Source organism: Pseudomonas sp. NY5710 (assembly GCF_013305665.1).
Lineage (GTDB): Bacteria > Pseudomonadota > Gammaproteobacteria > Pseudomonadales > Pseudomonadaceae > Aquipseudomonas > Aquipseudomonas juntendi.
Genome location: NZ_CP045554.1, coordinates 5,290,346 through 5,403,537, shown reverse-complemented (window position 1 = coordinate 5,403,537; position 113,192 = coordinate 5,290,346). Strand labels below are relative to the sequence as shown.

Below are 113,192 nucleotides of genomic sequence, written 5' to 3'. Positions count from 1 at the left end.
GACTGGGAAATGCCCGAGATGTCGGGCCTGGAACTGCTCACCTGGTGCCGCCAGCAGCCTGCGTTGAAGCACCTGCAGTTCATCATGGTGACCAGCCGTGGCGACAAGGAAAACGTCATCCAGGCGATCCAGGCCGGCGTTTCCGATTTTGTCGGCAAGCCATTCACCAATGAGCAGTTGCTGACCAAGGTGAAAAAGGCCCTGACCAGGATCGGCAAGCTCGACAGCCTGATGGCCATCGCCCCGGCGCGCGCCAACCCGGCGTTCGCCAACGATTCGTTGAGTGCGCTGACCGCCGGCAAGCCGGAGGCGGTAAAGGTTGCAGCGCCGGCACTGGCACCGGCTGCTGCCAAGCCAGCGGCCAAGGCGCCCACGCCAGCCGCGGCCACCCCGACCGGTCGGGGGCAAGGGCAACTGCGCCTGGCCGGTGGCATGCAGCCGTGCGTGATCAAGGCGTTAAGCCTGAAAGAGGCTCTGCTGGTGGTACGCCGCGGCGATGTGCTGCCGCAAGTGCTGGAAGGTGCAGTGTTGGACCTGGAGCAAGGCGAAAGCGCCGAAGTCGCCCGGCTGAACGGCTATCTGCACGCCGTAGCGGCGCTGGAGCCCAAGCCGGACAGCGATTGGCTGCAACTGACCTTCAAGTTCGTCGACCAGGATGCGCAGAAGCTCGATTACCTGTCGCGGCTGATTGCCCGTGGCACCGCGCAGAAGCATTTCACCCCAGGGGCCTGAGCCACTGCTACAAACTGCGCTTTGTACAGGGGCACCTTGCGTCGCGATCGGGCTGCGCAAGGCCGCTCCTGCAAAAGCCTGCACAGCCTGAGCCATCCGACCAACTGCAATACCCGCCACTCAACCTGCTGCTAGTCTTCGACAGACCTCAACTGTCAAAAAGCCACTATCATGCCCGCGCGCCTGCTGCTGTTCTGTGCACTGCTCATGGCCTCGGCGTCGAGCCTGGGTGTGACCCTTTACAAGAGCACCGACGAGTCCGGTGTCATTTCCTATTCCGACCGCCCCGGCCCTGGCGCCAGGCCGTTGAATTTGCTTGAGCCCATGGTCGAAACGCTCGAAGGCCAAGTGTTCCTGAACGCGAAAGTGTTCGACGGCGGTGTGAGCTTTTCGGCACGCAACCAACTGCATGTTCCGGTCGAGGTCGAGCTGCGCCTGGACAACCTGGTGAACGCCCAGGGCGGTGACGCCCCGCGTATCGTGCGCCGGCTGCTGCCACCGGGCACCACGCAAATGCTCAGCGTGCTGAGGGGGCGGCCCGGGTTGTTGCTGAATTACCGCTCGACCCTGCTGCAGGCCATGGGTGACCCGGGCAAGCGGCCGCAGGGCTTCCGCTACGGGTTCGCGTGGCTTGGCGGGCCGTTCCGCGTGACCCAGGGCCCCAATGGCCGGATCAGCCATTTTGGGCCAAAGGGGCGCTATGCCATGGATATCGCCATGCCCGAAGGCACCACCATTATCGCGGCGCGCGAAGGGGTGGTGGTGAAAACGCAGAATGGCCAGAGCGGGCGCGAACCCAACCCGTCGGGCAACTTTGTCAGGGTGCTGCACTCGGACGGCACCATGGGCGTGTACCTGCACCTGATGCGCGGCTCGGTGGTGGTGAAGGAGGGGCAGCGGGTGCGCCAGGGGCAGATGCTGGCCAAGTCGGGCAATACCGGCAACAGCACCGGGCCACACCTGCATTTCGTGGTGCAGCGCAACGTAGGCTTGGCGCTGGAGTCGATCCCTTACCGGTTCGACAGGCCGCTCAGCGGCTTGCCGGACTTTACTGCGGGTAACCCTTGAGAGCGTCTGGCCTGCTTTGCAGGCCATCGGGGCACAAGGCCGCGCCTGTAGGCGTGCGCAAATCGAGCGGGGCTGCGCGGCAGCCCCATGGCCGTCAATCCAGCTTGAGCACTTTGGCCAGCACGATCTTCGGCCCTTTCATCTTCTTGATGATGATCCGCAGCCCTTCGACTTCCAGCACCTCTTCTTCTTCAGGCACACGCTTTAGCGTCTCGTAGACCAGGCCAGCCAGGGTCTCCGCCTCGATGTGGTCAAGGTCCACCCCCAGCAGGCGCTCCACCTTGAACAGCGGCGTGTCGCCACGGACCAGCAGCTTGCCCGGCTGGTAGGCGAGGATGCCGCGTTCGGTCTTGCGGTGCTCGTCCTGGATATCGCCGACCAGCACTTCCAGCACGTCTTCCATGGTCAGGTAGCCGATCACCTTGCCATCGGCTTCTTCGACCAGCACAAAGTGCGCACCACCCTTGCGGAACTGCTCCAGCAACTGGGCCAGTGGCATGTGGCGCGATACGCGCTCAAGCGGCCGGGCGAGGTCGTCCAGGTCGATGACTTCGGGCAAGTGTTCCAGCTCCGCCAGCTCCAGCAGCAGGTCCTTGATGTGCAGCAGGCCGGTGAATTCCTCGCGCTCGGCGTCGTACACCGGGTAGCGGCTGAACTTGTGGCGGCGCACCAGGGCCAGGATCTGCTTCAGCGGCGCATGGGCGTCTATGGTGACCATGTCTTCGCGCGAGTTGGCCCAGTCGACCACTTCAAGCTCGCCCATTTCCACGGCCGAAGCCAGCACGCGCATGCCCTGGTCGCTGGGGTCCTGGCCACGGCTGGAGTGCAGGATCAGTTTCAGTTCTTCACGGCTGTAGTGGTGCTCGTGGTGCGGCCCCGGCTCGCCCTGGCCGGCGATGCGCAGGATGGTGTTGGCGCTGGCGTTGAGCAGGTAGATGGCCGGGTACATGGCCCAGTAGAACAGGTACAGGGGTACGGCAGTCCACAGCGACAGCAGCTCCGGTTTGCGGATGGCCCAGGATTTGGGCGCCAGCTCACCGACAACGATGTGCAGGTACGAAATGACGAAGAAGGCGACGAAGAACGACACGCCTTTGATCAGTTCCGGTGAGTCGACGCCGAAATACGCCAGCAGCGGTTCCAGCAGGTGGGCAAACGCCGGTTCCCCGACCCAGCCCAGGCCCAGCGAGGCCAGGGTGATACCCAATTGGCAGGCTGACAGGTAAGCGTCCAGCTGGTTGTGGACTTTACGCAGAATGTTGCCGCGCCAGCCATGCTCTTCGGCAATGGCCTCCACGCGGGTGGCGCGCAGCTTGACCATGGCGAACTCTGCCGCAACGAAGAAGCCGTTGAGCAGCACCAGCAGGAAGGCAAAGATGATCATGCCGAAATCGGCGAATAACGAACTGAGGCTGATACCAGGGGAAGGGTCCATGATGGAGTTTTTACGGGGTCCGTCTTAGAAATGGAGAGAAAAAAAGTGCCAGCTTTTGCTGGCACAGGGGATCCAATGTAGCGGCTGGGGCTGCAAAAGCAAAGGGCCCTGAGTTGCTCAGACCTTGCTGTTGACCAATTGTGCCGGGGCAAAATGACAGGTGAAGGTACTGCCATGCCCCGGGACGCTGCTGATTTCCAGCTTGCCGCGGTGGCGCATAAGCACATGCTTGACGATGGCCAGCCCCAGCCCGGTGCCGCCTGTATTCGAGGCCCGGCTGGAATCCACCCGGTAGAAGCGCTCGGTGAGGCGTGGCAGGTGTTTGGCATCGATGCCCACGCCAGAGTCCTGCACCGACAAATGCGCGCCCTGGGCATCAGCCCACCAGCGGATGCGGATATCGCCTTCATCCTGGGTGTATTTGACGGCGTTGAACACCAGGTTGGAAAAGGCGCTGCGCAGCTCCGACTCGCTGCCCTTGAGCTGCACGCCGGGGGCCGCTTGCAGCGTGATGCGCTGGTTGCGCGGCCCAGACAACGCCTGGGCGTCGTTCTTGATGGCGGCCAGCAGGGCATCGACCGGCACTGGCTGGTTGTCCGACGGATAATCGGTGGCCTCCAGCTTGGCCAGCAGCAACAGGTCGTTGAGCAGCGTCTGCATGCGCGAGCCTTGCTGGCTCATCTGCTGCAAGGCCCGGCGCCAGCGCGGGTTCACGTCCTCGACGTTGTCCAGCAGGGTTTCCAGGTAGCCGGTGATGACGGTCAGCGGTGTGCGCAATTCGTGCGACACGTTGGCGACGAAGTCTTTGCGCATCTGTTCCAGCTGGTGAATGCGGGTGACGTCGCGCACCAGCATCAAGTGCTCGTTGTTGCCGTAGCGGGTGATGTGCAACTGCAGCCGCATGCGGTCGTTGATCGGTGAGGGGATTTCCAGCGGTTCGAGGTAGTTTTCTGCCTCGAAGTACTCCTTGAAGCGCGGGTGGCGAACCAGGTTGGTGACTTGCTGGCCGCCGTCCTGTGGAGTTTTAAAGCCCAGCAGGGTCTCGGCGGCGCGGTTCCACCACTCCAGGTTGCCGTCGCTGTCGAGCATGATCACCGCATCCCGCAGCGCAGCAGTGGACTCCTGAACGCGGTCGATCACCGCTTGCAGGCGGCCCCGCACACGCTGGTCCCGGCGCTGCAGGTGGTAGATGCTGTCGAACACCTCGCCCCACAGGCCATAGCCGTCGGGCGGCGCCTCGTCGGGCTGATGGTTGCGGAGCCAGTCATGCAGGCGTAGCAGTTGCTTGAGGGTCCAACCCAGGTACAGTGCCAGGCCAATGGCCAGGCTCCAGCCGTAGTAGCCGCTGATAAGCCCGCCGATCAGGCAGACGCTGATCAGCAACAGCAGGTGGCGAATCAGTGTCGCGTGCCAGTTCTGGTTCAATTGATGGGTCCTTCGGATCCGGCTGCAAGTTGCAAGCTGCAAGTTGCAAGCTTCAAGATGAAGCGGATCAGTGGTGCTGATAGTCCTTTTTGAGCCTGATGCTACATGCTCTTTCTTGCAGCTTGCAGCTTGCAGCTAGCTCTTGGTCGAGAAGCGGTAGCCGGTACCGCGCACGGTTTGTACCAGATTCTCGTAGGCCTCACCCAGCGCTTTGCGCAGGCGGCGGATGTGCACGTCGACCGTGCGTTCCTCGACATAGACGTTGCCGCCCCACACCTGGTCCAGCAGTTGACCACGGGTGTAGGCGCGTTCCTGGTGGGTCATGAAGAACTGCAGCAGGCGGTACTCGGTGGGGCCCATTTCAGCCGGCTTGCCGTCGATGGTCACGCGGTGGCTGATCGGATCGAGCAGCAGGCCGCCGACCTCGATCGGCGCCTCACTGTCGCTTGGGCCGGTGCGGCGCAGCACGGCTTTGAGCCGCGCAACCAGCTCGCGCGGTGAGAACGGTTTGGTGATGTAGTCGTCGGCACCCACTTCCAGGCCCTGGATCTTGTTGTCCTCTTCACCTTTGGCAGTGAGCATGATGATCGGAATGTCGCCGGTCAGTTCATCGCGCTTCAGGCGGCGGGCCAACTCGATGCCGGAGGTACCCGGCAGCATCCAGTCGAGCAGGATCAGGTCCGGCTTGCGGTCGACGATGATCGCATGGGCCTGTTGGGAGTTTTCCGCTTCCAGGCAGTCATAGCCGGCCATTTCCAGGGCAACGGCGATCATCTCGCGAATCGGTGCTTCGTCGTCGACGATCAGAATGTTCCTGCCTACCATGCTCAAAACCTCTCCTGGATTCAGTGTCTTGGCCCGCATTAGATAACGGAATTATTGCAGCTGTGTGACAGGACGTTGGCCGTTCTGGCGACATTGCGTGACTGAACTAGGCTACAGAGGGCCGCGGTTCTGGCAACCCGAACCCATTACCCCCCGAAACGATGGTGAATCCAATGACACGACATACGCTGAGCTGGATGGCCCTGTTCACTGCGCTGGCACTGCCGGGGGTGGCCTCGGCACAACCTGCAATGGAAAAGGATGGCATGTTGGTCGACCATGCTGGCATGACCCTGTACACCTTCGACAAAGATACCGGCGGCAAGTCGATGTGCAATGGCGAATGCGCCAAGAACTGGCCGCCTTTGATGACCAGTGGCGGCGAAAAAGCCGAAGGCAAGTGGACACAGATCAAGCGGGACGACGGCAAGATGCAGTGGGCCTACGACGGCAAGCCGCTGTATACCTTCGTCAAGGACAAGAAGGCTGGCGACATGACCGGTGACGGCATGAAAGACGTTTGGCACGTCGCCAAGCCGTAAGGGCTTGCAGTTGGCCTGTGGGGGCGGGGTAAGCCCGCTCCCACAAGGTGGGGAGCTCACGCTGTCAGCGCAGCGCGTAGTCCAGAACCACCCCCACAAACACCAGCAACCCCGCCCAGTGATTGTGCAGGAACGCCTTGAAGCACGACTCGCGGTCCAGCTTGCGTGTCGACCAGTACTCCCAGGCAAAGCACGCCAGCGCACCCAGCAGCCCCAGGTGGAACCAGCCGCCGAGGTCAAAGCGGCTACCGGCCAGCAACAGGCAGCCCAGCGACAACACCTGCAAGGTCAGGATGATGCTGCGGTCGGCCTCACCGAAGAGGATGGCCGTGGATTTCACGCCGATCTTCAGGTCGTCGTCCCGGTCGACCATGGCGTAATAGGTGTCGTAACCCACCGTCCACAGCAGGTTGGCGATATACAGCAGCCAGGCGCTGGCCGGCAGTTCGCCGCCAGCGGCCGTGAACGCCATCGGAATGCCCCACGAGTAAGCTGCCCCCAGCACCACTTGCGGGTAGTAGGTGTAGCGCTTCATGAACGGGTAGCAGAACGCCAACGCCACCGCGCCGAACGATAGCCACACGGTACGGCTATTGGTGCACAGCACCAGCAGGAAACTGACCCCGACAAGCATGGCGAACAGGGCCAGCGCCTCGCGCGGGCGCACGCGGCCACTGGCCAGGGGCCGGTCGGCGGTACGTTTGACGTGGCCATCCACCTTGCGGTCGGCAAAATCGTTGATGCAGCAGCCGGCGGCGCGCATCAGTACCACGCCAAGGCCGAAGATCAGCACGTTGGCCAGGGTCGGCGAGCCGTTGCCGGCAATCCATACGGCCGACAGCGTGGGCCACAGCAGCAGGTAGATACCGATCGGGCGGTCCATGCGGCTGAGCTGGACAAAGTCCCAGGCGCGAGGATGCAGGCGGTTCAGCGACTTGAGCAGTTGCAGGTACATCAGCTGTTTTTCTCCTGGGCCGCTTGCCACAGCGCCGGCAGAAACACCTCGGCTACCAGCAGGTCCAGCCCGTCACGTTCAAAACGCGAGCGGCGGGCCCATAGCGCTGGCCGGGCGGCATCTGCGGGTAACCACGCCTGTGGATAACTGCACACTTCAAGTGGATGGCGGATGAACGCCTGGTCGCAGAACAGCAACTCGCCCAACGAACGGCTGCCGAGGCGTTCCAGGTCCAACCCGCCGCGCGCCAGCGCACTGCGGCTGGCCACGCTGCGGGCGAACACCCACGGCTGGCCATGGCCGCGCAGGTACACCTCGCGCACCCAGCCTTCAGCGCCAACAGCGATGCCCAGTGCCTGGCATTCGTCGGCGCGCAGTGGCTGCCAGCCCTCGAACAAAGGGGTGACGGAGAAGTCATCGTGGGCCAGGCGCGTCAGGCGGCGGGTCAGTGAGCCTTCGTCGAACAGCCAGTCAAGGGTGGGCTGGTCGATGTCGGTCGCCAGCCGTGAATACGGCAGCCACGCGACAGCGGCTGCTTGCGGGGATTCGTACGACACGTCGGTCTGCTTGTTACAACCTGAGAGGCGGCGAGCTTAGCATGATTGCCCCGACTGCTTGCATACTGCAGGCAGGGCCGCTACAAAGCCCCAAGCATTGCGCGTCGGTCCCTGTTGCAGCGGGTTCACCCGCCATAGGGCCGTCAGCAGCAACACAAAGCCCCAGCCTGACCCGAGGAAAACAACCTGATGAAAAAGTGGCAATGTATTGTCTGTGGCCTGATCTACGACGAAGCCGAAGGCTGGCCCGACGACGGCATCGCCCCTGGCACCCGTTGGGAGGACGTGCCGCAAGACTGGCTATGCCCTGACTGCGGCGTTGGCAAAAGCGACTTTGAAATGATCTCCATCGGCTAAGCGAGGCAAGCACGACATGACGTCCCCTGTGGTAATCATCGGTACCGGCCTGGCGGGCTACAACCTGGCCCGCGAATTTCGCAAGCTCGATGCGCATACGCCGCTGCTGCTGATCACCGCCGATGACGGTCGTTCCTACTCCAAGCCCATGCTCTCCATGGGCTATGCCAAGCAGAAGGGCGCCGCCGACCTGTGCATGGCCGAAGCCGGTGCCATGGCCGAGCAGTTGAACGCCGAAATCCGCACCCATACCCGCATCAGCGGCATCGACCCTGGCCACAAACGCCTGTGGATCGGCGAAGAGACCGTGGCATACCGCGATCTGGTGCTGGCGTGGGGGGCGCAGACCGTGCAGGTGCCGGTTGAAGGCGATGCCAGCCACCTGGTGTTCCCTATCAACGATCTGGAGGACTACGCACGCTTTCGTGCTGCCGCTGCCGGCAAGCAACGCGTGCTGATTCTCGGCGCTGGCCTGATCGGCTGCGAGTTTGCCAACGACATGAGCCTGGGGGGCTTCCAGGTGGACGTGGTTGCACCCTGCGAGCAGGTCATGCCGACCCTGTTGCATCCGGCCGCTGCCGGCGCGGTGCAACGTGGGTTGCAAGACCTGGGCGTACGTTTCCACCTTGGGCCGGTTCTGACCCGCTTGCAGCAGGTGCCCCAAGGCCTGGAGGCGCACCTGTCGGATGGCAGCGTGATTGGCTGTGACCTGGTCGTTTCGGCCATTGGCCTGCGCCCGCGTACCGACCTGGCAGCCGCGGCCGGGCTGCAGGTCAACCGTGGCGTCAGCGTGGACCGTGAGCTGCGAACCTCCCACGCCAATATCTTCGCCCTCGGGGATTGTGCCGAGGTAGACGGCATCAACCTGTTGTACGTGATGCCACTGATGAGTTGTGCGCGGGCACTGGCCCAAACCCTGGCCGGCAAGCCCACGGCAGTTGCCTATGGGCCAATGCCGATCACCGTGAAAACCCCGGCCTGCCCGCTGGTGATTTCGCCACCGCCACAGGGCCGCGACGGCACTTGGCAGGTCGAAGGGCAAGGCAATGACCTCAAGGTGCTATGCATCGATGCGGGTGGCGAGCTGCTGGGTTACGCCCTGACCGGGGCTGCAGTCACGGAAAAGCTGGCGCTGAACCGACAGCTACCTGCAGTTATGGCGTAATTGGCCTGCGTTCTGTCGGATTCATCCTGTTGTTGCCTGCACAATGGCCGCTCAGATACTGGCGCGGCCCCGAACCACGTGCCATTCTCACTCCCGTCTGCCGCAGGTTAGAGCCTGCGGTGCCTTGAACGCTGCTCCTGAAGGCAGCACGGCATAACAACAAGAATTCCGTCAAAGAGGCTTTACTATGCGCAAACCAGAACTCGCCGCCGTCATCGCTGAAAAGGCTGACCTGACCAAGGAAAAAGCCAATCAAGTGCTGAACGCGATTCTCGACAGCATCACGGGTGCCCTGGACAAGGACACCGTGACTCTGGTTGGTTTCGGCACTTTCGAAAAACGCCACCGCGGCGCGCGTACCGGCAAAAACCCGCAAACCGGCCAGCCGGTCAAGATCAAAGCCAGCAATACCGTGGCTTTTAAGCCAGGCAAGAATCTCAGGGACAGCGTCAATAACGCGGCCGCGCCGAGCAAGGTCAGCAAGAAAAAGTAACTGTGCACTGAGGATGCGTTAATCCCGAACGGGCGCCAGATGGCGCCCGTTGTGCTTTACACCCGGTAATTGCTGCGAACTTGCATAAAAAGGTCATTAGGAGGATAAACTGCGCAACTTAGTCACTTTTCCATCGAGGCGTGTCGATGAAGTTCCGCTTTCTTCTGTGGGCCATGGGGCTGCTGATGGCCCGGGCCAGCCGCAATAATCCGGCATTCCAGCAGCAGCTCAAAGGCAAGGACCTGGTGTTCCAGATGCAGACCTTGGACGGGAAGGTCGCCCGGCACTTCACCGTCAGCAACGAGCGGGTCAGTAGCAAAAGCGGGTCGTATCCACAGCCAGCCTTTGCCATTGCCTTCAAGGATGCTGCCTATGGCTTTGCCACCTTGCAGGCAAGCAACAAGCAGTTGGCGTTCATGCAGGGCATTCAGGACAAGAACATCCAGATCAAGGGCAATCCGGCGTTGGTGATGTGGTTTCAGGGGTTGATGAAGTACCTGAAGCCGAAGAAGCAGGGCTGAAATGGTTGGGGCCGCCAAGCGGCCCCGGGCTTCAATGCGGTGCGTTGAACTGCGAAGCCAGCTCCCGCAGCAAGCTCTCGGCCTCCAGCACCTTGCTCACCACATCCTCGGCCTTTTCCCGGGTAATGCCCAAGCGCTCCAGCAGTTCGTCAGGAATCTCCTCCAGCGGCCCCGAGCCAATCCCCCGCAAGCGCAGCAGACGCGTGGCCAGGCATACCAGGTTGGGGAATGCCGAAAACTCGCCGTCGTAAGCCGGGTCGTGCTGGAAACGCAGCGCGGCCGAGAGCTCTACCGGCATGTCCCACAGTTTCATCAACCAGGCACCAATCTGCTCGCGGCTGATGCCCAGCAGGTGTTGTTCCACATAGGTGTGGTTCAGGTGAGGGTTGACCTCCAGGTGGCGACAAATCAGCGAGAAGTGCGGTGGGAAAACGTGTGCCAGCAGCAGGTAACCGAAGTTGTGCAACAGCCCGGCGAGGTAGGTCAGGCCTGCTTCAGGGCGCTCTGCCCGCGGCATGGCTCGGGTAAGGCCCTCGATGATGGCGGCGGTGTAGATCGACTGCTGCCAGTACGGGGTGGCCTGCTGAGGGTTGTCCTTGGGCAGGCTCAGGGTCTTGCCCAGGGCCAGGCCAAGGGCGAGGTTGATCACCAGGTCGAAGCCCAGCACGCGCACGATGGCGTCTTCCACCGAACGGATCTTGCCCGGCGAAGCGTAGTAGGGTGATGCCGCCCAGCTGACCACCTGGGCGGCCAGGGCCGGGTCGGTTTCTACCACCCCAGTGATATCGTCGATGCTGGCGTTGGGGTCTACTCGCAGTTTGATGATTTTCTGCGCAGTATCGGCCAACGGCGGGATTTCGATGGTTTCTTCCAGGCGCTTCTGGATACGCCGGGCAGTGAAGGCTTGCACGGCATTGGTGATTTCGCGGGTATCGTCGTTGGGGCGGTCGAGGTTGGGGTTGATCGCCCCGACTTCCTGGCCAAAGCTGCTGGCGCTGGCCTTGAGCAACATGCGCTTGAAGTGCGCGCGCTCTATTTGCAGCAACAGGCCGGCTTCACCCGAATTGATGTACACCTGGTCGACGTCCAGCAGGCTTTTTTCGTACTGGCACGGTGAGCTGGTGAGCGCCGGGATGCCCGGCAGTGTCTTGAGCTGGTGCTTGTCGAGCATTTGCTTGAGGCGTGGCACCGACACGGCGGTGAGCTTACGCCCGGTCAGTTCGGCCAGGCGGTTCAGGTCCAGCAGCTGGCTCTGCGGGAACAGCACCATCATGGCGCCCACCTCGTCGTCCAGCAGCACGGCCTGTACCCGCGAGGCTGCGCGCAGGTGCGGATGTTCGACCACCTCGCGGTAGGCTACGCCGAGTTTCTCGAGCAGCAGCCTGATGACGGAAGGCGTGTGTGGGGTTGCGGTGTCCAGGGCAACTTCAGTCATGGTCCGTATCCACTGATTCTTTTAAACGCGAAGTATAACCACCCTGGGCGTAAATCTGGATCCATTATGGGACAGGCGTCACACCTGGCCATATTGCTGGCCATGACGCAGCCAGCGGTCCAGCAGCGGGCTGACGTGCTCCGGCCAGCGTGCAATCAGGGCCTGGGCGGCATCGCGTACCGCTGGCAACAGGTCAGCGTCGCGCATCAGGTCGGCGACCTTGAATTGCAGCAGGCCGGTCTGGCGGGTACCCAGCATTTCGCCCGGGCCCCGTAGGGCAAGGTCTTTTTCGGCGATGATGAAGCCGTCGTTGGTTTCACGCATGATGCCCAGGCGCTCGCGGCCGATCTGCGACAGCGGCGGGTGGTACAGCAGCACGCAATGGCTGACGGCGCTGCCGCGGCCCACCCGGCCACGCAACTGGTGCAGCTGGGCCAGGCCCAGGCGCTCGGGGTTTTCGATGATCATCAGGCTGGCATTGGGCACATCCACGCCCACCTCGATGACGGTGGTGGCGACCAGCAACTGCAGGTTGCCGGCCTTGAACTCGGCCATGATCTCGGCCTTTTCCGCCGGTTTCATGCGGCCGTGGATCAACCCGACCCGTAGTTCGCCCAAGGCGCTGCCCAGCTCCTCGTAAGTGCTTTCGGCTGCTTGGCAGGTCAGTTCCTCGGACTCTTCGATCAGCGTGCACACCCAGTAAGCCTGACGCCCTTCAGCGCAGGCGGCGCGTACCCGTTCGACCACTTCGAAACGCCGGCTGTCGGCCACCAGCACGGTATTTACCGGCGTGCGCCCAGGCGGCAGCTCGTCGAGCACCGAGGTGTCCAGGTCGGCGTAGGCACTCATGGCCAGGGTGCGCGGAATGGGGGTAGCGGTCATGATCAGCTGATGTGGGCACAGCTCGCCGGCTACGCCTTTCTTGCGCAGCGCCAGGCGTTGCTGTACGCCGAAACGGTGCTGTTCGTCGATGATGGCCAGGGCCAGGTGCTTGAACTTCACCTCGTCCTGGAACAGGGCGTGGGTGCCGACCACCATCGGGGCGCCATTGGCGATCTGCTCCAGCGACGCCGCCCGGGCCTTGCCCTTGAGTTTGCCGGCCAGCCAGGCCACCTCTAAACCCAAAGGCTCCAGCCAGCGTTTGAAGGTGATGTAGTGCTGCTCGGCGAGGATCTCGGTGGGGGCCATCAATGCCACCTGATAACCAGCCTCCAGGGCCTGCAACGCGGCCAGCGCGGCGACCACGGTCTTGCCGGCACCCACGTCGCCTTGCACCAGGCGCATCATCGGCTCGTGCTGGCTGAGGTCGTAGGCAATTTCGTTGGCGACGCGCTGCTGCGCGCCGGTCGGCTGGAAGCCTAAATTGGCCAGGTATTGCGCCGGCAGCCGGGTGGCCTTGGGCAACACTGGCGCACGCAGGCTGCGCAGGCTCTCGCGCAGGCGCTGTTGCGACAGCTGGTGGGTGAGCAGCTCTTCGAATGCCAGGCGGTGCTGAGCCCAGTGGTGGCCCAGGGCCAACTCCTCGACGTCGGCGTCGGCAGGCGGGTTGTGCAGGTAGCGGATGGCGTCATCCAGTGGCGCCAGCTGGTAGTCGCGGGCCAGTTCGTCGGGCAACCAGTCGGGCAGGCTGCGCGGGCCGAGCAGGCTCAGGCTCTGTTGGCACAGTTGGCGCAGGCGTTGCTGGGTGAGGCCCTCGGTGGACGGGTAGATCGGGGTGAGGGTCTGATCGACCGGCGGCGGCGGTTCGTCACCGTTCAGTGAGCGGTACTCCGGGTGGTAGATCTCCAGGCCGGAAGCGCCCGGGCGAGCTTCGCCGTAGCAGCGCAGGTGGGTGCCGCGCTTGAGCCCTTCCTTTTGCGCGTTGCTGAAATGGTAGAAGCGCAAGCTCAGCACGCCACTGCCGTCACCCAGGCGTACCACCAGGCTGCGGCGCTTGCCCATGGTCACGTCGGCGCCGCTGACCACCCCCTCGATCACCGCGTCCTGGCCTGGGCGCAGCTGGCCGATCGGAACCACGCGGGTGCGGTCCTGATAGCGCAGGGGCAGGTGGAACAGCACGTCCTGCAAGTTTTCCAGGCCGACCTTGGCGAGCTTTTCGGCCATGGCCTCGCCAACACCCTTGAGCACGGTGACCGGGACGTTCGACAGCTCCGTCATGACTCAGGCCGGTTGTTCTGCAGGGGCCTTGGCTACCGAGCACAGGCGTATCGAGTCGGCGAGGATCTCGATGGCCTTCGGCCGTGGGAAGCTGGCGCGCCAGGCGATGGCCACGGTGCGGAACGGTGCTGGGGCGGTCAGCGGGCGTACTTCGATGACCCCAGGCGCGTAGTGGTGGCTGTGCACCGCCGACAGCGGCAGGATAGACACGCCAAGGCCGGACGCTACCATGTGGCGGATGGTTTCCAGCGAGCTGGATTCGACCGTGGTGTGCCGCGACCCTTCACCCCCCTTGTTCAGGGTGGGGCAGGCTTCCAGCACCTGGTCACGGAAGCAGTGACCTTCACCCAGCAGCAACAGGCTCTTGTCGTTGAGCATGGCGGTGTCGATGGTCTTTTTGGCCGTCCATGGGTGGTCGGCAGGCATCAGCGCGCAGAACGGTTCGTCGTAGAGAGGCAGGGTGAGCACATCGGCTTCATTGAACGGCAGGGCGATGATCACCGCGTCCAGCTCGCCATTGCGCAGCTTCTCGCGCAGCACATGGGTGAAGTTTTCTTCGATATATAGCGGCATCTGCGGTGCCACGCGGTGCAGTTGCGGGATCAGGTGCGGGAACAGGTAGGGGCCGACGGTGTAGATGGCACCGACCTTGAGCGGCGCAGTCAGCTGGTTTTTGCCAGCCTGGGCCAGTTCGCGAATGCCTTGGGCCTGCTCGAGTACCTTTTGTGCCTGGGCAACGATGCTCTCGCCGACGGGGGTCAGGCGGACCGCGCTTTTGCTGCGTTCGAAGATCAGAACGCCAAGCTCATCCTCAAGCTTCTTCACACCGACCGACAGGGTCGGCTGGCTCACGTGGCAGCGCTCTGCGGCATGGCCGAAGTGCTGTTCCTGGGCGAGTGTGACGATGTAGCGTAGTTCTGTGAGGGTCATAACGTGCGTCCATGAAGTTGCGGCCCCAGCATAGCGGCTGCAATCGATAGACGCACGTTATCAGACTTGCCGATTTGTGACAGAAACAAAAGTCTTAGCGGCGGTCCAGCGAGTAGACGAAGGGCGCCACGACTTCGATCGTGCCGTTGTTCAACAACTCGGGTGGCGGCTTGGGCACTTTGCCGGCGCGGCGGATCATTTCCATCGTCGCGCGGTCCAGCGCGGCACTGCCCGACCCACCGGCCATCGAGTACGACACCACCTTGCCCTCGGCGTCGACCACGAAGCGCAGGCGGTTGATGCCTTGCAGGCCACGGCGGCGTGCGTCTTCCGGGTACCGTTTGTACTTGGCCAGGTGGCGCAGCAGGTCACTCTGCCAGGTCGGCAGGGCGTTGCTGTTGGACGCGATGCTCGGGGCCGGTGCCGCGGACTTCTGCGGTGGCGTATTGCTCGGCGGCGCGTCGACGGTCTGCTCGGTCGGCGGTGCTTCCTTCGGCGGCTCAGGCTTCTTCTCAGGCTTGGGCGGCTGCGGCTTGGCCTTTGGCTTGGGCGGCTTGGGGATGGCGATCTTCGGCTTGGGTGCCTCCACCAACTTCGGCAAAGGTGGTTCCTCTACCGGTGCAGGTGGCTGCGGCGCCACTTTCGGGGGCGGCGGTGGCGCGGGTTCCGGCAGCGGTGCCAGTTCGACCATCATGGCTGCTGGCGGCAACTCGATGGCCTGGGGCACAGACCAGTTGAGCGTCAGCAGCACGGCGACCACGTGCACGCCCAGCACGAACGCCAGGCTGCCAGCGTAGCGCGCCATGTTTGAGCGCGGTTTTGTCATTTCTTGGCTGCCGTCTCGAGACCTACCAGGCCGACTTTCAGGTAGCCAGCCGAGCGCATGTTGTTCATCACTTCCATCAGATCACCGTAATCCACGCCTTTGTCGGCCTGGAAGAAGATGGTGGTTTCCTTGTCACCCTTGGTCTTGGCGTCGAGCATCGGGCCAAGCTGGTCGGGTGCCGGGACCTGATCGTCGCCGACGTACAGCTTCTGGTCTGCCTTGACGCTGACGAACACCGGCTTCTCGGGCCTCGGCGCCGGTTTGGCGGTCGAGGCCGGCAGGTCGACCTTGATATCGACTGTGGCCAGGGGGGCGGCAACCATGAAGATGATCAGCAGTACCAGCATTACGTCGATGAACGGCGTAACGTTGATTTCGTGGTTTTCGGCGAGGTCGTCGCCACCTTCGTTGAGATGCAGGCCCATGGCTTACCCCACTTTCACCATGTGCGGGGCGGCGCGCTCGCTGCCTTGGTGGTCCAGATCGCGGCTGACCAGCAGCAGTACCTGGGCGCTAGCATCGGACACCTGAGCCTTGTAGCCGGCAATGGAACGGGCGAAGACGTTGTAGATGACCACGGCCGGGATTGCCGCGACCAGGCCCAGGGCGGTGGCCAGCAGGGCTTCGGCGATACCCGGGGCGACCACGGCCAGGTTGGTGGTCTGGGTCTTGGCGATGCCGATGAAGCTGTTCATGATGCCCCAGACGGTGCCGAACAGGCCGACGAACGGGGCGGTGGAACCGATGGTGGCGAGTACGCCGGTGCCGCTGCTCATGTTACGGCCGCTGGCATGTACCAGGCGCTCCAGGCGGAAGCTGACGCGTTCCTTGATACCCTCTTTCTCGCGGGCATTGGCCGACAGGCGCATCTCTTCAAGGGCGTCGTGCACCAGGGTATGGGCCAGCGTGCCTTCCTTGCGGGAGACGTCGCTGGCATCTTTCAGCGTGGTGGCCTTCTTCAGCTGGGCGATTTCGCCACGCAGGCGGCGTTTGGCGCCCATCAGCTCGAAGCCTTTGGCGATCCAGATGGTCCAAGTGATGATGGAGGCGATAGCCAGGCCGATCATGACGATCTTCACCACGATGTCGGCGTTCTTGTACATGCCCCATGGGGACAGGTCGTGGGCCATGCCCAGCGAGGTATCTTCAACCAGGGCTTCGACGCTTGGGTCTGCTGCAGCCGGTGCACCGGCGGTGGCGCTGGTGGCAGGCGCTTCGCCAGCCGGGGCAGTGCTCGGGGCAGCAGCGGCAGTGGCGGCGGCAGGCTTGTTGGTATTGGCGGTTGGCTCATCGGCCATGGCTGCCGGGGCCAGCACCAGGCTGAGCGTCAGCGCGGCGATGGCGCGCCAGGCGCGCGACTGGGTTGGCGAAGCGGAGGGTTTAGTACGTGTCATGCTGGCCGGACCTGATGAAGAGAAAAGACGAACGTTCTCCAAGGCCTCGAGGCGGGCCGAGAACAACTTGGCCGCCATTATTGCAAGTAATTCTTGTTAACAAAAGTAATATTGTAGCTTTTTTCGCCTATGGTCTAGCCATCCATCGTGTAGCGTGGTTGGGCTGATCAGTTGGTCCAGGGAGTTTTGTGATGTCAGACCTTTCCGTGTTGGTGGTGGGTTGTGGTGATGTAGGTGGGCGCTTGGCCCGGCAGATGCTGGCACGTGGCTGGCAGGTCAGCGGCCTGCGCCGTTCGGTGGGGCAATTGCCTGCGGGGGTTCACCCGGTGGCTGCGGACTTGGCCGAGCCCTCGCTGCCAGCCGCGTGGCCACAAGGTGCGTTGGACTACCTGGTGTACTGCGTGGCGGCCAGTCAGCATGACGAGGCGGGCTACCGGGCGGCCTATGTCGACGGTTTGCGCCATGTGCTGGCCTGGCTGGCCGAGCGTGGCCAACGGCCGCGACGCCTGTTGTTCGTGTCAAGCAGTAGCGTGTATGCGCAGAAGGACGGCGAATGGGTTGAGGAAGGGTCGGCGACCGAGCCCGAGGGGTATTCCGGGCGGGTGATGCTGGAGGCGGAGCGGTTGGCCCTTGGCAGTGGCATCCCCGCGAGTGTGGTGCGCCTCACTGGCATTTACGGGCCCGGCCGCGAGTGGCTGCTGAGCCAGGTACGCCAAGGCTATCGGGTGGCTGAGCAGCCCCCGCTGTATGGCAACCGTATTCATGCTGAGGATGCTGCCAGCTTGCTGGCGTTTCTGCTGCAGGCCGATGCTGATGGCAAGGCGTTGGACGACTGTTACCTCGGCGTTGACGATGATCCGGCACCGTTGGCCGATGTGGTGACCTGGTTGCGGGCCCACCTGGGGGTTACCGAGTGGTCAGATGAACAGCGCGTGCGGCGTACCGGCAGCAAGCGCTGCAGCAATGCACGGGTGAAGGCGTTGGGCTGGGCGCCGGTGTATCCGAGTTACAAGGAAGGCTACGCAGCTATCCTGGCGGCAAAAGCCTGACCACACCCTTGACCCGACTTCTGTAGGCGCGGCCTTGCGTCGCGATTGGGCTGCAACGCAGCCCCGGCCATCCATGCGGCGACGCTGATGCCCTGGTGCCGCGTGGCGGCCCTGTCGAGGAACAAGGCCGCTGCTGCAGGCTTCAGTTTTTTTCCAGCAACCACTGGCGCTTGCCCGCTGCCAGTTGGGGCATTTCATCAGCCTGGGCACGGTTCACCGCCTGGAAGATCTCCAGCTTGTCGCCGTCACGCTTGATGATGAAAGGCGCACCCCGTTGGTTGCGCTCCAGCCACAGGCTGTCGTTGCTACCGCCCATGGTGGCGCAGTCGCCGGCCAGGCACAGGGCGAAACGGTCTGGCCCAGGCAGGCCAGTGACGTTGCCGGTATCGCTGAAGCGTACCTTCCCGCCTTGGCCCTGGCCTTCGAGAATGGTCCATTCACCGCCCAGATACGCTTGGTACAGGGCTTTTTCAAAGCTGCTGCCCAGCGGGGCGTTGGCGGTGGCAGGGGCTTGTACGCGGACAAAAGCCTGCTTTGCGCCGCTCTGGTCTGTGGTCAGCAGCTCGTCACCGTCCAGCGCAAGCTGCTCGGTCTGGCCGCCGCCAAAGCTGGCCTGCAATTGCTTGTCGAGCGTGACCAGCTGGCCGTCCGCCGCTTCGAAGCCATTGCTGTAGCTGGCCTGTTGGTTGGCGACGTCGAGCTTCCACTCGAATACCGGACCATTTTCATTGAGGGCCTGGCGCAGGCTGTCGCCCTTGACCGCGGCCTTGATCGCAGCCTGGTTGATCCAGGTGCCGTTGAAATCTTCGGGTTTGTGGCTGGCGCAGCCGCTCAGGAGCAGGGCTGCCAGCGCGAGGGGCAGTGCGTGACGCATGTCGGGAAACCTTGCGCAGGAGAGGGGCGACGGGCAGGGTGCCCGTCGCCCAAGGCATCATTCGATGACCAGGATGGCGTCCATTTCGACCTGGGCGCCTTTTGGCAGCGCAGCAACGCCAATCGCGGCGCGCGCTGGGTAAGGCTGTTCGAAGTAACGGCCCATCACCTCGTTGACCTTGGCGAAGTGGCTCAGGTCAGTCAGGAAGATGTTCAGCTTGACGATGTCCTTGAACGAACCGCCAGCAGCCTCAGCCACGGCCTTGAGGTTCTCGAATACCTGCACGGTCTGGGCTTCGAAGCCTTCGACCAGCTCCATGGTCTTCGGGTCCAGCGGGATCTGGCCGGACATGTACACGGTATTGCCGGCCTTGATCGCCTGCGAGTAGGTACCGATAGCGGCGGGGGCCTTGTCGCTGTTGATGACGGTCTTGCTCATGATGACTCCTTGCGGTTGGCGGACTACGTACGCATGCGGGTGATGCGGACCACACCGGTCAAGGTACGCAGCTTCTTGATCACACGGGCCAGGTGCACGCGATCGTGTACGCTGACCACCAGTTGGACCACGCTGATACGGCCGTCGCGCTCGTCCATGCTGATTTTCTCGATATTGCCGTCGGCCGCGTTGACGCTGCTGGCAAGCAGGGCAATCAGGCCGCGCTGGTGCTCCAGTTCGACCCGCAGCTCGACATTGAACTCGCCCGTGATGTCCTTGGCCCAGGAAAGCTGCACGCATTTTTCCGGGTTGTGGCGGATTTCACTGATGTTGCGGCAGTTCTCCAGGTGCACGACCATGCCCTTGCCTGCCGACAGGTGGCCGACGATCGGGTCGCCCGGGATGGGTGTACAGCACTTGGCATAACTCAGTACCAGCCCCTCGGTACCGCGGATCGCCAGCGGCCCTTCCGGTGCGGGCAACTGTTCGCCTTCGGCTGACAGCAGGCGGCGCGCAACTACATACGCCATGCGGTTGCCCAGGCCGATATCTTCGAGCAGGTCTTCGATCAGTTCCAGGCGGTACTCCGCCAGGATCGCCTGGATACGTTCCTGAGGGATCTTCTCCAGGCTGCTGTCGAAGCCGGTTAGCACCTTGTTCAGCAGGCGTTCGCCCAGGCTGATGGATTCGGACCGGCGCTGCTGCTTGAGCGCGTGGCGGATGTGCGTGCGCGCCTTGCCGGTAACCACGAAGTTGAGCCAGGCCGGGTTTGGCCGGGCGCCCGGGGCGCTGACGATTTCCACCGTGGACCCGCTCTGCAGCGGTTCGGACAACGGCGCCAGGCGGCGATTGATACGGCAGGCGATGCAACTGTTGCCGACGTCGGTGTGTACCGCGTAAGCGAAGTCGACGGCCGTCGAGCCCTTGGGCAGCTCCATGATGCGGCCCTTGGGCGTGAACACGTAGACCTCGTCCGGGAACAGGTCGATCTTCACGCTTTCGATGAACTCCAGCGAGTTGCCAGCACGCTGCTGCAGCTCGAGGATGCCTTTGACCCACTGGCGAGCACGGGCGTGGCTGCCCTTGGGTTGCTCGTCGTCGTTGGACTTGTATAGCCAATGCGCCGCGATGCCGTTGTTGGCCATCTCTTCCATCTCGCGGGTGCGGATCTGGATTTCGATGGGCACGCCATGCATACCGAACAGCGTGGTGTGCAACGACTGGTAACCGTTGGCCTTGGGGATCGCGATGTAGTCCTTGAAGCGGCCGGGCAGCGGCTTGTACAGGTTATGCACGGCGCCGAGCACACGGTAGCAGGTATCGACTTTGTCAACGATGACGCGGAAGGCGTACACGTCCATGATCTCGTTGAAGGCGCGGCGCTTGCCGCGCATCTTCTTGTAGATGCCATAGAGGTGCTTCTGCCGGCCGCTGATTTCGCCTTCGATGCCATCGGCAGCCAGGCAGTTGGCCAGCGAGTGCTCGATCTTGGCGACGATTTCCTTGCGGTTGCCACGAGCGCTTTTCACCGCACGGTGAATCAGCGACGAGCGCATGGGGTGCATGGCCTTGAAGCCGAGGTCTTCGAACTCCACGCGCACCGTATGCATGCCCAGGCGGTTGGCGATGGGGGCGTAGATTTCGAGGGTTTCCTTGGCGATGCGCCGGCGCTTTTCACCGGACAGCACTTCAAGGGTGCGCATGTTGTGCAGGCGGTCAGCCAGCTTGACCAGGATCACGCGGATATCGCGCGCCATGGCCATGGCCATTTTCTGAAAGTTTTCAGCCTGCGCCTCGGCCTTGGTTTCGAAGTTCATCTGGGTCAGCTTGCTGACCCCGTCAACCAGTTCGGCCACGGTCTCGCCAAATTGCTGGCTGAGGGCTTCCTTGGCGATACCGGTGTCTTCGATCACATCGTGCAACATGGCCGCCATCAGGCTTTGATGATCCATGTGCATATCGGCGAGGATGCTGGCCACAGCCAGCGGGTGGGTCACGTAGGGCTCGCCGCTGCGGCGGCGCTGCCCGTCGTGGGCCTGTTCGGCGTAGAAATAGGCGCGCCGGACCAGGTTGACCTGTTCAGGGCCAAGATAGGTCGACAGCCGTTCGGCCAAGGCTTCTATACCCGGCATGGGTTTACCTCCTGCCGAGGAAGAGGGCCTTGCGCCGTGCGACGTCGACCTGGCATCAATCAGACAGCCTCGTTGTTCTCGTCCTCGAACGCGGCGAACACCGGATCCTCGGTGACGATCTCTTCAGCGGCGATGAATTCGTTGGTGACGATGCCTTCGGCGATTTCACGCAGGGCAACGACGGTAGGCTTGTCGTTTTCCCACGCTACGCGTGGTTCCTTGCCGCCGGTCGCCAGCTGGCGAGCGCGCTTGGTCGAGAGCATGACCAGCTCAAAGCGGTTATCCACGTGTTCCAGGCAGTCTTCAACAGTTACGCGGGCCATGGTCTTCCTCAGTAGCAAATGCGGTGGGCGTGCAGCCCAATAGTGGGCAGGCGGACTCGATAGTATAAAAATTCACCAGCCAATAGGGAAGCGCTGTTTTGCCGAGCAGCGTCATTCCCAAGCCTGCCGCCGCACCCTGTAGGCGCGGTTTTAGCCGCGAAAGGGCCGAAACAGACACACTCGACGCATGAGCCTGACGATAACCTCAGAGCATCGCGCCGCGCAACCTCGGGGTCAGCTCTTCGAACAAGGTCTGCACCGAGCGCAGTGCCCGGCAGTCCGGGCGCGTCAGCAGCCACAGCTGAGTGTCGCAGCCGGCCAGTGGCCCGCTGAGCGCATCGACGCCGGGCAGTGCGTGCACCATGTAGTCCGGCAGCGCTGCCACGCCCAAGCCGGTGGTCACCAACTGGGCGATGGTCGACATGCTGCTGCACTGGTAGCGCGGGCTCAACCCAGGGTGCTGCTGGTTGCGCCAGACCACCGTGGGGTGGTCTTGCATGGAGTCGTCAGGGGCGATCCACGGGGTGCTGGCAGGCGATTCGGCCAGCCGCTCGCGCCACTGCGGCTGGCCGCAGATGACATAGGACGTCGAGCCCAGGTTGCGGCCTACCAGGTGTTCCGGCGGTGTATTGGTCAGGCGCAGGGCAATGTCGGCGTCGCGCCGGCTGAGGTTGGCGAAGGTGTTGGAGGTGCCCATTTCCAGCGACAGCGCCGGGTAGTTGGGCATGAACTCGGCCAGCGCCGGCAGCAGCAGGCTGTGCATGACCGCCTCGGTACAGGTCAGGCGCACCGTGCCGCTGACCACCTGCTCGCCACTGGTCATGGCAATGCGCGCGGCCTCAAGCGCCTGCTCGGCACGCTCGGCCTGCTCGGCCAGGGCCTGGGCAGTATCGGTTGGCAGGTAGCCTTTGCGGCTTTTCACGAACAGCGCAGTACCGAGGGCCGATTCCAGCCGGCGGATCGAGCGGAAGACCGTCGATACGTCAACTTTGAGCAACTCGGCGGCCTTCGCCAGCGAGCGGCCCCGCTCCAGTGCCAAGACCAGAGTGAGGTCGGCGTGGGTAATCTGATATTGCATTGGTGCACGCTCTGCTTGCCGAATTGCCAATGTCTGTTGCGTCAGGGCCATTTTATAGTGAAACCGCCCCCCGGAATCAATGCGCCCGGTCGGGTCAACAATCCCCACGATGGGAAGTGAAAAGAACAACAGCTGCAACCATCGTCGCCCGTGAGGCGCCAGCCGTACCCCCCACATCGCCGCAGCAAATCAAAGGATGTACAGCCATGACGTCGGTCACCCCGTGCGCCAGTTCTTCCAGCGAGATGAAAGACTTCCTCCAGGCCCATCCGGATACGCAGTACGTCGACCTGCTGATCTCCGACATGAACGGCGTGGTACGCGGCAAGCGCATCGAGCGAGCCAGCCTGCACAAGGTGTACGAAAAGGGCATCAACCTGCCGGCGTCGCTGTTCGCCCTGGACATCAACGGCTCCACCGTGGAAAGCACCGGCCTTGGCCTGGACATCGGCGATGCCGACCGTATCTGCTTCCCGATCCCTGGCACGTTATCGGATGAGCCGTGGCAGAAGCGCCCCACAGCCCAGTTGCTGATGACCATGCACGAACTGGATGGCCAGCCGTTCTTCGCCGACCCGCGGGAAGTGCTGCGCCAGGTGGTCAGCAAGTTCGACGACCTGGGCCTGACTATCTGCGCCGCCTTCGAGCTTGAGTTCTACCTGATCGACCAGGACAACCTCAACGGCCGCCCGCAACCGCCGCGCTCGCCGATTTCCGGCAAGCGCCCGCAATCGACCCAGGTGTACCTGATCGACGACCTCGACGAATACGCCGACTGCCTGCAGGACATGCTCGAAGCCGCCAAGGAGCAGGGCCTGCCGGCGGATGCCATCGTCAAGGAAAGTGCCCCGGCGCAGTTCGAGGTCAACCTGCACCACGTTGCCGACCCGCTGAAAGCCTGCGACTACGCGATCCTGCTGAAACGGCTGATCAAGAACGTGGCCTACGACCATGAAATGGACACTACCTTCATGGCCAAGCCCTACCCAGGCCAGGCAGGTAACGGCCTGCACGTGCACATCTCGCTGCTGGACAAGAAAACCGGCAAGAACATCTTCGCCAGTGACGACCCGCTGCAGAGCGATGCGTTGCGCCACGCCATCGGTGGCGTGCTGGAGACGATGCCGGCGTCGATGGCCTTCCTGTGCCCGAACATCAACTCCTACCGCCGCTTCGGCGCACAGTTCTACGTGCCCAATGCGCCGAGCTGGGGCCTGGACAACCGTACGGTAGCCGTCCGCGTGCCCACCGACAGCAGCGACAACGTGCGCCTTGAGCACCGCGTGGCCGGCGCCGACGCCAACCCGTACCTGATGCTGGCGGCCATCCTGGCCGGCGTGCATCACGGCCTCACCAACCAGGTCGAACCCCAGGCGCCGATCGAAGGCAACTCCTACGAGCAACTCGAACAGAGCCTGCCGAACAACCTGCGCGATGCCTTGCGTGCGTTGGACGACAGTGAGGTGCTCAACCAATACATCAGCCCGGACTACATCGATATTTTCGTGGCCTGCAAGGAAAGCGAACTGGCCGAGTTCGAAGTGTCGATTTCCGACCTCGAGTACAACTGGTACCTGCACACGGTGTAAGCCCATGAGCACAACTGCGGTCCCCTTGATCGGTGTCAGCGCCTGCCGCCAGCAGGTGGGGAAGAACTCGTCGCACACGGTTGGCGACAAGTATGTCGAGGCGGCCGCGTTTGCCGGCCTTCCGCTGATTCTGCCGGCCCGGGACGGTGGCAGCGACACGCAAGCGTTGCTGGCCTGCCTGCACGGCATTGTTTTCACGGGCTCGCCTTCAAATATCGAACCGCATCATTACAATGGCGCCCCCAGTGCCGCGGGCACCCGGCATGACCTGGCGCGTGACCGGCTGACCTTGCCGCTGCTGCAGGCGGCGATCGCCGCCGGTGTGCCGGTGTTGTGCATTTGCCGTGGTTATCAGGAACTGAACGTGGCCCTGGGGGGCAGCCTGCACCAGCGTGTGCAAGAGCTGCCTGGCTACCTGGACCATCGCGAGCCCGAAGACGCGCCCCTGGAGGTGCAGTACGGCCTTCGGCACCCGGTGTTCGTAGAGCCTGGTGGCTTGTTCGAGCGCCTGGGGCTGGCAGCGCAGTTCGAGGTCAACTCGCTGCACAGCCAGGGCATCGAGCGCCTGGCTTCGTGCCTGCGGGTCGAAGCGCGGGCCCCGGACGGCCTCATCGAAGCGGTGTCCATGCCCGGTGCGCCGGGCTTCGTCCTCGGCGTGCAGTGGCACCCAGAGTGGCGGTTGAGCGAAAACCCGGTCTCGCTGCGCCTGTTTCAGGCGTTTCGCGAGGCCTGCGTTGCCTATGCAGCACGGGAGGGCGCACGGCTGACGCGCCCCTGACAGCAAGCTTTCAATGAGTGAAAGCGGGCCTTGTGCGCAAGGCCTGTAAGAACAATTCCAAAACTTACGGCAAATACTCATGAGCAATTACACAGAAGCCGCCCGCCCACCCGACGTGGCGGCCGAAGCGGGCAACCATCAGCGCAGCAAAGGCCTGGCCAAGGGCCGCCTGGGCTTGCTGGCCAGCGTGGTACTGGGCATCTCTACCATCGCCCCGGTGTATACCCTCACCGGTGCACTGGGCCCTACCGTGCGTGAGGTAGGGGCACACCTGCCAGCCGTGTTCATCGTCGGCTTCCTGCCAATGCTCCTGGTAGCCCTGGGCTACCGTGAACTGAACTCGGCAGAGCCGGATAGCGGCACCTCCTTTACCTGGTCGGCGCGCGCCTTCGGGCCGATGATCGGCTGGATCGGGGGGTGGGGGCTGGTGGTTGCCACCACCATCGTGCTGTCCAACCTGGCGGGGGTGGCGGTTGACTTCTTCTACCTGTTCCTCGGCCAGATCACCGGCAGGCACGCGCTGGCGGGGCTGGCCGACAACCTGTTGATCAACATCGTCACCTGTTGTGTGTTCATCGCCCTGGCGGTGTGGATCTGCTGCCGGGGCATGGCCACCACGATGACCGTGCAGTATGGCTTGGTGGCCCTGCAACTGCTGGTATTGGTCGGCTTCGCTTTCGCCGCGTTCGGCGGCACCACCGCGCCACCGCCGATGGCGTTTGACCTGGCCTGGTTCAATCCATTTGGCGTGGAATCGTTCTCGGCCTTTGCCGCGGGCTTGTCGCTGTCGATCTTCATCTTCTGGGGTTGGGATACCTGCCTGACCGTCAGCGAAGAGTCGGTTGGCAGTGAAGAGGTGCCGGGCAAGGCTGCCACCCTGACCGTCATGCTGATCCTCGGCCTGTACCTGTTCACCGCCATTGCCACCCTGCAGTTCGCCGGCATTAGCGAAACGGGCCTGGGGCTCAACAACCCGCGCATCCAGGAGAACGTGTTTGCCCACCTGGCCGGCCCGGTGATGGGGCCGCTGGCGATCCTGATGTCCATTGCCGTGCTGGCCAGTACCGCAGCCTCGTTGCAATCGACCTTCGTGGCGCCGGCGCGCACGCTGCTGGCCATGGGTTATTACGGCGCAGTGCCGCCGAAGTTCGCCAGTGTTTGCCCACGCTCGCAGACCCCACGCTACGCCACCATTTGCGCAGGCGTGGCAGCGGGCCTGTTCTACGTGACCATGCGCACGCTGAGCGAGAACGTGTTGGCCGATACCATCACTGCGCTGGGCATGATGATCTGTTTCTACTATTCGCTGACGGCGTTTGCCTGCGTCTGGTATTTCCGCGGCAGCCTGTTCAGCAGCGTGCGCCACTTCTTCATGCGCGGCATGTGCCCGCTGGTGGGTGGGGTGATTCTGTCGGTGATCTTCGCGCGTACCGCCATCGACAGCGCGCCGCCGGACTTCGGCAGCGGCTCGCATGTCGGCGGGGTGGGGCTGGTGTTCGTGATTGCCGCGATCATCTCGGTGCTGGGCATCGGGCTGATGATGCTGTCACGCCTGCGTGCGCCGGCGTATTTCCTGGGGGCTACCCTGCGTCAGCAGGCCACCTTGCCTTTGCAGGAATAAAGCAAGGGGCCGCGATGCGGCCCAATCGCCGGCAAGCCAGCTCCCACATGATCTCCACAGTTTTCAGCTAGTGTGAGGCACCTGTGGGAGCTGGCTTGCCGGCGATTGGGCTGCAAAGCAGCCCCGTGCGGTCTCTCAGGAGAGCAATTCTTTTAGCAGCCCACTGTTGCGTTGCTGTTGCTTGCTCAACACCAGGCGGTTGGCGCGGAACACTGCTTTCAAGTCTTCCAGCGCTGCATTGAAATCATCATTGATGATCACATAGTCGTACTCGTCGTAGTGCACCATCTCGCTGACCGCTTCCTTCATGCGCCCATCGATGATCTCTTCGCTGTCCTGCCCGCGCCCGTCCAGGCGCTGGCGCAGCGCCTGCTGGCTTGGCGGCAGGATGAATACCGACAACGCATCGGGCATCACCCGGCGAACCTGCTGGGCGCCTTGCCAGTCGATTTCCAGAATCAGGTCAAAGCCTTTGTCCAGGGTTTGCTGGAGGGCGCTGCGCGAAGTGCCGTAGAAGTTGCCGAACACTTCGGCATGCTCCAGGAAGTCACCCTGCGCGATCAGCGCCTTGAATTCCTCGTGCACGACGAAGTGGTAGTTCACCCCGTGCTGCTCGCCCGGGCGCATGGCACGGGTGGTGTGCGAGACCGAGACGCGGATCTGCTGGTCTTCCTTGATCAGGGCGTTGACCAGGCTGGTCTTGCCGGCGCCGGAAGGGGCCGAGACGATGTAGAGGGTGCCGCTGTTGTGGTTCATGGTTGGGGTGGCCTTACTCGATGTTCTGTACTTGTTCACGCATCTGTTCGATCAATACCTTCAGGTTGACCGCCGCCTGCGTGCTGCGTGGGTCGAAGGCCTTGGAGCCAAGGGTGTTGGCCTCGCGGTTGAGCTCCTGCATCAGGAAGTCCAGACGCCGGCCTGCGGCGCCGCCCCCCTTGAGCACACGGCGTACTTCGGTAACGTGCGTGCTGAGGCGGTCGAGCTCCTCGGCCACGTCGCTTTTCTGGGCCAGCAGCACCATTTCCTGCTCGAGGCGCTGTGGGTCGAGCTCGGCCAGCATGTCGCCGAAGCGGTCGAGGATTTTCTGCCGCTGCGCCGCGAGCATCTGCGGCACCAGTGCGCGCAGCGTCGTGACTTCACCGGCCATGCTGTCCAGGCGCTCGTTTATCAGGCGCGCCAGTTCCTGGCCTTCGCGCTGGCGCCCGGCCTTGAGTTCGGCCAGGGCTTCGTCGAACAGTGCCATGGCTTCGGCGTTGAGTGCCTGCGGGTCACTGGTGTCGGCTACCAACACGCCGGGCCACGACAGCACTTCCAGCGGATTGAGCGGGGCTGGCTGCCTGATCAGCCCGGCCACTTCTTCAGCGGCGGCGACCAGTTGTGCGGCGCGCTCGCGGTCGATCTTCAGCGGCTTGCCGTTGCTGTCTTCATTCAGGCGCAAGGTGCATTCCACCTTGCCGCGTGACAGCCCTTGGCGCAGGCCTTCACGCACGCCGCCTTCGAGGTCGCGCAGGGCCTCGGGCAGGCGCAGGTGCGGCTCCAGGTAACGGTGATTGACCGAACGCAGCTCCCAGACCAGGGTGCCTTGGCTGCCGGCGCGCTCGACACGCGCAAAAGCGGTCATGCTATGCACCATGGGGAGTACCTCGCTTGGATAAGTGAACGGCGCAGGATTGTAGCGCAGTGGGGGCGTGGCGCCCAATCGGCCTATGTTACCGGTAGGTGGTGGTCGGGGTAGGAAAAGGCGACGGGCCGTCTGCGCGCGACAATAGGCATGTCCTCACCGGGCTTGCGGCTCTATAATGCTCGCCAGATTCAAAGTCCCAGTACAGGTATCCCAGATGAAACGTCCAAGTGGTCGCGCCGCCGATCAGCTCCGCTCGATCCGCATCACCCGCAACTACACCAAGCACGCCGAAGGGTCGGTACTGGTCGAGTTCGGTGACACCAAGGTCATCTGCACGGTCAGCGTGGAAAACGGTGTGCCGCGCTTCCTCAAAGGCCAGGGCCAGGGTTGGCTGACCGCCGAGTACGGCATGTTGCCGCGTTCCACCGGTGAGCGTAACCAGCGTGAAGCCAGCCGCGGCAAACAGGGTGGCCGCACCCTGGAAATCCAGCGCCTTATCGGGCGCTCTCTGCGTGCCGCACTGGACATGAGCAAGCTGGGCGACATCACCCTGTACGTCGACTGCGACGTGATCCAGGCCGATGGCGGTACCCGTACCGCGTCCATCACCGGTGCCATGGTTGCCCTGTGCGACGCCCTGGCAGTAATCAAGAAGCGCGGTGGCCTCAAGGGCGGTAATCCGCTCAAGCACATGATTGCTGCCGTTTCGGTCGGCATGTACCAGGGCGAAGCGGTGCTCGACCTGGACTACCTGGAAGATTCCGCTGCCGAAACCGACCTGAACGTGGTCATGACCAGCGCGGGCGGTTTCATCGAAGTGCAGGGCACTGCCGAAGGCGCGCCGTTCCAGCCGGAAGACTTCAACGCCATGCTCGCCCTGGCGCAGAAAGGCATGAACGAGATCTTCGAGCTGCAGCAGGCGGCGCTGGCCGATTGAGACCAGCCGGAGAGGTGCAGATGTTCTGCCACCTCTCCGCGCTGCTGGGCCCGCTGATCTGGCGGCCGATCAAATAGATTTTCTGTGGCCCCGTTCGCGGGCACGCCCGCTCCCACAGCGATCGCGGCGCTTTCACTGGTAGCGCCGTACCTGTGGGAGCGGGCGTGCCCGCGAACGGGGCTGCAAAGCAGCCCCAATGGCTTTAGATGGTCAGCGTCCAGTCATAGTCGACAATCAGCGGCGCATGCTGCGAGAAGCGCGGCTGGCGCGGCAGGCGGGCGTTGCGCACGAAGCGGCGCAAGCCCGGGGTGAGGATCTGGTAGTCGAACCGGTAGCCCAGGTTGAGCATCTCGGCCTGCTCGTTGTCCGGCCACCAGCTGTACTGGTCGCCTTCACGGCTGACTTCGCGCAGGGCGTCGACGTAACCCATCTCGCCCGTGATCGCATCCATCCACGCGCGTTCCGGCGCCAGGAAGCCAGGTGACTGCTGGCTGTCGCGCCAGTTCTTGATGTCGAGCTTCTGCTGCGCCACGTAGAACGAGCCGCAATAAATGTACTCGCGGCGCTTGCGGCGCTGCTTGTCCAGGTACTTGGCGAAGTCGTCCATCAACTTGAATTTCTGGTTCAAGTCCTCGTCGCCGTTCATGCCCGAAGGCAGTAGCAGGCTGGCAATACTGACTTTGTCGAAATCTGCTTGCAGGTAACGCCCGTAGCGGTCGGCTGTCTCGAAGCCCAGGCCGGTGATGACTGCCTTGGGCTGCATGCGCGAATAAAGGGCCACACCACCTTGGGCTGGCACCTCCGCGTCGCAGGCATAAAGGAAATAGCCATCGAGCTGGAAAGCTGGGTCATCGAGTTCAAAGGCCGAGGCGCGGGTATCCTGAAGGCAGATGACGTCGGCATTCTGGGCTTGAAGCCAGCTGAGCAAACCACGCTCGGCCGCAGCCTGAATGCCATTAACGTTCACACTGATGATCCGCATAAATGGCCCCATAAATCTCGTGCGTGTATGATACCCGAGCTCAACCCATTTAGCTAAATCCGTGGTGTCCGGGACTATTCATGCAGCCGTATCAGCGCGACTTTATCCGTTTTGCCATCGATCGCGGGGTACTGCGTTTCGGTGAATTCACCCTGAAATCGGGGCGTACCAGCCCGTATTTCTTCAATGCAGGCCTGTTCAACACCGGTTCTGCCCTGGCTGAACTGGGCCGCTGCTATGCCGCCGCCATCGTCGACAGCAAGATCCCGTTCGATGTGCTGTTCGGTCCTGCCTACAAAGGCATTCCGCTGGCGGCGACCACCGCCGTGGCGCTGGCTGACCAGCACCAGCGCGATGTGCCATGGTGCTTCAACCGCAAGGAAGCCAAAGACCACGGCGAAGGCGGCAGCCTGGTTGGCGCACCGCTGGCCGGTGATGTGCTGATCATCGACGATGTGATCACCGCCGGCACAGCCATCCGTGAGGTCATGCAGATCATCAATGCCCAGCAGGCCAAGGCCGCCGGCGTGCTGATCGCGCTGAACCGCGAAGAACGTGGCAATGGCGAGCTGTCGGCTATCCAGGAAGTGGAGCGTGACTTCGGCATTCCGGTGGTCAGCATCGTTTCGCTGACCCAGGTGCTGGAGTTCCTGGCTGACGACCCACAGCTCAAGCAGCACCTGCCGGCTGTCGAGGCTTACCGGGCGCAGTACGGGATCTGATCCTGGCCTGGAAATGAAAAAGGCGACCTTCTTGTTAAGGTCGCCTTTTTTTGTGCCGCCTGTTTTGGCCTATTCGCGGGCACGCCCGCTCCCACAGCTACTCCACAGGTTCCAGGATTTGTGTAGTCCCTGTGGGAGCGGGCGTGCCCGCGAAGGGGCCGGTACAGGCTAACCGAACACTCAGCGCGGCTTGCGGTTGGTGATCAGGGTGCCCACGCCGCTGTCGGTGAAGATCTCCAGCAGCACCGCATTCGGCACGCGGCCGTCGATGATGTGCGAGCTGTTCACGCCGCCCTGTACTGCATCCAGCGCGCACTTGATCTTCGGCAGCATGCCGCCGTAGATGGTGCCATCGGCGATCAGTTCGTTGACCTGCTCGGTGGTCAGGCCGGTCAGGACCTGGCCCTGTTTGTCCATCAGACCCGCGATGTTGGTCAGCAGCATCAGCTTCTCGGCCTTCAGCGCTTCGGCCACCTTGCCGGCCACGAGGTCGGCGTTGATGTTGTAGGACTCACCGTTGACACCCACGCCGATTGGCGCGATGACCGGGATGAAGTCGCCCTTGACCAACATGTTCAACAGGTCGGTATTCACGCTCACCACTTCGCCCACGTGACCGATGTCGATGATTTCCGGGGTGGTCATCTCGGGGGTCTGGCGGCTGACGGTCAGCTTGCGCGCGCGGATCAGCTCCGCATCCTTGCCGGTCAGGCCGATGGCGCTACCGCCATGGCGGTTGATCAGGTTGACGATGTCCTTGTTGACCTGGCCGCCCAGCACCATTTCCACCACGTCCATGGTCGCCGAGTCGGTCACACGCATGCCGTCGATGAAGTGGCTTTCGATCGACAGGCGCTTGAGCAGGTCGCCGATTTGCGGGCCACCCCCGTGGACAACCACCGGGTTGATGCCCACCGCCTTCATCAGCACGATGTCACGGGCGAAGCCGGTCTTGAGCTCCTCGCTCTCCATCGCGTTGCCGCCGTACTTGATCACCAGGGTCTTGCCGACAAAGCGGCGGATGTAGGGCAGCGCTTCGGACAAAACCTCGGCTACATGGGAAGCGGCATCGCGATCGAGGGTCATGCAGGGCTCCTGTGAGGAACAGATAATCGGTCAGAACGGCAGTTGCAGCTCAGGATCAACCCGCAGCAACTGGGTACGGAAAACATCCTTGATACGTTGCAATTCGGCGTCACTGTCGGCCTCGAAGCGCAGTACCAGCACCGGTGTGGTGTTGGAGGCGCGAACCAGGCCCCAGCCATGGGCATAGTCGACCCGCACGCCATCGATGGTGGTCAGGTTGGCTTCGCCCCAGTCGGCGTCGCGTTGCAGTGCATCAATGATGCTGAATTTACCCTCGTCGGTCACATCAATATTGATTTCCGGCGTGGAAATATCGTTCGGGAAGGCGGCAAACAGGTTTTCGGCGCTCTGTTCGGCCTTGCTGAGGATCTCGAGCAGGCGCGCGGCACTGTAGATACCGTCGTCGAAACCGTACCAGCGTTCCTTGATGAAGATGTGACCACTCATCTCGCCCGCCAGCAGCGAACCGGTCTGTTTCATCTTCTTCTTGATCAACGAATGGCCGGTTTTCCACATCAGCGCCCGGCCACCGTGTTGTTCGATCAGCGGGGTCAGGCGCCGGGTGCACTTGACGTCGAAGATGATCTCGGCGCCCGGGTTGCGTGCCAGTACGTCCTGGGCGAACAGCATCAGCAGGCGGTCGGGGTAGACGATGCTGCCGGTGTTGGTCACGACGCCGACGCGGTCGCCGTCACCATCGAAGGCCAGGCCGATGTCGGCGCCGGTCTGCTTGACCTTGGCGATCAGGTCTTCGAGGTTCTCCGGCTTGCCTGGGTCCGGGTGGTGGTTCGGGAAGTTGCCGTCCACCTCGCAGAATAGCGGGATCACCTCACAGCCCAGGGCTTCGATCAACTGGGGGGCAATCACACCGGCGGCGCCGTTGCCGCAGTCCACCACGACCTTGAGCCTTCTGGCCAGCTTCACGTCGCCGACGATCTGCTGGAAGTAGCGGTCGAGGATCTCGACTTTTTCCACACGCCCTGCTGCCAAGGTCAGGTCGTTGGTTTTCAGGCGGGTCAGCAGGGCCTGGATCTGTTCATTGGCCAGGGTGTCGCCGGCGATGACGATCTTGAAGCCGTTGTAGTCGGACGGGTTGTGGCTACCGGTCAGCATCACGCCCGACTTGCCGGCCAATACGTTGGCCGCGTAGTACAGGGCCGGGGTCGGTACCAGGCCGACGTCGCTGACCTGGCAACCGGCATCGACCAGGCCCTTGATCAGTTGCTCCACCAGCATTGGCCCGGACAGGCGGCCATCGCGGCCTACCGAGACTTGCGGTTCGCCCTGGGCCAGGCTTTGCGCACCGATGGCGCGGCCAATCCAGTAGGCGGTTTCGGCGTGCAAGGTCTTGCCGACCACGCCGCGAATGTCATAGGCGCGGAAAATGCTGTCTGGCAATGTGGCAGGAACCAGGTGGGCCATGTCGTTCATCTCTGGAAGCTCCATTAGTCAAAGGCTTTCTGGGCAGGCGCAAATTGAACGCTTGGACGGTGGTTTCACCAGAGAGTTCGCCATCCTTGGCCTGAACGGTCGTGTTTCGGCTCAGTGGCTGCCGGAGTGACCGAAGCCGCCAGCGCCGCGCTGGCTTTCATCGAAGGCCTCGACGATATCGAAATGCGCCTGCACGACCGGCACCAGCACCAGCTGGGCGATACGCTCGCCCACGGCGATGGTGAAAGGGGTGGTGCCGCGGTTCCAGCACGACACCATCAGCTCGCCCTGGTAGTCCGAATCGATCAGCCCGACCAGGTTGCCCAGCACGATGCCGTGCTTATGGCCCAGGCCCGAGCGCGGCAGGATGACTGCGGCCAGGCCTGGGTCGCCGATGTAGATCGACAAGCCGGTAGGAATCAGCAGGGTCTGGCCTGGTTCGAGAACGGTGTCTTGCTGGAGCAGGGCGCGCAGGTCGAGGCCAGCGGAGCCGGGGGTGGCGTAGGTCGGCAGCGGAAATTCGCTGCCCAGGCGTGGGTCGAGGATCTTGGCTTGAAGAGCGTGCATGTAACTTATTGAACCTGGTTGAGCCGTTCGGCGATGAAGGCGACCAGTTGCCGGGCGATCTTGCCCTTGCTGGTCTGCGCGAAGAGGGTTTGGTGCTGTTGGCGGTCGATCACGGTCAAGGCATTTTCTTCGCTGTTGAAGCCAATGCTGGGGTTGGCCACATCGTTGGCGACGATCAGGTCGAGGTTCTTGTCCTTGAGCTTGCGCGTGGCGTAATCGAGCAGGTGTTCGGTCTCGGCGGCAAAGCCGACGCTGAACGGGCGGTCGGCGCGGCCGGCGATGGTGGCAAGGATATCGGGATTGCGCACCATCTGCAGCAGCATGCCGTCGCCGGTCGTAGGATCTTTCTTCAGTTTTTGTGTGGCAACGACTTCCGGGCGGTAGTCCGCAACGGCTGCCGAGGCAATGAACAGGTCGCACGGCATGGCCGCCTCGCAGGCCGCGAGCATGTCCCGCGCGCTGACCACGTCGATACGGCTGACCCGGTCCGGGGTTGGCAGGTGCACCGGGCCGGTCACGAGGGTCACCCTAGCCCCCGCTTCAGCTGCTGCCTCGGCGAGGGCGAAACCCATCTTGCCGGAGCTATGATTGGTGATGTAGCGCACCGGGTCGATGTTTTCCTGGGTCGGCCCGGCGGTGATCAGCACATGCCTGCCGGTCAGGGCCTGGCGCTTGAAACTTTCTGCCGCGCACCAGGCCAGCTCGGTGGCTTCGAGCATGCGCCCCAGGCCCACGTCACCACAGGCCTGGCTGCCGGAGGCCGGGCCGAATACCTGGATGCCACGGCTTTTGAGCTGGTCTAGGTTGGCCTGGGTCGCCGGGTCGCGCCACATGGCCTGGTTCATCGCCGGGGCCACCGCCACGGTGGCGTCGGTGGCCAGTACCAGGGTGGTCAGCAGGTCATCGGCCATGCCCTGGGCCATGCGCGCCATCAGGTCGGCGGTGGCCGGGGCGATCAAGACCAGGTCGGCCCACTTGGCCAGTTCGATGTGGCCCATGGCGGCTTCGGCAGCCGGGTCCAGCAGGTCCATGTGCACCGGGTGGCCCGACAGCGCCTGCAGGGTCAGCGGGGTGATGAATTCGGCACCCCCACGGGTCATGACGACGCGCACCTGCGCGCCGTGCTCCAGGAGACGGCGAATCAGCTCGGCGCTTTTGTAGGCGGCAATGCCGCCACCCACGCCGAGAACGATGCGCTTGCGATACAGCCGCTGCATAGGCTTGCCTTTTTCCAGTGAGAGCGGGCGGCGACGTTTGCAAATGCCTGCGGCAGAACGTCGCATGTACGAGGCGAAATAGATTAACACAGGGCCGAAATGGGCCGCAGCAAGGGCAGAGGGGCAGGGATGAATATCAGGGAGTGGCCGGCTGAAGATCGGCCAAGGGAGAAGCTGTTGCAACGGGGTGCGGCGGTGCTGTCGGACGCCGAGTTGCTGGCCGTGTTGCTCGGCTCGGGCGTGGCCGGGCGCAATGTACTGGACCTTGCACGCGGGCTGCTGGTGCGTTTTGGTGGGCTGCGGCCGTTTCTTGAGGCCGATCGGGCGGCGGTGCTCCGCGAGCCGGGCATAGGCGCTGTGAAATACGCACAGTTGCAAGCGCTGCTGGAAATCGGCCGGCGCTACCTGGATGAGCACATCGCGCGCGCAGCGGTGCTGGAAGGGCCCGAGGCGGTGCGGCGTTACCTGAAGGCCATGCTGCGCCACGAGCCCAGCGAGGTGTTCGGTTGCCTGTTTCTGGACACCAAGCACAGGCCGCTGGCGTTCGAGATTCTGTTCAGGGGCACCATCGACCGGGCCAGCGTCTACCCGCGGGAGGTGGTGCGGCGGGCATTGCTGCACAACGCGGCCGCGTTGATCCTGTGCCATAACCACCCTTCAGGCAACAGTGAGCCTAGCCAGGACGATGTGCACCTGACCTTGTCGCTCAAGCGCGGGCTGGCCTTGATCGACGTGCGGGTGCTGGATCACATCATCATTGGCGACGGGGAGCCGTTGTCGATGGTTGAGCAGGGGTGGATCGTGGCTTAGGTCGTTGAGTTTTGTGCTGGCCTCTTCGCGGGCAAGCCCGCTCCCACAGGATATTCGCCGGCCTTGAAGGCGGTGGTGTCCCTGTGGGAGCGGGCGTGCCCGCGAAGAGCCCGGTGCAGGTCTACCTGGCCACCGACACCTTGCTGAAATCCAGCCGCCCGAACGGGCTGACCTGGTACCCCTCGACCTCCTGGCGCAGCAAGGTTGCCGCTGTCGGGTGCGCCAATGGCACCCACAGTGCCTGCTGCTGAATCAGGGTTTGCGCCTGCTGGTACAGCCGGCTGCGCACGCTTTGGTCGTTGGTGGTGCGCCCGGCACTGATCAGTTGGTCCAGGCGGCTGTCGCAGAACCGTGCGAAGTTGGTGCCCGATTCCACTGCCGCACAGGAGAACTGCGGGCTGAGGAAGTTATCCGGGTCGCCGTTGTCACCGGCCCAGCCCATGAACAGCAGGTCATGCTCGCCGGCCTTGGCGCGGCGGATCAGCTCACCCCATTCGATCACGCGGATCTCGGCCTTGATGCCGATCTTGGCCAGGTCGGCCTGCAGCATTTGCGCGCCAAGGCTTGGGTTGGGGTTGAGCAGGCTGCCCGATGGCCGCGTCCAGATCGTGGTGCTGAAGCCCTCCGCCAGGCCGGCCTTGGCCAGCAGGGCCTTGGCCTTTTTCAAGTTCAGAGGGTAGCCGGGCAAGTCCTTGGCGTAGCTCCAGGTATTGGGCGGGTAGGGGCCGTTGGCCGCCACCGCAGAGTCTTCGAACACCGCCTTGAGGTAAGCCTGCTTGTCGAAGGCCAAGTTGATCGCCTGGCGGACTTCCGGCTTGTCCAGTGGCGGGTGCTGGCTGTTGATGGCGACAAAGGCGGTCATGAACGCGGGCGTACTGGCCACCTTGAGCTTGTCGTCCTTCGCCGCTTCGGCAATATCCAGCGGTTTGGGCGACAAGGCGACCTGGCATTCGCCGCGCTTGAGCTTCTGCAGGCGCACGTTGGCATCGGTGGTGATGGCGAAGATCAACGGGTCCACTGCCGGCTTGCCGCCGAAGTAGTCCGGGTTGGCGCGGTAGCGCACCACAGCGTCCTTCTGGAAGCGCTGGAAGGTGAACGGCCCGGTGCCGATCGGCTGGCTGTTGAGCTTCTCTGGCGTGCCGGCCTTGAGCAGCTTGTCGGCATATTCGGCAGAATAGATGGACGCGAAGCCCATGCTCAGGGTGGCCAGGAACGTGGCGTCGGGGTGGCTGAGGGTGAAGCGCACGGTGTTCGGGGCCGGGGCGTCGATCGCCTTGATCAGGCTACCCAGTTGCAGCGACTGGGCGTGCGGGTAGCCGCCGGGTGCAGTCTTGTGCCAGGCATGGGCCGGGTAGAGCATGCGCTGGAAGCTGAACAGCACGTCATCGGCATTCAATTCGCGGGTGGGCTTGAAGTATGGTGTGGTATGGAACTTCACGCCGTCGCGCAGAGTGAAATCGTACACCAGACCGTCGGCCGAGACCGTCCAGCTGGCCGCCAGGCTCGGCACCACTTTGCCCTGTGCCGCATCGAACTCCACCAGGCGGTTCATCAGCACGTCGGCGGTGGCATTGGTGGTGGTCAGCGAGTTGTACTGCACCACGTCGAAGCCTTCGGGGCTGGCCTCGCTGCAAACGCTCAGGGGCGCGGCCTGGGCGATGCCACCCGCGAACAGGGTGGCGGTGAACAGGGAGTTGAACAATAAGGAAAGGGCGGCGGCACGCATGGTGGCTCCTTGGCTGTCAGTGGCCCATCTGCCAGTGCAGTCTGGAAAAAGCCTACCCTAGTGTGCCTGTCGGGAAATGACCACATCCTTTTTTACAAATGTGGCGACGAGCGGTCGACGGCTGGCAGGGCCTGAAGGTATGCTGCCCCGGCTGAATCGGGCTTGCGCCAATGTGCATCAACTATTGTTGCAGCCAGGTCTTTCTGGTATAAAGCAGCGCTCTTTTCTAGGGGCTCGGCCTGTCGCATAAGCGGATCCGGTCGATAAGGCCTCCAGAATCACGGCGCCCAGGCGCCAAAGACTGAGAGATTAAGCGGCCAACCCATGCCGGGTTGGGCATGTGGTTTTAGAGGGCTGAGTCATGTCGAGAGTCTGTCAAGTTACTGGTAAGGGTCCAGTAACCGGGAACAACATTTCCCACGCAAACAACAAAACCCGTCGTCGTTTCCTGCCGAACCTGCAGCACCACCGTTTCTGGGTTGAATCCGAGAAGCGCTTCGTGCGTCTGCGCGTTTCCGCCAAAGGCATGCGTATCATCGACAAGCGCGGCATCGACGCCGTTCTGGTTGACATCCGTAAAGCTGGCGCCAAGGTTTAAGGGAGAGCATCATGCGTGAATTGATCCGTCTGGTTTCGAGTGCCGGCACCGGCCACTTCTACACCACCGACAAGAACAAGCGCACCACCCCGGACAAAATCGAGATCAAGAAATATGATCCGGTTGTTCGCAAGCACGTGGTGTACAAGGAAGCCAAGATCAAGTAATTGATCGGCGACCTGAAAAAACCCGCATCCGTAAGGACGCGGGTTTTTTTATGCCTGCTGCAAGGTCAGTTGAATTCGAAGCCCTGAATCACCTGGTTGGCGTCGGTCCTGATCTGGATGCGGGTAGGGTCGAACTCGCGGGTGCACATGTCGGTGGGGCCGACCACGCGGGAGCGACCGGTAATGGCGCAGATGGTGTCTTTGAGCTCTGGCACGTATGTGGCGCCGACCAGGTGGGCGAGGGCTTGTTTGACGTCGTCGTTGGTCATGGTGATTTTCCTGTTGAAGGTGAATGGCCCGTTGTGGGCAGGGCCATCCTCACGCGTACCGCCCGGCCAGCTGCGCTACATAATTACTTCTGCTCGAACATGACGTAGATCTTGCGGCACGGCTCAAGCACTTCCCAGGTGCCTGTAAACCCGGCCGGGATTACGAACCGGTCGCCGGCGCGCAGGGTCTTGGCCCCGCCGTTTTCGTCGCGCAGTACCGAAACGCCCTGAACGATCTCGCAGTATTCATGCTCGGTGTAGTTCACTTTCCACTGGCCGACCTCACCCTCCCAAACGCCTGCGGCAAACTGCCCGCACGGGCTGGAGTAATGGTTGTAGACCGCCTGGTCTGGCTCACCCTTGAGGATTTTTTCAGCCGCAGGGCGGTACCGTTCGGCTTCAGTGAGCACTTGGGCGAAGTCGATGATGCTGGCGATGTTCATGGTGCGGCTCCTGTTCTTGTTAAATAAAATTAACATCAGTAGGCTTTTGGGCCTTCCGTGTCAAATATATTGATAGTTTAGAGTGGCTGGTTTAGGGTATCGCTTGCCAGTGTGCGCTCGTCGCCCGGCCAGAATTCTGACAACGCCTGTGAGTCCTCAGTGCGGCGTTGCACCTAAACAAGAGGAGGAGTTTCGTATGACCACCCTGACCCGTGCGGACTGGGAACAACGCGCCCAGCAACTGAAGATCGAAGGCCGTGCCTTCATCAACGGCGGATACACCGATGCCGTATCCGGTGAAACCTTCGAGTGCCTGAGCCCGGTCGACGGACGCTTCCTGGCCAAGGTTGCCAGCTGCGACCTGGCCGATGCCAACCGTGCCGTGGAAAACGCCCGTGCCACCTTCAACGCTGGCGTCTGGTCGCAGCTGGCCCCGGCCAAGCGCAAAGCCACGCTGATCCGTTTCGCCGACCTGCTGCGCCAGAACGTCGAAGAGCTGGCGCTGCTGGAAACCCTGGACATGGGCAAGCCGATTGGTGACTCCTCCAGCATCGACATCCCCGGTGCAGCCCAGGCTATTCACTGGACGGCCGAGGCCATCGACAAGGTTTACGACGAGGTCGCGCCCACCCCAAACGACCAGCTTGGCCTGGTTACCCGTGAGCCAGTGGGTGTGGTCGGTGCCATCGTACCGTGGAACTTCCCGCTGCTGATGGCCTGCTGGAAGCTCGGCCCGGCATTGGCCACCGGTAACTCGGTGGTGCTCAAGCCTTCGGAAAAATCGCCGCTGACCGCCATCCGCATCGCACAACTGGCGATCGAGGCCGGCATCCCGGCGGGCGTATTGAACGTGCTGCCAGGCTACGGCCACACCGTGGGCAAGGCGTTGGCCCTGCACATGGATGTCGACACGCTGGTGTTCACCGGCTCGACCAAGATCGCCAAGCAACTGATGGTCTACGCGGGCGAATCGAACATGAAACGAATCTGGCTGGAGGCTGGCGGCAAAAGCCCGAATATCGTCTTCGCCGATGCACCGGACCTGCAAGCGGCGGCTGCGGCTGCCGCCAGTGCCATCGCCTTCAACCAGGGTGAAGTGTGCACTGCCGGCTCGCGCCTGCTGGTCGAGCGCTCGATCAAGGACAAGTTCCTGCCCATGGTGGTCGAGGCCCTGAAAGGCTGGAAGCCCGGTAACCCGCTGGATCCAGAGACCACCGTGGGTGCGTTGGTCGATACCCAGCAAATGAATACCGTGCTGTCGTACATCGAGGCCGGCCACAAAGACGGCGCCAAGCTGCTGACCGGCGGCAAGCGCACCCTGGAGGAAACCGGTGGCACCTATGTGGAGCCGACCATCTTCGATGGCGTGACCAATGCCATGCGCATCGCCCAGGAAGAAATCTTCGGGCCGGTGCTGTCGGTGATTGCCTTCGACACCGCCGAAGAAGCCATCGCCATCGCCAACGACACTCCGTACGGCCTGGCGGCTGGTATCTGGACGGCGGACATTTCCAAGGCGCACAAGACTGCGCGGGCCGTGCGCGCCGGCAGCGTGTGGGTCAACCAGTACGACGGTGGCGACATGACCGCACCGTTCGGTGGCTTCAAGCAATCGGGCAACGGCCGTGACAAGTCGCTGCATGCGCTGGAGAAATACACCGAGCTGAAGGCGACCTGGATCAAGCTGTAATTCCAGGAGGGGCCGCTTTGCGGCCCATTCGCGGGTAAACCCGCTCCTACAGGTACTGCACCGCTTTCAAGGGTGGTGGTGTACCTGTGGGAGCGGGTTTACCCGCGAATGGGCCATGGAAAATTCTTGGCCTGGGAGGCAGCAATGCGTTGGGGGACCTACTTCGCCGTACTGGCATCAGTGCTCAGTGTCGGCCTGGCGCTGGGCGTGAGCATGCCCCTGGTATCTCTGCGTCTGGAAGCCTGGGGCTATGGCAGTTTCGCCATCGGCGTGATGGCCGCGATGCCTGCGCTGGGGGTACTGGCGGGTGCCAGTCTGGCCAGCCGCCTGGCCGGCTGGGTCGGCTTACCTGCGGCCATGCGCATCTGCCTGTGGGGTGGTGCGTTGTCCATCGGCCTGGTCGCGCTATTGCCCAGCTACCCGCTGTGGTTGCTGTTGCGGCTGATGATCGGCATGTCCTTGACCGTGGTGTTCATCCTGGGTGAGAGCTGGATCAACCAGCTGGTGGTCGAGCAATGGCGCGGCCGCCTGGTGGCGCTGTACGGTAGCAGCTACGCCTTGAGCCAGCTGGCCGGGCCGCTGGTGCTGGGCGTACTCGGTTCGTCTGACGATTTTGGTTTCTGGGCCGCCACCGGCCTGCTGCTGCTCGCGCCGCTGGTGCTGTTGGGGCGCGGCGGTGCACCGAGCACCGAAGCCTGCAGTGTCGGCTTCGGCGACCTGTTCAGGTTCTGCCGTCGCTTGCCCGTGATTGCCTGGGCCATCGCCCTGTTTGCCTCGTTCGAGGCAATGATCCTGACGTTGCTGCCGGTGTACTGCCTGCAGCAAGGTTTCACCACTGAAATCGCCTTGTTCATGGTCAGTACCGTGGTGGTCGGCGATGCTGTGCTGCAGTTGCCCATCGGCGCGCTGGCCGATCATATGTCGCGGCGTGCGTTGTTCACCGGCTGTGCGGTAACGCTATTGGTCTCCAGCCTGGCGATCCCGCTGTTGCTGCACACGCCGGTGATATGGCCGCTGTGGGTACTGTTCGGGGCCAGTGCCGGCGGCCTTTTCACCTTGTCGCTGGTGCTGATCGGTGAGCGCTACCGCGACGATGAACTGGTGCGGGCCAATGCTCACGTGGCGCAGTTGTGGGGCATTGGCTGCCTGTTGGGGCCATTGTTGGCCGGGGCAGGCAGCCAGTGGGTCAGCGGGCATGCGTTGCTGTTGCTGATGGCTGCAGGGGCTGCGGGGCTGGTGGTGTTGACCCAGAGGCGCGGGGCTTTTGAGGCTGTGTCTGCCTGATCGCTTTGCGGCCCATCGCGACACAAGGCCTTACCTCAAGAACCGCGTACCCCTGTAGGAGCGGCCTTGCGTCGCGATGGGCTGCAAAGCAGCCCCAAAATCGCCGCTACAACATTTTCTCCAGGCCAACCGCCTTGCTGACCCAGGCATTGAACCTGCGCCACATCCCGCCCGGCTCGGAGGTCAGCACATGCTGCTGTCCATTGTCCTCAGTCGCCCACACCAGTTTGCCCCCCTGCAGTTTCACCTGATAGCTCAGCGCCGGCGCCATACCCTGCTGGCTCAGCTCACGGGTGTATTCGGCCAGTTCCGGGCTGTCCACCAGCACCCCCACTTCGGTATTCCACAGGACCGAACGCGGGTCGAAGTTGAATGAACCGATGAAGGTCTTGCGCCGGTCGAACACGATCGCCTTGGTGTGCAGGCTGGAGTCCGAGCTTCCGCGGAAACTCAAGCGCCCTGCGCTGGGGTCGCCCGGCTGGCGGCGCAGCTCATAAAGCTGTACCCCATGTTCGAGCAAGGCTCGGCGATAGGGGGCGTAGCCACCGTGCACGGCCGGCACATCGGTGGCTTCCAATGAGTTGGTCAGCAGCTTTACCGAGACACCTGCGTCGGCGCGGCCGGTCAGGTACAGCAGCCCTGGCTCGCCCGGCACGAAATAAGCCGATGTCAGCATCAGTTCGCTGTGCACGTTGGCCAGGTCAGGCGCCAACTGGTGGCTCAGCAGCAACTGCGGGTCCGGCTCGTCATCGGCCAGTACCTTGCTTGGGGCATCCCACAGCGCCTGGGCATGGGCCCAGATCAGTTCGTTGCGCCACACATCCAGGCGCGGCTGCGACTGGTAGGCCATCAACCGATCGTACAAGGCCTTGCGCTGGGTCCTGGCTTCAGCCAGCGAGACTTCCAGGCGATGACGACTCGCACGCAGGTCGTCGGCATCCGGCGCATGCCACAGAAAATCGCTGATAGGTCGGCTGAGGGCGCTGTTCCAGTACTGGTCGAAACTGTGCCCCAGTTGCTCGGCGATAGGGCCGACGCTCAGCAGGTCGATGTCGGTGAAGTTGAGGTTGGGCTCGGCATCGAAATACTCGTCGCCGAGGTTACGGCCGCCGACGATAGCCATGCTGTTGTCCACCAGGAACAGCTTGTTGTGCATGCGGCGGTGCTGGCGCGACAGGTTGAACAGCCGGCCGAAGGCGCGCGTCACCCCGGTGCTGCGGCCCAGGTGCAGTGGGTTGAACACGCGGATCTGGATATTCGGGTGGGCAGCGAGGGTGCCCATGATGGTGTCCAGGCCGTCGCTGGTGGTGTCGTCGAGCAGAATGCGTACGCGCACGCCGCGGTCGGCGGCGCGCAGCAGTTCGTGCACCAGGGCGCGGGTGCTGAGGCCGTCGTGCACGATGTAGTACTGCAGGTCGATGCTGGCCTGGGCGTTGCGGATCAATTCGGCGCGGGCGCGAAATGCTTCGTTGCTGTTGGGCAGCAGGCGAAAGCCGGACTGCCCGCCATACGGTGCCGCCTGGCGCAGCACCGAGCGGCCGAAGGCCGATTCGCTGGCGGGCAGGGCCTGGCTGGTTTCGCGTGGGGTACTGACGCTGGCACAGCCGGCAAGGCCGAGCAACAGCATCAGCAGCAAAGACAAGGCGCGCTGGGGTCTCAAGGGTGGATCGTCCTGTGCGGCAAGGGCTGTGGAGGTTGGACAGTGGCGGGCGGCGCAAAGTTACGCGTCGGCGCGTTCTTCATCCAGTAGACGAAGGGCGGTTTCACCTACCTTGCGCACGGCAGCCTCGATCTGTGGCGTTGGCCGCGCAGCGAAATTCATGCGCAGGCAGTGGCGGAACTTGCCCGAGGCCGAGAAGATACTGCCCACCGCCACCTGAACACCTTGCTCCAGTAAAGCGCGGTTCAGCCGCAGCGTGTCGAAATGTTCGGGGAATTCCACCCACAGCATGAAGCCGCCCTGCGGCCGGCTGACCCGGGTACCCGCCGGGAAGTAGCGCGTTACCCAATCGCTCATCAGGTCACGGCCACGCTGGTACTGGCTGCGCATGCGCCGCATGTGGGGCTGGTAGTGCCCGCCGGCGATGAAGTCGGCAATTGCCAGTTGCGGCTGGCTGGCGCTGCTGCCGGTACTGATGTATTTCATGTGCAGCACCCGTTCCAGATAGCGCCCAGGTGCCACCCAGCCCACCCGCAGGCCGGGGGCGAGGGTTTTGGAGAACGAACTGCAGAGCAACACGCGGCCATCGTCGTCGAATGACTTGAGGGTGCGCGGGCGCGGGTAGGTGTAGGCCAGGTCGCCGTACACATCGTCTTCCAGGATCGCCACGTCATAGCGCTGGGCCAGGCTGAGCAAGGCCTTCTTGCGCGCCTCGGGCATGATGTAGCCGAGTGGGTTGTTACAGCTGGGAGTGATCTGAATGAGCTTGATCGGCCACTGCTCCAGGGCCAGCTCCAGCGCTTCCAGGCTGATGCCGGTGACCGGGTCGGTGGGGATCTCCAGCGCTTTCATGCCCAGGCCCTTGAGGGTTTGCATGGCGCCGTGGAAGCTGGGCGAGTCGACCGCAACGATGTCGCCTGGCTCGCAAACCGCGCGAATGCTGCATGACAGCGCTTCATGGCAGCCGGTGGTGATCACCAGGTCGGCCGGGCCCAGGCGGCAGCCGGAATCGAGCATCAGCCGCGCCACCTGCTCGCGCAGCGCCAGGTTGCCATGGATATTGTCGTAATACAGCCCCGGCATGTCCTGGCGCCGGCTCAACTGGGCGAGGCTGCGCAGCAAAGGCTTGAGGGTGGGGCTGTCGATATCGGGCATGCCGCGGCCGAGTTGCACCACGTCCTTGTGCGGGGTGCTGCGCACCAGCTCGAGTACCTGTTCCCATTGCGAGATGTCCACAGGGCGCTGGGCCGGGCGGCTGACTGCAGGCAGCGCTGGCAGCTGGCGGTGGTCGCTGACGAAATAGCCGGACTTGGGCCTGGGCGAGACCATGCCGCTGTCTTCGAGCATGCGGTAGGCCTGCTGCACGGTGCTCAGGCTGACCCCGTGCTCCACGCTCAGGGCGCGTACCGACGGCAGGCGCTGGCCTGGGCGATACAGGCCCTGCTCGATGCGGGCACCGAGCAGTTCGGCGAGGTTGAGGTAAAGGGTCAAGGCATACTCCTGGGCTACCTGCAGGCAGCGACCGGTACAGTTGCCTGGAAAATACAGCATTCAGTCGGCCGCCAGCCAATGCTGTATGGGAATAATAAGGCTGTTTTGGATCTGTATTGCCGGTATCGCCCTCGCGCATGCTTTTCCTACGGTATCGACTGAACGGGGAGGGTGCGGTGATGGGGGGCATGAGCGATGTGCGCTTGCAGCTGTTGGCCAAGGAACTGGAAACCGAGCAGCAGGCCAAGGTGTTCAACGCGCCGCAGGGGTTGGGGCGCTGGGGCCTGATGCTGCACCGCTGGCGTACCCGCAGGGCGCTGTTGCAATTGACCGATGCCGAGCTGCGCGATGTTGGGCTGAGCTGGGAGCAGGCGCGGCTCGAAGGCCGCAAACCCTTCTGGAAGGACTGACACGATGGTCGCTGGAGGGCCTGTTGTGCCCCAGACTTGAAACTTGCACCGAACCTGTGGGAGCAACGGTCTTGCTCAATTTCAAAAAGCTGGCGCGATCCCTGTGGGAGCGGGCTAGTCAGCTTTAGATTTTAAGCAAGACAGTTGCTGCCCCAAGGATGGGGACTTTCAGGCCAGCTCTTTGAGGCGATGCCACAGCATCCCCAGCGCCAATAGCGGCGAGCGCAGGTGCTGGCCGCCAGGGAAGGTGATATGTGGCACCTTGGCGAATAGGTCGAAGCGCCCGCTTTCCTGGTCGCTGATGGCTTCGCCCAGCAGGCGCGCGGCCAGGTGGGTGGCGTTGAGCCCATGGCCCGAGTAGGCCTGGGCGTAATACACGTTCGGCTGGCTGCCCAGCCGGCCGACCTGCGGCAGGCGGTTGGCGCCGATGCCGATCATGCCACCCCACTGGTAATCGATGCGTACGTTGGCCAACTCGGGGAACACCTTGAGCATCTTCGGCCGCATGTAGGCGGCGATGTCCTTCGGGTCTCGGCCCGAGTAGTGGCAGGCACCGCCGAACAACAGCCGGTTGTCGGCTGAGAGGCGATAGTAATCCAGGGCTACCCGTTGGTCGCACACTGCCATGTTCTGCGGCAGCAGCCTGCGGGCGCGTTCCTCGCCCAGCGGCTCGGTGGCGATGATGTAGCTGCCCGCTGGCAGCACCTTGCCGCCCAGTTCGCGGTTGAGGTTGTTGTGGTAGGCGTTGCAGCACAGCACCAAGGTCTTGGCGCGCACCCGGCCTTGGGCGGTATGCACTTGCACTGATGTGCCGTAGTCGATGCGGGTAACTTCGGACTGCTCGAACAGCTTCACCCCCAGGCGCGCGGCCACGGCCGCTTCGCCCAGGGCCAGGTTGAGCGGGTGCAGGTGCCCGGAGCCCATGTCGATCAGCCCACCCACATAGCAGTCGGCGCCGACCACGCTGTGGATATCGTCCTTGCCGACCAGGCGCAGCTCGTGTGGGTAGCCGAGGCTACGCAGCTCTTCGGCGTCTTCGGCAAAGCCCAGCAGCTCGGCGGGTTTGTTGGCCAGGTCGCAGTAGCCCCAGGTCAGGTCGCAGGCAATGGCATGCCGCTCCACCCGCTCGCGCACGATCTGCACGGCCTCCAGGCCCATCAGCTTCATGCTGCGCACGCCGTCCTCGCCAATCACCGGCAGAAACTGCTCCAGACCATGGCCGACCCCGCGAATCAGCTGGCCGCCGTTGCGCCCACTGGCGCCCCAGCCGAGTTTGCGCGCTTCCAGCAGGATGACCGAGAAACCACGCTCGGCCAGCTCGATGGCGGTGTTCAGGCCCGAGTAGCCGCCGCCGATGATGCACACGTCAGCGTTGTGTTCGCCTTGCAGGTAGGCGTGGTCGGGGTGTGGCGCGCTGCTGGCGGCGTAATAGGAGGCTGCGTGCTGCGCGCTGTGGATCATTGGGTAGGTCCTGAGTTGTTATCGGCCAAAAATGGAGGATAAGCTCGGGATCAAGAAGGGGGCAACCAAACGGCCCATTCAGGGGCGTCTGGTTCTCTCAACCGGCAAGGCAAAGGCCTGCGTTGGCTCAGGCGCATCCATAGTGCCGGCACCACGAATGTCGTATAGCTGATGAGCGGTGCGGATTGCGGAAAGTATTCCGCTGTCGGTTTGTGTGGGCAGATTGTTAAGACTCATGCGTATCAGCGTGTTTGACGCATTGAGGCGGATAGTCGCTGAAAGCGCTGGGTCATTGGCTAGCGACTTTGCCTGAGTAATCTCGGCGAGTGAGTTGACCATTATCAGTTTGCCTTCACGCAGTTCCAGAACCGACTCCCTTGGCTGCGGTGTACTGCTGTATGGCCGTGATCGATTGTTGCTGTTGATGGGCGGCGCATTTTGATCGTACAGGGGGGGAGCTTCCCCCCAGCCAAAGTAGGAAGGAGGAGCTTGTTCACTGTTTGCGGCCCCAAGCGGTTGAGCTGGCACGCCGGGAGGGGTTGGTGAGTAGGGAGGCGGAGTAGCCGGTGTCCGGTGATGGCGGCGGCGCAGGACTTTTGACCTGATCCGGTTCATGAACTCTCCAGTGCACCCCGACGGGTCGGTGTAGTTGATGGGGTCGTTCAAACAATAGGCATAAGCATTGGTCCCACCTTTGAAGAACGGGCTCTGTGAGTCACCGCTAAGGAAGCGCATCAACACAGGGCTATAGCTGCGGCGACCGGCGCCGAGCGGATAGCATCCACTGGCAAGATCCAAACGTTCCCCGGTGAAGCCAATGTTTGTTGAGCAGTTAGCGAAGATATGGCCAAAAGGAGTAAAGCTGAATGGTCGACCCACACCATCCGAGTTTCCCATCAAAGGTGTTTTCCGATGATCAACAGCTTGCAGATTGGTGACTGTGGGCTTAATTTCGGCGAGGGAGAAATCTGATGCCCGGAAGATGCGTTGTGTTTCCCGAGAGCTTTTCAGCACGGTAAGCTTGAGTCCGCTGTAAAAGAACAGAATGTGGTTCTTCATCAGATGGGGCTCGCTTAGCTGAAGGGGGATGTCTCGTCAGTTTGTAGAATGATTAGGCTTACCCACAACTGCCAAAATTAGCAGGTCCACTGCTTCCATCCAGCACAAGCGTTACGCAAATATTCAGCCATGTCCTGCAACCGCCACAAGATCCACTTCCTGCGCGAACTCATCCCTGCCTTCGAGTGCGAACCCGGCTGCCACGACTGCTGCGGCCCGGTCACCACTTCGGCCGAAGAAATGGCCCGCCTGCCGCGCAAGTCCCAGGCCGAGCAGGATGCCGCCCTGGCGCGCCTGGACTGTGTGCACCTGGGCCCCAACGGCTGCACGGTGTATGAAGAACGGCCGATGATCTGCCGCTTGTTCGGCACCACCCCGCGCATGGCCTGCCCCCGTGGCCGGGGCCCTGAGCCGATGATCGACCCTGGCGCCGAGCAGCTCGTTCACCAGTTCATCGCCAGCACCCGCCAGGTGTTGGTCTAGCGTCAGTCCGGAATCGGCAGGCAGAGGCTCTCCTTCACCTCTTCCATCACGATGTAGCTCTTCGACTCGCGCACGTGCGGCAGCTTCAGCAGGATGTCGCCGAGCAGCTTGCGGTACGAGGCCATCTCGGAAATGCGCGCTTTCACCAGGTAGTCGAAGTCACCGGAAACCAGGTGGCACTCCAGCACGTGCGGCAGCTTCAGCACCGCGCGGCGGAACTCTTCGAAGGTGTCACCCGACTTGTAGTCCAGGCTGATTTCCACGAACACCAGCAGGCTACCCTTGAGGTGCTGCGGGTTCAGGCGGGCGTTGTAGCCCATGATGATGCCCTCGCGCTCAAGGCGGCGAACCCGCTCGGTGCAAGGGGTGGTGGACAGCCCGACTTTCTCGCCCAGTTCGGTGAAGGAAATACGCCCGTCATTCTGCAGGATACGCAGAATGTTGCGGTCGATCTTGTCCAGTTCACGCTTGCTCTGGTGCTGGGTTCTCATAGGGGATGCCCCTCCGTGAAAGGCGATTATGCCGAGAATTCTCGCCAATAATAGGCTTTTATATAGTGAATTGCACTGCCCTCGAATTTCTATACTGCGCCCATCCATGCCATTTCCATAAAAGTCTGCGGCGTGCCGCGTGTGAGGGATACAACGATGCGAGTTCTGGTACTTGGTAGCGGTGTGATTGGAACCGCCAGTGCCTACTACCTGGCCCGGCAAGGTTTCGAAGTGACGGTGGTCGACCGCCAGCCGGCGGTGGCCATGGAAACCAGCTTCGCCAACGCCGGCCAGATCTCGCCCGGCTATGCCTCGCCCTGGGCCGCTCCGGGTGTGCCGCTGAAGGCCATCAAATGGCTTATGGAGCGCCATGCACCCTTGGCAATCAAGCTCACCGGAGACGTTGACCAGTACCTGTGGATGGCCCAGATGCTGCGCAACTGCACCGCCAGCCGTTATGCGGTGAACAAGGAACGCATGGTGCGCCTGTCCGAGTACAGCCGCGACTGCCTCGACGAGCTGCGCGCCGAAACCGGCATCAATTACGAAAACCGCAGCCTGGGCACCACCCAGCTGTTCCGTACCCAGGCCCAGGTCGATGCTGCGGCCAAGGATATCGCCGTGCTCGAGCAGTCTGGCGTACCGTACGAATTGCTGGACCGCGATGGCATTGCCCGCGTCGAGCCGGCCCTGGCCGGGGTGAAAGACATTCTCGCTGGCGCCCTGCGCCTGCCCAATGACCAGACCGGCGACTGCCAGCTGTTCACCACCAAGCTGGCCGACATGGCGCTGAAGCTGGGCGTGGAGTTCCGCTTCGGCCAGGACATCCAGCGCCTGGACTTCGCCGGCGACCGCATCAATGGCGTGTGGATCGACGGCAAGCTGGAAACCGCGGACCGCTATGTGCTGGCGCTGGGCAGCTATTCGCCACACATGCTCAAGCCGCTGGGCATCAAAGCTCCGGTCTATCCGCTGAAGGGTTACTCGCTGACCGTGCCGATCACCAATGGCGACATGGCGCCGACCTCGACCATTCTCGACGAGACCTACAAGGTCGCAATCACCCGTTTCGACAACCGTATCCGCGTTGGCGGCATGGCTGAGATCGCCGGTTTTGACCTGTCGCTCAACCCGCGTCGGCGTGAAACACTGGAGATGATCGTCAACGACCTTTATCCTCGCGGCGGTGATCTGAGCCAGGCCAGTTTCTGGACCGGTCTGCGTCCGGCCACCCCGGACGGTACACCGATTGTCGGTGCCACGGCGTTCCGCAACCTGTTCCTCAATACCGGTCACGGCACCCTGGGCTGGACCATGGCGTGCGGCTCCGGGCGCCTGCTGGCAGACCTGATCGCGCGCAAGAAGCCGCAGATCAGCGCCGAGGGCCTGGACATTTCGCGGTATGGCAACAGCCGGGAAGTGGCCAAGCACGGGCATGCTGCGCCGGCTCACCAGCAGTAAGGTCGCCTGTACCGGCCTCATTGCCGGCAAGCCAGCTCCCACAGGATCTCCGCAGTTCTCAGGCCCTGTGAGAGTCCTGTGGGAGCTGGCTTGCCGGCGATGAATCCAACACCGATTTCAACCCGAACCACCATAAGGCACCCGCCATGCGTCCCGCCCGCGCCCTGATCGACCTCCAGGCCCTGCGCCACAACTACCGTCTGGCCCGTGAACTGACCGGTGCCAAAGCCCTGGCCGTGATCAAGGCCGATGCCTACGGCCATGGTGCCGTGCGCTGTGCCCTGGCCCTGGAGGCCGAAGCCGATGGCTTTGCCGTGGCGTGTATCGAAGAGGCGCTGGAACTGCGCGGTGCCGGTATCAAGGCCCCGGTGCTGCTGCTGGAAGGTTTTTTCGAAGCCAGCGAGCTGGCACTGATCGCCGAGCACGATCTGTGGTGCGTGGTGCACTCGCTGTGGCAGCTGGAGGCGATCGAGAAAGCGCAACTGCGCAAGCCGCTAAGTGTCTGGCTTAAGCTGGACAGCGGCATGCACCGTGTGGGCTTGCACCCCAAGGATTACCGCGAGGCCTACCAGCGCCTGCTGGCCAGCGGCAAGGTCGCGCGCATTGTACTGATGAGCCACTTCGCCCGTGCCGACGAACTGGATGCTGACGCCACCGCGCAGCAGATTGCCGTGTTCGAGGCCGCGCGCCAGGGCCTTGCGGCCGAGTGCAGTCTGCGCAACTCGCCCGGTGTGCTGGGCTGGCCGCAAGCGCCCAGCGACTGGGTGCGCCCAGGCCTGATGCTGTATGGCGCCACGCCCTTCGAGGTGGCGCAGGCCGAAGCCGCGCGCCTGCAGCCGGTGATGACCCTGCAGTCGCGGGTGATCAGCGTGCGTGAGCTGCCCGCCGGCCAACCGGTGGGCTACGGTGCCAAGTTCGTCAGCCCGCGGCCGACCCGTGTTGGCGTGGTGGCCATGGGGTACGCCGATGGCTACCCGCGCCAGGCGCCCAATGGCACGCCGGTGCTGGTTGCTGGCAAGCGCGCCCCGTTGATCGGCCGGGTGTCGATGGACATGCTCAGCATCGACCTCACCGATGTGCCCGACGCCACGGTGGGTAGCCCGGTCGAACTGTGGGGCAAGCAGGTACTGGCCAGTGAAGTGGCGGCACAGGCTGGCACCATTCCTTACCAGATCTTCTGCAACCTGAAACGGGTCCCCCTGGACTACGTCGGCTAATGACACGCTGATGCGGACAGGTTGAGGGCGGTGTGTTGTAAATACTGAACGGCATTGCCATGATATCGTTCACATCCACCCCCCTTTCTACCGTTTCAGGAGGCTCCAGCTTTGGACGTCGGCGAACGACTGCAAGCCATCCGCAAGCTCAAGGGCCTGTCCCAGCGCGAACTCGCCAAGCGCGCCGGGGTGACCAACAGCACCATCTCGATGATCGAGAAAAACAGCGTAAGCCCCTCCATCAGCTCGTTGCGCAAGGTGCTGAGCGGCATCCCCATGTCCATGGTCGAATTCTTTTCGGTCGAACTGGAGGCGCAGAGCCCTGCGCAAATTGTCTACAAAGCCCACGAGCTGATCGATATCTCGGACGGCGCGGTAACCATGAAGCTGGTCGGCAAGTCGCACCCCAACCGCGCCATTGCCTTCCTGACCGAGGTCTACCCGCCGGGCGCCGACACCGGTGCCGAAATGCTGACCCATGACGGTGAGGAAACCGGCATCCTGCTCGAAGGCCGCCTTGAGCTGGTGGTCGGCAACGAGATATTCATCCTCGAGGAAGGCGACAGCTACTACTTCGAAAGCACCCGCCCGCACCGCTTTCGCAACCCGTTCGACCAGCCTGCACGGCTGATCAGTGCCGCTACGCCCTCAAACTTTTGATCCAGCGCAGTGCATTGATTCGGCGATACCCCTTTCCCGTGTAGGGTCGTTTCACCGCCTTCAGGTTGCCGCTATACTTTTCAGCGCTCGCTGTTTCGTGGCCGCGGGCGTGATTAGCCACCATGAGGGTGTTCGCGTGAACCAAATCAAGAAGATGCTGGCCGTACCAGCAGCCGTATTCGCCCTCTGGGCAATGAGCGCAACCGCTGCGACCAATGACGACATTGCCAAGCGCCTGGAGCCCGTTGGCCAGGTCTGTGTGCAGGGCCAGGAGTGCAAAGGCATGGAAGTGGCGGCGACCGCGGGTGGCGGTGGTGCCAAGACCCCGGACGAGATCATTGCCAAGCATTGCAATGCCTGCCATGGCAGCGGCCTGCTCGGCGCGCCCAAGGTGGGTGATACCGCGGCCTGGAAGGAGCGAGCCGACCACCAGGGCGGCCTGGATGGCATCCTGGCCAAGGCCATTACCGGAATCAACGCCATGCCACCGAAAGGTACCTGCGCGGACTGCTCGGACGACGACCTGAAAGGGGCGATCAAGAAGATGTCTGGGCTGTGAGCTGCAGCTGAATTTCACGAGGCCCGCCATTGATGGCGGGCTTTGTTTTTGTGGTGGCTGTGCCGGCCTCTTTGCGGCACTAGCCGCGAAAGGGCCCGCACCGGCAACCAACTCGCTTGAGCTCATGTCCAACCCCTGAACCCACGGATGTCTCAGGAGGCCCCATGCACCTCTGCTCCATCGACCAGGCTGTCGAGCAGGTCCTGGCACGCCTGCCAGCCCATATCCACATGGGCCTGCCGTTGGGCCTGGGCAAGCCCAATGCCTTCGTCAACGCCCTCTACGCCCGCGTGCGCGAACTGCCCGAACGGCGGCTGACCATCTACACCGCCCTGTCCCTGGGCCGGCCGGCACTGGGCGACGGGTTGCAGCGGCGCTTTCTGGAGCCTTTCGTCGAGCGCGTGTTCGCCGACTATGAAGAACTCACCTACCTCAGCGACCTGCGCAATGACACCTTGCCCGCCAACATCCGCGTCGAGCAGTTCTTCATGCAGCCCGGCAGCTTGCTGCACAGTGAATCGGCGCAGCAGGACTACGTCAGCAGCAATTACAGCCACGCCGCGCGGGATATCAACGCCAAGGGCCTGAACCTGATCGCCCAACTGGTGGCTGCCACGCCCGAAAAGCCCGTGCACCTGAGCCTGGCCTGCAACCCCGACATCACCCTCGACCTGCTGCCCATGGTCGCCAAACGCCGCGCTGCCGGTGAAACCATCCTCATGCTGGGGCAGGTGCACGCCGAGCTGCCTTACATGCCTGGCGATGCCGAGCTGCCGATCGACGCGTTCGACCTGTTGCTCGACGAGGCCGAACAACGCCGGCTGTTTTCCACACCGAACATGCCGGTCGGCATTCAGGACCACTGCATTGGCCTGCATGCCAGCAGCCTGGTGCGCGACGGCGGCACGCTGCAGATCGGTATTGGTGCCATGGGCGATGCGGTCGCCGCGGCATTGCTGGCGCGCCAGGGCGACAACGCCGGCTACCGAGCGGTGCTCGATGCACTCGATGTCGGCCCCTGGCAGGCGCTGATCGAACGGGAAGGGGGGCTGGATACCTTCGCTCAAGGCCTCTACGGCTGCAGCGAGATGTTCGTCAACGGCCTGCTGGTGCTGGCCGAGGCAGGCCTGTTGCGACGCCCGGCGGATGAGCAGGGCGCGTTGTTGCACGGTGGCTTCTTCCTTGGCCCGCAGGCGTTCTATCAGCGCTTGCGCGAGATGCCCCTGGAGCAGCGTGCACAGTTCGTCATGACCCGTATCAGCTTCATCAACGAACTCTACGGGCAAGAGGAACTCAAGCGCCGCCAGCGCCGCGATGCGCGCTTCATCAACACGGCGTTTGGCATGACCCTGCTGGGTGCCGGGGTGGCCGACCAGTTGGAAGATGGCCGAGTGCTCAGTGGCGTGGGCGGGCAATACAACTTCGTTGCCCAAGGCCATGCGCTGGAGGGCGGGCGCTCGATCCTGCTGTTGCGCAGCTGGCGTGAGGCGGGCGGGGAAGTGACCTCAAACCTGTTCTGGACCTATGGCCACTGCACCATTCCACGGCACCTTCGCGATATCGTGGTGACGGAATACGGCATTGCTGATTTGCGTGGGCAGACTGACAGTGAGGTGATTGCGCGGTTGCTGGCGGTGTGTGACTCGCGGTTCCAGCAGGGGCTTATCGAGCAGGCAAAGGAGGCCGGCAAGCTGGCGAGGAATTTCCAGCTGGATGCGCGGTATACCGACAATACCCCGCAGCGGCTGGAGGCAGTCAGGGCGCGGCATGCACGGCTGTTCCCGGAATATCCGATGGGCACGGATTTCACCGCTGAAGAACGGGACTTGTTGCGGGCGCTGAACTGGTTGAAGAGCAAGTTCAAGCTCAGCGAGGTGCTGGAACTGGGCAAGGCCGCGCTGGATGCGCCGGGGCCGGAGGGGTATGAGCAGCATCTGGAGCGGATGGGGCTGGATGCTCCGCAGGGGTTGAAGGAAGAACTTTATCAGCGGCTGTTGCTGGCAGGGTTGGCGGCTACCTGATGAATTGCCGGGGCTGCTTTGCAGCCCATCGCCGGCAAGCCAGCTCCCACAGGTACTGCACAAGGCTTGAGGCCTGTGTGGTCCATGTGGGAGCTGGCTTGCCGGCGATGAGGCCGGTACAGGCTTACTCGATGAAAGTGACCACACCACCTTCCAGCGACTTCACCCGGGCCAGCGATTCAACGCGGTAGCCCTGGCTGTCCAGTTCGGCGCGGCCGCCCTGGAACGACTTCTCGATGACGATACCCAGGCCGGCCACGGTGGCGCCGGCCTGCTTGATGATCGAGATCAGTGCCTGCGACGCCTTGCCGTTGGCCAGGAAGTCGTCGATCACCAGCACGCGGTCGCTGCTGTTGAGGTGGCGCGGCGAGATGGCCACGGTGTTCTCGGTCTGCTTGGTGAAGGAATACACCGAGGCGGTCAGCAGGTTTTCGGTCAGTGTGAGCGACTGGTGCTTGCGGGCGAAGATCACCGGTACGCCCAGCTTCAGGCCAGTCATCACTGCCGGGGCAATACCCGAGGCTTCGATGGTGACGATCTTGGTCACGCCAGCATCGGCGAACAGGCGGGCGAACTCGTCACCGATCAGCTGCATCAGCGCCGGGTCGATCTGGTGGTTGAGAAACGCGTCCACTTTGAGGACCTGATCGGAAAGCACGATGCCTTCTTCGCGAATCTTCTGATGCAGTGCTTCCACTGTGATTTCCTCGATGTAACAAAGGTGGCCGCTGGAGGCGGCAATATTAAAGAGTAATGGTTGATCAGCGTTTGAGCATTGCCCGGATGTCGGCCAGGGCGTTGTTGCCGCGTGCCGCCTTCACCTCGACCGGGGCGTCGTCCAGACCTTCCCAGGCCAGGTCGTCGGGTGGCAACTCGTCGAGGAACCGGCTGGGCGTACAGTCGATGATTTCACCGTACTGTTTGCGCTTGGCGGCGAAGGTAAAGGCCAGGGTCTGGCGGGCGCGGGTGATACCCACATAGGCCAGGCGGCGCTCTTCTTCGATGGTGTCGGCCTCGATGCTGGAGCGGTGCGGGAGGATTTCCTCTTCCATGCCCATGATGAACACGTAAGGGAACTCAAGGCCTTTGGAGGCGTGCAGGGTCATCATCTGCACCCCTTCGGCGTTCTCTTCTTCTTCCTGCTGGCGCTCGAGCATGTCGCGCAGCACCAGCTTGCCGATGGCGTCCTCGATGGTCATGTCACCCTCTTCATCCTTTTCGAGGGTGTTTTTCAGTGCGTCCACCAGGAACCAGACGTTGCTGATGCGGAAATCGGCGGCCTTGTCGCTGGCGGTCTGCTGGCGGATCCAGTTTTCGTAGTCGATGTCGCGGATCATCTCGTGCAGCGCGGCAATCGGGTCTTCCAGGGCGACCTTCTGGCGTACCCCGTCCAGCCAGTGCTTGAAGCGCTGCAAACGCTCGGTATAGCGGGCGTCCAGGTGTTCACCCAGGCCCAGCTCGTCGCTGGCGGCGTACATGGAAATGCCGCGCTCGGTCGAATAGTTGCCGAGCTTTTCCAGGGTGGTGGAGCCGATCTCGCGGCGCGGCACGTTGATCACCCGCAGGTAGGCGTTGTCGTCGTCCGGGTTCACCAGCAGGCGCAGGTAGGCCATCAGGTCCTTGACCTCCTGGCGGCCGAAGAAGCTGTTGCCGCCCGACAGGCGATACGGCACCTGGTGGTGCTGCAGCTTCAGCTCGATCAGCTTGGCCTGGTAGTTGCCGCGGTAGAGGATGGCAAAGTCGCTGTACGGGCGGTTGGTGCGCAGGTGCAAGGTGAGGATCTCCATGGCCACCCGTTCGGCCTCGGCTTCCTCGTTCTTGCAGCGGATCACGCGGATCTCGTCGCCTACACCCATCTCGCTCCACAGCTGTTTTTCGAACGCGTGCGGGTTGTTGGCGATCAGCACGTTGGCACAGCGCAGGATCCGGCTGGTAGAGCGGTAGTTCTGTTCGAGCATGACGATCTTCAGGGAGGGGTAGTCCTCCTTGAGCAGCATCAGGTTCTCGGGGCGGGCGCCGCGCCAGGCATAGATGGACTGGTCGTCGTCGCCCACCACGGTGAACTGGTTGCGCATGCCGATCAGCATCTTCACCAGCAGGTACTGGCTGGCGTTGGTGTCCTGGTACTCGTCCACCAGCAGGTAGCGAACGCGGTTCTGCCAGCGCTCCAGCACCTCGGGGTGTTCCTGGAACAGCTTCACCGGCTGCAGGATCAGGTCGTCGAAGTCCACTGCGTTGAACGCCTTGAGCGTACGTTGGTAGTGGGTGTAGACGATGGCGGCGGTTTGCTCGCGCGGGTTGCGCGCTTTTTCCAGGGCTTCTGGCGGCAGGATCAGGTCGTTCTTCCAGGCACCGATCATGTTCTTGATCTCGTCGATGCCGTCGTCGCCTGAGTATTCCTTCTGCATGATGTCCGACAGCAACGCCTTGATGTCGGACTCGTCGAAGATCGAGAAGCCCGGCTTGTAGCCCAGCCGCTCGTGTTCCTTGCGGATGATGTTCAGGCCCAGGTTGTGGAAGGTACACACCGTCAGGCCGCGACCTTCCCCCGGACGCAGCAAGGTGCCAACCCGCTCCTTCATCTCGCGCGCGGCCTTGTTGGTAAAGGTCATCGCCACGATGTACTGGGCACGAATGCCGCAGTTCTGGATCAGGTGGGCAATCTTGCGCGTGATCACGCTGGTCTTGCCCGAACCTGCACCGGCGAGCACCAATAGAGGGCCGCCGACATAGTCACGGGCTTCCTGCTGCCGGGGATTGAGTCGGGACATGCTAGAAACCGGGGGTCGCCAGAAAATAGCCGCGCATTCTAACAGGCATGGGGCCGTTGTGGCGCGACCGTCTGACGTCTGAGTCAGACTTTTATTGGTGCGCTGTATTAGTCAGGCTAATGCCATGCACTGGAAAAATCGTATTTGCCGAACGGGCCTGGTTTCGCGCAGGATGCACGACAAAATACGTCGGGTCGCTGCAGGCTCCCGTGCATGTATAAAATTGAAAATCATTTTCATCCATGCAGTAGTATCTTCATTTTTTCTCTTGTTGTGCCGTTAAGCCCTAAGGAGCCCGCTTGTCCACGCCTGTCGAACCTTTGCGTTTGCTGCTGTTGGCTGATGAGCCGGAATGGGCCGTGCTGCTGCGCGAGTGCGTGCAGGGGTTGGGCGGCACTGCAGTGCTGTTGACGGCGCCTGACTGGGAGGCCGTCGACAGCCTTTTCAGCCATGACCGGCAGGCCGTGATCCTGGCGACGGTGGCACTGCAACCAGCGCCGGGGCGCTGTGAGCTGCCGACCATCCTGCTGCTGGACGACGAGCCCGCAGTGGCCCCCAGCGGCGTCAGCGACTGGCTGGTGCGCCAACAGCTCAGCACCGATAGCCTGCGCCGCTCGCTGCGGCATGTGCGCGAACGCGGCGTGCTGGTGGCCACCTTGCAGCGCCTTGCCGAGCAAGACCCACTGACCGGTATCGCCAACCGCCAGGGCTTCCAGGCCTTGCTCACGGCACGGCTGGCTGAAAACGAAGGACGGGGCGTTGCCCTCGGCCACCTCGACCTGGACAACTTCCGCCACGTCAACGACGCCCTTGGCCACCAGAGCGGTGACCGCCTGATCCTGCAGGTTGTGACCCGGCTGAAACACCAACTGGAGGCGGGGGACCAGTTGGCGCGCCTGGGCAGCGACGAATTCGCGCTGCTGATCGACACGCGCCGCGACCCCAACCGCGCCGAATGGATTGCCGAACGCATCGTCGAGGCCTTGGCCGAGCCCTATTGGATCGATGGTGAAAGCTTGCTGTTGGGCTGCAGCTTGGGCCTGGCGCATGCCCGTGCCCAGGGCGGCGCCGACCCGCTGATGTGGCACGCGCACATCGCCATGCGCCAGGCCAAGGGTAGCCAGGGCTGCACCTTCCATGTGTTCAACGAGCGCATCAACCGTAATGCCCGCAGCCTGGCCGACCTGGAAAGCGAACTGCGCCGCGCCCTGCGCCGGGATGAACTGGAGCTGCATTATCAGCCACGGCTGAACTTGGCCGATGGGCGTATCGTGGGGCTAGAGGCGCTGGTGCGCTGGCGGCACTCGGAGCGGGGGCTGCTACCGCCCTGCGAGTTCGTGCCGCTGGCGGAGCAAAGCGGCCTGATTGTGCCATTGGGCTACTGGGTGATTTCCCGTGCGCTGCGCGACATGCAGGCGTTGTGCGAACGCGGCCTGGAGCCGCTGCACATGGCGGTCAACCTGAGCTTCCGCCAGTTCCAGGATAGCCAGCTGCTGGCCACCTTGAGCCGGCTGATCCTGGAGCACGGGGTGGATGCTCGCTGGCTGGAATTCGAACTGACCGAAACGGCGGTCATGCGCCGCAACGAGCTGGTACGCCAGACCATGGATGCGCTGGGCCGCCTGGGCGTGCGCTTCTCGCTGGATGACTTTGGCACTGGTTTTTCGTCGTTCGTACACCTGAACAGCCTGCCGATCACCCTGCTCAAGGTGGACCGCAGTTTCGTGGCCGAAATGGAAATGCGCGAGGAAAACCGCAAGCTGGTGCACGCCATGATCAACCTGGCGCACAACCTCAACCTTGAAGTGGTGGCTGAAGGGGTGGAGAGTGAGGAGCAACTGGAGTTGCTGCGCGGATTTGGTTGTGACCAGGTGCAAGGATTTCTGGTCAGCAAGCCGTTGCCGGTGGGGGAGTTAATGGAGTTTTTGCTGCAGGCGCCTGACCGTCAGTTGGGGGTTGTCCTTTAGCGCCCTTTCGCGGGCACGCCCGCTCCCACAGGGCCGCGCACTGTACCTGTGGGGGCGGGCGTGCCCGCGAATAGGCCCTGAAGTCAGGCCGAGGCGGTAGCCTCTTCACCAACCCCAGCTTTCCTCAACAACCGCTTCATCCGCCACTCAAAACCAAAGGTCAGCGCCACCGCCGCGCACGCCAAGCCCAGCGCTAAGCCCCACCAGATGCCGACCGCCCCGCCGCCCAAGTTGAAGGCGAGCAGCCAGGCACTCGGCGCCCCTACCAGCCAATAGCAGCACAGCCCGATCAGGAAGGTGGTCTTGGCATCTTTCAGGCCGCGTATGGAGCCCATGGCGATGGTCTGCATGCCATCGAACAACTCGAACCAGGCGGCTACCATCAACAAGTGCACCGCCAGTTGGTAGATGGCGGCAAAGCCCGGGTCATTGCGGTCTATGAACAGGCTCACCAGCGCCTCGGGCAGCAGCAAAAACAGCGCGGCAAAAGTAAACATCACGGTTGCCCCAAAGCCGATGCCCACGCGCCCCGCGCTGCGCGCCGCCAGCAGGTTGCCGGCGCCGTAGTACAGGCCCACACGCATGGTTACCGCATAGGAAAGCCCTGTCGGCACCATGAATGCCGTGGACACGATCTGCAGGGCGATCTGGTGGGCCGCCAGTTCGGTGCTGCCCAGCACCCCCATGCACAACGCGGCGAAGGCGAACAGGCCCACTTCCACCATGTAGGTGCCGCCAATCGGCAGGCCCAGCCGCCACAGCTCACGCAGGGCGTGCAGCGATGGGCGCGACAGGCCCTTGCGCAGCGGGTAGGCGGCATAGGCCGGGTGCCAGCGGATGTACAACGACAGGGCAATGGCCATGCCCATCGACACCACCGCAGTGACCAGGCCGATACCCATCAGCCCGAGCCTGGGTAGGCCGAACATGCCCTCAATCAGCGCCACGTTGAGCAGGTAGTTCAGCACCGTGCCGACCAGGCTGATGACCATCACCGGGGTCGAACGGCCGAGGGCACTGGTGAACCCGCGCAAGGCCATGAAGGTCAGGTAACCGGGCAACGCCAGCGGCAGCAGGGTCAGAAACTGGGCAGCCGAGGCTACGTTCTCGGGCTGTTGCCCGAACAGCAGCAGTACCGGCTCGAGGTTCCACAGCACCAGCGCGGCGAACAGCGCCAGGCCCCAGGCCAGCCACAGACCGTTCTGGGCCAGGCGGGTGGCCCCTTCGATGTCGTTGGCGCCCTTGCGAATCGCCACCAGGGTACCCACTGCGGCGATCACCCCCAGGCAGAAAATCGACACGAAAGAATAGCTGGCGGCGCCCAGGCCACCGCCGGCCAAGGCCTGTGGGCTGATGCGGGCCATCATCAGGGTGTCGGTCAGCACCATCAGCATGTGCGCCAGCTGCGAGGCGATCAGCGGCCCGGCCAGGCGCAGTAAAGCCTTGAGTTCTGTAGTGGGCGCGACGTGCATGGGCTGTCCTTGTTCCTGAGGTGATCAACGAAGCGCAATTCTGAGGCTTTGGTCAACTTTGCACAAAAGGATAAAAGCGATGGTTGGCATGAGTTGAACTCATGCCTGCAAGTTTCGGATAATTCGCTTCTGTCCCCAGATTGCAGGTGCCCTATGTCGCGCCAGCTACCTCCGCTGTATGCCTTGCGCGCATTTGAAGCTGCCGCGCGGCTCAGTTCGTTCACCCGCGCGGGCGAAGAGCTGTCGATCACGCAAAGTGCCATCAGCCGGCACATCCGCACCCTGGAAGAGCATTTCGCCTGCCGCCTGTTCGTGCGCAGTGGCCGCAACCTGCAACTGACCGAAGCAGGGCGGGTGTTGCTGCCGGGGGTGCGCGAAGGCTTTGCTGCGTTCGCCCGTGCCTCTGAAACCCTGTGTGGTGAAGATGACATCCTGCGCATGAAGGCACCTTCGACCCTGACCATGCGGTGGTTGCTGGCCTGTCTGAGCCGCTTTCGCCACCTGCAACCCGGTAACGAGGTACAACTGACCAGCGCCTGGATGGATGTGGACCATGTGGACTTCAACCAGGAACCGTTCGATTGTGCGGTGTTGCTCAGCGATGGGGTGTTCCCGGCAGACTGGGAGGTGCGCAAGCTGTTCCCGGAGTTGTTGATTCCGGTCGGCGCACCTGACCTGCTTGGCGAAAAGCCCTGGAGCGTGTCCCGGCTGGCCGGTATCGAGCTGCTGCACCCCACGGTGGACAAGCGCGACTGGCGTGACTGGCTGCAGCGCATGGGCCTCGCTGGCAAGGTATCGCTCAAGGGTGGGCAGGTTTTCGACACGCTGGAGCTGAGCATGATTGCCGCCGCGCGTGGCTACGGCGTCTCCATCGGCGACTTGCTGATGGTGGCCGAGGACGTGGCGCAGAAGCGCCTGAGCCTGCCCTGGCCGACGGCGGTGCCCAGTGGCATGGATTACTACCTGGTGTGGCCGCGTACCCGGCGTGGGGGCGAGCGTTTGCGCCGGTTGAGTGCGTTTCTGGAACAGGAGGTGGCGGCCATGGATCTCCCGGATGTGGAAATACTGCCGCCCCTTTGATGGCTTGCACTGGCCTTGTCGCCGGCAAGCCAGCTCCCACACCGGTAGCGATGCGCTCAAGACCTGTGCTGCACGTGTGGGAGCCGGCTTGCCGGCGACAGAGCCACAACAGGTGTAGAAAACGTTTGCGAATATCCCGGCCCGACACTCAAGTATTCGCCCGCGACGCCGATTCACTGGCAGCAGCGTCCCGGAAGAGGGCGCACTTCCCGTCGATAGGAAGCGGGCGGTCAGCGTGATCAGGACGATCCCGGCCTCTTGCCAGGAGCTTCACATGTCTCAACCCCGTGCCCGCATAGCCTCGCAGCTTGGTGTCGCCCTCGCCATCGTGCTGGCGCTGGTGATTTCCGGCAGTACCCTGTTTGCCCTGCGTTCGCTGGACGAGGCCAACCTCGCCACACGCCAGGCGCACCTGGCCAGTGAAGCGCGCCTGCTGGCCGATCAGCTCGAAACTTTCCACAGTTCGCTCAAGGACAATACCCAGCGCCTCAGCGGGTTGTTCGAGCGCCGCTTCGCCTCGGGCCTGTCGCTGCATGCCGGTGAAACGGTGCAGGTCGCCGGGCAGGCAACACCGGCGCTGTACCTGGGTGATCATTTGCTGAACAACGATTTTCAGCAGGTTGACGAATTCCAGCAGATGACCGCTGGCATCGCCACGCTGTTCGTGCGCAGTGGCGAAGACTTCGTGCGTATCAGCACCAACCTGAAGAAGCAGGACGGCAGCCGCGCCATTGGCACTCAGCTCGACCGTCAGCACCCGGCCTACCGCAAGTTGCTGGCCGGGCAAATGTACGTTGGCCGCGCCGTGTTGTTCGAGCGCAACTACATGACCCGCTATGTGCCGGTGAGTGACGGCAACGGCCGGGTAATCGCCGTATTGTTCGTAGGCTTCGACTACACCGATGCGCAGAACACCCAGTTTGCCAACCTCAAGCGTTTCCGCATTGGCCAGACCGGCTCGCTGGCCCTGCAGGACGAGAGCGGCCAGTGGCTGGTGCCGCCAGCCAATGCCGAGCAACCGCTGTACAGCGCAACGGCCGCCTTTGCCGAAGGCCCGTGGACGGTGGTGGCGAGCATGCCGATGGCGGAAATTCGTGAGGTGACCTGGAGCGTAGGCCTGCGCCTGGCCATCGGCAGCCTGCTGGCCATGGTCCTGGCGGTGGCGGCCACCTTGTGGCTGTTGCGGCGCAAACTGCGCCCGCTGGACGCGCTGGTGCGCCAGGCTGAAGCGCTGGGCGCAGGTGACCTGAGCACGCGGCTGAGCGTGACCAGCCACGACGAAATCGGTCAACTGGCCAGCAGCTTCAACAAGATGGGCGAGGCCTTGTCAGGCATGGTCGAGCACATTCGCAGTGCGTCCGAGCAAGTCAGCTCGCGCGCCAAATCGTTGTCTGGCCTGTCGGCCGAGGCCTGCGAGGGCATGGAGCAGCAGTCCGGTGAAATCACCAGCATGGCCGGTGCGGTGGAGGAGTTCAGCGCCACCTCGATGAACATCGCCGACAACATGGCGGGCACCGAGCGCATGGCGCGTGACAACGCCCAGCAGACCCGTATCGGCCGCACCGCCATGGATGAAGCGTCGCATTCGCTGAAGCAGATCGCCGATGCCCTCGGCGGTACGGCCACGGTGATGGACAGCCTGGGGGCACGCTCGCAGGAAATCGGCGGCATCATCAGCGTGATCACTGCCATCGCCGAACAGACCAACCTGCTGGCGTTGAATGCGGCCATCGAGGCTGCACGCGCCGGTGAGCAGGGCCGCGGCTTTGCGGTGGTGGCGGACGAAGTGCGCAGCCTGGCCGCACGAACCCGCCAGGCCACGGATGAAATATCCGGGATGATCACCAGCATCCAGCAGCAGACCGGGCACGCCATCACGACCCTGGAGCAGGGTAACCAGCTGATGCAGGATGGTCTGCAGCGCAATGACAAGGTGGCGCAAGCGCTGGCGCGTATCGACGAGCAGAGCCGTGCGGCGGGTGAGCAGTTCACGGTGATCAGTACGGCGACTCAGGAGCAGAGCAGCACGGCGACGGTGCTCAGCCGCAATTTGCAGAGCATTGCCCAGGCCAACGGCGAGCAGCGCGAGGTGGCCAATGAGCTGGCTTTTACCGCGCGGGAGCTGGAAGGGCTGGCGGGGCAGTTACGGCAGGAAGTTGATCGTTTCCGCTGATACTGCAGGGGGCCGCTTTGCGGCCCATTCGCGGGCACGCCCGCTCCTACAGGTACAGCGCAAGCCTTGGGCCTGTGGTGATCCTGTGGGGGCGGGCGCGCCCCCGGCGATCTACCGGCTTACATCGAACCTAGGTTCAATGCCTGCGCACACGCCAGCAGCGACCGCTGCTCGCTTTGCGCATACAGCGCCAGCTCATCCTGCACCTGCAGCCCCAATGCCGCTTCAAAGGCATCGCGGTTGGCATTGCTGCCGTACTCGGCCTGCGCATCGTCACCCAGGTTGGACTGGAAGATGCCCGCCGCGCTCACCGGCAGAAAGTCCTCGTAGACCAGCGCTTCAAAGTGCACATGGCCGGCCTCGATCAAGCCCTCCAGGGTGGTGGGGCGGCCTTGCTGGTCACGTGCGGCCAGGCCTTTTTCGGTGGCGAAGTAGCGGAAGTACGCCAGCCCCTGTTCACGCATCTGCGCCAAGTCGTCCGGGAATTGGGCAAAGTTCTCCTGCAGCAGTGCCATGTAACGCTCGGCGTTGGCCTCGGCCGGCGCCCCACCCAAGGCAGCGCGGGTGGCATCGAGCAATGTGTCGTACAGCTGGCGGCCTTTGGGTGTCAGGGCCGCACCGCGCTGCTCGATTTCGCCAAAGCGCGCGGTGTGGCTGCCTTCGCTGCCCTGCTGTTCGCTGAAAGCGACCTTTTCCTGCAGGGCCTTGAAGCTGGTCTGGCGCAGCAGGATCGGGTGGCGGCGGGTGGGCGGGCCTTCCACCACGGCCTTGGGTGGAATGCCCTTGGCCGGCATGCCGACCTGAATGGCATCGATGTCCAGCGTACGCGGGGTCAGGTGGTTGATGTGCGGGCCCTTGAAGGCCACCACGTCGGCAATCAGCCGGTGCTGATCGTGCAACTGCTGATATTGCGCGGCGGTGACGGTGGCGTCCTGGTGCCAGCGGAAGGTGTGCAGGGCTTCCTGCACGAATGTGGCGGCATCGCTGGCATTCAAGCCGCCGTCGCGCTCGCACTGGGCGATCAGGTCGAGGGCGCGCGGGGTGAAGATCTGGCGCTTGGCCAGGATGCTCTTGGCCAGTTCGCGCAGTTGCGGGTTGTCGATCAGTTCCAGGCGCAGCAGCGAGGTGAACACCCGGAACGGGCTGATGTGCAGGGACTGCTCGTGCACCGCGCGGAACGCGGTGGAGTGCACCGGCACACCGGCAGAGCTAAGGTCGTAGTACCCAACCGGCTGCATGCCCATCACCGCGAACAGGCGGGCGATGGTGGCCAGTTCTGCAGCGGTGCCAACCCGGATGGCGCCATGCCGCTCGTGGTCCAGGCGCTCGATTTCGCCGGTCCAGCGCAGGGCCTCGGCAATTTCGGGCTGCTGGGCCATGACCTGCTGGTTGATTTCGCTCACCAGCTCCAGCAGCGTGCCGTACAGCGGCACTTCCTGTTTGTACATGAGCGACATGGCGGCAGAAAACTGCGCGCGAATGCTGTCGGGGCTGACGAAATCGTGGGCGGGCATCGCTAGCTTCCTGGTTAGGTTCGGACGCTTACATGAAAGCTGGGAATGCACCTTGCTCACAAGCGAAAAAAAGTGAGTGTGTCATTCCTTTTTTGATCGACCTCAGGGCCATTGGGGCTGCTTTGCAGCCCAACGCGACACAAGGCCGCTCCTACAGGTTGAGGTGCGGCCCGGCAACCTCAAACCTGCAACTGCTCGCCGATCCACTCCACCAACGCCCGTACCCTGGGCACCTCCGCCGCATGCTCGGCATACGCCAGGTAATGTGCCCCGGCACTGCGCATGGCGTGATCCCATGGCACCACCAGGCTGCCGTCGGCCAGCTCCTTGGCTGCCAGGTAGCGCGGCACCAGTGCTACCCCGCAGCCTGTCTGCGCGGCGCTCAATGCCATATAGAAGGTGTCGAAGCGCGGCCCGTGGTAGGCGTTGACGCTGTGCAGGCCCTGCTCCAGGAACCACTCGTGCCAGGCCTCGGGGCGCGAGGTGCTCTGCAGCAGCACCAGCTCGGCCAACTGTTCGGCGCCCGCTAACTCACGCCCGGCCAGCAGCTCCGGCGCACACACCGGTACCACTTCTTCGCCGAACAGCGCCACGCAGGTGGCACCCGGCCAGGTGCCCTGACCATAGAAAAACACTACATCCGCCGAACCTTGCAGCAGGGCGAACGGCTCCATCTCGTTGCGGATATCCAGGTGGATATTGCTGTGCCGTTTGCCAAAGCCCTTGAGGTGCGGGATTAGCCAGCGCACGCCAAAACTCGGTTGAGTGGCGACCTTCAGTATCTCGGTCTGCTCACCATAGGTGAGCACGTAGCGGCTGGACATATCCACCTGGGTAAGGATCTTGTTGACCTCGGCCAGGTACAGGCTGCCGGCCGGGGTCAGTTGCAGGCGCCGGCGAATGCGCAGGAACAGGTGATGGCGCAGCATGTCCTCCAGTTGCGCCACCTGCTTGCTGACCGCGCTCTGGGTCAGGTGCAGCTCTTCAGCGGCACGGGTAAAACTCAAATGGCGGGCTGCAGCTTCAAAGCACTGCAGGGCGGTCATGGAGGGCACCAGGCGTTTGGACATAGCGGTCTCTGCGATACGAATCATTACCTGGTGGAATGATATGCGGAATAAAGGTCGTTTGTTGTACCTATGTGATCGGATTAATACTGATCCACATCATTTTTCCACCCCATCACCCGATGTAGGAGAAGCACAAATGGTTGCTGGATTGCTCGAGCGCCTTGGCGTTACCGCCGAGGCTTACACCCAGGGCGATTACCCTGTTCACACGCCGATCGACGGCAGCCAGATCGCCTCGGTGAAACTGCTCGGCAAGGCCGAGACCACCGCCCGCATCGACCAGGCCCAGAGCGCCTTCGAAGCTTGGCGCAGCGTACCGGCACCACGCCGCGGCGAACTGGTGCGTCTGTTTGGCGAAGTGCTGCGTGCGCACAAGGCCGACCTCGGCGAGCTGGTCTCGATCGAAGCCGGTAAGATCACCCAGGAAGGCCTGGGTGAAGTTCAGGAAATGATCGACATCTGCGACTTCGCCGTGGGGCTGTCGCGCCAACTGTACGGCCTGACCATCGCTTCCGAGCGCCCAGGGCACCACATGCGTGAAACCTGGCACCCGCTGGGGGTGGTCGGCGTGATCAGCGCCTTCAACTTCCCGGTCGCGGTATGGGCCTGGAACACCGCCCTGGCCCTCGTGGCCGGCAATTCGGTGGTATGGAAGCCGTCCGAGAAAACCCCGCTGACCGCCCTGGCCTGCCAGGCACTGTTCGAGAAAGCCCTGAAAGCCTTTGGTGACGCCCCGGCGGGCCTGGCGCAGTTGGTCATCGGTGGCCGTGAAGCCGGTGAAGCCTTGGTCGACGACCCGCGTGTGCCGCTGGTCAGCGCCACCGGCAGCACCCGCATGGGGCGCGAAGTCGGCCCACGTGTGGCTGCACGCTTCGGCCGCAGCATTCTTGAACTGGGCGGCAACAACGCCATGATCCTGGCCCCCAGCGCCGACCTCGACCTGGCCGTGCGCGGCATCCTGTTCTCGGCGGTCGGTACCGCCGGCCAGCGCTGCACCACCCTGCGCCGTCTGATCGTGCACCGTTCGATCAAGGACGAAGTGGTTGCCCGGGTCAAAGCCGCCTACGGCAAAGTCCGCATTGGCGACCCGCGCAAGGACAACCTGGTCGGCCCGCTGATCGACAAGCTGTCGTTCGACGCCATGCAGGGCGCCCTGGCCAAGGCCCGCGACGAAGGTGGCCAGGTGTTCGGTGGTGAGCGTCAGCTGGCCGAGCAATACCCGAATGCCTATTACGTGTCGCCAGCCATCGCCGAAATGCCGGCGCAAAGTGACGTGGTCCGCCACGAAACCTTCGCCCCGATCCTCTACGTACTGGCCTACGACGACTTTGAAGAGGCCCTGCGCCTGAACAACGAAGTGCCACAAGGCCTGTCGTCGTGCATCTTCACCACCGACCTGCGTGAGGCCGAACGTTTCCAGAGCGCTGCGGGTAGTGATTGCGGCATTGCCAACGTCAACATCGGCACCAGCGGTGCCGAGATCGGCGGTGCGTTCGGTGGCGAGAAAGAGACCGGTGGTGGCCGGGAATCCGGTTCGGATGCCTGGAAGGGCTACATGCGCCGCCAGACCAACACCGTGAACTACTCGCGCGAGCTGCCGCTGGCACAGGGAATCGTGTTCGACTGATCGGTTGATGCTGCATGGCCGGGGGCTTTGCCCCCGGTTCGCGGGTGAACCCGCTCCTACCGGCACTGCACAGCTTTCAAACCTGTGCGGCCCCTGTAGGGGCGGGTTTACCCGCGAATGGGCTGCAAGGCAGCCCCAACAAGAACAAATTGCTGGAGCCGGGCCATGTCCGAACTGCGTCAACAATGCTTGTGGGAATTCGTCAGCACACCGAGCGTGGCCGCCCAGGCCCTGGCCGGTGAGCACAAGGCCGATGTGTGCGTGATCGGTGGCGGCATTACCGGCCTGTCGGCGGCCATTCACCTGCTCGAGCAGGGCAAGTCGGTGATCCTGCTGGAGGCCTGGAAGGTCGGTCACGGGGGCTCCGGGCGCAACGTCGGCCTGGTCAATGCCGGTACCTGGATCCGCCCCGACGACGTCGAGGCGACCCTTGGCCAGAAGCAGGGCAGCCGCCTGAACCAGGTGCTGGGTGAAGCCCCGGCTGAAGTGTTCGCAATGATCGAGCGCCTGGGCATCGACTGCCAGGCCCAGCACAAAGGCACGCTGCACATGGCGCACAACGCCACCGGCATCGCCGACCTCGAGGCCCGCCACGAGCAGTGGCGCCGTCGCGGTGCCGACGTGGAGCTGCTGACCGGTGCGCAGTGCCAGGAATACTGTGGCACCGACAAGATTTCCGCCGCGTTGCTCGACCGCCGCGCCGGCACCATCAACCCCATGGGCTACACCCAGGGCCTGGCTGCGGCCGTGGTGCGCCTGGGTGGCCAGCTGTTCCAGCAGTCGGCTGTAGAAGGTCTGGCGCGCGAGGGCGGCGCCTGGCGGGTCAAGACGGCCCGTGGCTCGGTACGGGCCGACAAGGTGGTGATTTCCACCGGCGCCTACACCGAAGGCGACTGGAGCAACCTGCAGAAGCAGTTCTTCCGCGGTTATTACTACCAGGTCGCCTCCAAGCCGCTGCAAGGCGCTGAGGCCGACAAGGTACTGCCGCACGGCCAGGGCTCGTGGGACACCCGCACCGTGCTCAGCAGTATCCGCCGTGACGACCAGGGCCGCCTGTTGCTCGGCAGCCTGGGCCGGGTCGACAACAAGCCCGCCTGGTTCGTGCGCAGCTGGGCTGACCGCATTCAAAGCCATTACTACCCGGGCCTGGGCAAGGTCGAGTGGGAAATGCACTGGACCGGTTGCATCGACTTCACCCCCGACCACCTGATGCGCCTGTTCGAGCCGGCGCCGGGGCTGGTGGCGGTAACCGGGTATAACGGGCGGGGCAATACCACCGGCACCGTGATTGGCCGGGCGTTTGCCGAGTTCCTGCTCAAGGGTGATGCCGGCAGCCTGCCGATTCCGTTCTCGCCAATGAGTGGCGTGAGTGCGCCATCGCTGCGCACCGCATTCTATGAGTCCGGGTTCTCGCTGTACCACGCGGGGCAATGCCTGAGGGTTGTGTTGTAAGCACTGGCCCTATCGCCGGCAAGCCAGCTCCCACAGGTACTGCATAAGCCCTGAGGCCTGTGCGGTCAATGTGGGAGCTGGCTTGCCGGCGATAGGGCCAGTACAGGCTTACTTGTGCAGCCAGCTGAGAAAGCCGCCCTTCTTGATCAGGGCCGGCTTCTGCAGCAACAACGACTCCCGGCTCTGGCGCCGGAACCGCTGCAATTTGCTCAGCGCCGTCTGCACATCGCCACGTTGCGCCAGGCAACTTTTCACCTGCTCTTTGTCGATGCGGTACAGCACGCAGCTGGTCAGGGTGCGGAACTCGGCCAGTGACTCGTCTTCGTCAATGATCCCCTCGACCCCCAGCACCTCGCCCGGCCCCATGCGGCCGGCCTCCAGCAGCTTGTCGCCATCGCGCACCGAGGCCGACACCACGCCGCTGCCAATCACCAGCAAATGCTCGGAATGCGCGCCTACCTCCAGGATCACCTGATCCGCCAGGTACTCCACCGCCGTCATGCGCTGGCTCAATGCGTCACGCTCTTCAGCGCTTAGCGAACGGAACACCCGCACCTCGTCCAGCACTTCGCGCTGTCGGCTGCGTGGCGGCATGGCCAGGTCGACGTTCCACATCACCCCGCTCGCCTCCAGGTGGCGGTGCGCCAGGTCGAACAACTGGTTGCGTGCCGCAGTCTTGCCGCTCATGTCGGCAATGAACCCGCTGGCCTCGTACTCCACCGACTCCAGTGTCGAGGCCTTGACCGACACCTTGGGCGCAGGTGACGCAAGGATCGCGCTGGTGCCCTGCAGGGCTTTTTCCAGTGCGTCGAACACCCGCCTGGGCCGCACTTTGGCCGGTACTACCACATTGATCGACACCCCATGCACATCCGCCGGCCTGCTGTGGTTGAGCAGGCGCGCCTTGGCTGCCACCGAATTGGGGATCACCGCCAGGCTACCTGTGCCTGTGAGCAGGCGCGTGGCCCGCCAGTCGATATCCAGCACCTTGCCTTCGGTGCCGTCGATCGCGATCGAATCGCCAATCTGGTAGGGCCGCGTGGTGTTCAGCACGATGCCGCTGAACACGTCGGCCAGCGTGCTCTGCAACGCCAGGCCTATGACGATGGCCATCACACCCGAGGTGGCCAGCAGGCCCTTGACTGGCAGCTGCAGCACATAGCCTGCCGCCGCGACTACCGCGGCAAGGAAGATCAGCGCCCCCAGCACGTCCTGCAGCAAGCGCCCGCCGTGGCTACCCCGCGCTACCAGCAACAGGCCGAACACCACGGTGACCGTGCGCGCGCCAAGCAGCCACCAGCCTATGGCCAATACCGTGGCCATCAGGTTGCGCGCAACATCGTCCGGCCAGGGCGGTGGCTGCAGCGGGCTCATGCCGGCGGCCACCAGCACCGCGCTGAACAACACGAAAAGCACCAGCCGCGTACCGATGCGCCAGGCCCGGTGCTGGAGGGGGATCAACTGCCAGATTACGAGGTCGAGCAGGATCAGGGCAGTACCGAGCAACAACGGGGACGACTGGATGAACGCCAGCATGGTGGTCTCGGGGGTGAGGGGAGGGCTGTGGGTAGTAATAGAGCAGGTTGGCCGGGCAGGCAATGGGAGCCTACGTGCGGGTAAACCCGCCCCCACAGGCATCGTGCGTAACCTGAGCGTGGTGCGGTCCCTGTGGGAGCGGGCAAGCCCGCGAAGAGGCCAGCAAATCCAGCGCCGATCTATCGTTCCTGAAACAGAACGCTAAAGCCAAAAACAGCTATCTACCGCACCAAATGTGAAGGTTTTAATCTTCTCCCATCAACGCGAAACACCCCAATTACTGAAATCAAAACCCTCAGGAGCTACCCCCATGACCAACTTCAAATACAACCGCCTGAACAAAGACGATGCCGCCGTACTGCTGGTCGACCACCAGGCTGGCCTGCTGTCGCTGGTGCGCGACATCGAGCCGGATGCCTTCAAGAACAACGTGCTGGCCCTGGCTGACCTGGCCAAGTTCTTCAACCTGCCGACCATCCTCACCACCAGCTTCGAACAAGGCCCCAACGGCCCGCTGGTGCCGGAACTGAAAGCCCTGTTCCCGGACGCGCCGTACATCGCCCGCCCAGGCCAGATCAACGCCTGGGATAACGAAGACTTCGTGAAGGCCGTGAAGGCCACCGGCAAGAAGCAGCTGATCATCGCCGGCGTGGTCACCGAAGTGTGCGTAGCCTTCCCGGCGCTGGCCGCCCTGGAAGAAGAGTTCGACGTGTTCGTGGTTACCGATGCCTCCGGCACCTTCAACGCCATGACCCGCGACGCCGCCCATGACCGCATGAGCCGCGCTGGCGCCCAGTTGATGACCTGGTTCGGGGTTGCCTGCGAGCTGCACCGCGACTGGCGCAACGACATTGAAGGCCTGGCCGCGCTGTGCTCCAACCACATCCCGGACTACCGCAACCTCATGACCAGCTACAACGCCTTCAACGCCAACAAGTAAGCCGCGCCCGCGGGCACGCTCAGCCGGTGCCCGCGCAGGGCAGCACACTTATCCAATCCAGCGCCCTTTGGCCGTTGCACAGTGGCTGTGGGCAAGCTCATCCAAGGAACGCCGATGAACACCGCACTCCAAGACAACCGCGAAGTGGTGACCGTATGCCTGCAGCACCAGGTGCTCGATAGCACGCCGGGTACCTCGGCCGCGCAACCACCGCGTTGGAAGCAGGCGCTGCTAACCTACCTGGTGATCTGCCCGATGACCATGGTCGTGCCGCAACTGCTGGCGCCGCTGTTTGCCCGCTTCCCGCCACTGGGGGGCGTGATCACCGGCAACCTGATCGTCAACCTGTTCGTCATTCTGCCCGTGGTGTTCTACATCATGCCTTGGGTAACCCGTCGCTGCGCCAACTGGCTGCGCGGCTGAGCCAGCCCCTGTCCTCGACACTTTCAGGAGATACCGCTATGAGCACGTTCGTTACCCGCGATGGCACTTCGATCTACTTCAAGGACTGGGGCACCGGCAAGCCCGTGCTGTTCAGCCACGGCTGGCCGCTGAATGCCGATATGTGGGACACGCAGATGGAGTTCCTGGCCAGCCGCGGTTACCGCGCCATTGCCTTCGACCGCCGCGGTTTCGGGCGCTCGAGCCAGCCATGGAACGGCTACGACTACGACACCTTCGCTGATGACATCGCCCAGCTGATCGAACACCTCGACCTGCGTGAGGTGACCTTGGTCGGCTTCTCCATGGGCGGCGGTGACGTAAGCCGCTACATCGGTCGCTACGGCACCGAGCGGGTCGCCGGGCTGGTGCTGCTGGGCGCCGTTACGCCGGTGTTCGGCAAGCGTGACGACAACCCCGAGGGTGTCGACCTATCGGTGTTCGAAGGTATCGTGGCTGGTCTGCGTGCCGACCGGGCGCAGTTCATCGCTGATTTCGCCGCGCCGTTCTATGGCATCAACCATGGGCAGCAGGTATCCCAGGGCGTGCAGACGCAGACTTTGAACATTGCGCTGATGGCGTCGCTCAAGGCCACCCTGGATTGTGTGACGGCGTTCTCCGAAACCGACTTCCGGTCGGACATGGCCAAGGTCGATGTACCGACGTTGGTGATCCATGGCGATGACGACCAGATCGTGCCGTTCGAGACTACCGGCAAGCAGGCAGCGAAACAGATTCGTGGAGCTGAGCTGAAGGTGTACGCCGGCGCGCCGCATGGGTTTGCCGTGACTCACGCGCAGCAGCTGAATGAGGACTTGCTGGCGTTCTTGAGTCGCTGAGTAGCCGGGGCCGCTTTGCGGCCCCAAACGCCGGCATGTCAGCTCCCACAGGGGCTGTTCACGGCTCAGAAGCTGTGAAGCCCTTGTGGGAGCTGGCTTGCCGGCGATTAGGGCCAGCCCAGGCAACACAAAACTTGATCACGGCTAACCTTCTACAGCCCCACCGCACATCCATCCAAGCCTTGCCCCTGTACCAGGCGGCATGCTCTGCAGTCGCGCCTGCCGCCGCCGCGCGCAGAGACGGAGAACACCATGTCCCAGGACCGCCACGACAAGACCCGTCGCCAGTTCCTCGCCAGCAGCACCGTACTGGGTGCTGCCGGCGCGCTCTGGTCTGCATTGCCCTTCACCGGCGCCGCCGGTTCCGCTCACGCATCCACCCAAGGAGGTTCCATGACCGCCGACCTGATTCTGTTCAACGGCAAGCTGCACACCGTTGACCGCGAAAAGCCCACTGCCACCGCCGTCGCCATCAAGGACGGCCGCTTCATCGCCGTGGGCAACGACGCCGAGGCCATGGCCCACAAGGGCGCCAGCACGCAAATCGTCGACCTCAAGCAGCGTACGGTCATCCCCGGCCTGAACGACTCGCACCTGCACCTGATCCGCGGCGGCCTGAACTACAACCTGGAGCTGCGCTGGGAAGGCGTGCCGTCGGTGGCCGATGCCCTGCGCATGCTCAAGGACCAGGCTGCGCGCACGCCTACCCCGCAGTGGGTGCGTGTGGTGGGTGGCTGGAACGAGTTCCAGTTCGCCGAAAAACGCATGCCGACCCTGGAAGAAATCAACCAGGCTGCACCCGATACGCCGGTGTTCCTGTTGCACCTCTACGACCGCGCCTTGCTCAACCGTGCCGCACTCAAGGCTGTCGGCTACGACAAGAGCACCCCGAACCCGCCGGGCGGCGAAATCCAGCGCGACAAGTTCGGCAACCCCACCGGCATGCTGATCGCCCGCCCGAACGCGATGATCCTCTACGCCACCCTGGCCAAAGGGCCGAAGCTGCCGCTGGAGTATCAGGTCAACTCGACCCGCCAGTTCATGCGTGAGCTGAACCGCCTGGGCCTGACCAGTGCCATCGACGCTGGCGGCGGCTACCAGAACTTCCCCGACGACTACTCGGTGATCCAGGAGCTGGCCGACAACAACCAGCTGACAGTGCGCATTGCCTACAACCTGTTCACCCAGAAGCCCAAGGAAGAACTGGACGACTTCAAGAAGTGGACGTCCAGCGTCAAGCTGCACAGCGGCACCGACTTCCTGCGCCACAACGGCGCTGGCGAAATGCTGGTGTTCTCCGCCGCCGACTTCGAGGACTTCCTCGAGCCGCGCCCGGACCTGCCGCAGACCATGGAAGAAGAGCTGGAGCCGGTGGTGCGCCACCTGGTCGAGCAGCGCTGGCCGTTCCGCCTGCATGCCACCTACAACGAATCGATCACGCGCATGCTCGACGTGTTCGAGAAGGTCAACCGCGATATCCCGTTCAATGGCCTGCCGTGGTTCTTCGACCACGCCGAAACCATCACCCCGCAGAACATCGAGCGCGTGCGTGCGCTGGGCGGCGGCATCGCCATCCAGGACCGCATGGCCTTCCAGGGCGAGTACTTCGTCGACCGCTATGGCGCCAAGGCTGCCGAGCAGACCCCGCCGATCAAACGCATGCTCGAGATGGGCGTGCCGGTCGGCGCGGGCACCGACGCTACCCGCGTGTCCAGCTACAACCCCTGGACCTCGCTGTACTGGCTGGTCAGCGGCAAGACCGTTGGCGGCATGGAGCTGTACAAGGAAGGCCTGGACCGCGAGACCGCGCTGCAGCTGTTCACCCAGGGCAGCGCCTGGTTCTCCAGCGAGCAGGGCAAGAAGGGCCAGATCAAAGTAGGCCAACTGGCCGACCTGGCGGCACTGTCGTTGGACTTCTTCAGCGTTGATGAAGAAGCGATCAAGGGCATCGAATCGGTGCTGACCATTGTCGATGGCAAGGTGGTATACGGTGCCGGCGAATTCGACCGCCTCGGCCCACCGCAGGTGCCGGTGCTGCCGGAGTGGTCTCCAGTAGCCAAGGTGCCGGGGCACTGGCGCGTGGGTACGCCGTCGCTGGCGGCAGCCGTGCACCAGTGTTCGGGGCCGTGCGGGGTGCATGCGCACAGCCATGACAAGGCGCGCAAATCGAGTGTGCCGGTCAACGACTTCCAGGGCTTCTGGGGGGCGCTGGGCTGTTCGTGCTTTGCTTTCTAAGCTGATGTGATGTCGAGAAGAAGGGGCCGCGCCGGTAATGCCTGTCAGTCAAGCGTTACTGGGGCTGCTTTGCAGCCCTTCGCGGGCACGCCCGCTCCCACAGGGGATCGCGCATTTCTTGAGTTCAGCGCCAAACCTGTGGGAGCGGGCGTGCCCGCGAAGGGTCGCGCTGAAAGCCCGACTTTAGAAACTGCCTTTGAGGGGGTATTCGATGATCAGGTAGAGGCGGTCGATGTCATCGCCGCCCTGGGCCTGGTTGGCACGGTGGCTAACGTGGGAGAACGACAGGCTCAGGTCCTTGGCGGCACCGGACTGCACCACGTATTTCAGGTCTATGTCGCGCTCCCAGTGCTTGCCGCCGTTGCCGTACTGGTTCACATAACCCCCGTTTGCCGGGGCATGGCTGCCATCGATGTCGCGGCCACTGACGTAACGGCCCATCAGGCTCAGGCCGGGCACGCCCAGGGTAGCGAAGTCTAGGTCGTAGCGCAGTTGCCACGAGCGCTCGCCAGGGCCGTTGAAGTCGCCGTATTTGATCGAATTGGCCAGGTAGATGGAGTCGCCACCGACGAAGTCGAACGGAGTGTCGCCCTCGACCTTCTGATAGGCCAGGCTCAGCGCCTGGGCACCGAAACGGTACTTGGCCAGCAGGCTGTAGGCGAGCGTGTCGATTGCACCGGCGCTGGCGCTACCGGTGTCACGGGTGTGGTAAAGGTTGCCGTCCAGGCGCCAGTTGCCTTCGGCCAGGTTCAGGTTCAGGTAGGCCTGGCGCCAAGTGTCCTGAAGTTGCCCCGCATACAGCGCGCCGCCGAACGGGCCAGCAGGTGCGAACGTGGCGCCTGCCAGGCTGATGGCGCGGTTGTGGGTGGTGGCGCCGTAGCCGCTGAAATCGTCGTGGGTCGAACTGTTGTCCTGGTTGTTGAAGGCGGTGAAACGCCCGGCCTGCAGCCGCCAGTCGGGCAAATCGGTGTTCTCGACCAACCAGCCGGTGGCGTATTCGGGGTGCAAGCGTTTGTCGCCGGTGTCGAATACCGGGGTTTCCACCATCATTTCCCCGTAGCGCAGCTGGGTGTTGCCCAGGCGCAGCTTTAGCGCGGCGCCGGCGCTGGAGTAGTCGGATTCGGCGCGCCCATCGCTGTCGCGCGGCAGCAGGCCGGTGCCGGCATGGCCGCGACCGCCGTCTAGCTTGAAACCGAGAAAGCCATGGGCGTCGATGCCGACGCCAAGCGTGCCTTCGGTGAAGCCGGAGCGGACCTCGCCGATGAAGCCCTGGGCCCATTCCTGGCGGTAGTTCTGGCCACTGCCGGAAGGTGAGCGAAAGCCGCTGTGCAGGACGTAATTGCGGCTGAGCAGCGACCAGCCGGGTTCAGCGGCCTGGCTGAGTGCCGGGCACAGGGCGAGGGTGGCGAGCAGGGCGCGGCCTGGTCCGTGGGTGGCGCGGATCATGGGGGGCTCCGGCGGATGATCCGGGAGTGTGGGTGAAGGATAGGCCAGGGGTCTTGTAAGGGTGTGCTGGGGGATTTGGTTTGCCTGTACCGGCCTCTTCGCGGGCGCGCCCGCTCCCACAGGGTCTGAGCCCTGTGCGGTACCTGTAGGAGCAGGCATGCCCGCGAAGAAGCCAGCTCAGGACTCAAGCCATGTCGCTGATCGCAAACTCCTCAGCCAGATGATCGATCAACGCCCGCACCGAAGGCAGTAACCCGCGCCGCGATGGGAAGATTGCATGCACGATGCCACAGCGCGGGTGCCAGTCCGGGATCAGCTCCACCAGCCGCCCCGCCGCCAGGTCCTCGCGCACAGCCACCCGCGGCAAGTGCGCAATGCCGACCCCGGCCACCACGAAATGACGCAGGGCAAACAGGTCGTCGGTCACCATGCGTGGTTTGTGCGGGATGACGATGCTGCGGCTGCTGTCTTCACCCCGAAACAGCTCCCACTGATACTCGCGCTGGGCGCTGCCCCAGTGCAGGCTGGGCAGCGTGCTGAGCAACTGTGGGTCGAAACCTTTGGGCAGCTGCTCCAGGTATTGAGGTTGGCCGACCAGGCACTGGGTGCTGTTGCTTAGCACCTTCATCACCATGTCGGTGTTTTCCAACGGCGGAAAGCGCACCCGCAAAGCGATGTCGAAGCCCTCATGCAGCAGGTCGACGCGGCGGTTGGTACTTTCGATGAACAGCTCCACCTGCGGGTACTTGAGCATGTAGCGGGTCAGCATCGGCCCGACCCAGGAGTTGAGCAGGGTGGTCGGGCAACTGATGCGCACCAGCCCGCGCGGTTCGCTGCGGTTGCGCTCGATGATCTCCGCCGCACCCTCGGCCTCCACGCGCATGGCCAGGCAGCGGTTGTAGTAGGCCTGGCCGATCTCGGTGAGCGAGCAATGGCGGCTGGTGCGGTGCAGCAGGCGCACGCCCAGGCGCTCCTCCAGGTCGGCAATGCGCCGGCTGAGCTTCGACTTGGGCATGTCCAGCGCCCGGCCTGCCGGGGCGAAACCACCGTGCTCGACTACCTGGGTGAAGTAGTAGAGGGAGTTGAGGTCTTCCAATGATCGGTCTCCGGGTTTTGGCTTGCAGGCAGCCCCTACACAGCCATCGTTCACGAAACGGAACGCTAAAGCCAGATTCTGCTGACTACCGCCACAAAGGTGATGATTTTAATCTGTGCCCATCAACTCGAAACACCCCGAACAGCTGAAAAATTCATAAACCTTTGGAGCACCGACCATGAGCAAATTCACCTACAACCGCCTGAACAAAGAGGACGCCGCTGTACTGCTGGTAGACCACCAGGCTGGCCTGCTGTCGCTGGTGCGTGACATCGAACCGGACAAGTTCAAGAACAACGTGCTGGCGCTGGCCGACCTGGCGAAGTTCTTCAACCTGCCTACCATCCTCACCACCAGCTTCGAGCAAGGCCCCAACGGCCCGCTGGTACCGGAGCTGAAGGAGCTGTTCCCGGACGCGCCGTACATCGCTCGCCCCGGCCAGATCAACGCCTGGGACAACGAAGACTTCGTCAAGGCGGTGAAGGCGACTGGCAAGAAGCAGCTGATCATTGCGGGTGTGGTGACCGAGGTGTGCGTGGCGTTCCCGGCACTGTCGGCGCTGGAAGAGGCGTTTGAAGTGTTCGTGGTGACTGATGCTTCCGGCACCTTCAACAAAATGACCCGCGATGCGGCGCATGACCGCATGAGCCAGGCTGGTGCGCAGATGATGACCTGGTTTGGCGTGGCCTGTGAGCTGCACCGTGACTGGCGCAATGATGTGGAAGGGCTGGCGGCGCTGTGCTCCAACCACATTCCGGATTATCGGAATCTGATGACCAGCTATAACGCGTTGACTGCGGGTAAGTAACAGCCAGTAACTTGGTGGGAGGGCTCCACTGAGCGCCATCGTTGACTTGATATAGAAGTGTTTGTTAGCGTTTCAGTTGAGCGCGAAACCAGCTGCCATTCAGCGGCAACAGTTGGCGTAGGAACCCCGCCGATGGCTGAATCATCAGCGTCGGGTGAGACCTCCACACCCTGGCTTGAGGGTGTGCATATGAATATCAAGCACGCTTGCAGGGCCACTGGCGACAGTGGCCCTTTTCTTTGCCTGACAGGAATGTGTACCGCTTGTACAGCAGCTTGCCGTGGCGATGTTTGTTCAGCGCTTTCGCATCGCATTGCATGAAATTCCACAGCATTTTGCCTTTGTTGAGGACTACGACCACCAGCATCTGCCGCTTGGTTTCATACACGCCTATGAAGGCCAGTCTGTTTGTGTCATTGGTATATGCCACCTGCCACACTTCAAATGGTCCGATCAGGGTATCGAGGGCGACTTTGACATAGCGCTCCCGGGCATCCTGTCGCTTCTCGACGATGTGATGGATGCAGCTACGCTGAATCAGGATGTCACCCATCGGGCTCCTGATGACTACCCGGCTGCGATAGGTGCCGCTGACGCGGTGACGGCGAAGTGAGCCTAGAGAGAAGGGTTGCGGCGAACAATCAGACGCGGGGTGACGCGCCGTGTAGGGTGTTTCCTTTATTGAGGCTGAGCAGGCCAGGCACCTTGGCCTGCTCATGGCGGCTGTGATGCCCTTCAACTTGCGGGCTGCGACTCGATACCTCCCAGCAATGCTTTCAACTAACCCTCCTGCCATTTCAACTGCGTTCAGGTTGCCCCAGAACAGGCTCTTGCCGGTTTCGCCCAGGTGTTCCAGGGCTTTGTAGCCACAGCCGTAAGCGCCCGCAGGTACCGGCCCTTTCGCGGGCTCGCCCGCTCCCACAGGTGTCGCGCAAGCTTCAAACCCAGTGCAGAACCTGTGGGAGCGGGCATGCCCGCGAAGAGGCCGGCACCGGCAATATCAACTCACTGGCTGCATTCAGGTTGCACCAGAACAGGCTCTTGTCGGTTTCGCCCAGGTGTTCCAGGGCTTTGTAGCCACAGTCGTAAGCGCCCGCAGGTACCGGCCCTTTCGCGGGCTCGCCCGCTCCCACAGGTGTCGCGCAAGCTTCAAACCCAGTGCAGAACCTGTGGGAGCGGGCATGCCCGCGAAGAGGCCGGCACAGGCAATATCAATTCACGGGCTGTGACTCAATCCCCTCAAGCCATGCGCTCAAAGGCCGTCAGTCCGCATCCGAATCAAACAACCGCTCCAACTCAACCCGCGCCTCCTTGGCCGTTTGCATCACCTTGGCCCGGTCATCGCGGACCTGCCCCTGGGCCACCAGCACTTCTTCGTCATGCTGGGTGAACCGTGCAATCCGGTCCGCCGCCTGCTCATCGCTCAAACCCAGCCCCACCAGCGCGCGGCGGGTCATTTCCAGGCTGGAATAGAACGTCTCGCGGATTGGCTCGGCACCGACATCCGCCAACTTGTGCACATGCTGGCGGTTGCGCGCACGGGCCAGCACTTTCAGGTGCGGGTACAGGCGCTTCACCCGCTCAGCTGTGTGAATGGCAGCTTCAGGGTCATCAATGGTGATGATGAAGTACTCCGCTTCACCCACCTTGGCGGCATGCAGCACTTCCGGGCGCAGCGGGTCGCCGTAGAACACCGGCACCTGCTCGAACATACGGGTCATCTCGATGGCATCGACCGAGGTTTCCAGGGCAATGAACGGGATCTTCTGCGCGCGCAGGATGCGTGCAACGATCTGCCCCATACGCCCCATGCCGACGATTACCGCCCGAGGCGTATCCGCCTGTATCTGCTTGTATTGCTCAGGCACTTCACGCGCAGGTTGCGGCCGTTTGAGGGCGCGGGCGCAGGCAATCATCAGCAGCGGGGTAATGGCCATCGACAGGGTGATGGTCATCAGCAGCAGGTCGTAGGTCTGGGTGTCGAACAGGCCCTGGTCCTTGCCCAGCTTGAACACCACGAAAGCGAACTCGCCGCCGGCCGCCAGCACCATGCCCAGGCGTAGCGCGTTGGCGCCGCTCAGGCCACCGGCCAGGCGGCCAACGCCAACCAGCAGCACCAGCTTAACTGCCACCAGCAGCAGGGTCAGGCCTAGCACCACCAGCGGCATTTCCAGCAGCAGCCGCAGGTTGGCACCCATGCCGACACTGATGAAGAACAACCCCAGCAGCAGGCCCTTGAAGGGTTCGATCTGAGATTCCAACTCGTGGCGGTACTCCGAGTCCGCCAGCAGCAAGCCGGCGAGGAAGGCACCCAGCGCCATGGAAATGCCGGCTTCCTCCATCAACCATGCGGTACCGATCACTACCAGCAGCGCAGTGGCGGTAGACACCTCTGGCAGGCCGGTGCGGGCCACCGTGCGGAACACCGGGCGCAGCAGGTAGCGGCCGCCGACGATCACCACGGCGATGCTGGCGAAAACCTGCAAGCCGTGTTGCAGGCTGTCGCCGTGGCTGGTGTCCGGCCCGCTGGCGGCCAGCAGCGGCACCAGGGCGATCAGCGGTATGGCGGCGATGTCCTGGAACAGCAGGATGGCGAAGGCCAGGCGGCCGTGCGGGGCATTGAGTTGCTTGCTTTCGGCCAGGCTTTGCAGGCCGAGGGCGGTGGATGACAGCGCCAGGCCAAGGCCGAGCACGATGGCCGCAGGTAGCGCCTGACCGAAACCGAACAGGGCAATGGCGCCGATCAGCACGCCGGTCAGCACCACTTGGGCGGTACCGACGCCGAACACGGCCTTGCGCATCAGCCACAGGCGTTTGGGTGACAATTCCAGGCCGATGATGAACAACAGCAGCACCACGCCCAGCTCGGAAATGTGCGCCACGCTTTCGGTATCGCGGATCAAACCCAATGCCTGCGGGCCAATGACCACACCGGCCAGCAGGTAGCCAAGCACGGCACCCAGTTGCAGGCGCTTGGCCAAGGGCACGGCAAGGACGGCAGCGAGCAGAAAGATCACCGCGGTTTGTAGAAGGCTGCCTTCATGTGGCATGGGCTCGTACTCCATGAGCTGCCGGGGCAGCGTTCGAACAGGTTGGCGGACAATTCTGAGGGCCGGGGTGGCGTTAGACAATCTGCCATCGGGGAGAAAGATTGTCCTGAAAAATGAGACAACCTGTGCAGCCCCTGTGGGCGCGGGTTTCCCCGCGAAGCGGCCCGCTCAGGAAACACACTGACTCAGGCCCCACCAAACTGTGCCCGATACTGCGCCGGCGTCATGCCAATCCGTTCGCAGAACACCTTGCGCATGTGCCGGTCACTGCCAAACCCGCACTGCGCCGCCACCACCTTCAGTGGCAGGTCGCCGCATTCGAGCAACTGGCGGGCGCGGTCGATGCGCGCATTCTGCAGGTATTGCAGTGGCGTAATCCCCACCTCGCGCTGAAACGTGCGGGCAAAGTTGCGCCCGCTCATGGCCACCAGGTCGGCCATTTTCTGCACGGTGAAGGCCTGCTCGATATGATCGACGATGTATGCCTGCACCCTCGCCACTGGCGAGTCGTCGCGTGGCACTGCCGCCAGCAGCGGCCCATACGGCGTTTGCCCTCCCTGCCGGTGGCGCGCCACCAGCAGCACCTTGGCCACTTCCAGGGCCAGTGCCTTGCCGTGGTCTTCGGCGATAACCGCCAGTGCCAGGTCAATGCCCGCCGTGATGCCGCCAGACGTGATCAGGCAGCGGTCGATGACATAGATCTGCTCGGTTTCCACCTTGGCCGCGGGAAACGCCTGCGCCAGGCGCTCTACGTAGTTCCAGTGGGTGGTGCAACGGTAGCCGTCCAGCAGCCCGGCCCGGCCCAGCAAGAATACCCCGGTACAAATCGCCCCGAACCGCTTCGCACTGCGCACGGCCTGGGGTAGCCAACGCTCGAGCACTGGCAGCGCGATGTCGTAGGCGCCAGGGCCACCGGGCACCAGTAGCAGATCCACGGCGGCAGGCAGGTCTTCCAGGCGTAGGTCGGCCACCACCTTCAGCCCGCACGAGCCACGCACCGCCGCCTGCCCCTCGGCCAGGGTGAGCAACTGGTAGCGCCGCTCGGCCGGCAGGAAACGGTTGGCGATGGCGAATGCATCCATAGGCCCCGTCACGTCCAGCAACAGCACATCGTTGAACAGCACCATGGCGACGGTGCGGTGGGCGGTTTTTTGCTGCATTGCTTTTCTACCTTGAACCTGGTGCCGCTGACGGCCTGTAACTGAATATGAAACGCATCTTATGGTAGCGGCAAACCCGCCAGGGCCAGCACCGCACAATTAAGAACAATTCAGCTTTGGCTCAGGACTTTGTCATGTGCCGGGGGTGAGACTTTCCCTACTGAACAGGAGAGTCGCCATGCACGACGGGACGCCTCAAATGCCGCTGCAACCCCCTGGGGCCCTGACGCCTGCGCGCTTGCGCCGGGCCAAGGAACTGATGCTGCGCAGCTCGCTGTCGATCATCGAGATCGCCGGCCTGTGCAACCTCACACGCAGCCATTTCTCCCGAGCTTTCAAGGTCAATACCGGGCTTTCGCCCCAGGCCTGGCGCCTGCTGGCACGCATGGAAAAGGCCAAGCGCCTGCTTGCCACCGAGGCGCCCATTACCCACGTGAGCCTGGAATGCGGGTTCTGCGACCAAGCCCACTTCACCCGTGCCTTCAGCCGCCTGGTCGGCCAGCCGCCGAACGCGTGGCGCCAGGCCCAGGCCTGTTCTTAAGCCGGAGCTATTCACCGGTATAGCCCCCTGCGGGTAGTACCGCGCCGCTTTTCCAACCGAGGAGTCACCCCCCATGAGCCAACCCGATTACAAGCGCCTGAACAAAGACGACGCCGTGGTACTGCTGGTGGACCACCAGACCGGCCTGATCTCGCTGGTGCAGGACTTCGCCCCCAACGAGTTCAAGAACAACGTGCTGGCCCTGGGTGACCTGGCCAAGTTCTTCGGCCTGCCCACCATCCTCACCACCAGTTTCGAGCAAGGCCCGAACGGCCCGCTGGTGCCGGAGCTCAAGGCGATGTTCCCGGACGCGCCCTACATTGCCCGCCCAGGCCAGATCAATGCCTGGGACAACGAGGATTTCGTCAAGGCGATCAAGGCGACCGGGCGCAAGCAATTGATCATTGCCGGCGTGGTCACCGATGTGTGCGTGGCCTTCCCGACCCTGTCGGCGCTGGCGGAAGGTTTCGAGGTGTTCGTGGTCACCGATGCCTCGGGCACTTTCAACCCCACCGTGCAGCAGGCAGCATGGGTGCGCATGACCCAGGCGGGCGCGCAGATGATGAACTGGTTCTCGGTGGCCTGTGAGCTGCACCGCGACTGGCGCAACGACATCGAAGGGCTGGGCAATTTGTTGTCGCAGCGCATACCCAACTATCGCAACCTGATGAACAGCTATGCGGCGCTGACGTCGCGCTGATTCAGCCTTGAACCGGCCTTGCAGCGGGTACACCCGTTCCTGCAGCGTGGTATGCGCAGGTGCGGGGTGCACCGTGAACAGGCCGGCATAGGCTAGAGGTCACTGGCCGGCAGGGTGAAGCGAATCCGGCAGCCTCCAAGCTCCGACACCAGCGCCTGCAACTGGCCGCCGTGGGCCTGTACCACCGAATTGCAGATTGCCAGGCCCATGCCCATACCGCTGCCCTTGGTGGTGTAGAACGCATCGAACACGCGCTCGCGTTCTTCAACCGCAATGCCCGGCCCGTTGTCCTCCACACAGATCTCTACCTGCCCCGCAACTACCGCCGAGGCAATGCGCAGCACGCCATCGGGGCGGTACCCCGCCAGCGCCTCCAGGCCATTGGTGATCAGGTTGAACATCAGCTGTTGCAACTGCACCGGGTCGGCCATCACGCTGCCCCCCGCGTGCAAGTGGGTTTGCACCTGCACTGCACCCTTGGCGGCATCGGTCGAGGTCAGGCGCACCACCTCGCGGATCACCGCGTCCGGCTTCACCGCCTGGCGCTGCAGCGGTGCCTGTTTGGCCAGCGAGCGCAACGCCCGCAGGATGTTGGCAGCACGCTCGCTGTCATTGCGGATGTCTTCCAGCCCGGCCATCGCTTCTTCGAGGTCGGGCTTTGCGCGCTTCAGCCAGCGCAGGCTGGCGGCGGCATTGGCAGCGATACCCAGCAACGGCTGGCTGATTTCGTGGGCAATCGAGGCCGACAGTTCGTTCATGACTTGCAGGTGGGCAGTGCGCGCAAGCTCTGCGCGAGAATGACGCCGTTCCGCCTCTATCTGCGCCCGGCTCTGGTTGTCTTCGGCCAGGCGCGTGTAGAACTTGGCCGTCTGCAGTGACACCGCGGCCTGCGCCGCCAGGATCTCCAGCATGGCCAGGCGCTGGCTGCCGAACAGGCCGGGTACCAGGCGGTTTTCCAGGTACACCAGGCCGATCAGCACCCCCTGGATCACCAGGGGCAGGCACAGTACCGAGCGGGCGCCACGTGCCTGCAGGTCCTGGCGAAAGGCTTCTGGACAATCGCTTTGCGCATCGCTCAGCACCAGCGGCTTGCGCGTACGCATGGTGGTGTTGATGACCGACAACGGCGCCTGGGTCATGAATTTCTGGCAATTGTCCATGTTCACGTGCAGCCCGGCATCGTCGATGTAGGCGAGGGCGGCCATCTGGAATTCGGCACCGCTGACGATCAGCAGTGCACCGTGGTCGGCGCCGGAATGCTCGGTCAGGTGGCCCATCAGGGTTTCGATCAGGCCCTCCAGCAGCACCTCCTCGGACAGCGCTCGCGCCGCTTCGATACCGGCCTCAAGGTCCAGCCTGGCCTGCTGCGTGGCACGCTGGGTTTCCTGGATCGGCTGGGTGCGCAGGAACGGATGCAGGGTCTCGAGTTGGTGCACCTTGCCGGTTGCGCCCCAGATGTGGAAACAATCGCGAGCGACGCGCAGGTGCAGGTTGGCGCCGGAAATCAGGCCGCTGGGGATGCACACTTCCGCCAGTTGCTCATGGGCCAGCGCCTGTTCGTGGACGAAGCCGGCAGCGGTGGCGGCGATCTGGGCCTGGTCGAAGAAACGAATGGCGGCCAGCCCGTCGCCCTCCAGCTTGGCGATCACCCCTTCGATCAGCAGCAATTTATTGCGGAACGTGGCCGGGTTGAAGCCTGCCCAGTGAGCGAAGCGCTCACGCAATGCCTGTAGTGCGTGCAGCTTGTCGGCAAGGCTGCCGGGGGCCTCCGGGCTGCCCAGGAGCAAGCCACGGAACAGGTGGTAGTCGGCCAGGTTGATGTGGGCCGGCGCGGCCCAGGCGTAGTCGCCGGCCCGCGCCAGGCTGGCCATGGCCTGCGTATGGTTGCCCAGGTAGAAGGCGCTCATGCCGGCGAACAGGTACTCGAAGAACCGTGTGATGGGCGAGTTCGAGGGTGCGGTTGCGGTCGTGCCGGTGGTGCCGCTGAGGGCGGCGACGAACGCTTGCTGGGCCAGCAGGGTCTGCGCCACCTCCAGGTAGCCATGCCGGCGCGCGGTGACCAGGCCCTGGGCGACTTCCTCGGCCACTTCCGGCAGGTAGCGGCCCATGATCAGCGAATCGGAAACCAAGTGGTTGCAGGCATGGCAGCTCATGGCCAGGTCGCCGCTCAGGTGCGCCGAATCGACGGCCTCAAGGGCGGTGCGGCGGGCCAGCTCCATGGGCGACGTCCAGGCACTGAGCTGGTCCAGAGCGAGCAGCGCGCTGCTCAGGTCGGCCTCCAGGCCGTGGCGCTCGATCAGCTTGAGCGCTGCCAGGCAGCAGCTATGGCCATCGTGATAGGCACCAAAACGCTCGGCGCACATCACCCCGTACCAGGCCAGGCCGTAGGTGCTCCCTGGCGCCACGCCATGCAGCAACGCCAGTTCCGTGAGCTTGGCCAGGTGCAGGAAACACAGGTCGTCCTGCACCAGGAAGGATGACGACAGGGTCGCCAGCAAACCCATTGCCAGTGCGACCTCTTGCGAGTCGGTGCGTGGCAGCGACTCCAGGCAGTGGAGGCCTTTCTGCTCGATCAGGCTTTGCACACGGGCATGGCTGGCTTGCACCTGGTGTGGGTCAAGGCCCGGCGCGAGTTCAATACCCAGCATCCGCAGGCCGCCAAGCGCGCTGGCGATGGCAGCCTGGCAGTTACCCTGCAAGGTCTCCAGGCGTGCCTGCAACTGGCACACCCTGGCCCGCTCCAGCGTCGAGCCGGCACGCTGGCGGCATTCAGCCAGGCGGGCCTGGGCGGCGACCGTGCGCGACAGTTGCAAGTCGCACTCCGTTGCCATGCTGGCAATCGCAAAGCCAAGCGTGGCGCGGCCTTCCAGCGTACTGCCGGCTTCGAGCAGCTGTTGTGCCGTGTGCAGGTAGCCGGCGGCCTGCTCATAGGCGCGGCTGTCACGCGCCCGCTGTGCCGCCTCGTACGTAAGTTGCAGGAACGTTGCACAGTCATTTGCGGCAAACCCGCACGGGCTGGCGCGTTGCAGCTGATGGGCAATCTCGAACAGCAGCGCCTGCAAGCGGTCTGGCCAAGCCCCGAGCATTGCCACGGCAATGCGCGCATGCAGCGCTTCGCGCTCGTGCCCTGGCGTCAGTTGATACGCCGCTTCCTGCACGCGGTCATGCACGAAGCCCAGGCCGCTCTGGCTCGACAGCAGGAAGCCCGCGGCAATCAGGACCTGCACCGCAGTGCCTGGCGCCCGCCCCAGCACCCGCTGCAATACGCCATTGTCGCAGCGGCTGCCTGCGGCGCTGGCGATGCGCAGTACGTCGCGCTGTGGCGCCGGTAGGCGCGCCAGGCGGTGGATCATCAGCTCGGCGACATTGTCGGCATAACGGTGCCGGGCCACGGCCTGTGGGCACCACGACCAACGCATGGCCTGGGTATCGAAGAAGAACAACTGGTCTTCGACCATGGCGCGCAGGATCTGGTGGATGAAGAACGGGTTGCCTGCGGTCTTCTCATGTACCTGTGCAGCCAGTGCCAAGGCGGCTTCGGCATCCACGTGGTAGCGCTCGGCGATCAACTCTGCCACCGCGCCAACGGCCAGCGGTCGCAGGTTCAGGGTGGTGCTGCGCAGTGTGTGGGGGACGCTGACTGGGCTTTGGGTAGTGTCGGTGTCGCTGCCTTGGGCAAAGATCAGCAGCAGGTTGCCGGGTGCGTTTGCCTGCAATTGCGCCAGGAGCTGCCGCGAGGCGTCGTCGACCCACTGGATATCGTCGATGAACAGCACCAGTGGCAGGCCGGGGCGGCTGAATACTGCAAGGAATTCGACCACGGCCCGCAGCTCCTTCTGCAGCGCCATGGGGGTAAGTTTGCCTGGCAGTGGCGGCAACGCGCCGAGCACTAGCTGCAGGTCTGGCGCCAGCTTGCCCAGCAGCCGGCCGTGGCCTTGGATGCGGCGCAGAATGTCGTGGCGCAGGGCGTCGAGTTCGTGGCTGTCCTTGGCCAGCAACTGGGTGGTCAGGGCGCCGAGGATTTCCACCCAGGGCGCGTAGGGCGCAGCCTGCGACACGCTGTTGCACTTGCCGACCGCCCAGTACCCTTGAGCATTGGCCTTGAGTGCAGCGGCCACCAGGCTCGACTTGCCCATGCCTGCGGCGCCTTGAATATGCAGCACTTGCGGCGTGCTGTCGCGGCGCAACCCCTTGAGCAGCAGCGCAATGGCCTGCTGTTCGGCATCGCGGCCATACAGGCGGCTGCCATGGGCGGCGACCGGGTCGGCGCAACCTGGTTCAAAGGCCGCCATGTGTTTGCTGGCAGCCCATTGCCGCTGGCAGTAGCCCAGGTCCACGGCCAGGGCGTGTGCGCTCTGGTAGCGTGCGTCCGGTTCCTTGGCCAGGGCCTTGGCCAGCACGCTGCTCAGCGGCTGCGGCACGCGGTTGTCGACTTCGCAGGCGGTCTTGGGTTGTACCCCGGCATGCAGCTGACGCCAGTGCTGGGTATCGCGCCCGGTCAGCGGCAATTCACCGAGCAGTAGCTGGTACAGGATCGCCCCCAGGGCATAGATGTCACTGCGCAGGTCGTTGTTGCTGCCGTGCGGGCAGACTTGCTCGGGCGCCAGGTAGGTCCAGTTGCCGAGCGGCATGCCTTGCTCGCCGAGCGGATGCGCAGGTGTTGCACGGAACCCGCCCAGCCGCACCTGCAAGTTGTCCTGCACATGCACATGGGCTGGCTGCAGGGCGCCGTGCAGTACATTGCTTTGGTGGGCCTGGGCCAAGGCAGTGGCGGCGTTCAGCGCAATCTCCAGGAACGGCTCCAGCGCCAGCCGGCCTTCGCTGAGCAGGTCGGCGATGGAGTGACCGGCCGGGTACACCAGCAGTGGGCCTTCGGGGGAACGCACGAACGCGCACGGCACCACTGCCCACTGTGGGTCCAGTTTCAGCCGGTAGTCGCGCTCCAGGCGCTGACAGGCGGCGGGCGCTTCGAGCGGTGCGCGCATGGCGAGCCAGGCTTGCCCGCTGGTGGGGTCGCACAGGCGGAAGCAACTAAGCTCGCCATCCTGGCCCAACGCTGTGATGTCGCAGTTGTTGAGCCAGCTTCCGTCGACTGTCTGGTCGTAATCGATGGGCCTGTGAGCAAGGCGTTCATCGCGCATGAAACACCCCCCTGCTGGCGACATCCCGAGACGTGAGTATACGCAGCCAGCCCAAGGGGAATGCGGGTTGCAGCCCGCTTGGCAGGAACGGGCACGCTGTTGTCCGTTATCGTCCCCTGGCCTTTTCCGGGCGCTTGTATAGTGCCTTGAACACCCTATCCCTCGGGATAATTGTTCCACTGCATCCGCTGGCCTAGGCTGTTCGTGGCTGCGCGAATGCCCGTGCCCGTGCGAGGAAGCCATGATCCGAATAGGCAATGCCCTGGTGTCCCTGGAGCGCCGCGAAGTGTTGCGCGACGGTAAGCCCATGCTGCTGGGCGGGCGCGCGTTCGAGGTGCTGGCCACACTGATCAAGGCCAAGGGCCGGGTGGTCGACAAGGAAGAATTGTTCAGCCAGGTGTGGGCCGGCACGGTGGTCGAGGACAACAACCTGCAGGTCCAGGTGTCGTTGCTGCGCAAGGCATTTGGCGACCGTGGGCTGATTCAGACCGTACCTCGGCGTGGCTACCGGTTGGCGGCCGAGATCAGCTTTGCGGCCCCAGACCGGGCATTGGGGGCTTTGCCGTTGTGCGCAGGCGCCGACACCCTGGAGCCATCCGGCGAAAGTGCCGATGTGCCAGTGCTGGTGGTTGATGACGACCCATCGGTACGCACGGCGCTCGGCCGGCTGCTGCGCTCGCAGGGCATACCCCATCATCTGTTCGCCAGTGCCGAGGCGCTGTTCGAAGCCCGGCTGGAAACCCCCTACGCCTGCCTGTTGCTCGACATGCACCTGCCCGATACCACCGGGTTGCAAGTGCAGGAAACACTGCGCCAGCTGGCGCTGCCCTGGCCGATCGTATTCATGACCGGCTTTGGCACCATTGCGATGACCGTGCAGGCGATGCGCGCAGGTGCCGTGGAGTTCCTCACCAAGCCTTTTGACGAGGAGCAGTTGCTGGCCCTGCTGGGTACGCTGCGGGTGCGTGCCGTGGCCGAAGGGCGCAAGTGGCGCCATGCCCGGCTCGTGGCGGAAAAGTACCAGCGCCTGACCCCGCGTGAGCGCCAGGTGTTCTCGCTGGTGGTCGACGGCCTGTCGCACAAGCAGATCGCCAGGCAGATCGGCACCAGTGAGGTGACCACCAAGGTGCACAAGAAGAGCATCATGAACAAGATGCAGTCCCGCTCATTGGTGGAGTTGGTCGCCATGCACAACGTGCTCGGCATACAGCAGGAGGGCATGGGCGGCGCATGAGCAGATGGGTATGCATCGTCGATGACGACGCTTCGGTGCGCAAGAGCCTGGCCAACCTGCTGCGTTCAGCCGGGTTCGAGACCCTGACCTTCGCCGACGGTGCCACGTTCCTGGCGTCTGAACCGGCAGGCCAGGCCGGTTGCGTGCTGCTCGATCTGAAGATGCCCGGCATGAGCGGGCTGCACGTGCAGCGGGAGCTGGCGCTGAGGCAATGGGCGGTAGGGGTGATCTGCATGTCGGCGCATTGGGATGATGCCGCTATGCAGGCGGCGAGGCGGCTGGGGGCGCTGGAGTGCCTGGGCAAGCCGTTTTCTGAAGAGGTATTGCTGGCGGTGGTTGAACAGGCGTTGGCTGGCCGCCAGTAAATCAGTGGCGGTGCTGGCCCTTGGCTGCACGGCCACTGGCAACCTAACTGCTCCCCGGCCGATACTGCAGGGCCTCGGCCAGATGCGCCCGGCCAATGGCCTCGCACCCCTCCAAATCCGCCAGCGTACGCGCCACCTTCAACAACCGATGTGCCGCGCGCAGCGACAGCGTCAGCCGCTCGCAGGCATTTTCCAGCCAGACCTGGTCGGCGGCGTTCAGGGCACAATGCCGGCGTAAACCCTCGAGATCGAGGAAAGCATTCGCGCAGGCCTGACGCCCGTATTGCAGCGCCCGGGCCTGTGCCACTTTCACAGCCACAGCGGCACTGGTTTCACCGCTAGGCTGGTTGTTCAGCGTGGTGCTTTCGCGGGCCACGGTCAGGTGCAGGTCGATGCGGTCCAGCAGTGGCCCGGACAGTTTGTTGCGATAGCGGGCGATCTGCTCGGTGCTGCAGCGGCAACGGCCGGTCGGGTCGCCGAGGTAGCCGCAAGGGCAGGGGTTCATGGCCGCCACCAACTGAAAGCGCGCGGGAAAGCGTACCTTGTCGCGGGCCCGGGCAATCACGATTTCACCGGACTCCAGGGGCTCGCGTAGCACCTCCAGCACGCGGCGCTCGAATTCCGGCAGCTCGTCGAGGAACAGCACGCCGTGGTGAGCAAGGGTGATTTCGCCAGGTTGCGGCCGGCTGCTGCCCCCAACCAGTGCCGGGCCGGAGGCGGAGTGGTGGGGGTGGCGAAAGGGGCGCTGCGGCCAGCTGCTCAGCGGTGCATGGCCGCTGACGGACTGGATCGCCGCCACTTCCAGCGCCTCGTGCTCGTCCAGCGGCGGCAGCAGCCCGGGCAGCCGGCTGGCGAGCAAGGTCTTGCCGGTGCCGGGCGGGCCGGTGAACAGCAGGTTATGCGCCCCGGCTGCTGCCAGCAGCAAGGCGCGCTTGGCTGCCAGTTGCCCTTGCACCTCGCTCAGGTCCGGGTACGGCCGTTGCTGCAGGACCAAACCGTTGGCTGCATAGGGCGCCAGAGGTACCTGGCCGTTGAGGTGGGCAACCAGCTCCAGTAAATGGCCCACGGCGTACACCGCCAGGCCGCCGGCCAGGCTGGCCTCCTCGGCGTTTTCCCGTGGCACCACCAGCGCCCGGCCTGCTTCGCGGGCCGCCAGTGCCGCCGGCAATACCCCCTGCACCGGGCGCAACGTGCCCGACAGTGCCAGTTCGCCCAGGCATTCGAGCTCGGCAAGGGCCGCGGTTGGCAGTTGACCGTCGGCGGCGAGGATGCCCAAGGCAATCGCCAGGTCGTAGCGCCCGCCATCCTTGGGCAGGTCGGCGGGGGCAAGGTTCTGGGTGATGCGCCGTTGTGGGTAGTTCAGCCCGGAATTGACGATGGCGCTGCGCACCCGGTCTTTGCTTTCCTTGACGGTGGTTTCCGGTAGGCCAACCAGGGTGAGGTGCGGCAACCCATTGGTCAGGTGCGTTTCGACGCTGACCGCCGGTGCCTGTACGCCCACCTGGGCGCGGCTATGGACGAGGGCTAGGGACATGGACGCTCCGTTGTCGCTGCTAAAGGCCGCTTCCTGCGGTAGCGCACAGGATAGCCAGCGCTCCCAAGGCTGGCGCAAGAAGTGTGCGTCGTGGTTTTTCAGGGCAGGGATTTTTCGGGTATTTTCACGTCACTGAGCAAAAGATGGAGCCAATATTTTTTGCGTAGGGGCTGGGTATGGCTTAGTGTTGTTGGGCAACCGCAGTTGCCATGGAATGGCACTGTCCCTTCTTCCAAATGGACTTGAGGAATTGCCCCGTGCAAACGCTCACTCACACTCACCAGGTAATTCGTGAACTGGTGCAGGCTCGCGCATTCGTTGAGCTCACCCGTTTTTTCGATCGCCTCGAGGCGCAGTGGTATCAGGCGCCGCCCGGTGAGTTTCCGGCCTACCTGGCGGCCCTGGAAGGCCACATGTTCGCCGACCTCGACAACCAGGGCGACAAAGCCCCGACCCAGGTGCTCAAGGCCTGGGTCGATGCCTGCCCCAAGGCTTACCACCCGCACGTGGTAATGGGCATGCACTGCTTCCACCGCGCTTGCCGGGTACAGGCTGATGGCCAACCCAACGCTGCGCGTGTGCTGGCCGTAGGGCAGATATGCGAAACCGCGACTGCGCACCTGCTGCAGGCCCTGGAGCATTCGGCGCAACCGCTGGCAGCGGCCATCGGCATGCTGCGCGTCAGTGCGCAGTTGCGCGAGCCAGGCTGGTTGGGCGAGTTGTTCAATGGGCGGCCTGCGCGCTATCGGCCCAGTGCCCATGCCGACGTGGAGGTGCAGGAAGCCGCCGCGCCGCTGTTGGTCAGGCATGGGGTGCAACCGCTGGCGGAACTGCCAAGCAGCTTGCCCGCGTGCCTGGCCAAGCGGACCTACCAGGACGTTCAGGACCCGCGTTACTACTGGCTCCGCCACGCACTGGCCCTGCGCCCCGGTTGCTTTGAAGCCATCCAGGCCCTGGCTATCTACCTGTTACCGCGGTCGGGCGCCGATGCCGATGCGCTTGAACTGTTGGCCAGCGGCCCGTTGTGCGCCGGTTGGGACGAGCGCCTGCGTAACGCCTTGCGCTGGATTGCCGTTGAAGAGCAGCTACTTCTGCCGGCTGCCGACCAGTTGCAGGCCGTGGCCGTTTGGCAGCAGTTGTTCGACGCCTGGGCACAGCGCCCGCTGAGGCCACGGGAGCGCGCAGTACTGCTGGCTTGGCGGGGGGCGTTGCGCTGTACTGCATTGCACGATCAGGCCGGCGCGATGGGCGACTTTGCCGCGAGCCTGGCGTGCAATGCCGATCATGGCGCCATCGGGGCCATGGGCGAGCCTTTCCGTTGCCTGGCCGAGCTGATACTGCGCGACGGCCTGGCGGATGAGCAGCAGTTGTTGCGCCGCGCCCTCGAGCGCCTGTGCGACGGGCGCTGCCATGCGGGCGCCTGTGCCTTGCGCGCCGCAGGGCACTGCTTTGGTCTGTGGGGGCTGCCACGCTCCGCCGAGCTGGCCCAGGCATGGTCGCAGCGGGCGGTGAAACGCCAGCTGGCAGGCCATGCGCCGGGGTTCACGGTGCTAGCGGCGGCGCGCCTGCTGTTGGCTGCCAACCGCCATGAAGTGGCCGTCTACCTGTACGAGCGTTGTGCCGAACTGAACCTGCCGGGGGCAGCCCTCGGCTTGCATGATTTGTACTGTGGTAGCCAGGCTAATACGCCGCAAGAGTACATTGATCGCCAGGCCGCTGAACATTGGCTGCGGCGCGCAGTGAAAGCGGGCAGCCGCCGGGCCAAATACAAGCTGGCGTGCCTGCGCATGAAGGGTGATGAGGACCTCAGCGAGCGAAGCGCCATGCTGGCCGTGAGGCACCTGCTGGTCGACGCGCTGGGCGATGCCCAGACCAATGCCCGCGCGCGTTTGCATCTGGGTATCCTGTTGCGCCAGTTCGGCAACTCTCGGGAGCGGGCCGAGGCTGTGGCGTACCTGTTGAGTCTGGTCGAGCACCCCGACCTGGGAATTGCCGCACGGGCCAGTGCCGAGCTGGGGCTGGCCTGGATGCAGGGGCGCGGCACTCGCAAGCAAAGCCGCTTTGCCGCCATCGAGTGGGCTAACCGTGCGGCCAGCTTGCAGCCAACAGACCCCGCCATCGCGCGTATCCAGGCCGAGATTCTCAACTCGCACAACCGGGTGAAAACAGTGTTCACCCAATGTGGTGCAGCGCTGTTGCGCGGCACCCTGCATGCCAGTGAGCTACCGCCCAAGCCGGCCGAGCTGAACGCCCTGCGGGTTTCCGCCTGACGCGAGGCAGCGGCAGGGCTGGTTCAGTCCTGCTGGGCAGTAGGGGCCAGCCGCGCTTCCAGCTCTGCCACCTGTTGTTCCAGCGCCTCGAGGCGTGCACGGGTGCGCGCCAGCACGACCATCTGGCTGTCGAATTCGTCACGGCTGACCAGGTCCAGTTTGCTGAACGCCCCTTGCATCAGCACTTTGAACTGGCTTTCCAGTTCAGCGCGAGGCTGTGCGGTATCGCTGCTGAACAGGCGCGAGGCTTGGTCGCTCAGGGCATCGAGAAGGGCTTTGGGCGCGAGCATGGGGCTTTCCATCGAAACTGAGAAATGGTCAGCAGTGTAGCACGCACGCCCATGGGCCTTTCTTTCACAAGCGCCCGCCCGCTATTGCACATTTTTCGAGCAGTCGCTCCCGCCTGCGCGCACCGAAACTGTGCATGATCAGCATGCTGGCGACTGGCCAATCCTGACTAAATTGCATAACTCGCTGTTTTTAGTGGCTTTGGCGGAACTGGCAAGGTTTCTGCAAAGACCAGTGCGAGCCATGCACTGATGCAGTTCCTTGTGACCAGGCAGTGCGCACGCGGAGCCGGATGCCGACGACGCGTTACAAAGCCAACCGCTGCGCTTAGACTTGAGACGGGTTTGTTTTCCTGGGGCAAGTCCACCAAATCGGGAGAGAGTTTCATGAAGCTAGTCACAGCCATCATCAAGCCGTTCAAGCTGGACGACGTGCGCGAGTCACTGTCGGAAATCGGCGTGCAGGGTATCACCGTCACCGAAGTCAAAGGTTTCGGTCGCCAGAAGGGCCACACCGAGCTGTACCGCGGTGCTGAGTATGTGGTCGATTTCCTGCCCAAGGTGAAGATCGATGTTGCCATCGATGACAAGGACCTTGATCGGGTAATCGAAGCCATCACCAAGGCAGCCAACACCGGCAAGATCGGTGACGGCAAGATTTTCGTGGTGAATCTGGAGCAGGCGATCCGTATCCGTACCGGCGAAACCGATACCGACGCGATCTAAGCAACAACAAAGCCTCACCAAACCCAAAGCCCCAGGAGAAAACAACATGACTCTGCGTAAGATCGCAGGGCTAGGAGCCCTATTGTCCCTCGTAACCCCCGGGCTCGCCCTGGCAGAGGAAGCTGCCCCAGCGCTGAACTCCGGCGACACCGCCTGGATGCTGACCGCGACGGCGCTGGTGCTGTTCATGACCATTCCGGGCCTGGCCCTGTTCTATGGCGGCATGGTGCGTTCCAAAAACGTGCTGTCGGTGATGATGCAGTGCTTTGCAATCACCGGCCTGATGAGCATTCTCTGGGTCGTCTACGGCTACAGCATGGCCTTCGATACCGCCGGTATGGAAAAAGGCGTACTCAATTTCAATTCGTTCGTTGGGGGGTTCTCCAAGGCCTTCCTCAGCAGTGTCACGCCCGAGAGCCTGACCTCGGCCACCGCGCTGTTCCCTGAAGCGGTGTTCATCACCTTCCAGATGACCTTCGCCATCATCACCCCGGCGCTGATCGTCGGTGCCTTCGCCGAACGCATGAAGTTCTCCGCGATGCTGGTGTTCATGGGGATCTGGTTCACCTTGGTATACGCGCCAATCGCGCACATGGTGTGGAGCGGTGACGGTGCACTGATGTGGGACTGGGGCGTACTGGACTTCGCTGGCGGCACCGTGGTGCACATCAACGCAGGTATCGCCGGCCTGGTCTGCTGCCTGGTACTGGGCAAGCGCAAAGGTTACCCGACCACCCCGATGGCACCCCACAATCTGGGCTACACCCTGATGGGCGCTGCCATGCTGTGGATCGGCTGGTTCGGCTTCAACGCAGGCTCTGCTGCAGCGGCCAACGGCACCGCCGGCATGGCCATGCTGGTGACCCAGATCGCCACCGCCGCTGCGGCACTGGGCTGGATGTTCGCCGAGTGGATCGGCCACGGCAAGCCGAGCGCCCTGGGCATCGCTTCGGGTGTGGTTGCCGGCCTGGTCGCCATCACTCCGGCCGCGGGTACCGTGGGCCCCATGGGTGCCCTGGTGATCGGCCTGGCTTCGGGTGTGATCTGCTACTTCTGCGCCACCACCCTCAAGCGCAAGCTGGGCTATGACGACTCGCTGGACGCCTTCGGTGTTCACGGTGTGGGCGGCATCATCGGCGCCATCCTCACCGGCGTGTTCGCAGCCCCGGCACTGGGCGGCTTCGGCACTGTCACCGATATCGGCATGCAGGTCTGGGTACAGGCCAAAGGCGTGATCTTTACCGTGGTCTACACCGCCATCGTCACCTACGTGATTCTCAAGGTGCTGGACCTGGTGATGGGCCTGCGGGTCAACGAAGAAGAAGAGTCGGTCGGTCTCGACCTGGCTCAGCACAACGAGCGCGGCTACAACCTGTGACTGCGACGCGGTAAAAACTTGCCCGGCTTGCCGGGCATTTTTTTGCCAGATTTTTAACATTTCCCGCTCGGCAAACGGTTTATTCGGCACGTTCGCGACGTAGGCAAAAAACTTACAAGTCGTGGGGCATTTATGGTGCTTTGCTTTTTCTACCGGCGCGCTAGAATGCGCGCCGAAGGGTGTTTGACGAGCAGTCCGCGCACTTCAACCAGCCTTTGCTAGGCTTGCCAATAGCGAGTGGCCAGCAGGGGCTAATGGATTTGTCAGGTTCTGCCAGGAGCAGGGCCTGCTGGGTACCGCCTCCCATCAGGAGCGCCGACCCCAAGGGCAGTGGCCTAACCCACGGCCAGTTGAATTTTCACTGGTAGCTGCCGGTCTACGGCTGCACTGGTCTATAACTAACCTGCTTTTCGCAAGTCATGAGGTAGAACATGAGCGACGACGATCTGGAAAATGATGACCTCGAAGTAGGTGACGAAGACGAGGGCGATGAAGGCCTCGAAGCGGCGGCTGATGACGGCGTCGAAGACGCTGGCGATGACGACAGCAGCCCGGCACCCGCTGCCAAGGGCAAATCCAAGGCGGCAGTCTCGGTAGACGAGATGCCGAGCATGGAAGCCAAGCAGAAAGAGCGTGATGCACTGGCCAAGGCGATGGAAGAATTTCTGTCGCGCGGTGGCAAGGTGCAGGAAGTCGAGGCCAACGTGGTCGCCGACCCGCCCAAGAAGCCGGACAACAAGTACGGCAGCCGCCCTATCTGAGTGGCTGATCGTAAAGAAGCCCGCCGTCGCTGCGGGCTTTTTTGTGCCTGTGGGTTTTGTGATGCCTGTGCCGGCCTCTTCGCGGGCAAGCCCGCTCCCACAGGCTCACCACAGGTCTTGGGACCTGCACGGTCCCTGTGGGAGCGGGCGTGCCCGCGAATGGGCCGCAAAGCGGCCCCTGTCAGCGCCAGCGCGCAAGCACGTCGGGCAGCTGCGACAGGCGCTGAATCTCGGCATCCGGGGCCTGCTCGCCCGCCCAGGCCTTGCCCTGCGGGTTGAACCACACCGCGCGCAGCCCGGCGCGCTGGGCACCGGCAATGTCATCCGCCGGGTGATCACCAATGTGCACCGCCGCACCGGCGTCCACCTCACCACGCCGCAAGGCCTCCAAAAACGGCGCCGGGTCCGGCTTGCCAATGCCCAGGTCCTCGGCACACAGGGCAAAGCGGAAGTAATCCGCCAGCCCCAGCCGGCTGACGTCGGCATTGCCATTGGTGACAACGCCCAGGGTGTACTGATGCCGCAGGATCTCCAGCACCGGCTGCACCTCCGGAAAGATCTGCACCTGGTGGCGAGCATGCAGGAACACCTCGAAGCCTTCATTGGCCAGGTCCTGTGCGTGCTTCTCGCTGTAGCCGACTTCTTCCAGGGCATGGAACAGTACCCGCCGGCGCAGGGCACTGATGCGGTGTTTCAGGCCGGGCTCGGCCTGCACCAGGCGCTCGCGGATGGCGAACAGGTGTTCCACTGGCACCCCGCCCAGGATGGGGGCGTTGGCTTCAAGCCAGTCGCGCAGCACGACTTCCGCACTGGCAATCACTGGCGCGGTGTCCCACAGGGTGTCGTCGAGGTCGAAGGTGATCAGCTTGATGCTCATGAGTCTGTGCCTTTGCTGCGTTTGGCCCGGGGGTGGGCGCTGTCGTACACCGCCGCCAGGTGCTGGAAGTCCAGATGGGTGTAGATTTGCGTGGTGCTGATGTCGGCATGGCCGAGCATCTCTTGCACTGCGCGCAGGTCCTGGGACGATTCCAGCACATGGCTGGCGAAGGAATGGCGGAGCATGTGCGGGTGCAGGTGTTGGCCCAGTTCACGTTCACCCACGGCCTTGACCCGCTGCTGTACGGTACGGGGGCTGATGCGGTTGCCCTGGCGGGTGATGAACACGGCGCGGTCGCGCGGGTTGCCGATGCCGCGCAGGCGGTACCATTCCTTCAGCGCTTCGCGGGCCTTGCGGCCGACCGGTAGCACCCGCGCCTTGCCGCCTTTGCCCAGTACCTGCACCAGGCCGGCGGCAAGGTCCAGGTGATCCAGGTCGAGGTTGGTCAGCTCAGACAGGCGTAGGCCCGAGGAATAGAACAGCTCCAGCATGGCCTGGTCACGGCGGGCAATGAAGTCGTCGTCCACGCCGCCATCGAGTAGCTGCAGCGCACGGTCGGTGTCCAGCACCTTGGGCAGCTTGCGCTCGCCCTTGGGGGCGCTCAAACCGGCGGCAGGGTCGTGCTGGCACAGGCCTTCGCGGTTCAGGTAACGGTACAGGCCGCGTACAGCAGACAGCAGCCGCGCTAGGCTGCGCGAGGCCTGGCCATGGTGATGCAGGCGGGCGACCAACTGACGCAACTGCTGAATCTGCAGCGCTTGCCAGTCGGCAATACCGTGCTCCTTGCAATAGGCAATGACCTTGTCCAGATCGCGACGGTAGCCCAGCAAGGTGTGCTCCGACACCTGGCGCTCACTGCGCAGGTGTGCGCAATAAGCCTCCAGCTGGCGTTCCATCAGCGTACCGAACGCAGGGTCTGGGTCACCCGTGGCACGACACGGCCGAGCACTTCGGCGATGTAGCCGAGGAACAGCGTGCCGACGCTGCTCTTGTAGTGTTGCGGGTCTCGGCTACCGATTGCCAGCACCCCATGCAACCCTTGGTACTCCAGCGCGGCCACGGCGCTGGAGCCGACCTCGCGGCGCTGTTCCTCGCCGAACAGGAAGGCCAGTTCATGTTCGCGCAGGTTGCCGCTGACCGTCTTGCCACCGCCCAACAGGGCACCGATGGCCTGTTGGGCTTCGGCATTGCTGACCCAGCGCCCCACGGGGGCAACGTTGTCACCGAACAGGATCAGGCTGACAAAAGGCACCTGAAACTCCTGGCGCAGGCTGTCTTCGACGGCCATGACCACTTCTTCCAGGCTACCGGCATCAAGCAGGTCGAGGATCAGCCGGCGCGTCTTGTCGAATAGCCGGTCGTTGTCGCGGGCCACGTCCATCAGTTGCGACAGGCGGTGGCGCATCTCGATGTTGCGGTCGCGCAGCAGCTTGAGCTGGCGCTCGACCAGCGACACGCTGTCGCCACGCTGGTGCGGAATGCGCTGTTCGATCAGCAACTCGTCGTGCTCGCTGAAGAAGGTAGGGTGGGCGCGCAGGTAGGCGACCACCGCCTCGGCATCGAGCTCGGCGGACTGCTGGGGTACAACCTTGGGCTGATCGGTCATGGCGGTTACTCGCTTAGAGACGAACCTGTCCTTCGTAGACGCGTACGGCCGGGCCGGTCATCACCACGGGCTTGCCGGGGCCGGCCCATTCGATGTGCAGGCGGCCACCTGGCAGGTCGAGGGATACCGGGGAGTCCATCCAGCCCTGGCTGATCGCCGCCACGGCGGCGGCGCAGGCGCCGGTGCCGCAGGCCTGGGTTTCGCCCGCACCGCGCTCCCACACGCGCAGGTTGGCCCGGTGGCGGTCGATGACCTGGAGGAAGCCGGCATTCACCCGCTGCGGGAAGCGTGGGTGGTTTTCGATCTTCGGGCCCAGCTCATGCACGGGGGCAGTACGCACGTCGTCGACACGCAGCACGGCATGCGGGTTACCCATGGACACGGCGGCAATCGAATGCAGTTGGCCGTCGACTTCCAGTGGGTAGTTCAACGCCTGCGCGTCGGCGACGAAGGGGATTTCGGCAGGGGTGAAGCGCGGCGGGCCCATGTCGACACTCACCTGGCCGTCGTTCTGCACGTCCAGCACGATGATGCCGCTCTTGGTTTCCACGCGGATGCGTTTTTTCGCGGTCAGGCGCTTGTCCAGCACGAAACGGGCGAAGCAGCGCGCACCGTTGCCGCACTGCTCCACTTCAGAGCCGTCGGCATTGAAGATACGGTAGCGGAAGTCCACTTCCGGGTTGTTCGGCGCCTCGACGATCAGCAACTGGTCGAAGCCGATGCCGGTGTGGCGGTCACCCCATTGCTTGGCGTGCTTGGGCTGGATGTGGGCGTGCTGGCTGACCAGGTCCAGGACCATGAAGTCGTTGCCCAGCCCATGCATCTTGGTAAAACGCAGTAGCATGGGCTTACTCCGGCAGCAGGCTTTCGCCAGCGTACAGTTCGGCGATGGTCTCGCGGCGGCGTACTTCGAACGCCTGGTCACCGTCGACCAGGATTTCGGCGCATCTTCCACGGGTGTTGTAGTTGGAGCTCATGACAAAACCATAGGCGCCCGCCGACTCGACAGCCAGCAAATCACCTTCGGCCAGGTCGAGGACACGGTCCTTGCCGAGGAAGTCGCCGGTCTCGCAGATCGGCCCGACCAGGTCATAGGCACGGCCTTCACCGCCACGCGGCTGGACCGCACTGACGCCCATCCAGGCCTGGTACAAGGCCGGGCGGATCAGGTCGTTCATCGCCGCATCGATGATGGCGAAGTCCTTGTGTTCGGTGTGCTTGAGGTATTCCACGCGGGTCAGCAACACGCCGGCATTGGCCACGATGTAGCGGCCAGGCTCGAACACCAGGGCCAGGTCGCGGTCGCCAACGCGCTCGCGGATGGCCTTGATGTAGTCGGCCACCAACGGCGGCTCTTCGTCACGGTAGCGCACCCCGACACCGCCGCCCAGGTCCAGGTGGCGCAGGTGAATGCCGCACTCGGCCAGGCGGTCGACCAGCACCAGTAGGCGGTCGAGCGCGTCGAGGAACGGGTCGATGGTGGTCAGCTGGGAGCCGATGTGGCAGTCGACACCGACCACTTCAAGGTTCGGCAACTGCGCCGCACGCACGTAGATGGCTTCGGCGTCGGCAATGGCGATGCCGAACTTGTTTTCTTTAAGGCCAGTGGAGATGTAAGGGTGGGTACCGGCGTCCACGTCCGGGTTGACCCGCAGCGATACCGGGGCAACCTTGCCCATTTCGGCGGCCACCACCTGCAGGCGCTCCAGCTCGTCAGTGGACTCCACGTTGAAGCAGTGCACACCCACTTGCAGGGCGCGGCGCATGTCTTCGCGGGTTTTTCCCACGCCGGAGAACACCACGCGGTCAGCGCGGCCACCGGCCGCCAGCACACGCTCCAGCTCGCCGCCGGAGACGATGTCGAAACCTGCACCCAGGCGTGCCAGCACGTTCAGCACGCCGAGGTTGGAGTTGGCCTTGACCGCAAAGCACACCAGGTGCTCGGCGCCTTGCAGGGCGTCGGTGTAGCTGCGGTACTGGGCTTCGATGTGAGCGCGCGAGTACACGTAGGTAGGCGTGCCATGGCGTTCGGCGATGGCCGACAGGGCTACACCCTCCGCGAACAGCTCTCCGTCGCGGTAGTTGAAAGCGTTCATCTGGTTTCCTTTACTGCGCAGGCGACTGCTCGGGCTCGGACTCGGGCGCTGGCGGCTGCTCCTGGACCGCGGTCGGCTTGGCTTTCGACGAGTGCTGGTGCGACTTGTGCGCTTTACCGTTATCGCCGTCGTCCGGCAGATACAGCGGGCCTTTCTGGCCGCAGGCCGAAACGAGGCAGGCAACAGCGACCAGCGCCGCGAAGGAGGAAATCAGGCGCTTCATGGGTGAAATCCTTAGAAAATGCAGTATTGCGCCCGAGTATACCGAGCGACCGGCGGCTTGCCTATGCGAGGGCCGGTCCGCCGGGCGGGCAGCAGACGCGGCGAGCCTCAAGCTTCAAGCGGCAAGAAAAAGCGATCGGGTGTAGGCTGGGCTTTTTATTACGGCTTGTAGCTAGCAGCTTGCGGCTGGCGCGTTGCGCCCGTATCTTCCCCGGCTTGCCTGTAATGCCGCCAATTTCGAGGTTCCTGCAATGAGTTTGAGTGAAGCGCGTTTCCACGATCTGGTCGACGCGACCCAACAGGCCCTGGAAGACCTGTTCGACGAGAGCGGCCTGGACCTGGACATGGAGAATTCCGCTGGCGTGCTCACCGTCAAGTTCGAAGGCGGCGCCCAGCTGATCTTCAGCCGTCAGGAGCCGCTGCGCCAATTGTGGCTGGCTGACCGTTCCGGTGGTTTCCACTTCGACTACGACGAAGAGAGTAAAAAGTGGGTCTGCGAAAAGAGCGAAGAGCTGCTGGGCGAAATGCTCGAGCGCATTGTCTGGGAGCGGGCTGGCGAGAAGCTGGACTTCGACGAGATCTGACATGAGCAGCGCACAGCCACGGCCACCCAAGCCGTTGTACAGCAACGTCAGCCCCGCGGTGCCATCACCCTGCATCAGCGTCTGCCGGCTCGACGAGCAGCGTGTCTGCACCGGTTGCCACCGGCATGTCGAGCATATTCGCGAGTGGCGCTCGGCCGATGACGAACGGCGCCGGCAGATCTGCCGCGAGGCACAGGTCCTGCGTGCGCAGGCAAAGGCACACTGACCGCAGGGGCTTGAGTATTTGCCCGTCTGTGGTAGTGTCGGGTTCTGCGTCGATGACGCCAAAGCCTTTTCAAACCCCGCCCTTGGGCGGGGTTTTGCTTTATCTGTGCATTGAAAATTGCCTGTTCAAAGGAGTCTGACTGGATCATGAGCACCAAGCCTTCCCTTATCCTCACCCGATTGGACGTACAGCGTCTGGAGCGTCTGATCGACAGCCTCGACGAGAGTACGCCGGGTGTGCTCGCCCTGCATGAGGAGCTGGACCGTGCCGAACAGGTCGTCGGTCATGAGGAAGTACCCGCGGGCGTGGTGACCATGAACTCGCGCGTGCACTGCCGTGAGGAAGCCAGCGGCAAGGACTACCACCTGACCCTGGTGTACCCGAAGGATGCCGGGGCGGAAGGCAAGGTTTCGGTGCTGGCGCCAATTGGCTGCGCTTTGCTGGGGTTATCGGTGGGTGAACAGATCGACTGGCCGGCGCCGGGGGGCAAAACCCTCAAGCTGAAACTGCTGGAAGTCGAGTACCAGCCTGAAGCGGCGGGTGATTTCGACCTCTGAGGCCTGGGCCGCCATGCGGCCCATGTTGGAGCAGCCCGGTCATTGGCACAGCACCTGCTCCAACCCCTCGTTCAATGCCTGCTCCAGCACCCGCTTGTAGCTCAGGTAAACCTGCGTTGCCCCCAGCCGGTCATCCAGCAGCTCGGACAAATCCAAGTCGGTGATATAGCACCGGTACTTCACGGCCCCGCGCCGCTGGCCGATGATCTGCCGCGCCACTACCGCATACAGCTGCGGCCCATGCTCCAGCTCGGAAAACTCCTGCTGGTCGCAGTACAGTGTCACATGCGCAGCACCCCCTACACCGGCCTGGATGATGGCCTGCACTTCATAGTAAGGCTGGTCACTGCCCTCCTGCGGCGCCACGCGCGGTTCGATGCTGCGGGCCTTGCCCGGGCCACCAGGCAGTAGCTGCGCGTACTGGATATCCAGCGCCGCCTGCCCAAGGTCATCCAGCGGCAGGCGGGCCTCGCGGCGCATCACCACCGAGCGCAAAAAGCGCTGCAGCGGCAACAGCAGGTGAGCCTCGTCATGCAGCGGCAGGCGTTGTTGCCATAACGCGTTGCATTCATCCAGCACATACAGCTCGGCCCATTCGTCCTGCAGGCGGTAGAACACCTGGATGCACGCCGGTCGACCCTGTTCCAGGACCAGGCGCAGGTCGTAGTCCTGCAGGGCATTGGCGTCCAGGTACAACGGGCTGTAGACGCTGCGTTCTTCGCCCAGGTAGGCCAGCAGGGCATCGTGGTCGGCCAGGGTGCTCAGGCTGACATGCCCCGGTTGCAGCTCCAGCACATGGGTGTGCTGGGCGACCTGTAACAGGTAGCGGTGCGGTAGGCCTTGGGCCTGCAGCAGCTGCACGGTGTCGAAGATCTCTTCCACCCGTTGGCTGATGGCCTGTGCGCGGCTCGGGCAGAAGCAACGCACCCGTACCCGCGGCCGGTGGCCATGCGCCAACGGGCTGTTGAGGAAGTCACGCAGGCAGCGCACCAGCGCGTGTTCGCCGTCAAAACGCTGAACCAGCACTTCGTTCCAGCTGTTCAGGGTGACTTGGTCCAAGGTCAGCACCAGGTTCTCACGCACCCCGGCATAGCTCAGTGAGTCGGTGCGCTCGGTGGTCATCAGGATGTTGAGGTCGCGGTGGTGGCGCAGTGGGTCGATGGCCACGTTGACCAGTAGCAGCACTTCATCGGCAACGCTGGGTTGCAGAAGGCGCACCTCACTCACGGTCGGCAAGGGCAGGGGGATGCATTGCTGCAGGCAACCGAGCAGGTTGACCAGCTCGAACTCGCTCAGGTCACTGACACCTGGGTGCAGCGCCAAGCGCGTGCCGCTGTCGATGACCCCGTTGCGATGGGCCCAGGCCAGCAGCTCCAGCAGCTCGCGGCAGCGTTTTATCGGGTTGAAGTACTCGACGTCGTGAGAGTTCAGGTTGCCGCTGTACAGCTCCCAGTGGTAGTTACCTGGTTCCTTGCGGTTAGGTAACTGAACCAGGGTGAGGGTGTCTTCGGCGAGGTCCGGAGCGATACCCGGGTTGATCACCTCGACCTTGCCGGCACGGCGCTCGAAGGCCGCATACAGGCGCCTGCCCAGTACGTTGAGCTCGCGTTGGTCGGCACGGCTGCTGGCGTTCCGGGTGCGTGCGAACTGGCCAAGGAAGCGATAGCTGTGGTTCAGCTCGGCCACCAGTTCGCGGCGCTCCACGGCAACCTGCTGGACTTTCCATTGGCTGCGGCTGTCCAGTATCGCCAGCTGGCGCTCATCCCACCCCCACTCGTCAGCCAGGCGCTGAAGCAAACGGCGCTGCCAGCCATTGCTACGGTTCTGATCGCTGAGCTTCTTGTTCACTTTCAGGTACAGGCTGCGCCGTACCCGTTCCAGGCGTACAGGCTCGCCCCTTTGCAGCAGGTAGCGTTCGATGCGCCGGTAGACCATGACATACGGGTCCAGGTCGTCCAGGTCCAGCTGGTTGGCGAACACTGCCTGCTTGTAGTCCAGGCTCAGGCAGCGCACGCCAGGGTATTCACTAGCGTAGGCCTCGGTCAGCAGCAGTTTGAGTAGCGACTTGTAGGGTGAGTCGATGCCTTTGAACAGTTGCCACAGGCCGGCACCAATGAACTCGCCGGGCGGAACGTGCGCCAGGTTGCCTAGGTCGAGCACATCCTGGCTGCGGATAAAGCGCTTGGCCAGCAGGGTCTGGGTATAGGCCTGGTAATTGCCTTCTTCGTAGACCGGCACCAGCCACCACAGCGGCGTACGCCCGGCCAGCCACACGGTGGTGCGGTAGAACTCGTCCAGCAGCAGGTAATGCTGGGTAGTCCCGCAATTGTCTGAGCCAAGCTGACCATCACGCTGGCCTTGGGCAAACCCTTGGGTGTCGATCAGGAAAAAGTGTGCCTCCGTGCCCAGGCTGGCCGCCCAGGTTTCCAGCAGTTGGCACTTGCGGCGCAGCTCTTCGAGCAGCGGCTCGGGCAAGCCGGGGGCGTGGCATACCCACACGTCCATGTCGCTGTGCTCGGCCTGCGCCAGCGACCCCAGGCTGCCCATCAGGAACAGGCCGTGAATCGGCCGTGGCGGGTGGCCATGCTGGGCCTTGTAGGTGAATGAGCGGGCCAGGCGCTGGGCTTCTGCGACCAGCTCGCTACCGGGCTCGTAGCCCGAGACGCCTGCGGGGGTGCTGCCCGAGACGTAACCCGGCAATAGCGGGTGGTTCACGTGAAACAGCAAGGGCAACAACAGCAGCACTTGTTGCTGACGTGTCGACAGGCCCTCCATTGCCCGCTGCAGCCGGGCTTGGTTCAGGTGCAGGAAACGCGCGCGCAGTGTCGCCAGGACTTTGCGGTCGATGCCTTGGTCCAGGTCGGGGCGGATTTCGTGGGGGTGGTTCATTGCGCGCTCGGGCAGGCCAGTGAAGCTGTGGCGAGTTTAGCCTGAGTAACAGGGGCGGATAAGCGCTAATTGGAATATTGGCGCCATTTTTCCAGCGCGCCGGCCGGTTCCGGCTTTTGCCGTGCATGAGGCATCATGAGCACATTGGGCTGATGAAGAGATTATCCGATGCGTGTATGGATCGATGCCGATGCCTGCCCCAAGGCAGCCAAGGATCTGATCGTCAAGTTCGCCCTCAAGCGCAAGTTCGAGGTGGTGATGGTGGCGGGCCAGGCAGTGGCCAAGCCTGCGTTTGCGATCGTGCGGTTGATCGTGGTGCCCAGTGGCATGGATGCGGCCGACGATTATCTGGTCGAGCATGCCGTGCCAGGCGAGCTGGTGATCTGTAGCGATGTGCCGTTGGCCGACCGCCTGGTCAAGAAGGGCGTGGCAGTGCTGGACCCGCGCGGGCGCGAGTTCGACGAGCGCAACATGGGTGATCGGCTGGCCGCGCGCAACCTGTTCACCGATTTGCGCGAGCAGGGCCAGGTCGGGGGAGGGCAGGCGGCTTATGGGGAGCGCGACAAGCAGGCGTTCGCCAATGCGCTGGACCGGATCATTTCGCGACTATCGCGGGCCTGAAGTGTAACGCGGCCCTTTCGCGACACAAGGCCGCTCCTACAAAGGATCGCGCCGGATTCTGGGCTCGCGTAGGCGGGCCTTACTCGTGGGTCAGCTCCAGCACCCGGTCCACCAGCTTGTAGATACCGCCAGCCGCCTCGCTGATCGACTTGGCCTCCATGTAAGCCGGGGTCGTCACCAGCTTGCGTTGGGTATCTTCGACAATGTCGTGCACGTCGCATTCTTCATGGGTGCCGCCCATCTTCACCACTGCCGCCGCAGTATCCGCATCGCTACCAATGGTGCAGACTACCCCCGGCCCGTAGATCTTCGCCGCCAGTGCCGGCGAAATGCAGATCAGGCCAACCGGCTTGCAGGCAGCGGCAAAGGCTTCGGCCAGGGTCAGTACGTCTGGGTTGACGCTGCAGTTTGCGCCTTCCACGGCGAAGTTGGAGAGGTTCTTCGCCGCCCCAAAGCCACCCGGCACGATCAGCGCATCGAAGTCTTCGGCCTTGGCCTCGCGGATGTCCTTGACCTCGCCCCGGGCAATGCGCGCCGATTCCACCAGCACATTGCGCGACTCGGGCATCTCCTCGCCGGTCAGGTGGTTGATCACATGCATCTGCGCAATGTTCGGCGCGAAGCACTGCACTTGCGCGCCGCGCTGGTCCAGGCGCAGCAGGGTGATCACGCTTTCGTGAATTTCGGCGCCGTCGTACACGCCACAGCCGGAAAGAACCACCGCTACTTTTTTAGTCATCTTTGAAGCTCCAGTATTGTGTCGCGCCTGGGAGATCGAGCGCTGCCTGCGCGGCGCATCGCGAGCTGGCGCTCGCCGGGTTTGTTTTCAGGGCCAGTCATGCTTGTGACAGGCGCGCGGCTGCCTTGTTCGTCCGGCAACCCCGACAAGCTGTAGTGCAACCCGATGCGCCGCACTGGCGCCTCGGGGTCACTGCTGGTCGCGCTGTTCGCCCGCCGCCTGGGCAGCGGCCTTGCGCTCTGCGCGCAGGGCACGGAAGCGACGGCGCAGCCACAGCAGGACGCCCAGCCCCAGCAGGGCGGCCAACACCCATAGCTCGTACCGCTTGACGTTGCCCAGCAGGCCTTCGAGGATGGCGCCGAAGTGATAGGCCGCCGCACCCAGGGCAATGGCCCAGATCGCCGCGCCAATGCCGTTGAGCAGCAGGTAGCGGCGTGGCGGATAACCCGACAGGCCAATGGCCACGGGCATGACCGTGCGCAGGCCGTAGACGAAGCGGAAACTCAGTACCCAGATGTCGGGATGGCGGCGAATGTGGGCCAGCGCCCGGTCGCCCATCGCCTGCCAGCGCGGCTTGCGGGCCAGAATCTTGCGGCCGTGGCGCCGGCCCATGAAATACCACAACTGGTCGCCGGCATAGCTGCCGAAGAACGCCACCAGGCACACCAGGTTGATGTCCATGTAACCGCGGAATGCAAGGAATCCTGCAAGCACCAGGATGGTCTCGCCTTCAAAGAAGGTGCCTAGAAAAAGGGCAAAGTAGCCGAAATCCTGCAGGAATTGTTGAAGCATTTTCTGAGGTGCTGGCGAAATGAACGCGCAGCCTACCCCTTCGCGGGCATTCGGGAAAGTGTCCAAATGTGTCTCCACGTGAACAATTCCTACACCACATTGCCATAGGCCACGCGTCATGGCTTGCCCTGCCATGTCACACAAGCGTCATAATGGGCGCTTATCTTGCCGCTCAATTGATCATAGGGCGTTAACGTCCTCAGGAACGTCAGATGAATAATGAAGTGCTTAGCCCTGTCGCGATCAAGGATGCCCAGGAGCTCCCCGAAGAGATGCTGCAGACCCCGCCAGACCTGCCGCCGGCCACCGCGCCGGAAGCCGGACAGGCGGCCGAGCCTGCCGCCCCGGCGCCTGCGCCGCCGCCGGCCCCGGCAATCGTGGTGCCTGGCTTGGACGACAGCAGCCTGTATATTCATCGCGAACTCTCGCAGTTGCAGTTCAATATTCGTGTGCTGGAGCAGGCACTGGACGAGAGCTACCCGCTACTGGAGCGGCTCAAGTTCCTGCTGATCTTCTCCAGCAACCTTGACGAGTTCTTCGAAATCCGGGTGGCCGGCCTCAAAAAGCAGATCAATTTTGCCCGCGAACTGGCCGGCGCCGACGGCTTGCAGCCGCACCAGGCACTGGCGCGCATCAGCGAACTGGTGCACCTGGAGGTCGACCGGCAATATGCCATTCTCAACGACGTGCTGTTGCCGGAGCTGGAAAAACACCAGATCCGCTTCATTCGCCGCCGTTACTGGACACCCAAGCTCAAGACCTGGGTGCGCCGCTACTTCCGCGACGAAATCGCCCCGATCATCACCCCCATCGGCCTCGACCCGACCCACCCGTTCCCGCTGCTGGTGAACAAAAGCCTGAACTTCATCGTCGAGCTGGAAGGGGTGGACGCTTTCGGCCGTGATTCGGGCCTGGCGATCATCCCTGCCCCACGCCTGCTGCCGCGGGTGATTCGCGTGCCGGAGGAAGTCGGGGGCCCGGGTGCCAACTATGTATTCCTGTCGTCGATGATCCACGCGCATGCCGACGACCTGTTCCAGGGCATGAAGGTCAAGGGTTGCTACCAGTTCCGCCTGACCCGTAACGCTGACCTGGCACTGGACTCCGAAGAGGTTGACGACCTGGCCCGCGCCTTGCGCGGCGAGCTGTTCTCGCGCCGCTACGGCGATGCCGTGCGCCTGGAGGTCGCCGACACGTGCCCGAAACACCTGTCGGACTACCTGCTCAAGCAGTTCAGCCTCAGCGAAAGCGAGCTGTACCAGGTCAATGGCCCGGTCAACCTCACGCGCCTGTTCAGCATCACCGGCCTGGACAGCCACCCGGAGCTGCAATACACGCCGTTCACGCCGGCGATCCCCAAGCTGCTGCAGAACGCCGACAACATCTTCAGCGTGATCGGCAAGCAGGACATCCTGCTGATGCACCCCTTCGAGTCCTTCACCCCGGTGATCGACCTGCTGCGCCAGGCCGCCAAGGACCCACACGTGCTCGCCGTGCGCCAGACCCTTTACCGCTCCGGGGCCAACTCGGAAATCGTCGATGCCCTGGTGGATGCAGCGCGAAACGGCAAAGAGGTCACCGCGGTGATCGAACTGCGTGCGCGGTTCGACGAAGAGTCCAACCTGCAGATGGCCAGCCGCCTGCAAGCGGCGGGTGCGGTGGTGATCTACGGCGTGGTCGGTTTCAAGACCCACGCCAAGATGATGCTGATCCTGCGCCGCGAGCAGGGCGAGATCGTGCGCTACGCGCACCTGGGTACCGGCAACTACCACGCCGGTAACGCCCGCCTGTACACCGACTACAGCCTGCTGACCTCAGACGACGCCCTCACCGAGGACGTTGGCAAGCTGTTCAGCCAGCTGATCGGCATGGGCAAGACCCTGCGCATGAAAAAGCTGCTGCACGCGCCGTTTACCCTGAAGAAGGGCATGCTCGACATGATCGCGCGGGAAACCCAGTTTGCCCTCGACGGCAAGCCGGCGCACATCATCGCCAAGTTCAACTCGCTGACCGACGCCAAGGTGATCAAGGCGCTGTACAAGGCCAGCCAGTCTGGCGTGAAGATCGACCTGGTGGTGCGTGGCATGTGCTGCCTGCGCCCAGGTATTCCGGGGGTTTCGCACAATATCCAGGTGCGGTCGATCATCGGTCGCTTCCTGGAGCACACGCGGGTGTTCTACTTCCTCAATGGCGGCGAAGAGCAGATCTACCTGTCCAGCGCCGACTGGATGGAGCGCAACCTCGACAAGCGTGTCGAGACCTGCTTCCCGGTTGAAGGCAAGAAGCTGTTGCTGCGGGTGAAGAAAGAGCTGGAAGGCTACCTGACCGACAACACCCATGCCTGGACCTTGCAGCCCGACGGGCGCTACGTGCGCAGCACCCCGACCGGCAACCAGAACCCGCGCAGCGTTCAGGCGACCCTGCTGGAGCGCCTGAGCAACCCGGTCCTCAACGTACGCTGAGGACGAAGCCGACCCGGGTCAGCCACTCCGCCTCGTTGGCGAAGTCGGCCTGGGTCAGCTGGTTCTGTTCCAGCCAGCCTCCAGGGAAAGCGATGTCGAGGCTTTCACCGGCAGCCTTGAGCTGGACCTTCGGCATCTGCTGGTTGCCACGGATGTGGTGGAACAGGATGGCGAAGCGCAGCAGCACGCACAGGCGCAGCAGTTTCACGCCTTCCTCGCCCAGTTCGGCAAACTTGTCCTTGGGAATGTTGCGGCGGTGGCCCCGTACCAGCAAGGCCATCATCTGCTGGTCTTCGCGCGAGAAGCCCGCCAGGTCGGAGTGCTCGATCAGGTAGGCGCCATGCTTGTGATAGTGGTAGTGGGCGATATCCAGGCCGATTTCATGCACTTTGGCTGCCCAGCCGAGCAGATCGCGCCAATTTCCATCCTTCAACCCCCAGGCGTCCGCGACCTGGTCGAAGGCGTGCAACGCCTTGCGCTCCACACGCGCTGCCTGGCCCTGGTCGACGTGGTAACGCTCCATCAGTGAGTTCAGGGTGCGTTCGCGCACATCTTCATGGTGGTGGCGGCCCAGCAGGTCGAACAGCACGCCTTCGCGCAGCGCGCCGTCGCAATGGTCCATGCGCTGCAGTTCCAGGGCATCGAAGATGGCTTCCAGGATCGCCAGGCCGGCGGGGAAGAT

Annotated in this window: 103 protein-coding genes and 2 pseudogenes (2 of these 105 running past the window's edge); 50 read left to right on the top strand and 55 right to left on the bottom strand. The window is 63.4% G+C overall.

The features are described from left to right. Positions 1–732 carry the 3' portion of a response regulator gene (locus tag GEV39_RS24845; protein ID WP_173891582.1) on the top strand. The gene continues 165 nt to the left of window position 1, outside the view, so only the last 732 of its 897 coding nucleotides appear in the window; the start codon falls outside the window, past its left edge; its stop codon occupies positions 730–732. 171 nt (positions 733–903) lie between these two features. Then, positions 904–1,800: a peptidoglycan DD-metalloendopeptidase family protein gene (locus GEV39_RS24840; protein WP_173891581.1), complete on the top strand. Its 897-nt coding sequence runs from the start codon at positions 904–906 to the stop codon at positions 1,798–1,800. Between the two features lie 94 nt (positions 1,801–1,894). On the opposite strand, the gene GEV39_RS24835 is transcribed toward GEV39_RS24840, so the two are convergent. From GEV39_RS24835 to phoB, 3 genes are all read right to left on the bottom strand, one after another. After that, a complete protein-coding gene (locus tag GEV39_RS24835) occupies positions 1,895–3,235 on the bottom strand; it encodes a hemolysin family protein (protein WP_173891580.1) in 1,341 nt (446 codons plus the stop codon). Positions 3,236–3,352: 117 nt separating this feature from the next. Next, positions 3,353–4,660: a phosphate regulon sensor histidine kinase PhoR gene (phoR, locus tag GEV39_RS24830; RefSeq protein ID WP_173891579.1), complete on the bottom strand. Its 1,308-nt coding sequence runs from the start codon at positions 4,658–4,660 to the stop codon at positions 3,353–3,355. A 135-nt stretch (positions 4,661–4,795) separates the two neighbouring features. After that, positions 4,796–5,485, bottom strand: a complete 690-nt coding sequence (gene phoB, locus GEV39_RS24825) for a phosphate regulon transcriptional regulator PhoB (protein ID WP_003253341.1) — start codon at positions 5,483–5,485, stop codon at positions 4,796–4,798. A 173-nt stretch (positions 5,486–5,658) separates the two neighbouring features. Here phoB and GEV39_RS24820 point away from each other — a divergent pair, with 173 nt between their 5' ends. After that, a complete protein-coding gene (locus GEV39_RS24820; protein ID WP_173891578.1) occupies positions 5,659–6,027 on the top strand; it encodes a COG4315 family predicted lipoprotein in 369 nt (122 codons plus the stop codon). A gap of 64 nt (positions 6,028–6,091) precedes the next feature. Here the strand turns inward: GEV39_RS24820 and ubiA are convergent, their stop codons facing one another. Both ubiA and GEV39_RS24810 read right to left on the bottom strand, forming a co-directional pair. Beyond that, positions 6,092–6,982: a 4-hydroxybenzoate octaprenyltransferase gene (gene ubiA, locus GEV39_RS24815; RefSeq protein WP_173891577.1), complete on the bottom strand. Its 891-nt coding sequence runs from the start codon at positions 6,980–6,982 to the stop codon at positions 6,092–6,094. Next, entirely contained in the window at positions 6,982–7,539 is a 558-nt protein-coding gene (locus GEV39_RS24810) for a chorismate--pyruvate lyase family protein (RefSeq protein WP_173891576.1), read from the bottom strand. The genes ubiA and GEV39_RS24810 overlap by 1 nt, the downstream gene beginning before the upstream one ends. Positions 7,540–7,728: 189 nt before the next feature. On the opposite strand from GEV39_RS24810, the gene GEV39_RS24805 reads away from it, so the two are divergent. The 4 genes from GEV39_RS24805 to GEV39_RS24790 all read left to right on the top strand — a co-directional run bounded on the left by GEV39_RS24805 (position 7,729) and on the right by GEV39_RS24790 (position 10,075). After that, the gene (locus tag GEV39_RS24805) at positions 7,729–7,896 is read left to right on the top strand and encodes a rubredoxin (protein ID WP_056793960.1); all 168 of its coding nucleotides are present in this window, start codon (positions 7,729–7,731) and stop codon (positions 7,894–7,896) included. A gap of 16 nt (positions 7,897–7,912) precedes the next feature. Continuing rightward, on the top strand, positions 7,913–9,061 hold the full coding sequence (locus GEV39_RS24800; RefSeq protein ID WP_173891575.1) for an FAD-dependent oxidoreductase: 1,149 nt from the start codon (positions 7,913–7,915) through the stop codon (positions 9,059–9,061). 187 nt (positions 9,062–9,248) lie between these two features. Next, on the top strand, positions 9,249–9,554 hold the full coding sequence (locus tag GEV39_RS24795) for an HU family DNA-binding protein (RefSeq protein WP_173891574.1): 306 nt from the start codon (positions 9,249–9,251) through the stop codon (positions 9,552–9,554). A gap of 146 nt (positions 9,555–9,700) precedes the next feature. Then, complete coding sequence (locus GEV39_RS24790) at positions 9,701–10,075, top strand: SCP2 sterol-binding domain-containing protein (RefSeq protein ID WP_173891573.1); 375 nt, start codon at positions 9,701–9,703, stop codon at positions 10,073–10,075. A gap of 31 nt (positions 10,076–10,106) precedes the next feature. Here GEV39_RS24790 and GEV39_RS24785 read toward each other — a convergent pair whose 3' ends face one another. The 6 genes from GEV39_RS24785 to exbB form a co-directional block, all read right to left on the bottom strand. Beyond that, positions 10,107–11,510 (bottom strand): aminoacyl-tRNA deacylase and HDOD domain-containing protein, encoded by a 1,404-nt coding sequence (locus GEV39_RS24785; RefSeq protein ID WP_173891572.1) that lies wholly within the window; start codon positions 11,508–11,510, stop codon positions 10,107–10,109. Between the two features lie 78 nt (positions 11,511–11,588). After that, complete coding sequence (gene recG, locus GEV39_RS24780) at positions 11,589–13,667, bottom strand: ATP-dependent DNA helicase RecG (RefSeq protein ID WP_173891571.1); 2,079 nt, start codon at positions 13,665–13,667, stop codon at positions 11,589–11,591. 3 nt (positions 13,668–13,670) lie between these two features. Then, positions 13,671–14,597, bottom strand: coding sequence for a hydrogen peroxide-inducible genes activator (locus GEV39_RS24775; protein ID WP_087500924.1), 927 nt, complete (start codon positions 14,595–14,597; stop codon positions 13,671–13,673). A gap of 94 nt (positions 14,598–14,691) precedes the next feature. Beyond that, positions 14,692–15,423: an energy transducer TonB gene (locus GEV39_RS24770; RefSeq protein WP_173891570.1), complete on the bottom strand. Its 732-nt coding sequence runs from the start codon at positions 15,421–15,423 to the stop codon at positions 14,692–14,694. Continuing rightward, positions 15,420–15,848, bottom strand: coding sequence for a TonB system transport protein ExbD (gene exbD / locus GEV39_RS24765; protein ID WP_009684525.1), 429 nt, complete (start codon positions 15,846–15,848; stop codon positions 15,420–15,422). The genes GEV39_RS24770 and exbD overlap by 4 nt, the downstream gene beginning before the upstream one ends. A gap of 3 nt (positions 15,849–15,851) precedes the next feature. Beyond that, positions 15,852–16,817, bottom strand: a complete 966-nt coding sequence (gene exbB / locus GEV39_RS24760) for a tonB-system energizer ExbB (RefSeq protein ID WP_173891569.1) — start codon at positions 16,815–16,817, stop codon at positions 15,852–15,854. A 191-nt stretch (positions 16,818–17,008) separates the two neighbouring features. On the opposite strand from exbB, the gene GEV39_RS24755 reads away from it, so the two are divergent. Continuing rightward, a complete protein-coding gene (locus GEV39_RS24755) occupies positions 17,009–17,866 on the top strand; it encodes an SDR family oxidoreductase (RefSeq protein WP_173891568.1) in 858 nt (285 codons plus the stop codon). A gap of 142 nt (positions 17,867–18,008) precedes the next feature. Here the strand turns inward: GEV39_RS24755 and GEV39_RS24750 are convergent, their stop codons facing one another. From GEV39_RS24750 to GEV39_RS24730, 5 genes are all read right to left on the bottom strand, one after another. Beyond that, positions 18,009–18,740, bottom strand: coding sequence for a hypothetical protein (locus tag GEV39_RS24750; protein ID WP_173891567.1), 732 nt, complete (start codon positions 18,738–18,740; stop codon positions 18,009–18,011). Between the two features lie 57 nt (positions 18,741–18,797). After that, complete coding sequence (gene ridA, locus GEV39_RS24745) at positions 18,798–19,178, bottom strand: deaminase RidA (protein WP_009684531.1); 381 nt, start codon at positions 19,176–19,178, stop codon at positions 18,798–18,800. A 23-nt stretch (positions 19,179–19,201) separates the two neighbouring features. Beyond that, positions 19,202–21,310 carry a bifunctional GTP diphosphokinase/guanosine-3',5'-bis pyrophosphate 3'-pyrophosphohydrolase gene (gene spoT, locus GEV39_RS24740; RefSeq protein WP_009684532.1) on the bottom strand — a complete coding sequence of 703 codons (2,109 nt, stop codon included), beginning with the start codon at positions 21,308–21,310 and terminating at the stop codon, positions 19,202–19,204. Positions 21,311–21,369: 59 nt separating this feature from the next. Continuing rightward, the gene (rpoZ, locus tag GEV39_RS24735) at positions 21,370–21,633 is read right to left on the bottom strand and encodes a DNA-directed RNA polymerase subunit omega (RefSeq protein ID WP_003253383.1); all 264 of its coding nucleotides are present in this window, start codon (positions 21,631–21,633) and stop codon (positions 21,370–21,372) included. A gap of 205 nt (positions 21,634–21,838) precedes the next feature. Further along, the gene (locus GEV39_RS24730; RefSeq protein WP_173891566.1) at positions 21,839–22,711 is read right to left on the bottom strand and encodes a LysR family transcriptional regulator; all 873 of its coding nucleotides are present in this window, start codon (positions 22,709–22,711) and stop codon (positions 21,839–21,841) included. A gap of 245 nt (positions 22,712–22,956) precedes the next feature. On the opposite strand from GEV39_RS24730, the gene GEV39_RS24725 reads away from it, so the two are divergent. From GEV39_RS24725 to GEV39_RS24715, 3 genes are all read left to right on the top strand, one after another. Then, complete coding sequence (locus tag GEV39_RS24725; RefSeq protein WP_392485062.1) at positions 22,957–24,300, top strand: glutamine synthetase family protein; 1,344 nt, start codon at positions 22,957–22,959, stop codon at positions 24,298–24,300. A gap of 4 nt (positions 24,301–24,304) precedes the next feature. Further along, positions 24,305–25,078 carry a gamma-glutamyl-gamma-aminobutyrate hydrolase family protein gene (locus GEV39_RS24720; RefSeq protein ID WP_173891564.1) on the top strand — a complete coding sequence of 258 codons (774 nt, stop codon included), beginning with the start codon at positions 24,305–24,307 and terminating at the stop codon, positions 25,076–25,078. A 79-nt stretch (positions 25,079–25,157) separates the two neighbouring features. Beyond that, positions 25,158–26,699: an APC family permease gene (locus tag GEV39_RS24715; protein ID WP_173891563.1), complete on the top strand. Its 1,542-nt coding sequence runs from the start codon at positions 25,158–25,160 to the stop codon at positions 26,697–26,699. A gap of 135 nt (positions 26,700–26,834) precedes the next feature. Here the strand turns inward: GEV39_RS24715 and gmk are convergent, their stop codons facing one another. Continuing rightward, positions 26,835–27,455 carry a guanylate kinase gene (gmk, locus tag GEV39_RS24710; protein ID WP_173891562.1) on the bottom strand — a complete coding sequence of 207 codons (621 nt, stop codon included), beginning with the start codon at positions 27,453–27,455 and terminating at the stop codon, positions 26,835–26,837. Between the two features lie 13 nt (positions 27,456–27,468). Beyond that, complete coding sequence (locus tag GEV39_RS24705) at positions 27,469–28,332, bottom strand: YicC/YloC family endoribonuclease (RefSeq protein WP_173891561.1); 864 nt, start codon at positions 28,330–28,332, stop codon at positions 27,469–27,471. Between the two features lie 205 nt (positions 28,333–28,537). Between GEV39_RS24705 and rph the strand changes: the two genes are divergently transcribed. Continuing rightward, positions 28,538–29,260, top strand: coding sequence for a ribonuclease PH (gene rph, locus GEV39_RS24700; protein ID WP_136917217.1), 723 nt, complete (start codon positions 28,538–28,540; stop codon positions 29,258–29,260). A 202-nt stretch (positions 29,261–29,462) separates the two neighbouring features. On the opposite strand, the gene crc is transcribed toward rph, so the two are convergent. Continuing rightward, positions 29,463–30,242 carry a catabolite repression control protein Crc gene (gene crc / locus GEV39_RS24695; RefSeq protein WP_003253401.1) on the bottom strand — a complete coding sequence of 260 codons (780 nt, stop codon included), beginning with the start codon at positions 30,240–30,242 and terminating at the stop codon, positions 29,463–29,465. Positions 30,243–30,322: 80 nt separating this feature from the next. On the opposite strand from crc, the gene pyrE reads away from it, so the two are divergent. Next, on the top strand, positions 30,323–30,964 hold the full coding sequence (gene pyrE / locus GEV39_RS24690; RefSeq protein ID WP_054905201.1) for an orotate phosphoribosyltransferase: 642 nt from the start codon (positions 30,323–30,325) through the stop codon (positions 30,962–30,964). Between the two features lie 180 nt (positions 30,965–31,144). Here the strand turns inward: pyrE and argB are convergent, their stop codons facing one another. Both argB and GEV39_RS24680 read right to left on the bottom strand, forming a co-directional pair. Further along, positions 31,145–32,050: an acetylglutamate kinase gene (gene argB / locus GEV39_RS24685; RefSeq protein WP_009681993.1), complete on the bottom strand. Its 906-nt coding sequence runs from the start codon at positions 32,048–32,050 to the stop codon at positions 31,145–31,147. A gap of 30 nt (positions 32,051–32,080) precedes the next feature. Next, positions 32,081–33,454: pseudogene (locus tag GEV39_RS24680) on the bottom strand (phosphomannomutase/phosphoglucomutase); the annotation flags it as partial. Between the two features lie 16 nt (positions 33,455–33,470). Between GEV39_RS24680 and GEV39_RS24675 the strand changes: the two are divergent. Next, a complete protein-coding gene (locus GEV39_RS24675; protein WP_173891559.1) occupies positions 33,471–33,611 on the top strand; it encodes a hypothetical protein in 141 nt (46 codons plus the stop codon). On the opposite strand, the gene dut is transcribed toward GEV39_RS24675, so the two are convergent. After that, on the bottom strand, positions 33,593–34,048 hold the full coding sequence (dut, locus tag GEV39_RS24670) for a dUTP diphosphatase (RefSeq protein ID WP_029885729.1): 456 nt from the start codon (positions 34,046–34,048) through the stop codon (positions 33,593–33,595). The genes GEV39_RS24675 and dut overlap by 19 nt on opposite strands. A 5-nt stretch (positions 34,049–34,053) precedes the next feature. Next, positions 34,054–35,265 carry a bifunctional phosphopantothenoylcysteine decarboxylase/phosphopantothenate--cysteine ligase CoaBC gene (gene coaBC / locus GEV39_RS24665; protein ID WP_173891558.1) on the bottom strand — a complete coding sequence of 404 codons (1,212 nt, stop codon included), beginning with the start codon at positions 35,263–35,265 and terminating at the stop codon, positions 34,054–34,056. A gap of 129 nt (positions 35,266–35,394) precedes the next feature. On the opposite strand from coaBC, the gene radC reads away from it, so the two are divergent. Then, entirely contained in the window at positions 35,395–36,075 is a 681-nt protein-coding gene (gene radC / locus GEV39_RS24660) for a RadC family protein (RefSeq protein WP_173891557.1), read from the top strand. 121 nt (positions 36,076–36,196) lie between these two features. Here radC and GEV39_RS24655 read toward each other — a convergent pair whose 3' ends face one another. Then, entirely contained in the window at positions 36,197–37,801 is a 1,605-nt protein-coding gene (locus GEV39_RS24655) for an ABC transporter substrate-binding protein (protein ID WP_173891556.1), read from the bottom strand. A 361-nt stretch (positions 37,802–38,162) separates the two neighbouring features. On the opposite strand from GEV39_RS24655, the gene rpmB reads away from it, so the two are divergent. Both rpmB and rpmG read left to right on the top strand, forming a co-directional pair. After that, on the top strand, positions 38,163–38,399 hold the full coding sequence (gene rpmB, locus GEV39_RS24650; protein WP_003253504.1) for a 50S ribosomal protein L28: 237 nt from the start codon (positions 38,163–38,165) through the stop codon (positions 38,397–38,399). An 11-nt stretch (positions 38,400–38,410) separates the two neighbouring features. Then, complete coding sequence (rpmG, locus tag GEV39_RS24645; protein ID WP_003253507.1) at positions 38,411–38,566, top strand: 50S ribosomal protein L33; 156 nt, start codon at positions 38,411–38,413, stop codon at positions 38,564–38,566. Between the two features lie 65 nt (positions 38,567–38,631). On the opposite strand, the gene GEV39_RS24640 is transcribed toward rpmG, so the two are convergent. Both GEV39_RS24640 and GEV39_RS24635 read right to left on the bottom strand, forming a co-directional pair. After that, on the bottom strand, positions 38,632–38,835 hold the full coding sequence (locus GEV39_RS24640) for a hypothetical protein (RefSeq protein ID WP_173891555.1): 204 nt from the start codon (positions 38,833–38,835) through the stop codon (positions 38,632–38,634). A gap of 83 nt (positions 38,836–38,918) precedes the next feature. Then, positions 38,919–39,278, bottom strand: a complete 360-nt coding sequence (locus GEV39_RS24635) for a cupin domain-containing protein (protein WP_173891554.1) — start codon at positions 39,276–39,278, stop codon at positions 38,919–38,921. A gap of 196 nt (positions 39,279–39,474) precedes the next feature. Between GEV39_RS24635 and GEV39_RS24630 the strand changes: the two genes are divergently transcribed. Next, positions 39,475–40,968 (top strand): aldehyde dehydrogenase, encoded by a 1,494-nt coding sequence (locus GEV39_RS24630; RefSeq protein ID WP_173891553.1) that lies wholly within the window; start codon positions 39,475–39,477, stop codon positions 40,966–40,968. Positions 40,969–41,112: 144 nt separating this feature from the next. Next, entirely contained in the window at positions 41,113–42,252 is a 1,140-nt protein-coding gene (locus tag GEV39_RS24625; RefSeq protein ID WP_173891552.1) for an MFS transporter, read from the top strand. 106 nt (positions 42,253–42,358) lie between these two features. On the opposite strand, the gene GEV39_RS24620 is transcribed toward GEV39_RS24625, so the two are convergent. Beyond that, positions 42,359–43,912, bottom strand: a complete 1,554-nt coding sequence (locus GEV39_RS24620) for a phospholipase D family protein (RefSeq protein WP_029885733.1) — start codon at positions 43,910–43,912, stop codon at positions 42,359–42,361. Between the two features lie 60 nt (positions 43,913–43,972). Continuing rightward, positions 43,973–45,403 (bottom strand): aminotransferase-like domain-containing protein, encoded by a 1,431-nt coding sequence (locus GEV39_RS24615; protein WP_173891551.1) that lies wholly within the window; start codon positions 45,401–45,403, stop codon positions 43,973–43,975. Between the two features lie 179 nt (positions 45,404–45,582). Here GEV39_RS24615 and GEV39_RS24610 point away from each other — a divergent pair, with 179 nt between their 5' ends. Then, complete coding sequence (locus tag GEV39_RS24610) at positions 45,583–45,813, top strand: DUF1127 domain-containing protein (protein WP_029885735.1); 231 nt, start codon at positions 45,583–45,585, stop codon at positions 45,811–45,813. Between the two features lie 168 nt (positions 45,814–45,981). On the opposite strand, the gene GEV39_RS24605 is transcribed toward GEV39_RS24610, so the two are convergent. Both GEV39_RS24605 and GEV39_RS24600 read right to left on the bottom strand, forming a co-directional pair. Next, positions 45,982–47,274, bottom strand: a complete 1,293-nt coding sequence (locus GEV39_RS24605) for an NAD(P)/FAD-dependent oxidoreductase (RefSeq protein WP_173891550.1) — start codon at positions 47,272–47,274, stop codon at positions 45,982–45,984. A 78-nt stretch (positions 47,275–47,352) separates the two neighbouring features. Then, complete coding sequence (locus GEV39_RS24600) at positions 47,353–48,333, bottom strand: RHS repeat-associated core domain-containing protein (protein ID WP_173891549.1); 981 nt, start codon at positions 48,331–48,333, stop codon at positions 47,353–47,355. 129 nt (positions 48,334–48,462) lie between these two features. Here GEV39_RS24600 and GEV39_RS24595 point away from each other — a divergent pair, with 129 nt between their 5' ends. Then, complete coding sequence (locus GEV39_RS24595) at positions 48,463–48,816, top strand: YkgJ family cysteine cluster protein (RefSeq protein ID WP_009682925.1); 354 nt, start codon at positions 48,463–48,465, stop codon at positions 48,814–48,816. A 2-nt stretch (positions 48,817–48,818) separates the two neighbouring features. Here the strand turns inward: GEV39_RS24595 and dadR are convergent, their stop codons facing one another. Beyond that, positions 48,819–49,307 (bottom strand): transcriptional regulator DadR, encoded by a 489-nt coding sequence (gene dadR / locus GEV39_RS24590; RefSeq protein WP_003258963.1) that lies wholly within the window; start codon positions 49,305–49,307, stop codon positions 48,819–48,821. Positions 49,308–49,463: 156 nt separating this feature from the next. Here dadR and dadA point away from each other — a divergent pair, with 156 nt between their 5' ends. The 5 genes from dadA (at position 49,464) to GEV39_RS24565 (ending at position 55,225) form a co-directional block, all read left to right on the top strand. Beyond that, positions 49,464–50,768 (top strand): D-amino acid dehydrogenase, encoded by a 1,305-nt coding sequence (dadA, locus tag GEV39_RS24585; protein ID WP_009682926.1) that lies wholly within the window; start codon positions 49,464–49,466, stop codon positions 50,766–50,768. A 146-nt stretch (positions 50,769–50,914) separates the two neighbouring features. Then, positions 50,915–51,985: an alanine racemase gene (gene alr / locus GEV39_RS24580; protein WP_173891548.1), complete on the top strand. Its 1,071-nt coding sequence runs from the start codon at positions 50,915–50,917 to the stop codon at positions 51,983–51,985. A 111-nt stretch (positions 51,986–52,096) separates the two neighbouring features. After that, positions 52,097–52,645, top strand: a complete 549-nt coding sequence (locus tag GEV39_RS24575; RefSeq protein ID WP_009682929.1) for a cupin domain-containing protein — start codon at positions 52,097–52,099, stop codon at positions 52,643–52,645. Positions 52,646–52,799: 154 nt separating this feature from the next. Next, positions 52,800–53,204, top strand: coding sequence for a c-type cytochrome (locus GEV39_RS24570; protein WP_033690433.1), 405 nt, complete (start codon positions 52,800–52,802; stop codon positions 53,202–53,204). A gap of 164 nt (positions 53,205–53,368) precedes the next feature. Continuing rightward, positions 53,369–55,225: an acetyl-CoA hydrolase/transferase C-terminal domain-containing protein gene (locus GEV39_RS24565; RefSeq protein WP_173891547.1), complete on the top strand. Its 1,857-nt coding sequence runs from the start codon at positions 53,369–53,371 to the stop codon at positions 55,223–55,225. Positions 55,226–55,349: 124 nt separating this feature from the next. Here the strand turns inward: GEV39_RS24565 and GEV39_RS24560 are convergent, their stop codons facing one another. After that, positions 55,350–55,922 (bottom strand): xanthine phosphoribosyltransferase, encoded by a 573-nt coding sequence (locus GEV39_RS24560; protein ID WP_009683322.1) that lies wholly within the window; start codon positions 55,920–55,922, stop codon positions 55,350–55,352. Between the two features lie 64 nt (positions 55,923–55,986). Beyond that, positions 55,987–57,996, bottom strand: a complete 2,010-nt coding sequence (gene rep / locus GEV39_RS24555; protein WP_029887601.1) for a DNA helicase Rep — start codon at positions 57,994–57,996, stop codon at positions 55,987–55,989. Positions 57,997–58,403: 407 nt separating this feature from the next. On the opposite strand from rep, the gene GEV39_RS24550 reads away from it, so the two are divergent. Continuing rightward, positions 58,404–59,963 (top strand): putative bifunctional diguanylate cyclase/phosphodiesterase, encoded by a 1,560-nt coding sequence (locus GEV39_RS24550; RefSeq protein ID WP_457254985.1) that lies wholly within the window; start codon positions 58,404–58,406, stop codon positions 59,961–59,963. An 83-nt stretch (positions 59,964–60,046) separates the two neighbouring features. Here the strand turns inward: GEV39_RS24550 and GEV39_RS24545 are convergent, their stop codons facing one another. After that, on the bottom strand, positions 60,047–61,435 hold the full coding sequence (locus GEV39_RS24545) for a NorM family multidrug efflux MATE transporter (RefSeq protein ID WP_173891545.1): 1,389 nt from the start codon (positions 61,433–61,435) through the stop codon (positions 60,047–60,049). 153 nt (positions 61,436–61,588) lie between these two features. On the opposite strand from GEV39_RS24545, the gene GEV39_RS24540 reads away from it, so the two are divergent. The 3 genes and pseudogenes from GEV39_RS24540 to GEV39_RS26685 all read left to right on the top strand — a co-directional run bounded on the left by GEV39_RS24540 (position 61,589) and on the right by GEV39_RS26685 (position 64,688). Beyond that, positions 61,589–62,515 (top strand): LysR substrate-binding domain-containing protein, encoded by a 927-nt coding sequence (locus tag GEV39_RS24540; RefSeq protein WP_173891544.1) that lies wholly within the window; start codon positions 61,589–61,591, stop codon positions 62,513–62,515. Between the two features lie 274 nt (positions 62,516–62,789). After that, positions 62,790–63,833: pseudogene (locus tag GEV39_RS26690) on the top strand (Cache 3/Cache 2 fusion domain-containing protein); the annotation flags it as partial. Further along, positions 63,828–64,688, top strand: a complete 861-nt coding sequence (locus GEV39_RS26685) for a methyl-accepting chemotaxis protein (RefSeq protein WP_502708020.1) — start codon at positions 63,828–63,830, stop codon at positions 64,686–64,688. The pseudogene GEV39_RS26690 and the gene GEV39_RS26685, both read left to right, overlap by 6 nt. Positions 64,689–64,807: 119 nt before the next feature. On the opposite strand, the gene hglS is transcribed toward GEV39_RS26685, so the two are convergent. Both hglS and GEV39_RS24525 read right to left on the bottom strand, forming a co-directional pair. After that, on the bottom strand, positions 64,808–66,202 hold the full coding sequence (gene hglS, locus GEV39_RS24530) for a 2-oxoadipate dioxygenase/decarboxylase HglS (RefSeq protein WP_173891542.1): 1,395 nt from the start codon (positions 66,200–66,202) through the stop codon (positions 64,808–64,810). Positions 66,203–66,381: 179 nt separating this feature from the next. Beyond that, positions 66,382–67,272: a LysR family transcriptional regulator gene (locus GEV39_RS24525; RefSeq protein WP_173891541.1), complete on the bottom strand. Its 891-nt coding sequence runs from the start codon at positions 67,270–67,272 to the stop codon at positions 66,382–66,384. A gap of 136 nt (positions 67,273–67,408) precedes the next feature. On the opposite strand from GEV39_RS24525, the gene amaB reads away from it, so the two are divergent. Both amaB and amaA read left to right on the top strand, forming a co-directional pair. Continuing rightward, positions 67,409–68,899 (top strand): L-piperidine-6-carboxylate dehydrogenase, encoded by a 1,491-nt coding sequence (gene amaB / locus GEV39_RS24520; RefSeq protein WP_173891540.1) that lies wholly within the window; start codon positions 67,409–67,411, stop codon positions 68,897–68,899. Positions 68,900–69,064: 165 nt separating this feature from the next. Then, a complete protein-coding gene (amaA, locus tag GEV39_RS24515) occupies positions 69,065–70,351 on the top strand; it encodes an L-pipecolate oxidase (RefSeq protein ID WP_173891539.1) in 1,287 nt (428 codons plus the stop codon). 108 nt (positions 70,352–70,459) lie between these two features. Here amaA and GEV39_RS24510 read toward each other — a convergent pair whose 3' ends face one another. Then, positions 70,460–71,887: a mechanosensitive ion channel family protein gene (locus tag GEV39_RS24510; RefSeq protein ID WP_173891538.1), complete on the bottom strand. Its 1,428-nt coding sequence runs from the start codon at positions 71,885–71,887 to the stop codon at positions 70,460–70,462. Positions 71,888–72,197: 310 nt separating this feature from the next. On the opposite strand from GEV39_RS24510, the gene ycaC (GEV39_RS24505) reads away from it, so the two are divergent. The 4 genes from ycaC (GEV39_RS24505) (at position 72,198) to GEV39_RS24490 (ending at position 76,342) form a co-directional block, all read left to right on the top strand. After that, the gene (ycaC, locus tag GEV39_RS24505) at positions 72,198–72,827 is read left to right on the top strand and encodes an isochorismate family cysteine hydrolase YcaC (RefSeq protein WP_009681621.1); all 630 of its coding nucleotides are present in this window, start codon (positions 72,198–72,200) and stop codon (positions 72,825–72,827) included. A gap of 114 nt (positions 72,828–72,941) precedes the next feature. After that, on the top strand, positions 72,942–73,250 hold the full coding sequence (locus GEV39_RS24500) for a putative antibiotic biosynthesis monooxygenase (RefSeq protein WP_173891537.1): 309 nt from the start codon (positions 72,942–72,944) through the stop codon (positions 73,248–73,250). Positions 73,251–73,288: 38 nt separating this feature from the next. Then, positions 73,289–74,107, top strand: coding sequence for an alpha/beta fold hydrolase (locus tag GEV39_RS24495; RefSeq protein ID WP_173891536.1), 819 nt, complete (start codon positions 73,289–73,291; stop codon positions 74,105–74,107). 393 nt (positions 74,108–74,500) lie between these two features. Continuing rightward, positions 74,501–76,342 carry an amidohydrolase gene (locus tag GEV39_RS24490; protein ID WP_173891764.1) on the top strand — a complete coding sequence of 614 codons (1,842 nt, stop codon included), beginning with the start codon at positions 74,501–74,503 and terminating at the stop codon, positions 76,340–76,342. A 183-nt stretch (positions 76,343–76,525) separates the two neighbouring features. On the opposite strand, the gene GEV39_RS24485 is transcribed toward GEV39_RS24490, so the two are convergent. Both GEV39_RS24485 and GEV39_RS24480 read right to left on the bottom strand, forming a co-directional pair. Then, on the bottom strand, positions 76,526–77,788 hold the full coding sequence (locus GEV39_RS24485) for an OprD family porin (RefSeq protein WP_173891535.1): 1,263 nt from the start codon (positions 77,786–77,788) through the stop codon (positions 76,526–76,528). 184 nt (positions 77,789–77,972) lie between these two features. Beyond that, entirely contained in the window at positions 77,973–78,884 is a 912-nt protein-coding gene (locus tag GEV39_RS24480) for a LysR substrate-binding domain-containing protein (RefSeq protein WP_054881724.1), read from the bottom strand. A 178-nt stretch (positions 78,885–79,062) separates the two neighbouring features. Here GEV39_RS24480 and ycaC (GEV39_RS24475) point away from each other — a divergent pair, with 178 nt between their 5' ends. Further along, entirely contained in the window at positions 79,063–79,692 is a 630-nt protein-coding gene (gene ycaC, locus GEV39_RS24475; protein WP_173891534.1) for an isochorismate family cysteine hydrolase YcaC, read from the top strand. 196 nt (positions 79,693–79,888) lie between these two features. Here the strand turns inward: ycaC (GEV39_RS24475) and GEV39_RS24470 are convergent, their stop codons facing one another. The 3 genes from GEV39_RS24470 to GEV39_RS24460 all read right to left on the bottom strand — a co-directional run bounded on the left by GEV39_RS24470 (position 79,889) and on the right by GEV39_RS24460 (position 83,902). Continuing rightward, positions 79,889–80,410 (bottom strand): PBECR2 nuclease fold domain-containing protein, encoded by a 522-nt coding sequence (locus tag GEV39_RS24470; protein WP_283246113.1) that lies wholly within the window; start codon positions 80,408–80,410, stop codon positions 79,889–79,891. 544 nt (positions 80,411–80,954) lie between these two features. Next, the gene (locus GEV39_RS24465) at positions 80,955–82,742 is read right to left on the bottom strand and encodes a monovalent cation:proton antiporter-2 (CPA2) family protein (protein WP_173891532.1); all 1,788 of its coding nucleotides are present in this window, start codon (positions 82,740–82,742) and stop codon (positions 80,955–80,957) included. 185 nt (positions 82,743–82,927) lie between these two features. Further along, positions 82,928–83,902: a GlxA family transcriptional regulator gene (locus GEV39_RS24460; protein ID WP_173891531.1), complete on the bottom strand. Its 975-nt coding sequence runs from the start codon at positions 83,900–83,902 to the stop codon at positions 82,928–82,930. A gap of 178 nt (positions 83,903–84,080) precedes the next feature. On the opposite strand from GEV39_RS24460, the gene GEV39_RS24455 reads away from it, so the two are divergent. Both GEV39_RS24455 and ycaC (GEV39_RS24450) read left to right on the top strand, forming a co-directional pair. Next, positions 84,081–84,443 (top strand): helix-turn-helix domain-containing protein, encoded by a 363-nt coding sequence (locus GEV39_RS24455; protein ID WP_173891530.1) that lies wholly within the window; start codon positions 84,081–84,083, stop codon positions 84,441–84,443. A 73-nt stretch (positions 84,444–84,516) separates the two neighbouring features. Next, complete coding sequence (ycaC, locus tag GEV39_RS24450) at positions 84,517–85,143, top strand: isochorismate family cysteine hydrolase YcaC (RefSeq protein ID WP_009681634.1); 627 nt, start codon at positions 84,517–84,519, stop codon at positions 85,141–85,143. A 92-nt stretch (positions 85,144–85,235) separates the two neighbouring features. Here the strand turns inward: ycaC (GEV39_RS24450) and GEV39_RS24445 are convergent, their stop codons facing one another. After that, entirely contained in the window at positions 85,236–90,284 is a 5,049-nt protein-coding gene (locus tag GEV39_RS24445; protein ID WP_173891529.1) for a trifunctional serine/threonine-protein kinase/ATP-binding protein/sensor histidine kinase, read from the bottom strand. A 241-nt stretch (positions 90,285–90,525) separates the two neighbouring features. Here GEV39_RS24445 and GEV39_RS24440 point away from each other — a divergent pair, with 241 nt between their 5' ends. Together GEV39_RS24440 and GEV39_RS24435 are read left to right on the top strand one after the other, a co-directional pair. After that, a complete protein-coding gene (locus GEV39_RS24440; protein WP_173891528.1) occupies positions 90,526–91,518 on the top strand; it encodes a response regulator in 993 nt (330 codons plus the stop codon). Then, entirely contained in the window at positions 91,515–91,883 is a 369-nt protein-coding gene (locus GEV39_RS24435) for a response regulator (RefSeq protein ID WP_173891527.1), read from the top strand. Before GEV39_RS24440 ends, GEV39_RS24435 begins: the two co-directional genes overlap by 4 nt. Positions 91,884–91,926: 43 nt before the next feature. Here GEV39_RS24435 and GEV39_RS24430 read toward each other — a convergent pair whose 3' ends face one another. After that, positions 91,927–93,417, bottom strand: a complete 1,491-nt coding sequence (locus GEV39_RS24430) for a YifB family Mg chelatase-like AAA ATPase (protein ID WP_173891526.1) — start codon at positions 93,415–93,417, stop codon at positions 91,927–91,929. Positions 93,418–93,674: 257 nt separating this feature from the next. Here GEV39_RS24430 and GEV39_RS24425 point away from each other — a divergent pair, with 257 nt between their 5' ends. Beyond that, positions 93,675–95,687, top strand: a complete 2,013-nt coding sequence (locus GEV39_RS24425) for a DUF4034 domain-containing protein (RefSeq protein WP_173891525.1) — start codon at positions 93,675–93,677, stop codon at positions 95,685–95,687. Positions 95,688–95,710: 23 nt separating this feature from the next. On the opposite strand, the gene GEV39_RS24420 is transcribed toward GEV39_RS24425, so the two are convergent. Beyond that, positions 95,711–95,977 carry an accessory factor UbiK family protein gene (locus GEV39_RS24420; RefSeq protein ID WP_009681642.1) on the bottom strand — a complete coding sequence of 89 codons (267 nt, stop codon included), beginning with the start codon at positions 95,975–95,977 and terminating at the stop codon, positions 95,711–95,713. Positions 95,978–96,361: 384 nt separating this feature from the next. Here GEV39_RS24420 and glnK point away from each other — a divergent pair, with 384 nt between their 5' ends. From glnK to sutA, 3 genes are all read left to right on the top strand, one after another. Beyond that, positions 96,362–96,700: a P-II family nitrogen regulator gene (gene glnK, locus GEV39_RS24415; protein WP_002555808.1), complete on the top strand. Its 339-nt coding sequence runs from the start codon at positions 96,362–96,364 to the stop codon at positions 96,698–96,700. 46 nt (positions 96,701–96,746) lie between these two features. Beyond that, a complete protein-coding gene (locus GEV39_RS24410; RefSeq protein ID WP_173891524.1) occupies positions 96,747–98,078 on the top strand; it encodes an ammonium transporter in 1,332 nt (443 codons plus the stop codon). A gap of 431 nt (positions 98,079–98,509) precedes the next feature. After that, complete coding sequence (gene sutA / locus GEV39_RS24405) at positions 98,510–98,839, top strand: dormancy-specific transcriptional regulator SutA (RefSeq protein ID WP_009681644.1); 330 nt, start codon at positions 98,510–98,512, stop codon at positions 98,837–98,839. A 181-nt stretch (positions 98,840–99,020) separates the two neighbouring features. On the opposite strand, the gene GEV39_RS24400 is transcribed toward sutA, so the two are convergent. The 6 genes from GEV39_RS24400 to lptM are packed head-to-tail and all read right to left on the bottom strand — an operon-like array spanning position 99,021 to position 103,641. Continuing rightward, positions 99,021–99,716 carry an HAD family hydrolase gene (locus tag GEV39_RS24400; protein ID WP_173891523.1) on the bottom strand — a complete coding sequence of 232 codons (696 nt, stop codon included), beginning with the start codon at positions 99,714–99,716 and terminating at the stop codon, positions 99,021–99,023. Beyond that, complete coding sequence (xerC, locus tag GEV39_RS24395) at positions 99,713–100,612, bottom strand: tyrosine recombinase XerC (protein WP_054905171.1); 900 nt, start codon at positions 100,610–100,612, stop codon at positions 99,713–99,715. The genes GEV39_RS24400 and xerC overlap by 4 nt, the downstream gene beginning before the upstream one ends. Beyond that, positions 100,612–101,322, bottom strand: a complete 711-nt coding sequence (locus tag GEV39_RS24390; protein WP_009681647.1) for a DUF484 family protein — start codon at positions 101,320–101,322, stop codon at positions 100,612–100,614. Before GEV39_RS24390 ends, xerC begins: the two co-directional genes overlap by 1 nt. 13 nt (positions 101,323–101,335) lie before the next feature. Continuing rightward, positions 101,336–102,166 carry a diaminopimelate epimerase gene (gene dapF / locus GEV39_RS24385; RefSeq protein WP_009681648.1) on the bottom strand — a complete coding sequence of 277 codons (831 nt, stop codon included), beginning with the start codon at positions 102,164–102,166 and terminating at the stop codon, positions 101,336–101,338. A 4-nt stretch (positions 102,167–102,170) separates the two neighbouring features. Beyond that, positions 102,171–103,418, bottom strand: a complete 1,248-nt coding sequence (lysA, locus tag GEV39_RS24380; RefSeq protein ID WP_173891522.1) for a diaminopimelate decarboxylase — start codon at positions 103,416–103,418, stop codon at positions 102,171–102,173. Between the two features lie 10 nt (positions 103,419–103,428). Continuing rightward, positions 103,429–103,641, bottom strand: a complete 213-nt coding sequence (lptM, locus tag GEV39_RS24375; RefSeq protein WP_054911895.1) for an LPS translocon maturation chaperone LptM — start codon at positions 103,639–103,641, stop codon at positions 103,429–103,431. A 250-nt stretch (positions 103,642–103,891) separates the two neighbouring features. Between lptM and cyaY the strand changes: the two genes are divergently transcribed. From cyaY to rnk, 3 genes are all read left to right on the top strand, one after another. Further along, positions 103,892–104,224 (top strand): iron donor protein CyaY, encoded by a 333-nt coding sequence (gene cyaY / locus GEV39_RS24370; RefSeq protein WP_016712632.1) that lies wholly within the window; start codon positions 103,892–103,894, stop codon positions 104,222–104,224. Position 104,225: 1 nt separating this feature from the next. Then, the gene (locus GEV39_RS24365) at positions 104,226–104,450 is read left to right on the top strand and encodes a DUF1289 domain-containing protein (protein WP_009681652.1); all 225 of its coding nucleotides are present in this window, start codon (positions 104,226–104,228) and stop codon (positions 104,448–104,450) included. A gap of 146 nt (positions 104,451–104,596) precedes the next feature. Continuing rightward, positions 104,597–105,007: a nucleoside diphosphate kinase regulator gene (rnk, locus tag GEV39_RS24360; protein WP_173891521.1), complete on the top strand. Its 411-nt coding sequence runs from the start codon at positions 104,597–104,599 to the stop codon at positions 105,005–105,007. Between the two features lie 39 nt (positions 105,008–105,046). Here the strand turns inward: rnk and GEV39_RS24355 are convergent, their stop codons facing one another. Further along, complete coding sequence (locus GEV39_RS24355; RefSeq protein WP_173891520.1) at positions 105,047–107,896, bottom strand: class I adenylate cyclase; 2,850 nt, start codon at positions 107,894–107,896, stop codon at positions 105,047–105,049. Positions 107,897–108,064: 168 nt separating this feature from the next. On the opposite strand from GEV39_RS24355, the gene GEV39_RS24350 reads away from it, so the two are divergent. Continuing rightward, positions 108,065–108,517 (top strand): YaiI/YqxD family protein, encoded by a 453-nt coding sequence (locus tag GEV39_RS24350; RefSeq protein WP_173891519.1) that lies wholly within the window; start codon positions 108,065–108,067, stop codon positions 108,515–108,517. Positions 108,518–108,596: 79 nt separating this feature from the next. On the opposite strand, the gene elbB is transcribed toward GEV39_RS24350, so the two are convergent. Beyond that, on the bottom strand, positions 108,597–109,256 hold the full coding sequence (elbB, locus tag GEV39_RS24345) for an isoprenoid biosynthesis glyoxalase ElbB (protein ID WP_173891518.1): 660 nt from the start codon (positions 109,254–109,256) through the stop codon (positions 108,597–108,599). A 189-nt stretch (positions 109,257–109,445) separates the two neighbouring features. Next, on the bottom strand, positions 109,446–110,048 hold the full coding sequence (locus GEV39_RS24340; RefSeq protein WP_009681657.1) for a DedA family protein: 603 nt from the start codon (positions 110,046–110,048) through the stop codon (positions 109,446–109,448). 212 nt (positions 110,049–110,260) lie between these two features. Between GEV39_RS24340 and ppk1 the strand changes: the two genes are divergently transcribed. After that, complete coding sequence (ppk1, locus tag GEV39_RS24335; protein ID WP_173891517.1) at positions 110,261–112,510, top strand: polyphosphate kinase 1; 2,250 nt, start codon at positions 110,261–110,263, stop codon at positions 112,508–112,510. On the opposite strand, the gene ppx is transcribed toward ppk1, so the two are convergent. Beyond that, positions 112,497–113,192, bottom strand: the final stretch of a protein-coding gene (gene ppx, locus GEV39_RS24330) for an exopolyphosphatase (protein ID WP_173891516.1). It continues 807 nt past the right edge of the window; only the last 696 of its 1,503 coding nucleotides appear in the window; the start codon falls outside the window, past its right edge — the gene reads right to left on this strand; the stop codon is at positions 112,497–112,499. The genes ppk1 and ppx overlap by 14 nt on opposite strands.

Coding starts and splice junctions, on each gene's coding strand:
- GEV39_RS24840 (WP_173891581.1), top strand. CDS start 904: ATGCCCGCGCGCCTGCTGCTGTTCTGTGCACTGCTCATGGCCTCGGCG.
- GEV39_RS24835 (WP_173891580.1), bottom strand. CDS start 3,235: ATGGACCCTTCCCCTGGTATCAGCCTCAGTTCGTTATTCGCCGATTTC.
- phoB (WP_003253341.1), bottom strand. CDS start 5,485: ATGGTAGGCAGGAACATTCTGATCGTCGACGACGAAGCACCGATTCGC.
- GEV39_RS24820 (WP_173891578.1), top strand. CDS start 5,659: ATGACACGACATACGCTGAGCTGGATGGCCCTGTTCACTGCGCTGGCA.
- ubiA (WP_173891577.1), bottom strand. CDS start 6,982: ATGTACCTGCAACTGCTCAAGTCGCTGAACCGCCTGCATCCTCGCGCC.
- GEV39_RS24805 (WP_056793960.1), top strand. CDS start 7,729: ATGAAAAAGTGGCAATGTATTGTCTGTGGCCTGATCTACGACGAAGCC.
- GEV39_RS24800 (WP_173891575.1), top strand. CDS start 7,913: ATGACGTCCCCTGTGGTAATCATCGGTACCGGCCTGGCGGGCTACAAC.
- GEV39_RS24795 (WP_173891574.1), top strand. CDS start 9,249: ATGCGCAAACCAGAACTCGCCGCCGTCATCGCTGAAAAGGCTGACCTG.
- GEV39_RS24790 (WP_173891573.1), top strand. CDS start 9,701: ATGAAGTTCCGCTTTCTTCTGTGGGCCATGGGGCTGCTGATGGCCCGG.
- GEV39_RS24785 (WP_173891572.1), bottom strand. CDS start 11,510: ATGACTGAAGTTGCCCTGGACACCGCAACCCCACACACGCCTTCCGTC.
- recG (WP_173891571.1), bottom strand. CDS start 13,667: ATGACGGAGCTGTCGAACGTCCCGGTCACCGTGCTCAAGGGTGTTGGC.
- GEV39_RS24775 (WP_087500924.1), bottom strand. CDS start 14,597: ATGACCCTCACAGAACTACGCTACATCGTCACACTCGCCCAGGAACAG.
- GEV39_RS24770 (WP_173891570.1), bottom strand. CDS start 15,423: ATGACAAAACCGCGCTCAAACATGGCGCGCTACGCTGGCAGCCTGGCG.
- exbD (WP_009684525.1), bottom strand. CDS start 15,848: ATGGGCCTGCATCTCAACGAAGGTGGCGACGACCTCGCCGAAAACCAC.
- exbB (WP_173891569.1), bottom strand. CDS start 16,817: ATGACACGTACTAAACCCTCCGCTTCGCCAACCCAGTCGCGCGCCTGG.
- GEV39_RS24755 (WP_173891568.1), top strand. CDS start 17,009: ATGTCAGACCTTTCCGTGTTGGTGGTGGGTTGTGGTGATGTAGGTGGG.
- GEV39_RS24750 (WP_173891567.1), bottom strand. CDS start 18,740: ATGCGTCACGCACTGCCCCTCGCGCTGGCAGCCCTGCTCCTGAGCGGC.
- ridA (WP_009684531.1), bottom strand. CDS start 19,178: ATGAGCAAGACCGTCATCAACAGCGACAAGGCCCCCGCCGCTATCGGT.
- spoT (WP_009684532.1), bottom strand. CDS start 21,310: ATGCCGGGTATAGAAGCCTTGGCCGAACGGCTGTCGACCTATCTTGGC.
- rpoZ (WP_003253383.1), bottom strand. CDS start 21,633: ATGGCCCGCGTAACTGTTGAAGACTGCCTGGAACACGTGGATAACCGC.
- GEV39_RS24730 (WP_173891566.1), bottom strand. CDS start 22,711: ATGCAATATCAGATTACCCACGCCGACCTCACTCTGGTCTTGGCACTG.
- GEV39_RS24725 (WP_392485062.1), top strand. CDS start 22,957: ATGAAAGACTTCCTCCAGGCCCATCCGGATACGCAGTACGTCGACCTG.
- GEV39_RS24720 (WP_173891564.1), top strand. CDS start 24,305: ATGAGCACAACTGCGGTCCCCTTGATCGGTGTCAGCGCCTGCCGCCAG.
- GEV39_RS24715 (WP_173891563.1), top strand. CDS start 25,158: ATGAGCAATTACACAGAAGCCGCCCGCCCACCCGACGTGGCGGCCGAA.
- gmk (WP_173891562.1), bottom strand. CDS start 27,455: ATGAACCACAACAGCGGCACCCTCTACATCGTCTCGGCCCCTTCCGGC.
- GEV39_RS24705 (WP_173891561.1), bottom strand. CDS start 28,332: ATGGTGCATAGCATGACCGCTTTTGCGCGTGTCGAGCGCGCCGGCAGC.
- rph (WP_136917217.1), top strand. CDS start 28,538: ATGAAACGTCCAAGTGGTCGCGCCGCCGATCAGCTCCGCTCGATCCGC.
- crc (WP_003253401.1), bottom strand. CDS start 30,242: ATGCGGATCATCAGTGTGAACGTTAATGGCATTCAGGCTGCGGCCGAG.
- pyrE (WP_054905201.1), top strand. CDS start 30,323: ATGCAGCCGTATCAGCGCGACTTTATCCGTTTTGCCATCGATCGCGGG.
- argB (WP_009681993.1), bottom strand. CDS start 32,050: ATGACCCTCGATCGCGATGCCGCTTCCCATGTAGCCGAGGTTTTGTCC.
- GEV39_RS24675 (WP_173891559.1), top strand. CDS start 33,471: ATGTCGTTCATCTCTGGAAGCTCCATTAGTCAAAGGCTTTCTGGGCAG.
- dut (WP_029885729.1), bottom strand. CDS start 34,048: ATGCACGCTCTTCAAGCCAAGATCCTCGACCCACGCCTGGGCAGCGAA.
- coaBC (WP_173891558.1), bottom strand. CDS start 35,265: ATGCAGCGGCTGTATCGCAAGCGCATCGTTCTCGGCGTGGGTGGCGGC.
- radC (WP_173891557.1), top strand. CDS start 35,395: ATGAATATCAGGGAGTGGCCGGCTGAAGATCGGCCAAGGGAGAAGCTG.
- GEV39_RS24655 (WP_173891556.1), bottom strand. CDS start 37,801: ATGCGTGCCGCCGCCCTTTCCTTATTGTTCAACTCCCTGTTCACCGCC.
- rpmB (WP_003253504.1), top strand. CDS start 38,163: ATGTCGAGAGTCTGTCAAGTTACTGGTAAGGGTCCAGTAACCGGGAAC.
- rpmG (WP_003253507.1), top strand. CDS start 38,411: ATGCGTGAATTGATCCGTCTGGTTTCGAGTGCCGGCACCGGCCACTTC.
- GEV39_RS24640 (WP_173891555.1), bottom strand. CDS start 38,835: ATGACCAACGACGACGTCAAACAAGCCCTCGCCCACCTGGTCGGCGCC.
- GEV39_RS24635 (WP_173891554.1), bottom strand. CDS start 39,278: ATGAACATCGCCAGCATCATCGACTTCGCCCAAGTGCTCACTGAAGCC.
- GEV39_RS24630 (WP_173891553.1), top strand. CDS start 39,475: ATGACCACCCTGACCCGTGCGGACTGGGAACAACGCGCCCAGCAACTG.
- GEV39_RS24625 (WP_173891552.1), top strand. CDS start 41,113: ATGCGTTGGGGGACCTACTTCGCCGTACTGGCATCAGTGCTCAGTGTC.
- GEV39_RS24610 (WP_029885735.1), top strand. CDS start 45,583: ATGGGGGGCATGAGCGATGTGCGCTTGCAGCTGTTGGCCAAGGAACTG.
- GEV39_RS24605 (WP_173891550.1), bottom strand. CDS start 47,274: ATGATCCACAGCGCGCAGCACGCAGCCTCCTATTACGCCGCCAGCAGC.
- GEV39_RS24600 (WP_173891549.1), bottom strand. CDS start 48,333: ATGAAGAACCACATTCTGTTCTTTTACAGCGGACTCAAGCTTACCGTG.
- GEV39_RS24595 (WP_009682925.1), top strand. CDS start 48,463: ATGTCCTGCAACCGCCACAAGATCCACTTCCTGCGCGAACTCATCCCT.
- dadR (WP_003258963.1), bottom strand. CDS start 49,307: ATGAGAACCCAGCACCAGAGCAAGCGTGAACTGGACAAGATCGACCGC.
- dadA (WP_009682926.1), top strand. CDS start 49,464: ATGCGAGTTCTGGTACTTGGTAGCGGTGTGATTGGAACCGCCAGTGCC.
- alr (WP_173891548.1), top strand. CDS start 50,915: ATGCGTCCCGCCCGCGCCCTGATCGACCTCCAGGCCCTGCGCCACAAC.
- GEV39_RS24570 (WP_033690433.1), top strand. CDS start 52,800: ATGCTGGCCGTACCAGCAGCCGTATTCGCCCTCTGGGCAATGAGCGCA.
- GEV39_RS24565 (WP_173891547.1), top strand. CDS start 53,369: ATGCACCTCTGCTCCATCGACCAGGCTGTCGAGCAGGTCCTGGCACGC.
- rep (WP_029887601.1), bottom strand. CDS start 57,996: ATGTCCCGACTCAATCCCCGGCAGCAGGAAGCCCGTGACTATGTCGGC.
- GEV39_RS24545 (WP_173891545.1), bottom strand. CDS start 61,435: ATGCACGTCGCGCCCACTACAGAACTCAAGGCTTTACTGCGCCTGGCC.
- GEV39_RS24540 (WP_173891544.1), top strand. CDS start 61,589: ATGTCGCGCCAGCTACCTCCGCTGTATGCCTTGCGCGCATTTGAAGCT.
- GEV39_RS26685 (WP_502708020.1), top strand. CDS start 63,828: ATGGGCGAGGCCTTGTCAGGCATGGTCGAGCACATTCGCAGTGCGTCC.
- hglS (WP_173891542.1), bottom strand. CDS start 66,202: ATGCCCGCCCACGATTTCGTCAGCCCCGACAGCATTCGCGCGCAGTTT.
- GEV39_RS24525 (WP_173891541.1), bottom strand. CDS start 67,272: ATGTCCAAACGCCTGGTGCCCTCCATGACCGCCCTGCAGTGCTTTGAA.
- amaB (WP_173891540.1), top strand. CDS start 67,409: ATGGTTGCTGGATTGCTCGAGCGCCTTGGCGTTACCGCCGAGGCTTAC.
- amaA (WP_173891539.1), top strand. CDS start 69,065: ATGTCCGAACTGCGTCAACAATGCTTGTGGGAATTCGTCAGCACACCG.
- GEV39_RS24510 (WP_173891538.1), bottom strand. CDS start 71,887: ATGCTGGCGTTCATCCAGTCGTCCCCGTTGTTGCTCGGTACTGCCCTG.
- ycaC (WP_009681621.1), top strand. CDS start 72,198: ATGACCAACTTCAAATACAACCGCCTGAACAAAGACGATGCCGCCGTA.
- GEV39_RS24500 (WP_173891537.1), top strand. CDS start 72,942: ATGAACACCGCACTCCAAGACAACCGCGAAGTGGTGACCGTATGCCTG.
- GEV39_RS24495 (WP_173891536.1), top strand. CDS start 73,289: ATGAGCACGTTCGTTACCCGCGATGGCACTTCGATCTACTTCAAGGAC.
- GEV39_RS24490 (WP_173891764.1), top strand. CDS start 74,501: ATGACCGCCGACCTGATTCTGTTCAACGGCAAGCTGCACACCGTTGAC.
- GEV39_RS24485 (WP_173891535.1), bottom strand. CDS start 77,788: ATGATCCGCGCCACCCACGGACCAGGCCGCGCCCTGCTCGCCACCCTC.
- ycaC (WP_173891534.1), top strand. CDS start 79,063: ATGAGCAAATTCACCTACAACCGCCTGAACAAAGAGGACGCCGCTGTA.
- GEV39_RS24470 (WP_283246113.1), bottom strand. CDS start 80,410: ATGAGCAGGCCAAGGTGCCTGGCCTGCTCAGCCTCAATAAAGGAAACA.
- GEV39_RS24465 (WP_173891532.1), bottom strand. CDS start 82,742: ATGCCACATGAAGGCAGCCTTCTACAAACCGCGGTGATCTTTCTGCTC.
- GEV39_RS24460 (WP_173891531.1), bottom strand. CDS start 83,902: ATGCAGCAAAAAACCGCCCACCGCACCGTCGCCATGGTGCTGTTCAAC.
- GEV39_RS24455 (WP_173891530.1), top strand. CDS start 84,081: ATGCACGACGGGACGCCTCAAATGCCGCTGCAACCCCCTGGGGCCCTG.
- ycaC (WP_009681634.1), top strand. CDS start 84,517: ATGAGCCAACCCGATTACAAGCGCCTGAACAAAGACGACGCCGTGGTA.
- GEV39_RS24445 (WP_173891529.1), bottom strand. CDS start 90,284: ATGCGCGATGAACGCCTTGCTCACAGGCCCATCGATTACGACCAGACA.
- GEV39_RS24440 (WP_173891528.1), top strand. CDS start 90,526: ATGATCCGAATAGGCAATGCCCTGGTGTCCCTGGAGCGCCGCGAAGTG.
- GEV39_RS24435 (WP_173891527.1), top strand. CDS start 91,515: ATGAGCAGATGGGTATGCATCGTCGATGACGACGCTTCGGTGCGCAAG.
- GEV39_RS24430 (WP_173891526.1), bottom strand. CDS start 93,417: ATGTCCCTAGCCCTCGTCCATAGCCGCGCCCAGGTGGGCGTACAGGCA.
- GEV39_RS24420 (WP_009681642.1), bottom strand. CDS start 95,977: ATGCTCGCGCCCAAAGCCCTTCTCGATGCCCTGAGCGACCAAGCCTCG.
- glnK (WP_002555808.1), top strand. CDS start 96,362: ATGAAGCTAGTCACAGCCATCATCAAGCCGTTCAAGCTGGACGACGTG.
- GEV39_RS24410 (WP_173891524.1), top strand. CDS start 96,747: ATGACTCTGCGTAAGATCGCAGGGCTAGGAGCCCTATTGTCCCTCGTA.
- sutA (WP_009681644.1), top strand. CDS start 98,510: ATGAGCGACGACGATCTGGAAAATGATGACCTCGAAGTAGGTGACGAA.
- GEV39_RS24400 (WP_173891523.1), bottom strand. CDS start 99,716: ATGAGCATCAAGCTGATCACCTTCGACCTCGACGACACCCTGTGGGAC.
- xerC (WP_054905171.1), bottom strand. CDS start 100,612: ATGGAACGCCAGCTGGAGGCTTATTGCGCACACCTGCGCAGTGAGCGC.
- GEV39_RS24390 (WP_009681647.1), bottom strand. CDS start 101,322: ATGACCGATCAGCCCAAGGTTGTACCCCAGCAGTCCGCCGAGCTCGAT.
- dapF (WP_009681648.1), bottom strand. CDS start 102,166: ATGCTACTGCGTTTTACCAAGATGCATGGGCTGGGCAACGACTTCATG.
- lysA (WP_173891522.1), bottom strand. CDS start 103,418: ATGAACGCTTTCAACTACCGCGACGGAGAGCTGTTCGCGGAGGGTGTA.
- lptM (WP_054911895.1), bottom strand. CDS start 103,641: ATGAAGCGCCTGATTTCCTCCTTCGCGGCGCTGGTCGCTGTTGCCTGC.
- cyaY (WP_016712632.1), top strand. CDS start 103,892: ATGAGTTTGAGTGAAGCGCGTTTCCACGATCTGGTCGACGCGACCCAA.
- GEV39_RS24365 (WP_009681652.1), top strand. CDS start 104,226: ATGAGCAGCGCACAGCCACGGCCACCCAAGCCGTTGTACAGCAACGTC.
- rnk (WP_173891521.1), top strand. CDS start 104,597: ATGAGCACCAAGCCTTCCCTTATCCTCACCCGATTGGACGTACAGCGT.
- GEV39_RS24355 (WP_173891520.1), bottom strand. CDS start 107,896: ATGAACCACCCCCACGAAATCCGCCCCGACCTGGACCAAGGCATCGAC.
- GEV39_RS24350 (WP_173891519.1), top strand. CDS start 108,065: ATGCGTGTATGGATCGATGCCGATGCCTGCCCCAAGGCAGCCAAGGAT.
- elbB (WP_173891518.1), bottom strand. CDS start 109,256: ATGACTAAAAAAGTAGCGGTGGTTCTTTCCGGCTGTGGCGTGTACGAC.
- GEV39_RS24340 (WP_009681657.1), bottom strand. CDS start 110,048: ATGCTTCAACAATTCCTGCAGGATTTCGGCTACTTTGCCCTTTTTCTA.
- ppk1 (WP_173891517.1), top strand. CDS start 110,261: ATGAATAATGAAGTGCTTAGCCCTGTCGCGATCAAGGATGCCCAGGAG.